Genomic DNA, 105394 nt, shown 5'->3' with positions numbered 1-105394 from the left:
AGAGAGCCTTAGCTGAAGAAACAAGCTAGGGCTTTGTTTTAATTGGCGTCCCCTACAGGATTCGAACCTGTGTCTAAGACTTAGGAGGTCCTTGTTCTATCCAGCTGAACTAAGGGGACTTGGCTGCTAATTATATGAAATCGTAAACGATTTAAAAGCATTGAATGCGCTAAATCTGCACGACTGCACAAACTAACGCTGGAATGTTGTTGTGGCAGAGGGGATCTTTGAAGCATCGTTAAGTCTTGGCGAATGAGGTGGGCGATTTTCCGCTGCGAATTGATGATGGCAGTTTCTTTTGTTATAACCGCCTGCGCTAAACCGTATTGGCAATCACGCCAAGCACGACACGAATAATCAGGAATGTATGACATCTGAGCAGCCCCCGAAGAAACCGTTCGCCCAAAGAAAGCAGAGTGAACAAAGTTCAGCCACGCGAAGGCAAACCACAGCGAAACAAGCAGGGCCCAAGCCGGCGCAAAAGGTTGAAGATGTCTACGAGTATGCTATCTGGTGGCTGAATCAACGCAGTTATTCCGTCGCAAAGCTAAAGGAAAAGCTGCCTCGTAAAACGACGAATAGCGAGTGGATAGATCAAGTTATTCACCGCTTGCTCGAATTAGGTTACCTTTGCGATAAGCGTTACGCTGAAACCTATGTCCAATCTCGCTGCCGTGCTTATGGGCCGACGCAGTTGGCGCAAAAACTCCAGCTACAAGGCGTCGGTCAAGCAGACATAGACAACGCGCTATTGTCCATTGATGCGTCTGAGCAAGATGTGCTAATTACTCGGGTTGTCAAAAAATATGCCGGAAAAAAAAGCGCCCAAGATATCAGCCTACGTTTGCGCCAAGAAGGCGTAAGCCCGGAAAGGATACAGGCGATGATGGCGCAGTCGCTCGGTAACGAACATGAGTTGCAGCTAGCAGCGCGGCTGGTGAGTAAACACAGCAAAAAAATGGGTCGCACCGGGCTGATTCAAAAACTGCGCAGTGAAGGAATTAGCCAAGAGGTTATTGAGCAAACGTTCGGTGAGGAAGATAACGAGCAACAAGCAAATGAAGAGCAACAAAAAGCCTTAGCGCTGCTTAATAAGAAGTATAAAGCACCGCTCAGCGATTTTGCCGATAAGAAGAAGGCAACGGCTTTTCTGGTGCGCAAAGGGTTTAGCTTTGCGGATGCTAACTATGCGCTAGAGCACCACCTAGATGAGTGATGCCGCTAGCCATGAATACGTCAGGTTAAACCTTCGCAGCTAGGTGTGAAACCTTATGATGCCAATGGGTAATATCTTTATCTTTTGCCGATATAACCGGTCCAAAGTAGTTGGTTGAGGTGTTCTTTATGCCGGTGATACCAAAAATGGTACTTTTGAACTGTTTATAAATAACGTTACCTTGAAAGAGCTTATACCAGAACGGCGGCGTGTCTAACGTGAAATAGAGTTCAGCCGTTTTGCCGTTTAACATTTTTAGTGGTGTAGATTTGCCTTTTTCATATTTGAAGGCAAACCCGGGCAAAAAAATCCTATCAATAACCCCTTTAAATTTAGCGGGCATGCTTCCCCACCAAACGGGGGAGAATATAACAATATGATCAGCCCATTTAATATGGGTTTGTAACTCGAGTAAGTCAGGCTCTAAAGGCTGAATGTCGTCATACCCCTGGTGTAAATCAGTATCAAAGCTTAGATCACGAACGTGAACACTGACGACTTGATGTCGATCACTCGTTGATTGCGCATATTGCTGGCTTAATGATTTGGTTAAACTTTGTGCTTTTGGGTTGGCGTTAATAATGAGTATTTTCTTCATTGTCTTCCCTGTCGCTATCGCATCCATTGATTTTAGGTCGGGCGACCTAGTAAGCTTATGTTAGGTCAATAGACCTAAATCTGTCAAGTGTGTTAGGATATAAGGCTGTTTATGTTGTGTATTTTTTAGCTAGGGGAGCAGGTGTGACGAGTCAAGGTTCTGATACAAAAAGCCAAATTATTCAATCTGCATTGTCTTTACTCAAGGCCTCTGGAACAGAAGGGTTGACGATGCGACAGGTGGCAGCAGTGTCTGGAAGGAGCCTTAGCAATGTTCAACATCACTTTAAAAATAAAAAAGCGTTGTTAGTTGGTATGGCTGCCTATTACTTTGAACAGTGCGATAGGCTGGCCGAGCAATATGCGCGTGAATGGCAGTTTCAAAATAGCCGACAGGGTTTGTTCGATTTAGTGCTTTTTTGTTTAGACAATGCAGACCAAGTTAGTGATGCGTGCTTAGTCTTTAGAGAGATGTGGGCTATCTCGCTAAGAAATGCAGAAATTGAAACGCAGTTAATTAATTACTACCAGTCAAAATTTAACAAGCTATGTCTGTACTGGGCTGAGTATGAGGTTGAAAACGCGAAGAAAGCGGCATCGCTATTGTTGCCTTTCATTGAGGGTTACTCAATCCAACATAATGCTTTGCCGCTATCGAAAGAACAGGTTGCTGAAATGCTATCTGATACCTTGTATACGGTACTTAATGGCCATCAAAACACGGCATAATGATCATGTATTATTGCCATTGACTATTTTTGTCACGATATCGCCAATTTGTATGCTGGCCGCGAGTTCTGGGCGCGACACAATCACTTCGGCGGATGATTCGTAAACGCGATCGACAGTAACTTCAAGTTCTGATTTAACCATGCGGTGGCGTGAGATACCATTTTGGTCAATAAACACCGCGCGGTGCCATAATTGCAATTGATCGCCACTTTTTACACCATGAATGCGTCCCACGTTGATTTGTGCCATGTTCCTATGTTGGTTAACGATTTCAGGCAGCGTGGTGCGACAAGAAAGCTGATTTTCTAGATCGAGCAGCATTTGTCGGCTCACTCGAATGACCATCTCGCCATAGCTAGATTGCCAAAAACGTGCTGAGCGCGTATCCAGCTTGCTGGTGCGAGCAAAAGGCCAAATGGCAGCGTCACGATAATCACGCTGAAACAGCACTTCTCCGGTATTGCCATCCATCACCTGCACAAATGCGGCAAATTGACGTAGCGTATCTTCATTTCCTGAAACGGTAGCAGTTAAGTCGGTGAGTTCACCACGAATAACAAATTGGGCGTCATTATCTTCGGCGAGCATGGTGGCTGCAAGAGGGTAAGAAGGGCTGATATTAACGGCGGTAATCGCCGGTGAAATAAAGCTCTGTGATTGCTGATTAAGCTGGCGATGCAATACATCGGTAAAGTCGTCGGCTAACTTAAACACCGCACCTAAAGAGGCTTGCTGCGGTGAATTAAGGTGGAAGCGGCTCAGAAGTACCGATTTTTTATATTGGGTCTTGTGGCAAGTTTTTGCCGTTGGGTAAATATCGACCCGAGCGGTGACATAATATACGCCATTGGAACGTCGGGTTTTTACTACGTCGACAGCGCGAACCTCGTTACTGCTAAACAGGTATTGATTTTGCTGCTTTTCAAGGTGTGGCACAAAATGGTTGAAGGCTGAAAGATCAGCCCCCGCATATTGCATGGCTTGAAATACCGCATCTTTAAGCGCGTTGTTTCTCGCAACAGTATTGTTTCCCTGAATTGCGGCTTGCCCTGTCACCTCGAACCACGTTGCCGAGGCCGGAAGGCTAACAAGCAGGGCGATAATTAGACCAGTAACTCTTTTTTTCATATAACTTCCATATGCGGTACGAAAATTGCTTCTACACCGTAGATGTTGGATCCCGCGAGTTTTGCTGACGGCAACATTTTGACAATAAGGTGCGGTAAATCGATAAGGTTATGCAAGGACTATACCTGATAATCAACGCATTCTACAGCATCCCTATTTCACTGTGCAGGAAGACCGAATGAGCTTTGGAGTTGTACTATGAAAAACTGGCAATACCGACTAGGTATCTTGTTGTTGCCGCTGTTGAGCGCGGCATGCAGTTATGCGCCGATATATAATGGAAAGGAACCCTATTCTGGCAGTGGCTTTATGTTGGCTCAAACACCGCGCCATACACTGGACTTCTTTATTGAAGGGTTGGCTGAACAGTTAATTGAATCAAACCATTATCTCACTGCGCGCACACCGCTAGCGGTCACCTCTTTTGTTGATCTGCAAGACATGGATGAGACCAACTGGTTAGGTAATAGCTTATCGGAAGCTTTCATGTATCAGATGCAGCAGCGTGGCTATACCGTGGTGGACTATAAAGCCACGGGGGCAATACGGGTTACGGATGAAGGGGACTTTACCATCAGTCGTAATTGGGAAGATTTGGCCGGTGAACAGCTGGTTGATTATGTGTTAACTGGAACCATGTTACGCCAAGGTGGCGGCGTGTTGGTCAATGCGCGCGTGATCGGTATGCGTTCACGCGTTGTTATCGCCTCGGCACAAGGCTTCTTGCCTGCAGATAGAATTGGGCGTGATATCGATAACGTCAATAAAGTGCGCTTAGAGAATGGCACCATTATTCGCGACGATGTGTCATTGCATAATCGAGAAAATGTAATTTTAAAACCTTAGGAGTAATTGATGAGCCTGAGAGCAGTTTGGCTGTGGGTCGTAATGTTGTTAACGGGTTGCCAGCCATTGGCCGAGATTCGCAGTGATGATGTGATAAGTGCTGTCGGTTATGCATCTATTAGCGAGCAGCAAGGCACCAACGATGAAGAAAAGCGCATTCGTGCCATGCGGGCATCGAAGTTGGATGCGTACCGAGAACTCACTGAGCAAGTGTATGGCCTAAGGATCAGTGCCTCTGCAGATATGGTCGACCAGCAGCTGGGAACAGAAGTAACAGACAGCCGTGTCGATGGTATTATACGTGGCGCAAAAGTCGAGAGAAGTTACCCAGTAGGGGACAGTTATGTTACCGAGATGACGCTCGATCTGAAGTTGATGGAGCGCTTAAAAGGCAATGTAGATGTTTACCATGTACCGCAAAATGATGTGACCTTATTCTAACGTTACAGCAGGCTAGAACCACGCATAAGCGTTAGACGTGGTGAGCTAATAATTGAAAAGCCAGCGAGTGTTACGCTGGCTTTTTGCTATCTGGTTTCTTTCTAGGTTGGTATCCGTTATTTGTCGGTGTCCGTTATGTATAGGCGCGATCTAACATTTTAATGATCTCTTGCTCGTTAACGTCGATGGCGTCAAAGTCAAATAAGCCTCCCATGGTACAGCGGTTAGTGAATGAGAATGTCGAGTGTGTCGACATATACGATTTGATATCGTGGTAAATGAGCGATAGGGGAGTGTTAAAATGGGTTACGCTTTAATGTTTGTGCCTAGCGAGCGGATATTGGTTGCCGCTCCTTCACTGTTATAGCCCATTTGGCTTTTGCCACGCGCCTGCAAAAACAAGTTGTTCAGCTTATGGTAACTGAGTTGGGCACGTTGCAAAGCGTCGCCATTCACTTCGTTGCCTGCATGGCACTGTTGTAAGAGGTGTTGCAGGGTTTTTACTTTGTCGACTAAAGCGGGATCAGTGTTGAGTTGTTGCCGCTCAGGGTGGCGGCCGATAATGGCATCTTGCTGCTGAATTTGGTGCAATTTAGCTTGCTTCTGTTGGGCTAGCTGTTCAATGTTAGACGATTGCCGCGTGGCAATCGCGCTTTTTTCTGCATCCAATATGCGCGAGAAGTCGATTAGCAATTGATGTTGTTGTTCAAGAAGCGATATCAGTTGCATAGTGATGTTCCGTTATAAGCCACGAAGCTCATCTTCAAACTTGATGAGGTTATCGGCTAACTTTTCTGCATCAATAGCATAGGCACCATTGGCAATCGCTTCTTTTATTGCGGCGACTTTAGCACTGTCGAAACTAGGCTCTGCGGCTAACTGTTGATGCAGTTGCCCGACATTGCGGCCTTGCTCACTGAGAGAAACGGCATCGCCTTGACGTGCAGAGGTGCTGTGCTGCGTATGTGTACCTGACGCAGGGGCTTTGTGCTGTGAGCTACGTTGTGTGGAAAGGGGCTGGCCACCACGTAGATGATCAATGCCAGTCATTGTAATCACCTTAATAAATTTAGAATCTGCTTTCTTATCGGCATATGTGCGATAAGCTTTAATATTAAATTAAAAATTTACGCTGACTTCACCAACACCGGTTATTCTAGCATCAATTATTCGCCGTGACTTCTCATTTTGGACCTTAACTTGCTCCCCCATCAGGCCATCGCCCATCGCTTTGCCGGGGGTAATAATATTGAGCCCCCCTCCCGCCGCAATGATTTTAACACTGTCATTGCGGCACACGAGGCAAATATCGTTGCCTTGAATTAAGTCACCCGCATTTATGCCACGCCTTACCTTTGCGCCGACAACTTGATCCGGATCGCGGTAGGCAATGCCGCGCTGAAAGCGTCGTTCGCGTTGGGTTAGCTGTAAATCATTAAGGGTGATTACTTCGCCACGGGCTAATGGCTTGGTGGCAATGAGAAGTGATTCTTCAATTTGAATGCGTACTGGCACATACACCTGCCAGTTGGTCTCTTCGCAGGACACCAGAACATTCACGTTGTGACTGAGGTTTTGTTTACCCGGAATGGCAGTAGTAAATGGGGTTGGGCAATGACTGATTCTTAATCTTGTGTCTAAATTAGCCGCTGTGACTTTTAGAGTGCCGTATTGAGGTGCAGTGAGCTGAGCCTTAACTTCGTTTTCTGCGGCTTGTCGAACCTGATCAAAGATGGCATCTGTCGTCGTTGCATAACTATGAAATACAGGAAAAATAAGCAATAACACAAATGTGAATAAGACGCGGTAAGTTATTGGCTGTTTTGTCACTTTGTTAACACCTAAGTCAAACATACTGATATTAAATCATTGGATTACAGGGCATACTAAAGGAATTTGACATCGAATTCCTGATTTTGTTTAGTCGTGTATATTCGAAATAACATGGAGTTTCCCTTATGACGGGTATTCTAGATTCGGTTAATCAGCGCACCCAACTAGTGGGGCAAAACCGATTGGAGTTGTTGACGTTTAAACTCAACCGTCGCCAGACCTATGGCATTAACGTCTTCAAAGTGAGAGAGGTGCTACCGTGCCCACGTCTGACTGCGATGCCGGGTTTACACCCTTTGGTTAAAGGTATCGCTCATGTTCGTGGTCAAACTTTGTCCGTCATTGATATGAGCTTAGCGACGGGCGGGCGACCAGTTGAAGATACTGGCAATGCCTTTGTGATTATCTCTGAGTTTAACCGCACGGTGCAGGCATTCTTAGTGTCGTCTGTTGAACGTATCGTCAACATGAACTGGGAAGCTATTTTGCCGCCCCCAAAAGGGACAGGAACCGGCAGTTATCTTACTGCTGTTACAGAAATTGAAGGCAAGCTGGTTGAGATCCTTGATGTTGAAAAAATCCTTGATGAAATCTCACCGTCAAAAGTTGAGGTGTCAGAACAGTTGATTGAAGATGCAAACCAAGCTCAATCAACGCACCCTGTGGTTAAGCGTCTACTGGTAGCGGATGACTCTTCTGTGGCACGCAAACAGGTTCAACGTGCGGTGGCTGCCATTGGCTATGAAGCGATTCTGGTTAAAGATGGCAAAGAAGCCATTACCCTGCTTAAATCGATGGCTGAGCAAGGCAGCATTTATGATCAGCTCGCATTGGTGATTTCTGATATTGAAATGCCAGAAATGGATGGGTATACATTAACCGCTGAAATTCGAGATAATCCGGCATTAAAAGATCTTCATGTTATATTGCACACATCACTCAGTGGTGTGTTTAACCAAGCCATGGTAGAACGCGTTGGTGCAAATGCTTTTATACCGAAATTTAACCCTGACGAGCTAGGGGCAGCAGTCCTCGCAGAGTGCCAAAAGTAGTAGATAGTTAATGACAGCGATAACAATTAGCGAACAGGATTATCGAGAATTTAGTCGATTCCTCGAATCACAATGCGGCATTGTCTTAGGCGACAGTAAGCAATACTTAGTTAGAAGTCGACTCAGCCCGTTAATGACGCGTTTTGCCGCTGAATCACTGTCTGTATTACTTAGAATGGCCATCAAAGGTTATAACCGTGAGTTAAAAATCGCGGTGATTGACGCGATGACGACCAATGAGACGTTGTGGTTTCGTGACAACTACCCGTATACCGTTTTATCTGAACAATTGCTGCCAGCACTGGCAGAAAAGCGGCGGCCCCTGAAAATTTGGTCTGCTGCTAGTTCGTCGGGACAAGAGCCCTATTCGATTGCGATGACCATCTTGGAAACGCAAGCCAAGCGTCCTGGGTTGCTGACGTTTGGCACCCAAATTACCGCCACTGACATCTCGATGTCCATGCTCGAAAATTGCAAGCATGCTGTCTACGATCGTTTATCACTTGGGCGGGGTTTGTCAGATGAGCGCAAACGGCGCTTTTTTGAAGATGTCGGCGATGGCAAAATGCGTGTAATGGATAACGTGCGGCGTATGGTTAACTTCCGCCATTTAAACTTGCTGGAAAGCTATGGCTTGCTGGGGCGCTTCGATGTCATTTTTTGTCGCAATGTTCTGATCTATTTTTCTCCAGAGCTGAAAGCGCAAATACTTAATCAAATGGCGGCGTGTTTGAACCCCGGTGGATACCTAATTCTTGGCGCATCAGAATCACTAACCGGGTTAACGGATAAGTTTGAAATGGTGCGTTGTAACCCAGGTATTATTTATCGTCTGCGCTAATGGCTAGTTTAAAATAAACCTCCCTCCTTTTAGAAAATCATAGTTGGCACTTTCTTTGCATCTTATTCGTATTGACGTTTAGGAGGCAGAGAATGGCCATATCTTTTGACAAAGCATTAGGTGTTCACCAACACACAGTGGGTGTGCGCGCCAAGCGGGCAGAAACACTGGCCAGTAACTTGGCAAATGCAAATACACCCGGCTATAAAGCGAAAGATATCGACTTTAAGCAAGCACTTAGTGCGGCAACCTCTGGAACCAGCATGGGGCTAAACCGCACCCATGAGCGGCATATCGTTGCCACTTCTAAACGTAGCGGCGATCAAAAGTTTCGTGTGCCTAATCAGCCGGATACGGGAGATGGCAACACGGTAGATGCACAAGTTGAGCGAAATCTGTTTATGCAGAATGCCCTTGAGTATCAAGCGTCACTCGACTTTCTTGGTAGCAAATTTCAGACGATGACCAAAGCGATAAAGGGGCAGTAATCAATGAGCCTATTCAACATTTTTAATGTTAGCGGATCGGCAATGAGTGCAGAGGCGGTACGCTTAAATACGACATCGAGCAACTTAGCCAATGCGAATAGTGTTAGTAGTAGTGCCCAAGAGACTTATCGCTCTCGTCAGCCTGTCTTTGCGGCCGAGCTAAAAACCGCATCATCACAACGAGGTGAGTCAGTGCCAGTACAAGTACTAGGCATTGTTGAAAGCCAAAAACCGTTGCGAGCAGAATACAATCCTGATCATCCGTTGGCGAACGAAGAAGGTTACATCTTTAAGCCAAACGTCAATGTGATGGAAGAGATGGCAAATATGATTTCTGCCTCTCGTTCATACCAAACCAATGTACAAATCGCTGATGCCAGCAAGCAGATGCTGCAGCAGACGTTGAATATGGGTAAATAAGTGAGGAATAACCGCCATGGCTAATATCAATGGACCGGGCGCTTCTAGCTTATCCTACATGGACCAGCTGAAAGGGCTACAAGAGCAGCAGTTGCAAGAAAAGCAGCAAGCCCAGGCAACCAATGAGCTAAAGCAGGAAGACTTTTTATCGTTGCTAACCAAGCAGCTGGCACAGCAAGATCCGTTTAAACCGGTTGAGAATGACCAAATGATTGCGCAAATGGCCTCTTTTGCGACAGTTGATGGCATAAACCAGATGAATGAACAGTTTACGAGCTTGAATTCTGCCATGACCTCCAATCAGGCATTGCAAGCATCGACGCTGGTGGGCCGAGATGTACTGGTTCCCAATAGCACTGCGGTAAAGCAGAGCGCCGAGGCGGGTATAGCGGCTGTGGTTAAACTGCCTCAAGCACTGGATAACCTCGTCGTGAACATTGAAAACGAACAAGGACAGCTGATTGACACCTTAAATATTGGCGCCAAACCGGGTGGGGAGCACCGTATTGAGTGGAATGGCCAAGATCAGCAAGGCAATCCGTTGCCGCCTGGTCGCTATGTTGTGAGAGCGTCAGGGATGATGAATGGTGAAAGCCAGGCGTTTGAAGTCTCTACCTATGCAAATGTGAATAGTGTTCTGCTTGGGCAGGGCGATGGAAATGTAATGCTGAATTTGGCGGGTTTTGATGCACCGTTCCGATTAGCGGAAGTACTGGAAGTGGGCAAGGTTTAAAGGAGAATAGTTATGGGATCAAATATCGCACTGAGCGGCCTGGGAGCGGCTCAAAAAAGCTTGAATACGACCAGTAACAACATTGCTAACGCCAACACTTTTGGTTTCAAGCAGTCACGTGCTGAATTTGCCGATGTCTATTCAGGGTCGATTTTTTCGAATGCAAAAACGACCAATGGACAAGGGGTTCAAACCTCTACGGTTGCGCAGCAGTTCCATGAAGGGGCGAGCATCTACACCAATAACCCGTTAGACATGCGTATTTCAGGCACAGGATTTTTTGCGGTGGCGGGTAACAATTTGCAGCCGAACGAGCACAGTCTCACCCGAAATGGTGCTTTTCATTTAAATAGAGATAACTACATGGTGAACTCAGAAGGACAATACCTTCTGGGTTACGATGTTGATCAAGCCACGGATCAAGTGGTTTCGTATGAGCCAAAGGCATTAAACGTACCCGATCGTTATGGTCAACCGCGTCCGTCTACCGATGTAACGATTGGGGTTAACTTACCGGCTAATGAGGCAGGTAAAGATGTGTCACAATTCAATTTTAACGATCCTGAAACCTTCAATAAATCAACGTCGGTATCGGTGTACGACTCACTGGGTCAACCTTATAAGATGACCACCTATTATGTTAAGGATGCGTCAGCCGAAAATAAATGGTCGGTGTACTACACCATGACCGATGCGGAAGGGGAGAAACCGCTGCGCATTGAGAATGGTCAATCATCGACGTTAACAGGCCACACTGGCTCTACGTTGGAGTTTAACTCTGATGGTTCAATTGCCGTGGTAAACGGTGGAAACCCGGTTATTTCTGAAGAGTTAGGGCCAAATGGTGCAAACTTGGCGCTCAATGGTGCTGATGGCGCGCAGAAAATCAGTATGAATTATGATGAGCCGACCCAGTACGCTGCACCATTCGAGATCCGCCGTTTTAATGAAAACGGGGCGACAACGGGCTTCTTGTCAAAAGTGGATATCGATCCGAAAGGCAGCATCGTTGCCACCTATAGTAATGGTGAAAATGTCACGTTAGGACGTGTAGCGATGGGACGCGTGCCTAATGAGCAAGGGTTAGCTCAAGCTGGCGGTACTCAGTGGCAAACCAGTCAAGATTCAGGGGCATTGATCTTCGGTGAGGCGGGTATTGGTGCATTTGGCACAATTAAGAGCGGGACGCTGGAGCAGTCTAACATTGATATGACTCAAGAGCTGGTGGACTTAATAACAGCACAACGTAATTTCCAAGCCAACTCACGTGCATTGGATGTTGGTAACCAGTTGCAACAGAACATCTTACAAATCCGCTAACCCTATCTATGTTGCCGCAGCGTGGTGTTGCGGCAAACTTTTCTGCCGCGCGACGTTATCAGCGGCAATTCTTTACCTTACCCTGCCTTTAACCGTGTGCTAAGTCGCGTTAATGACGGCTTATTTATACTGTTCACCTCTCTTTAAGTTGGCATAAATATTGCTTAATATTTATGGAATGAGATAGGAGAGTACTATGGACCGCGCGCTGTACCTTGCCATGAGTGGTGCTAAACAAGATATGTATGGCCTACAAGCTAAAGCGAATAATCTTGCCAATGTCCGCACGACGGGTTTTCGAGCAGACTTAGAGCAAGCTCGTAGCATGCAAGCTTACGGCGAAGGGATGCCAACGCGTGTTTTTGCCATGACTGAGCGCCCAGGCGCTAATTTTGCTCAAGGCGCCGTGATGACAACCGGTCGAGATCTCGATGTTTCGATTGAAGGTGATGGTTGGCTGGCGGTCATTGATCCTGTTGGACAAGAAGCGTATACCCGAGCCGGTAATCTGAAAATTGATCAGACTGGTATGCTGACCAATGGAAGTGGCCACCTGATTGCTGGCGAAAATGGTGCACCTATTTTCATTCCATTACCAATTAGCAAAATTCAAATTGGTCGTGATGGAACGATTTCTATTTTGCCACAAGGTGCGCCACCAGATGCTATCGAGCAGGTCAATCGCATTAAGCTAGTAAAACCTGAGAATCAAGAACTGTATAAAGACAGCAATGGCTTGTTTCAGTTAAAGCAAGCACAACCTTTTTTGCCAGCCGATGGCTCTGTTAGGTTGCTTACTGGGGCACTAGAAGGCAGCAATGTGAATGCGGTTGGTGAAATGACCAGCATGATTGAATTACAGCGTCATTTTGAAATGCAAGTCAAGATGATGAAAACCCTAGAAGAAATAGACGAAGCACAATCTTCACTCTTGAGATTAGGTTAAGGAATAAAGGAATAGACGATGCATCCAGCACTGTGGGTTAGTAAAACGGGTTTAGACGCTCAGCAGACCAATATCTCAACCATTTCCAATAACTTGGCCAATGCCTCAACGATAGGCTTTAAGAAGAGCCGTGCTATTTTCGAGGATCTGTTTTACCAAAATATTAATCAGCCTGGCGCTCAGTCAACGCAAGATACGGAGTTACCTTCTGGCTTGATGTTAGGCGCAGGGTCAAAAGTTGTCGCGACACAGAAGGTGCATACTCAAGGCAATACGCAGACGACCAATAACGCCTTTGACATGATGATTGAAGGCGATGGCTTTTTCCAAGTTCTGTTGCCTGACGGCAATATTGGTTATACCCGCAATGGTCAGTTTACGGTCAACGGTGAGGGTCAGTTGGTTACCAGTGGCTCTGGCTATGTTGTACAGCCGGAAATTGTAATTCCTGAAGATGCTGTGTCTGTCACAGTGGGGACTGATGGCGAAGTGAGTGCACGAATTCGTGGTCAGCAAGAGAATGTTGGGATTGGTCAGTTGACCACGGTTGGGTTTGTTAATCCAGGTGGTATGGAACCAATTGGTCAAAATTTGTTCTTACCAACAGGCGCTAGTGGTGATCCGATGGAAGGCGTACCCGGTCTGGATGGTTTAGGAGCGATTCGTCAATCGATGCTTGAAACCTCAAATGTGAATGTCACGGAAGAGTTAGTCAACATGATTGAAGCACAGCGGGTATATGAAATGAACTCTAAGGTCATTTCTACCGTTGATCAGATGCTCAGTTATGTTAATCAGCAGCTGTAGCGGGAGTTTTCAATGAATAAATACGCTTGGATTGTACTTGCTCTTGCCTTAACTGGGTGTGTGGCACCGCCAGAAGAGATCAATAACGAGGCGATGACGCCGACGACACCGGTTGATGCGGTTGAAGGCAAAGCAACAACAGACACCGCTGGCTTAGTGGATAAGGTGCGTCGCCGAGAAGATGCTGTGGCGGACGATCCAGCTTGGGCTCCGGTCTATCCACAATCTCAACCTGAGCACTATGCGGCGGTGACGGGGTCTCTATTTAATATCGCCAGTGCAAGGGATCTGTATGATAGTCGTCGACCCAAGGGGTTAGGGGATATCGTTACGGTATTGCTCGAAGAGCGCACACAAGCCAAGAAGAGTGCCAATGCTGATATGGGAAAATCGACCGATTTGTCGATGGATCCCTTGTCATTAGGGGGGCAGGACATCATGCTGGGCAACCGTACTCTTTCTTACAATGTCTCTAATGATAATTCGTTCACAGGGTCGACATCCGCCAATCAAAGCAACAGTATTTCTGGCACCATCTCTGTTGAGGTGGTCGATGTGATGCCAAATGGTAATCTGCTTGTGCGTGGTGAACGCTGGTTAACCCTCAATACCGGCGATGAGTACATTCGTCTGAGTGGCACCATTCGCCCAGATGATATTGGCACTGACAATACCATCGCATCAACACGGATCTCCAATGCACGTATTCAATATTCGGGCACTGGAGAACATCAGGATGCACAGGAACAAGGCTTCCTAGGCCGTTTCTTTAACGTCGCGCTATAGCGTTTTTGGGGTTGTAATAGATGATGCGCAAGCTATATATCGCCATTGGGTTGTTGTTGGTGTTGGGCATTGCGCCAGTACAAGCATCCAGAATCAAAGATCTTGCTAGCGTTGCTGGTGTGCGAGATAACCAACTCGTGGGTTACGGTTTGGTGGTCGGCCTGCCGGGAACAGGGGAGAAAAATGTCCCTTTTACCGATGCCAGTTTTACTGCCATGCTTGATAGTTTTGGCATTTCTGTGCCAGAAGGCACACGGTTAAGAACAGAGAATGTCGCTGCTGTAGCGGTACATGCCACGATGCCAGCCTTTGCAAAGCAGGGGCAAATGCTAGATGTCACGGTGTCGTCTCTTGGCGCTGCAAAAAGTTTGCGTGGTGGTACCTTGATGCAAACCTTTCTGAAAGGTTTGGATGGCAATGTCTATGCTGTCGCGCAGGGTAGCCTAGTGGTGGGTGGATTCAGCGCAGAAGGTGGAGATGGTTCCAGAGTGGTTGGCAACACGCCAACGGTGGGGCGCATTACGAATGGGGCAATCATCGAACAAGAGATTGCTAACCCATTTGGTCGTGGAGACTTTCTCACGTTTAATCTACACGAGTCTGATTTTACCACTGCGCAGCGTATGGCTGATGCGGTGAATGACTTTTTGGGACCAGATATGGCGGCAGCCATTGATTCTACCTCGGTGCGAGTACGTGCACCGCGAGATGTTAGCCAGCGAGTAGCCTTTTTGTCTGCCATCGAGAATTTGCGTTTTGAGCCCGGTGAAGCAGCGGCAAAGATCATTGTTAATTCACGAACGGGTACAATTGTCGTTGGACAGAACGTGAAATTGCTGCCTGCTGCCATTACGCATGGCGGTATGACAGTGACGATTAGTGAAAATCTAAATGTGAGTCAACCTGCGCCATTTTCAGCGGGTGAAACGGTGATCGTGCCTGACTCTGATGTCTCGGTGTCTGAATCTGATGCACGTATGTTTAAGTTTGAGCCGGGGGTGAGTTTAGATGACTTAGTACGTGCGGTGAATCAGGTTGGCGCTGCGCCGTCGGATTTAATGGCTATTTTACAATCACTGAAGCAGGCTGGTGCTATTCAGGGACAGTTAATTATTTTGTAGTTAATTTGCTGATAATAGAGTGAGTGATGAAAGATTACATAGACCCGGGCTTTATCCATGACTTAGCCAGTCTAGACCGGCTACGTAGCGGTATTAATAACGATGATTCATCAGCGCTGCGCTCTGCCGCAGTGCAATTTGAAGCGATTTTTACCAATATGCTGTTTAAGTCGATGCGTGATGCCAACAGTGTGTTTGAATCGGATCTCACCGACAATCGACAACGTCAATTTTTCGAGCAAATGCACGATGAGCAGATGTCATCAGAGCTAAGTGCATCAGGATCGCTCGGTTTGGCTGATCTGATTGTTGAACAGTTAGGTGGTGCTCAGGCGGAAAACATAGCGTCGCATCGCCCGCAAACGGAACTGTATCCAGCAGGGTTAGATGTAGCCATTAAACAGGCGACAGCCTCAGTGCCGATTGACCGTGATACTATCGAACAAACTCAGCAGCGAGCATTAACAGAACTGCAAGCGCGTGCGGCAATGCAACAAGCGCTTGATTTACGTGAGCAAACGTCTTCTGCTGCAACGCCAATAGCAGCCATGGAGAACAAGCCGTTCGACTCGCCAGATAACTTTGTGGCTCGATTACGCCCTTATGCAGAACATGCGGCGAGTGCGCTGGGAACTGATCCCGCGGTGCTGTTAGCACAAGCGGCGTTAGAGACAGGCTGGGGGCAAAAGGTGATCAATAATGCCCGTGGTTCAAGTCATAACTTGTTTAATATTAAAGCCAACTCAACATGGCAAGGCGACAAGATGGCCACCAACACGTTGGAGTTTTATGATGGCTTGCCAGTGCAGGAGAACGCCTCGTTTCGTTCTTATCAGACTTATCAAGATAGCTTTAATGACTATGTTGATTTTTTAAAGAATAATCCGCGTTACCAGCGTGCACTGCAACACCCTGAAAATCCAAATGAGTTTATTCGTGGCCTCCATCAAGCAGGCTACGCTACTGATCCGCAATATGCCGATAAAGTGATCAGTGTGATGCGGCGGGTTAATCAAATTCTAGATTAAACCGCTGCTTGATTAAACGGTTCATTTTGCGCCTCGCTCCGATAGGGACGAGGCGCTTTACGTTATACCGTGTTGCACCTTTTGCTTTTTTCTTCTCTCATTTATCGCGCAAATAGCGCGCCTTTTTGTCACGATATCCCGACGTGTGACGAAATATAAAAAGTTGGTTCGAATTTTGCTTATCTTATACGCTTGCTGTGATCAACGATCACGGGTGAGCGCAGGGTCTATGCAATATTAGTTTGTTCGGAGGTGTAATGGGATTTGATCTGCTAAATATCGGGGCACAAAGCGTGCTTACCGCCCAGCGGCAGCTAAATACCACCGGTCACAATATCTCAAATGTGAATACCGAGGGGTATAGCCGTCAGTCTGTGGAGCAGCGGACCAATGATCCACGCTGGTGGGGCGGCAGTCAGCACGGCACGGGGACACATGTTGCCGCCGTTCGGCGTTCGTTTGATCAGTTTGCCGCCAATGAAGTTAACCTATCTACCACCAATCTTAGCTATGCAGAAGATCGGGAGATGCAACTTAGCCAGTTAGATACCACCTTGGCAAACAGCGCCAAACAGATCCCGCAAGATATGAACGACTGGTACGACGCCATTAAAGCGATGGCTGATACGCCAAATGACCTTGGAGCGCGTACGGTGGTGCTAGAAAAAGCGCACCTGATCGCCAATGGACTCAATAGCAACTATACCCAATTGGTCTCGCAACGAGCAGAAGCGACAGAGATATTGCAATCAACGCTGTCTCGCGTTAACGATATTGGCAAGGAGCTAGTGGATATCCACCAAGCGCTAATTAAGAGCCCTGGCAGCAGTAACGATCTGCTTGATCGGCACAACACGCTGATCAAAGAACTATCGCAATACACCAAGGTGACCGTTACCCCGAAGAATGACAGCTTTAATGTGATGATAGGCACAGGGCACACGCTCGTGTCAGGCACTGAATCGAGCGAGTTGTTAATGATTGCCGGCAGCCCAGATCCGCAGCAGACCCAACTCGCGATGCGTGAAGGAAAGGCGACCAAAGCGATACAGATGTCGGGACTGGATGGAAAACTGGCGGCATTGCTAGAACTACGTGACAAAACGTTGCCGCAAGTAATGGATGAACTCGGACGCTTATCTATCGGTTTTTCCTCGGCGATAAACGAACTGCAAGCCCAAGGCCTCGATTTGAACGGCAATGTGGGTCAGTCGATGTTTAGTGATATTAATGAGCCTCAAATTGCCGCTGCTCGTGTGGTGAAGCCGCTTGATTCTCCGGCGGATATGAAAGTCTTTATTGATGACACTGCTCAATTAAAGGGGGGTGAGTACTCACTTAGATATGACGGCACAGCCTACCAGGTAACTGCGCCAGATGGCGCGGTTCACCAGCTTTCAGCTTCCGGGATGCCGCCTCAAATAGAGATAGATGGGTTACGGGTCGAGATTACAGTGCCACCGATAGCAAATGAACGCATTTTATTGCGCCCAAGTCGCGCGGCGGCGGGGGAGATGTCGGTAACGGTAAGTGATGTTAGCCAAATTGCGGCACAGAGTTTTCTTAGTTCTGCGTCGCGTATCGAGGGCAAAGCAGAATTGCAGGTAACCGCGTTGGGGCAGACACCGGAATTTAAGGTGATGGTTTCCCCTGACGCGACGCAGTTCGCGGTACTGAATCCATCAGGCGGGGTATTATTGCCGCCGCAATCATACCCGCCAGCAGGTCCGGTGAATGTTGATGGTACCGTGTTTGAGCTTAGCGCTGGTGCGGCAGGCAACGATATTTTTGCGGTGAGCCTTACCCCAGCAGAAGGTGATAATGGAAACTTGCTCCGTATGCAAAATACCCAACTGGACAAAGTGATGAATGGCGGGAAGTCGACGTTTATCGATTTGTTTCAGGGCCTAACTACCGATATTGGCGTGCAAAAGGCGTCAGCCAGCCGACTGCGTGATGTGGCGGACATGGAGAAAGAGACGGCAGAAAGCCGTTTAGCTGAGATTTCCGGGGTGAACTTAGATGAAGAAGCGGCCAATTTAATGAAATTTCAGCAAGCTTACATGGCGTCGTCACGTATTATGACGGCCGCCAATAAAACGTTTGAAACCCTTCTTGATTCAACGCGTTAAGGAGTGATTGATGATTAATCGTCTATCCAGTTTTCATGACTACCAAAGCACTGCAAACGCGATGGGTCGCCAGCAGCAAAAGGTCTTTGGTAATCAGCAACAGCTGGCATCCGGGAAACAGTTGATGTCGGCAGGTGATGATCCGGTCGCTTCGATTTATACCCAGAATTTTGAGCAACAAGGTGTGCAGATCAATCAGTATTTGCGCGCTATTACACTGGCTGAGAATCGCCTCAGCCAAGCAGAAACCGCCATTAGCGAAGTTGAACAGCTGGCTGATAGCGCAAAACGTAAAGTGATGATGATGGTGAATGGTTCGCTATCAAGTGCGGACCGCATTGCACATCAGCAGGACTTACAAGGCTTGTATGATGCCTTTCTTGCGACCGCCAATACACAAGATGAGTCGGGCAATTATCTTTTTGCGGGTACTCAATATAACAAGCAGCCATTTTTCCGTGATAACTTGGGTCAAGTCACGTATGTCGGTGACAGTTATCAGCGCATGGCACAGGTGGCAGCAGGGATTGATGTGCCAATAAATGATGCTGGCGATGCGGTTTTTTTAACGGTGAAAAATCCTTATGGAGACTATGCTCCTGAGTATCATTTGAACGAAGGCTCTGAGTTACTGTTGCTCGATAGTCAAAATAGCAATCATACCGATATGAGTGCGTATCGCGTCGATTTTTCGACCTCGGCTGAAGGGGTTGGTTATGCGCTGTATCAAAATGGTGAGTTGGTGAGTACTGGCTCTTATGACCCGCATATTGGCATTGAACATAATACGCTGAACATTCAATTTTCTGGTTCCGTGATGGATGGGGACAGTATTACCCTAGGGCGAACATCAGAGGTCAATATTTTTGATGCGTTCCAACAGGCGATTGTCCTTGCTGAAGCCGAAAATAATGATGCGTCGGCCAATGCGGCATTACACTACACGGCCGATATTATGGCGGAGGCATTCCAGCATGTTAATCGGGTACGCTCAGGGTTGGGTACACGCCTACAAACATTGGATCGCCAACAGAATAATCATCTGGATTTTCAAGTGGTGCTAAATGAATCCCGTGGCAAGTTAGAAGATCTTGATTATGCTAAAGCGGTTATTGAACTTAATGAGAATATGCTGGCGCTGCAGGCATCGCAACAGGCGTTTGCGAAGACGAAAGACCTTTCTCTGTTTAACTATATTTAGCATTCCCAGGTAAGAATGAAGTGGCTAGCGGCAATATCTTTCTGATATTGCCGCTTTTTTATTCTTGATTGGCAGCAGATTGCCGCAAGGGCAACGACCAATACGTCTTTCTCTTAAATATTGGTTATAAAAGCAGTTTTAAAGTTGGCACACTGCTTGCTTTATGTACATAAGATGAGGCAAGTTTTCTTGCTTAACATATATTTTAGATCGCTGGTCCTGCGGCAGGAGTGTCGTCGGAGAGATTGTTCTGTCGATGCTTGATACTGAGCGTACATCTTTCTATCGATGACAGCGGACAATTTGTTTTGCACCAGCATACTTAGTCAAAGGAGAGCAAAATGGGTGTAACCGTAAACACCAACGTGTCTGCGATGACTGCGCAGCGTTATTTAGGTAAAGCGACTGAAGGGTTAAACCAGTCGATGACACGTTTATCGTCAGGAAGCCGCATTAATAGTGCTAAAGATGACGCCGCAGGTTTGCAGATTTCCAACCGCTTGGTTGCTCAAACACGTGGATTGGACGTCGCGATGCGAAATGCCAACGATGGTATCTCGATTGCTCAGACCGCAGAAGGCGCAATGCAAGAATCAACCAATATTCTGCAGCGCATGCGTGATTTGTCTATTCAATCTTCAAATGGTGCGAACTCTGAAGAAGATCGTGTTGCTATTCAGCAAGAGATGAACCAGCTGCAATCGGAACTGAATCGGGTCGCGGAAACCACGGCATTTGGTGGCCGTAAGCTACTAAACGGTACGTTTGGATCGTCAGCCTTTCAAATCGGATCTAATGCGGGTGAAGCCATCATTATGACCATGGGCAGCATTCGTGCTGACGAGGCCGCGATGGGTGGTGACATGTTTGTTGGTCAGGGTATGGCATACGACGGTTGGCGAACGGGGGCAGGTGATCAACTTGTGCTGCGTGTTGGAAGTGAAGATTTACCGGCGATCACTTTTAATGAAGGCATGGATATCGAAGAAGTTGCGACGCGTATCAATGGGCAAACCGATTTGGTGACCGCATCGGTGAATGAGTCTGGCCAACTGCAGATGTTCATTAATCAAGAAGACGTTGCGATTAATGATGGCGGCAGTCAGTTAACCGCGGGTACCGACGGCGTAAACATGCTCGCCATTGATGCTGCGCAATCAGGCTCTGTCACTGTCGCGGACATTAATGTCACCACTGTGGGCGGTGCTCAACAGGCGGTAGGCATTATCGATTCAGCGCTAAAATATATGGATCAGCAGCGCGCTGATTTAGGTGCGAAGCAGAACCGCTTGGGTCATACCATCAATAACCTGTCGAATGTACAGGAAAATGTTGAAGCGTCGAATAGCCGAATCCGCGATACGGATTTTGCCAAAGAGACCACCGAGATGACCAAAAATCAAATATTGCAGCAGGCGTCGACATCGATTCTGGCACAGGCTAAGCAGGTACCACAGGCAGCACTTAACTTACTGCAATAATTCTTCTGCTGTTAGGTCACTGGTAACCCGCAATGACCAACGCAAAGTAACGAGGCGGCAAACTGGCAACAGTTTGCCGTTTTTGTTTTAAAAAAGGCTCAATTTAATTTCCTTGTGGCCGATATCCCTTAATGAAGCAGCAATTTACTGTTGTTAAAAAAAAATTTAAAAAAAAAGCTAAAGGTTTTAACTGGCCTGCCGCTACAGAAGTTGAATCAAGAATAATGTAGGTTTTGCCGGCAGCGCTGGTCGAAGCCATTTAAGGGAACATAAGGAGAATTGCAATGGCAGTTACAGTAAATACTAACGTTTCTGCGATGACCGCACAGCGCTATCTGAACGCAGCGACAGAGAACACGGCAAACTCAATGGAGCGTTTGGCGTCTGGGTCACGTATCAATTCAGCAAAAGATGATGCAGCCGGCCTACAGATCTCTAACCGTTTGATGACTCAAAGTCGTGGTTTAGATGTTGCAGTACGTAACGCAAATGATGGCATTTCAATGGCACAAACCGCAGAAGGTTCGATGCAGGAAACGACCAGCATCCTACAACGTATGCGTGACCTATCGTTGCAATCATCAAACGGATCTAACTCTCAAGCTGACCGTGACTCAATCCAAGAAGAGATGGGTGCGTTAACGAAAGAGCTAAACCGTATTGCAGAGACAACCTCTTTTGGTGGTACTAAACTGCTAAACGGTGAATTCGGTACGCGTTCATTCCAAGTGGGTGCGGATGCCGGTGAAGCGGTACAAATGTCGATGGCTAACGTTCGTGCTGACGCGCTTGGCAGTGAAAAGCTTGCAGGTACTACTGGCGTAGATGCTAGCTGGACAGTAGAAGCAGACAAAACTTTGAATATTAACGGCAAAGACATTGATATTAAAGTTGGCGACGATATCGAAGAGCTTGCGACCCGTATTAACGGTTTGGCCTCGGATGTGAATGCATCGGTGACACATACTGATGATGGTCAGTTAACTTTGCAGATGGTTTCTGAGAATCCAATTACAGTTACCGGCGATTTAGCGAGTGAGTTGGGTCTAGACGGTACAAGCACCACAACAACCGTTCAAGAGATCGATGTGAGCACTGTAGGTGGCGCACAGCAAGCGGTTGCGGTATTAGATAACGCACTAAAAGAGATCGACTCGAACCGTTCAGAGATCGGTGCAGCACAAAACCGTTTAGGCCACACCATTAATAACCTAAACAATGTTAACGAAAACGTGAACGCGTCTAACAGCCGTATCCGTGATGTTGACTTCGCGAAAGAAACCACTGAACTAACGAAGAGCCAAATCTTGCAGCAAGCAAGTACGTCGATTCTTGCTCAAGCGAAACAAGCACCTCAAACAGCGCTTAGCCTACTTGGTTAATCCTATTTGATAGGCCATGATAAAAGCGGCAAGCACTCCTTGTCGCTTTTGTTGTCTCTGGGGGAGATTATATGGACATTAAGAATACCTCATCTTTACCTATTTCCTTTCTATCTACGCCAAAGAGTCACTCAACTCATAATTCTGGCTTAAATATTGCAAGAAACTCAGAGAGTGTGGCAGTGCCATCACAGGCATCTCGCCAATCGACAGTAAATGAATCTCAAGAATTATCATTTCGTCGGGTTGAACAAACAGAGAAGCTTGAACAGCAGCGCACATTGGCTCATGAACAGCTGGTGAGTGTGGTTGAACGGCTAGAAGAGTTTATTGCTACTTTTAATACCAATTTATCATTTCGTATCGACGATGAGTCAGGGCGGAATGTGGTAACGGTTTACGAAAAAAGCAGTGGTAACGTTATTCGGCAGATCCCCAATGAGGAAATGCTCGAGCTCTCCCGACAAATGGCTGAGTATCATGGTGGGTTAGTGTCGACAAAAGTCTAATTTAAGCGGAAGTTTTATGGCAATACAGATGGCGGGCCTAGCAACGGGCATGGATATCACCAGTATGGTGGATAGCATGGTTCAAGCAGAAAAAGCCCCCAAAGAAGAGCGGATTACTCAGCGTATGCAGGATATTCAAACGGATATCAGTGCATATGGCCGCTTAAAGGAGTCGCTTGATGCCATGAAATTTATGATGGCAGACTTTCGCAATAATGATGCATTAGCGGCTCGGCGCACAGATATTTCTGACCCGCAACAGCTTTCAGCTGTCGCCACTCCCGCGGCAGCGGTGGGGCGATACAGTGTCGATGTTCAACAACTAGCCCAATCGCATAAGCTCGCCTCTGAGCCATTGAGTGCCTCTGACTCATTAGGAGAAGGTCAGTTACGCATTGGTTTAGGTACGCTTGGCTTTGAAGTTACGCTTGAATCGGGCCAAGATAAGTTGGTGGATTTGGTGCGTCATATTAACCGTGCCGCAGACAACCCTGGTGTTCTTGCCTCGATAATCAAAGATGACCGTGGCGCCCGCTTGGTGTTAAGCAGTGACCAAACGGGAGAGCAACAGCAAATTTCGGTTGCGGTTACGGCTTCCCCAGTCAGTGACTTGCAGCGTTTATCTTATAACCGCCATCACCTGTCAAATGCAATGAACGAAATGCAACCGGCTCAGGATGCGCGAATTGTATTAGATGGCTTGGCGATCATTTCCAGCGACACTAACCGAGTATCGGGCGCGATAGAAGGGGTTGACCTTGATATTGTCGCGCTCTCTTATGATGAGCCGACAGAGCTGGCCGTGAGCTATGATCGGCAAACCGTAACATTTGCCATTGAGCAGTTTGTTGGTGCGTTCAATCAGTTTTTCGATGTGACTCAAGCACTGTCTAGCTACGATGCTCAAACGCAACGTGGTGGGCCACTAACGGGTGACAGTTTAGTGCGTAGTGTCACCAACCAATTGCGGCAGCTTTTTGCCCAACCGGTTGAGGGGGCTCCGGATAATTTGCAGACACTAAGCCAGCTAGGTATTACCACGACGTTGCAAGGTCGGCTAGAAATTGACTATGACGTGTTTAGTCGCCAACTGAATGAGAACTTTGCTGGATTGGATGATTTCTTTGGTGGTCGAAATGGTTTTGCACGCCAAGTTGAAGATCTTATTCATTCTTATACTGGCATTACCGGTAGTATTCGTTCTCGCGAAGATAGCCTGTCCGAACAAAATACCCGTTTGCTGACGGAGCAGAGTAAATTAGATGAACGCATGGATGGAGTAAAGCAACGCACCTATGATCGTTTCTCGTCAATGGACGCTGCAATGGGACAGATGCAGTCGCAGTTAGCGTATATGCAGGGCATGTTCGGAGGCGGGGGATAATAGATGCTAGACGAACAGTGGCTTGACCAACTGGCAGCATTGGATCAGCAGATCATTGAGAATTTAGACAACGATGATATCGATGTAGCGATGCCATTAAGTGCGCAGTTACAACAACGAGAGTCTCTTTTACAGCAAATAGCGCTGTTGACAAAAGTCGATTCATTGCGCTGGCAGCAGGCATTAGATCGAACGAAAACGCTCATTGCTCGCCTTGCTGACAAAAGGTCGGCAACACAGAGCACACTTAAAAAATTGAATCATGGGCACCGTTCCGTGACGTTATACAATAAATTTCGGTAAGAACAACAGGATCAAAGAAATGGCAATGAGAGGATCACTACAGGCTTATAAAAAGGTGTCAATTGACAGTCAATTGACCTCGGCGACGCCACATCGTGTGATTCAGATGTTAATGGCGGGCGCCATTGAGCGTTTAGTGCAGGGTAAGGCAGCAATGGAGCAAGGGACTCTGTCTGTCAAAGGGGAGCGTTTAGGTAAAGCGCTAGATATTATTATGAGCCTACGCTCGTGTTTATCGATGGAAGAGGGCGGGGAAATCTCCTCCAACCTTGATGCGTTGTATGATTTTATGGTGCGTCAGATAAGTGTCGCTAATCAGGAGAATAATCCAGATCTTATCGATGATGTTGTTGAGATGCTTCGCGAAATTAAGTCGGCATGGGATCAAATCCCAACCGAGTTTCATACCCTGACGGATTTTTCTGAGTAATCCCTCGAATTCTTGAAGTTATCTATCAATCTGAGGTCACAGGTTTATTGTGTCCTCAGTTGCCTTCTTGCTCCTTTTAATTACAATATGCGCAGTATTTGTCATTTTTTCGTGATTTTTTTCAAACGAAACGAAACTTAAAGTAGGCAGTTGTATTCATGCAAGGTGTAGCAAAAGTCCTAGTCATCGATGATGAGCCACAAAGTCGTCGTGACCTTGGGGTTATCTTCGAGTTTATGGGAAAAAAGGTACACGCAATCGCGCTGTCGGAGTTAGATGAAACACTCAATACTCAGCCATGGCAGGCTTGTTTCGTTGGTCATATTCATTCTAATCATAAGTTGCGTCCTGCATTAGAGACTCTTTTCTCTTCTCGTCATATTCCGCTTATTGGGTTTGAGGAGCACTACGGCCTATTCTCAGAGCTTCCCAATTATGTCGGTGAAGTCAAACGTCCATTAAGCTATGTACAGTTATCTGAAGTCTTGCGCCACTGCAACGAGTTTGTGGGAAAGAACACGCGACGAGTCCCAACTTTCGGGGGGCGATCCACCCTATTTCGTAGTTTGGTGGGCAGCAGTGAACAGATTGGATTGGTTCGCCGCTTAATTGAGCAGGTTGCCACAACAGACGCGAATGTGATGATTTTGGGCGAGTCGGGGACAGGAAAAGAGGTCGTGGCGCGTAACGTGCACTATCACTCCTCACGCCGAAATGGCCCGTTTGTTCCGGTTAATTGTGGCGCAATTCCGCCTGAATTGTTGGAAAGTGAGTTGTTTGGGCATGAAAAAGGCGCGTTTACCGGTGCGATATCAAGCCGTAAAGGTCGTTTTGAAATGGCGGAAGGTGGCACGTTATTTTTAGATGAAATTGGCGATATGCCGACCGCAATGCAGGTAAAGCTGTTACGTGTTCTACAAGAGCGCTGTTTTGAGCGCGTTGGTGGCAATAAAACGCTTAAAGCGGATGTTCGTATTATTGCGGCGACCCACCGTAACCTCGAGGAGATGATAAAGGAACAATTGTTTCGAGAAGATCTCTACTATCGCTTAAATGTCTTTCCAATCGAAATGCCAGCTCTGCGTGAGCGCATTGAAGACATTCCGCTGTTAATTCAGGAGCTGTTAGCCCGCTTAGAGGCTGAGGGCAATGGTAGTGCATTCCAATTTAGCCAACGGGCGATTAAGTCCTTACTTGGTCACCATTGGCCGGGAAATGTGCGTGAACTAGCGAATCTAATTGAGCGAATGTCGATTATTTACCCTGAAGGGGTTATCGATGTTAATCAGTTGCCGGAAAAGTATCGTCATCTTGATATGTCGGCGCTAGTGGAGGAAGACTGGGCATCAACAGAGATGCAAGAACGTGAGGCCGTTAATGCGCTATTTTCTGATAACTTTGCAGACGATGATTTAGAGCAGAATAGCGACCTATCCGCCCTCCCCCCGGAAGGGGTTAACTTAAAAGAGATGTTGGCGGACTTAGAAGTTGAAATGATCTTGCAAGCATTAGACGTGCAGGACTGGGTTGTTGCTCGTGCCGCTGATATGTTGGGTATGCGCCGTACTACGTTGGTAGAAAAAATGCGTAAGTATCAGCTTGCACGTGAGTGTGCTTAGGTGATAACAGGCTGTTGTATCTTACCTTAATTGCCCGTATCTTATAAAAGAGTCATTAATTTGACTCTTTTTTTTGCATGTTATAATTTTAAATCATTGTTTTATATCAGCAATGCATGATTTTACCTTATGGTATGGATTATGCATATGTTTGTCAGTTGAGTAGTCTGTCAAAAAAGAGAACATGTCACCATGGAGTTAATGGGACGACAAATTGAACAGTTGTCGGAGCAAGTTGGTCGTTATCAACAGGTAATGAACGCAATGCCTGCGGGGGTTATATTGCTAGATCCGCACGGAAATGTATCGGAAGCAAACCCAGAGGCCGTACGCCTGTTAGGGCTGCCGTTGGTAGGTGAACGTTGGTTTTCTGTAATTCAACGCGCTTTTGATCCCCGAGAAGATGATGGGCATGAAATCTCCTTGCGTGATGGAAAAAAAGTGAAGCTGGCGATTTCGGCTTCAAATAGTGGGCAGTTAATCTTAATTACCGACATGACGGAAACCCGTTTACTCCAAGCACGCGTTAGTGACTTACAACGCTTCTCTTCTTTGGGGCGTATGGTGGCATCTTTAGCTCACCAGATCCGTACTCCTCTTTCCAGCGCATTGTTGTATGCCGAAAATTTAGGGGCTGACAACATTCAGCCAAACGTCCGGCAGCGCTTTCAAACCAAATTGGTCGATCGTTTGCATGACTTAGAAAAGCAGGTGAGTGATATGCTGCTGTTTGCCAAGGGAGGCGACAATAAAGTGGCTGCCCCGTTTTCGCTTGAGCAGTTATTGAATGAAATCGAACGTATGGTCGATGCATTAATCAGCAAGCACGACGTTGATTTTAGTGTGGATTGTGATGATGAAGCCTTAATGGTGTTAGGCAATGTCAACGCGCTAGCTAGCGCGGTGAGTAATATAGTGATTAATGCAATTCAAGCAGCAGGTAATGGCTGCCGGATTGCATTGCGTTGTCAACAGCAGGGCAATACCATTGTTATCGATGTTGAAGATAACGGCCCAGGGATGACCAATGACGTTATCGAAAAAGTGTTAGAGCCTTTTTTCACCACACGCCAGCAAGGGACAGGCTTAGGTCTGGCCGTTGCCAATATGGTTACCAAGGCACACAGCGGTGTGCTGTCGATTCAATCCAAAATCGGTGGAGGAAGTACGTTTTCTATCACCATTCCTCGCTGTACACAGAATAATGGAGAAAAGGAATGCACCAGAGCAGAGTGCTAGTAGTAGAAGATGATGAAGGTTTGCGCGAAGCTCTGGTTGATACATTATCATTGGCTGGATACCAGTGGTTAGAAGCCGACAGTGCAGAGCAAGCGATTGTATTATTAAAGCAACATCAGGTTGATATCGTTGTTTCAGATGTACAAATGGCTGGCATGGATGGTTTGGGGTTATTGCGTAGCATTAAACTTCATTGGCCTAAGCTACCCGTACTGTTAATGACCGCCTACGCCAACATACAAGATGCGGTTGCTGCGATGCGTGATGGTGCTGTCGATTATATGGCAAAGCCTTTTGCGCCAGAGGTGCTATTGAATATGGTCAGCCGTTACGCACCAGCAAAAACCGACCGTCATAAAACCGTGGTCGCTGATCCGAAGAGTTTGCACTTGTTAGCGCTGGCTGAAAAAGTGGCGGCAACAGATGCGACTGTCATGGTATTAGGGCCTAGCGGAAGTGGTAAAGAGGTCTTATCGCAGTACATACACGCGCATTCATCACGTAAAGAGCAACCATTTGTCGCGATCAACTGCGCAGCCATCCCCGATAATATGCTAGAAGCCACTCTGTTTGGCTATGAGAAGGGCGCATTTACCGGTGCGGTACAAGCGTGCCCTGGTAAGTTTGAACAAGCCCAAGGTGGCACCATCTTGTTAGATGAAGTCAGCGAAATGGACTTAAATTTACAAGCTAAGTTATTGCGTGTGTTACAAGAACGCGAAGTGGAACGATTAGGTAGCCGTAAAACCATTAAATTAGATGTTCGCATTCTGGCTACCAGTAACCGAGATTTACGTCAGCATGTTGCAGAGGGACATTTTCGAGAAGATCTCTATTATCGCTTGAATGTTTTCCCACTCACTTGGCTGGCACTGTGCGAGCGCCCAGCCGATATCATTCCACTTGCTCAGCATTTAATTGAACGCCACTGCCGCAAGCAGGGGCTGGCTTTGCCTTCATTGTCAGCGTGTGCGCAACATGCTCTACAACAGTACAGTTGGCCAGGCAACGTGCGTGAACTGGATAATGTTATTCAGCGCGCGTTGATACTCGCAGATCAACAGATTGAGAGTGGGCATATTCTGCTGGAAGGCGCTGATTGGCAAGGGTTGGCAACGTCTACGATTGAAGTGGTGGTTCCCATGTTGGCGCCACAAGCCGCGCCTCCCTCCTCACCGACAGCGAGTACGGAAGGATTGGGAACAGAACTTCGTGAGCAGGAGTTCACGATTATTCTTGATACGTTAAAAGCCTGTAATGGGCGACGAAAAGAGGTGGCTGAGCGTCTCGGGATTAGCCCTAGAACATTACGCTACAAATTAGCCAAAATGCGCGACGCAGGGGTGGATATTCCTATTTAGAATGAGCGTTATGACTGCGATTTGGCTTTTTATTTGGCTGATTGTCACAGCCGTAAAAGTTATATTTGGATTGAAACAAATATCCCTGAAAATTATTGGCGTTAAACTTGCAGGGACAGTAGTATAAGGCGCTAAATGTCAGTGTTCTGACGGAATAAGGAGCAAGGTATGAAAGTAGGTGAACTTCAGGCTGAAATGGCGGCCATGCGCCTAGAGGCGAAGAGTGCTCAGGCACCCGCAACTGGGCAGCAGGTTAGTCAAGACTTTAGTCATTTACTCTCCAATGCTATCAGTAGTGTGAATAACCATCAGCAACAAGCGAGCCAATTGCAGACACGTTTTGATCAGGGAGATCGCAGCGTATCACTATCAGACGTTATGATTGCACGCAACAAATCGAGTGTGGCCTTTGAGGCAACGGTTGAAGTTAGAAATAAGATGGTTGAAGCCTACAAAGAATTAATGAGTATGCCTGTCTAGCTTTATCGAGTTGGTGTAGCGCTTTTTTTATCGGTGTTAGGAAGTAGATAGTGGCCGAAGAGAGTATGAAACAAGAGCTGGCGGTAAGCGGTAACGCAGGGACGTCATTGGCATTAGATGAGATGACAACAGACGATAGTCTTGCAACGCAAGATAGCAGCTCTCCACGTATGGGCTCGCTATTAGGTGAGCTGGATATCGTTCGTCAGGTCGTTCTCGTCCTTGCGGTTGCTATTTGTGTTGCACTGATTGTAATGCTTTTTTTCTGGATTAAAGAGCCAGAAATGCGCCCATTGGGCAGTTATGAAACAGAAGAATTGATCCCCGTTCTTGATTATTTAGATCAGCAAAAAGTCTCTTATGGGCTCGACGGAAATACGGTGCGAGTACCAGCCAATGATTATGCCAAGCTCAAGCTTAATTTAGCCCGGGCAGGACTCAATAGCGCGACTCAGCATGGTGATGAAATTTTGCTTAACGATATGGGTTTTGGTGTCTCTCAGCGCGTAGAGCAAGAAAGATTGAAGCTGAGCCGTGAACGCCAGTTAGCGCGAGCCATTGAGCAGATCCGTCAAGTTAATAAAGCGCAGGTGTTGCTGGCAATGCAACAGCGTAGTGTCTTTGTTCGTCAAAATCAGGAAGCTTCAGCATCCGTTTTCCTCACCTTACGCACAGGCGCGAACCTTGGTCAAGAAGAGGTCGATTCCATTGTTGATATGGTGGCAACGGCAGTGCCTGGCCTTCAACCGAATCGTGTCACTGTTACTGATCAGCGTGGGCGTTTACTTAGTTCAGGTACGCAAGATGCGACGTCCAGTGCCCGTCGCCGTGAGTATGAACTGGTTCGCCAGCAAGAGCAGAACTTACGTGAAAAAATCGACTCAATCTTAATGCCAGTCTTAGGGATCGGTAATTACACCGCACAAGTTGATGTATCGATGGACTTTAGTGCGGTAGAAGAGACCAGAAAACGTTTTGACCCCGACACGCCTGCCACCCGTAGTGAATTTACGCTAGAAGATATTAACAATGGCAGCCGTGTCGCCGGAATTCCAGGCGCGTTAAGTAATCAGCCTCCGGTTGATTCATCGATTCCTCAGGATGTGATTGAATTGCAGCGAGGCGGATTAGGTGGTGCTGGATCTGTTCATCGCGAAGCGACTCGTAACTTTGAATTGGATACCACCATTAGCCATCGCCGTGGACAAACTGGGGTGATTGACCGTCAAACGGTATCTGTCGCCATCGATTATCGCCCATTGGTTAATCCCGAAACAGGTCAGATGGAGATGGTGCCACGCAGTGAAGCCGAAATGGACAATATTCGTCGCCTCTTAATGGGCGGGGTCGGCTTTTCACAAATGCGTGGTGATTTTATTGAGGTGATCTCCGTTCCTTTTGCTACGCCTGAATTTGAGCAGTTGGGCGATATACCAGTTTGGGAGCATCCGAATTTCAACAGTTGGGTGCGTTGGATTGCTGCAGCATTGGTTATGATTGTGGTGGTTATTGTCTTAATCCGCCCGGCGATGCGAAAGTTACTCTACCCAAATCTAGCTGCCGATGGCACGCCATTGGGGGCCGATGGTTTACCCATCCCACAAGATGGGGATATTGGGCTGTTGGGTAGTGATATTGATGCTATCAACAATATAGAGTTCAGTAGCAGTTCGGTCGACTTGCCAAACTTGCACAAGGACGAAGATTTACTGAAAGCCGTTCGTGCATTAGTGGCTAATGAGCCTGAGCTGGCGGTTCAAGTTGTAAAAAGCTGGGTAATTAATGATGGCTGATAAACTAACAGCGGTAGATGAACCGATCCATTTTGATATTAATACCCTGTCGGGCACCGATAGGGCGGCTATCTTATTGCTTAGCTTGAGTGAAGAGGATGCGGCATCAATTATTCGCCACTTGGAGCCGAAAGAGGTGCAAAGAGTGGGCGGCGCAATGGCAAACATGTCAGATCTCAGCCAAAATAAAGTGGCTGCAGTACACCGTAACTTTATTGAAGAGATTCAAAAGTATACAGCCATAGGCATGGGCAGTGAGGACTTCGTTAAGAAAACCTTGATCGCGGCGTTAGGCGAAGATAAAGCGAGCAATTTGGTCGATCAGATCTTAATGGGGAGTGGTTCAAAGGGCTTGGATTCATTAAAGTGGATGGACCCTCGTCAAGTTGCTAGCATTATTCACAACGAGCACCCGCAAATTCAAACCATCGTTTTGTCTTACTTAGAGCCAGAACAATCAGCGGATATCCTTTCACAGTTCCCAGAGCGAACTCGCCTTGATTTGATGATGCGAATCGCTGATCTAGAAGAAGTTCAACCTGCTGCACTGCGTGAGCTTAATGAGATCATGGAGAAACAGTTTGCGGGTCAAGCTGGCGCTCAGGCTGCAAAAATTGGTGGCATGAAAGCAGCCGCAGAGATCATGAACTATCTCGATAATAATGTTGAAGGTCTGTTGATGGAACAGATACGCGACAATGATGAAGATATGGCATCTCAGATCCAAGACTTGATGTTTGTGTTCGATAACCTTGCCGAAGTGGACGATCGCGGTATTCAGACGCTGCTACGGGATGTGCCACAAGAGCTGTTACAGAAAGCATTGAAAGGGGCTGACGATATATTGCGTGACAAAATTATGCGCAATATGTCCAAACGTGCCGCTGAACTATTAATGGATGATTTAGAGGCGATGGGGCCAATACGTGTCGCCGATGTGGAAGCCGCACAAAAAGAGATTTTGTCGATTGCACGCCGTTTGGCTGACACTGGAGAGCTAGTGTTGTCTTCTGGTGGTGCAGACGAGTTCTTGTAAGGTGACTTACTATGACTTATGAGCGCCGTCGTGGTTACCTTCGTGTGGAGCCAGAGCAAACCCCTGAGTTAGCCCGTTGGGATCTGCCTGATTATGGCGAAGAAGAGCTGTTACCACGTGACACAGCATTCAACTATGATCCGTCGTGGCAACCTGCCGAGCCGGCACCGGAAGTAGAACAAGAAGTACTTGCACCGTTAACGGCCGCTGATTTGGAAACTATTCGTCAATCGGCGTACGAAGAGGGTTTCGCTCAAGGCCAAGAGGCTGGCTATCAGGCTGGCATTGAGAAAGGCAAGCCGCAAGGCTTAGAGCAGGGAGTAGCCGAAGGTATAGAACAAGGCCTCGCCCAAGGCTTAGAGCAAGGCCAAACAGAAATCGCCACGCAAGTATCACACTTGCTCTCTCTTGTTGATAAGCTGGCCGCACCAATGGCGGCAGTGGATGAACAGGTTGAACAGGTGCTCGTCGAGATGGTGACGCACCTGACACAAGAACTGATCCGCGTCGAGCTGAAGACCAATCCAGATATCATTCTACGCACTGTCCGTGATGGGATCGCTGCGCTACCGATAAGTGGCCGCCGAACCACCATTCAAGTTCATCCCGATGACTTCCAATTACTGAATGACGCTTATGGCAACGAAGGCTTGGCAGAGCGCGATTGGCAATTGATTGCCGAACCAGGATTACAACGCGGTGATGTCACTGTTATCGCAGAAGACTCACAAGTCGACTATTTGCTGGAACAGCGCATTAAAGAGTTATTGCATCACTTTGTGGGTCGAAATGGTCTCGCTGCGGAGTCGTCATGAACTTGCTGGCACAGAAACTGACTCAGTACCAAACGCGTGGTTTAGTTAGTCGTCCGGTCGCATCGGGAAAACTGGTGAGAGTGGTTGGACTGACGTTAGAGGCCGTTGGCTGTAGCGCGCCTGTCGGTAGCTTGTGCCAAGTGGAAACCTTGAATGGTACAATGGAAGCTGAAGTGGTTGGTTTTGATGGTAATACCCTTTACTTGATGCCGAGTGAGCAGTTAACGGGGGTAATGCCTGGCGCGAAAGTGACCCCGATTCATGGCGAGAATGGTTTATCTGTTGGCCCAGAATTGCTCGGTCGCGTGATAGATGGTGTCGGTAAGCCTTTAGATGGACTAGGGCCGATATTTACTGTCCAGCGCGCCAATTTTCATGCAACCCCATTAAATCCCTTAGCCCGTAAACCGATTAAAGAGCCGTTAGATGTTGGTATAAAAGCGATCAATGGCATGTTGACGGTGGGGAAAGGGCAACGAATCGGTCTATTTGCCGGTTCAGGTGTGGGTAAGTCGGTGACCCTTGGCATGATGACGCGAGGCACGACAGCACAGGTCGTCGTCGTCGGGTTGATTGGTGAACGAGGGCGCGAGGTCAAAGAGTTCATTGATGAAATTTTAGGCGAAGAAGGGCGTGCGAGGGCTGTTGTCGTCGCCGCGCCTGCGGATGCTTCTCCACTAATGCGCTTAAAAGGGTGTCAAACCGCTCTGACTATCGCAGAGTATTTTCGAGATCAAGGGCTTGATGTACTGCTGTTAATGGACTCATTGACGCGATTTGCTCAGGCGCAACGTGAAATTGCCTTATCGGTGGGGGAGCCGCCAGCAACAAAAGGGTATCCACCTTCCGTGTTTGCTAAGTTACCTGCGCTCGTTGAGCGAGCTGGCAATGGTGGCGAGCATCAGGGCTCAATTACCGCTTTCTTTACGGTATTGACGGAAGGCGACGATCTACAAGACCCCATAGCCGATGCTTCTCGAGCGATATTAGATGGACATATTGTTTTGTCACGAGAAATGGCAGATGCTGGCCATTACCCTGCAATTGATGTAGAACGCTCCGTGAGCCGTGTTATGCCTGCCATTGTTACCGATGAACATATGTTAATGGCCAAAGCATCGCGACAAATATTGTCTATATGCCGCAAGAATCAAGACTTGGTTTCAATCGGTGCATATAAACAGGGAACAGACCCTGCTATCGACCAAGCATTTAGTTATAAACCTCGGTTAGATCAGTATCTGCAGCAAGGTATGAAAGACGTTGTGAATTATGACATGTGCGTCAATATGTTACGCAGTGCCTTGCAGTCAGGAGGCTAATCGATGAGTCGTAGCGCATTACAGTTGATTTATGAACGGGCTGAAGCCGATGAAAAATATGCTCAATTGGCGGTGGAGCGTGCGCATGCAGAGCTGACTGCATACCATCAGCAGCTGGCGCAAATTGAGCAGTACCGCTTAGACTATTTTTCGCAGATGTCTGAGCGCGGGCAGGCAGGGCTATCCGCCAGTGCTTATGGCCACCTCTACCGATTTATTACCCAGCTTGATGAGACATTAGCTCAGCAAAAGGCGGCAGGCGCCCACTTTGAGCAGCAAGTCGATGAATGTCAGCAAGCTTATGCCGAAAAGCGCCAATATAAACGCTCGATTGAATGGTTGCTAGATAAACAAGCGACAGAGGCAGTAAAGCGTGAACAAATTCGAGAGCAGAAGCAACTTGATGAATTTGCCACATTGCAAGCGGCACGTCGTCAACGCCGACGTTGATCTAAAAAATGGTGTGATTTTTGCATAGTTAAATAGATAGAGACAGATAATAAGTTTTTGAGATTCATTATGGAGCTAACAGGGCTATTTACCGCCAAGACGGATATGCACAAGCCTCAGGCAACGGCCACAGGCGGAAAGGGGCCAGCAGGCAGTGTTAATGAGGACCAAACACTGTTTGCTTCTGAGTTACAATCGGCAGAAAAAGCATCGACTGAGCCGGAAAAAACAGATTTAACTCAGTCTTTAGACGTTGATGCCAAATCTGTGGTTGTGTCTGATAGGCTGCTGCAAGACGAACAAGAAGTGGCGATAGATACCTCTGTGGCAGAGCTAGCGGGATCTGAGGCGATTTCACAAGACGCATTGGCTCACGATGCAATGACGGAAGGGGAAGAGGTACTAACCCGTCTGCGTAATGCAGACAGTCAGCTACAACGTGGCAAAGCCTTGCCGTCAGAGCAAGCTGATGAGTTTAGCAAAGACGAAGTAAAGTCGAACAGTGAAGCTGAAACGGCATATCCTGCTGATGGGGGGCGTTCGGTGCCGGCTTTTTCTCCATTAATGGCAAAGAGTGTGGGAGGCGAGTCAGCCCATGCGACAAACCATATCGCCAATAACGCTGCGAATAAAATGGCCACGGTAGAGTGGGGTGCTGCTAGCAAGCAGAGCGAGAGCAATACCGCATTGACTTGGCAAAATGGTACTCCTTTAGATACCGGGGTAGAAGAGGCTGCGGAGCTAGGTCGTAATGTTAGTGATGTGGCGTCAATGCGCGCTTCACTGTTGTCAGAGTCTGGTGGCAGTACGGATGTTGCTGGCGCAGCGACAGATAAAGCTCTGTTACAAGCCACCCAACTTAGTGCGCCGTCTTCGCAGCAAGCAGCACAGCCGTTGTTGCTTCAACATGGAAAAGCCGATGTTCAATTACCGTTGAACTTGCAACAAACCGAAGCACAACAGGCGGTGGCCGATAAAGTACAAATCATGCTGTCGAACAACTTAAAACATGTCGACATCCGTTTAGACCCGCCAGAGTTGGGACGCGTGCAAATTAAACTGCAGCTCAATCAGGATCAAGCCAATGTGCAATTTACGGTATCGACATCGCAAGCCCGTGAAGCGATAGAGCAGAGTTTACCTCGGTTGCGAGAGATGCTGCAGCAACAAGGTTTGCAATTGACGCAGGGCGACGTCCAACAGGAGAGTCGTTCACAACAGCAAGGTCAATTTGCAGGTAGGTCGTCGGAGCGTGAAGGTGCACCATCTTCGCCATCGGGAGCGCAAGGAGTCAGTGACCATGATGAACACGGTGTTGCTAATGATGCAGTGGAGCTGTGGGTTAATGAACAGAGCCATGGTGTCGATTATTACGCCTGAGCAAATGGTACGCAAGGAAGAAGCGCCTCTGTGTATCGGTATAAATTTAATGGTGTGTTTAAGGATTCAGGATGGCCGATGACAGTCAAATATTAATTGAGAAACCCAATAGCAGAATGAAGCAGATTGGGTTGCTTATTTTGCTAGGTGTTGCTCTTCTGACGGCTGGCGGGACGGCGGGGTATTTTCTCTTCGCGCCGAAAAACAGTGCCAGCGAGACGAACCCAGCATCGCGTGACGTGGTCGCCCCAGCAGGGCCTGCGATGTATATCTCACTGGCGGAGCCATTTATTTTTAATGTCACAGGCGATGCGCGTGATCGCTTAGTGCAGATAGATGTACAACTGATGGTAAGGGGAAGCCGCAATGAAGCAATGGCGAAACGCCACTTACCCTTGTTGCGTTCAACCTTGCTGGCTTCGTTTAGTGCGGCAAGTGTAGAGCAGCTACGAGGTCCGAATGGGCGCGGTGATTTGCGCGATAATGCGTTACAAGCTTTGCAGGCGACGATGGAACAGGTGTCTGGTGAAGGGGTCATTGAGCGGGTATTGTTTACCAGCTTTGTTATGCAATAAGAGGTTATTTTGAGCGATCTTCTCTCCCAAGATGAAATTGATGCGCTACTTCATGGTGTTGATGATGTAGACGATGATGATGACGGTTTAGGCGCTGATCCTGATGGTGCGGTAGTCTTTGACTTTTCATCGCAGGATCGCATTGTTCGTGGGCGAATGCCAACGCTTGAACTGATCAATGAACGCTTTGCACGTCATATGCGCATCAGCTTGTTTAATATGCTGAGAAAATCAGCAGAGGTGTCAATCAATGGTGTGCAGATGGTGAAGTTTGGTGAGTACCAAAACACCCTGTATGTACCCACTAGCCTAAATATGGTGCGTTTTCGTCCATTGAAAGGGACGGCATTAATCACCATGGAAGCTCGATTAGTCTTTATTCTGGTTGAAAACTTCTTTGGCGGAGATGGTCGTTTTCACGCCAAGATTGAGGGGCGTGAGTTTACACCCACAGAGCGGCGCATAATCCAGATGTTGCTGAAGTTAGTCTTTGAGGATTACCGTGAGGCGTGGTCACCAGTTATGGGTGTTGAGTTCGAATATTTGGACTCTGAGGTAAACCCGACGATGGCGAATATTGTCAGCCCAACAGAGGTGATCGTGGTGAGTTCGTTCCATATTGAGCTGGATGGTGGTGGTGGCGATTTTCATGTCGTGATGCCCTACTCGATGGTGGAACCGATCCGTGAGTTGCTGGACGCCGGTATTCAGAGTGACAAGATGGAGACCGATGTGCGCTGGAGTAAGGCATTGCGTGACGAAATCATGGATGTCCCTGTGGACTTGCGCGCAAAATTGATGGATGTCGATTTGACTTTGCGTGACCTGATGGAGTTGCAGCCTGGCGATGTTATCCCAGTAGAGATGCCTGATGCTGCGACCTTGTATGTCGAAGATCTTCCGACATTTAGAGCTAAAATGGGTCAATCAAATGACAATATCGCATTGAAAATAACTGAAAAACTAAAACGTCCTGATATGGTTAATACCGATCTAGCGTTCTTTGATCAGGAGACGCTTGGAGAGGCGTTGATTGGTTTTGATAGTTCAAATAATAAGTAGTAAGCAGGTAAGAAATGTCGCAAACTGACGATCAAAAAATGGCAGATGAATGGGCAGCAGCACTGGCTGTTCAGGAAGAGCAAAGTGTTAAAACCGCGCCATTAGATGAATTAAAAGAAGAGCGTTCTGCGATCAGTGAAGATGAACGCAGTAAACTGGATACCATATTGGATATTCCGGTCACTATCTCTATGGAGGTGGGGCGCACTCAAATTAGCATTCGTAACTTATTGCAGCTCAATCAAGGTTCGGTGGTTGAACTGGACCGTATTGCGGGTGAGTCACTGGATGTTATGGTCAATGGAACCTTGATTGCCCATGGCGAAGTGGTTGTTGTCAACGACAAGTTTGGTATCCGCTTAACGGATGTTATTAGTCAGACTGAACGCATTAAAAAGCTACGTTAAGGCCAGCATAAACATGAATACATTACTTGCCATGGCTTTCGCGCTGTTGGTTCTGGCTCGCCCTGCGTACGCGGCCGGTCCTGACCTGAATATTATGACGAGCATTACCTCGTTATTGTTGGTGGTTGGACTGATTTTGTTGCTGGCATGGTTGGTAAAACGCATGCGCTTGCCGCAATTTTCTGGGCAACAACAGTCTATGCGTGTGGTAAAGCAGATGCCTTTGGGACAAAAAGAACGTTTGGTTGTCGTGGAGGTGGCAGGAGAGCAGCTATTGCTAGGTGTTACTTCACAGAGTGTTAATTTGGTCAAAGTGCTGGAGACCCCTTTCCCCGAGGAAGCGTCGCCAGAGTTTGCCCGTCAGTTTTCTAAGTTGCTCAAAAAGAATGACAATTAAAAACCATATTTCCCCCTTTGTCTTTGCATTGTTGGTGCTTTTTTTCTCTTCTTTCTCTTTTGCTCAGGAAGAGGCAAGTCAAGCTTTGCCGGCGGCGGCTGCGTTAGGTAGCAATATCAGCCTGAGTGAGATGGATGCACAATCTCAAGCGGGCCAGCAGAGGATGACTCAGATTGGGCCGGGGATCCCCGCTCTGACCATGACGGTAAACCAGGATGGCAGTGAGGATTATTCGGTTAATTTACAAATCCTTGCTCTGATGACAATCCTTGGCTTTTTACCTGCGATCGTCATACTGATGACCTCGTTTACCCGCATTGTGGTGGTTATGTCGATACTCCGGCAAGCGATGGGTCTACAACAAACACCTTCGAATCAAGTTATTATTGGAATTGCTCTGTTTCTTACTCTGTTTGTGATGTCTCCTGTTATCACTCAAATGAATGAACAAGCGATACAACCTTATATGAATGAGCAATTGACGGCACGAGACGCGTTTGATGTTGCACAGCAGCCGTTGCGTACATTTATGCTAAATCAGACTCGTATTAAGGACTTAGAAACCTTTGTTGATATCTCTGGTGCTGTCGTTGACTCTCCTGAACAGGTGTCGATGACGATCCTAATTCCGGCCTTTATCACCTCAGAGTTAAAAACGGCGTTCCAGATAGGTTTTATGCTATTTTTGCCATTTTTGGTGATTGATTTGGTCGTGGCATCAATTCTAATGGCAATGGGTATGATGATGTTGTCGCCAATGATTGTTTCGTTACCGTTTAAGTTGATGTTGTTTATCTTGGTAGATGGTTGGAATCTCATTCTTTCAACCCTAGCTGGCAGCTTTGGGGTTTAGGAGGAACAATGACACCAGAAGCGTTTGTTGAGCTATTTCAAGAGGCATTACAAATGGTCTTGATGATGGTCTCCGCTATTGTTGTACCCGGGCTGCTGATTGGTTTGGTCGTCGCGGTATTTCAGGCTGCGACATCGATTAACGAACAGACGTTGAGCTTTTTGCCTCGCTTGATCGTGACGTTATCAGCGCTGATGTTGTTTGGCCACTGGATGACACAGATGCTGATGGAGTACTTCTTCAGTTTGATCGACAGAATTCCGCAATTGTTGTATTGAATCTGAACTATGCATTATCCGGCTCCCATTGTTTTAGATTACCTCGCTAACTTGTTGTGGCCGTTTACTCGCATCTCATCAATGATGATGGCGATGACGTTTTTTGGCGCCCAGTTTGTTTCTCCTCGAATTCGTCTTTATCTCTCCTTTGCGGTAACGCTTGCCATGGCGGGAAGTCTACCGGCTATGCCAAGTCATATTGAGTTGTTTTCACTACAAGGGTTTATTGTCACCCTACAACAAGTGGTTATCGGCGTGGCGATGGGAATGGTCACGCAGTTTATTACCCAAACATTTGTCTTGTTAGGGCAAATTTTAGGTATGCAATCCAGTCTTGGTTTTGCATCTATGGTTGACCCGTCCAATGGGCAGAACACGCCAGTTCTTGGTCAGTTGTTTATGTTCTTGGCCTTAATGCTCTTTTTGGCAACAGATGGCCATTTAGAGATGATTCATGTCGTGTCGATGAGCTTTACCACTCTGCCGGTAGGCGAAGGCATGCCTGATGTGGAGAGTTATCGGCAATTAGCCTCGTGGTTTGGTCATATGTTTAAAGCTGGCTTTTCGATGGCCATTGCTGGCGTTATCGCCTTACTGACCGTCAACCTCTCTTTTGGTGTCATGACGCGAGCGGCGCCTCAGCTGAATATTTTCGCGTTAGGTTTTTCTTTTGCGTTGCTACTCGGTTTACTGATTAGCTGGCACTTGATTTTGGGTCTGACGCCGAAATATGAGCAGCAGTGGCAGTTGGGTCTCGATCAGGTGTGTGAAATAGTGAAGTTAAGGTGTTAAGGGGGCTGCATGGCTGAATCAGATGATCAAGAACGCACAGAAGACCCCACGACGCGACGGCTCCAACAAGCGAAAGAAAAAGGGCAAGTCGCGCGTTCAAAAGAACTGGCCACGGTAACGCTACTGGTTGCGGGAGCGGCTGTGATGATGGCTGGCGGCGATAAACTGGGACAGGCACTAATGCGCTTTATGGGTAGAATGTTCACCCTGTCTCGAGATGAGCTGTTTGATTTTGATCGCTTGCTGACAGTGCTTATGCAGTCTATTTGGCATATTTTTGTCCCGCTGTTTGTGATTTTGTGCGCGTTATTTGTTGCCGCGCTAATCGGTGCCGCCGCGATAGGTGGGGTTAACTGGTCGCCAGAGGCTGCCATGCCGAAATGGTCAAAACTTAATCCACTTAGTGGGCTAAAGCGCATGGTGGGAACGCAAAGCCTGATGGAACTGGTGAAATCGATACTGAAGGTATTGTTGGTGGCTGGGGTGGCGGCGTGGTTGATGCGTAGCAGTTTACAGGACTTGTTCGAGATCAATCAGGAGGTGTTCCCGAGCAATATTTTCCATGCACTCGCAGTGTTATTGCGCTTCGTTTTATTGATTAGTTGTTCACTGCTGGTGGTGGTGGTGATTGATGTCCCATATCAAATTTGGCAGCATACCGAACAGCTTAAAATGACCAAGCAAGAAGTCAAAGACGAATACAAAGAGACGGAAGGTAAACCTGAAGTGAAAGGGCGGATCCGAATGTTGCAGCGAGAAGCCGCTCAACGCCGCATGATGGCAGAAGTGCCTCAAGCCGATGTTATTATTACTAACCCAGAACACTTTTCCGTCGCACTGCGTTATAACCCTGATTTAGACAGTGCGCCAATCGTGATAGCAAAAGGCGTTGATCACCTAGCATTGAAGATCCGTGAGATTGCCAATGAGAATGCGATTGATATTGTCCCGGCGCCCCCATTAGCCCGTGCGCTCTACCATACCACTGAACTAGAACAGCAAATTCCCGATGGTCTGTTCACTGCAGTAGCGCAAGTATTAGCCTATGTCTTCCAACTAAAGCAACATCGAAAAGGCAAAGGTCAACGGCCAACGTTGGCGCAGCGCAATTTCGAACCGCCTGAAGATATGCGTTATGACTCGTAATTTGCCCGATAGAAACGGCTTTAATTCGGCCGCTTAGTGTCTTAGGCATTACGTGATGTTGGTTTTATTGATAGCAACGCAACTATTAACAAATTTATTAAGAATAGCGTCAACTTTTTGTCAAAAAATAGGTATTATTCTTGCTTGTTGCAGTCAATATGCTGTGGTTACGTATTTACTGCTGGGCTAATTACCCAGAAGAAGTAATAAAAAGAATAGGGTCATTTCTTCATATCTATGAAAGCTTCGCTGCCGCTACTTAATAAACTGCCTCTAGGTCGCCTCCAGTCGATTCCGTCAATTGGTGCGCCAATTGTGGTTCTGGCCACATTGGCAATGGTGATTTTACCCATGCCACCGCTGTTGCTGGATATGGCCTTTTCTTTCAATATTGCACTGTCATTGGTGGTGCTACTTGTTACTATTTATACCCGACGCCCTCTCGATTTTGCGGCCTTCCCAACGGTACTCTTGATTGCCACTTTATTACGCTTGGCATTGAACGTAGCCTCAACACGGGTGGTGTTACTGCATGGCCACGCTGGTTCTGGCGCGGCAGGTCAAGTTATTGATGCGTTTGGTAGCGTGGTGATTGGCGGAAATTATGCTGTCGGTTTAGTGGTGTTTTTGATCCTCATGATCATCAACTTCATGGTCGTGACGAAAGGTGCAGGGCGAATTTCGGAAGTTAGCGCCCGCTTTACTTTGGATGCTTTGCCCGGTAAGCAGATGGCCATTGATGCGGATTTAAATGCAGGGCTTATCGATCAAGATCAAGCGCGCTTGCGCCGCAGTGAAGTCACCAAGGAAGCGGATTTTTACGGCTCGATGGATGGTGCGTCTAAGTTTGTAAAGGGCGATGCGATCGCCGGTATTCTTATCCTGCTGATCAATATTGTCGGCGGGCTGATCATTGGCATGAGTCAGCACGGAATGAGCTTTGGCAATGCAATAGAAGTTTTTACCCTGTTGACGATTGGTGATGGCTTGGTGGCACAGATCCCGTCGCTACTGCTCTCCATTGGTGCCGCGATGATGGTAACACGGCAGAATACCGATGAAGATATGGGGCAGCAGTTGCTTGCTCAGATGTTCGACAACCCGCGTGCGCTGGCGATAACCGGCGGCATTCTGTTTGTCATGGGCATTGTCCCAGGCATGCCCAATATTCCCTTCCTATTACTGGCTGCTGCCAGCGGTGGTGGTGCCTACTGGCAAACGCAACGTAAACGCGTGCAGGCGCTAGCAGTGAAAGAAGAAGCGGCTAAACCTGCCGAAGCCCCAGTGCAACGCGATCTCTCGTGGGAGGATGTACAGCCTGTCGATATTATTGGTTTAGAGGTGGGTTATCGTCTTATTCCGATGGTGGATAAGGAGCAAGGGGGAGAGCTGCTAGAGCGTGTGAAAGGGGTGAGAAAAAAGTTGTCGCAAGACTTTGGTTTTTTGATCCCCGCGGTTCATATTCGTGACAATTTGGAACTTCCACCAAATAGCTATCGCATTACTTTAATGGGCGTGGCGTTTGGTGAATCGGATATTCGCCCTGATATGGAGTTGGCCATTAATCCCGGACAAGTGTTTGGGCCGATTGATGGTGAGCACACGCGAGACCCTGCTTTTGATTTGGAAGCCACTTGGATTGTTGAAAGTCAACGCGAACATGCACAAGCGTTGGGGTATACCGTGGTCGATTCTGCAACGGTATTGGCGACACATTTGAGTCAAGTGCTGACCAATCATGCATCACTCTTGATTGGCCATGAAGAGGTACAGAATTTACTTGAAATGTTAAGTAAATCAGCACCAAAACTGGTTGAGTCCTTTATTCCTGACCAGCTACCCCTTGGTGTAGTGGTTAAAGTACTACAGAACCTGCTGAACGAAGCGATTCCGGTGCGAGATATTCGCTCTATAGTACAAACACTATCTGAATATGCTAGCAAGAGTCAGGATCCCGATATTCTTACTGCGGCAGTGCGTATTACCTTAAAACGCATGATCGTGCAGGAAATCAATGGGGTTGAGGCTGAAATCCCCGTGATCACCTTGGTTCCTGAACTGGAACAGATGTTGCATAAGACAATGCAGGCTTCTGGTGGCGAGTCGACAGGTATCGAACCAGGATTAGCAGAACGCTTGCAAGTGTCGTTGACAGAAGCATCGCAGCAACAAGAACTAAAAGGTGAGCCATCCATTCTTCTGACATCAGGTGTATTGAGAAGCACATTGGCACAGTTCGTTAGAAATACGATACCGAGCTTAAATGTTCTCTCTTACCAAGAAGTCCCTGATGAGAAACAAATTCGAATAGTAAATGCGGTTGGAAATTAGTGCCGTGAGATGAACATTATGAGCAAGGTTATTTGTACCGCGCACATCCCTGTTGGGTGTATCAGGAAGTAAAGCAATTGAAAATTAAGCGTTTTTTTGCAAAAGACATGCGCTCTGCTCTCAGTCAGGTAAAAGATGAACTCGGCGCAGACGCAGTCATCATGTCGAACAAGAAGGTGACTGGAGGGATTGAAATCGTTGCTGCGATTGATAACGAACCGCAGCCTGAAACTCCAGCCCCTGCTTTGCGCGCACCGAGTGAGTTGGATAAGAATTATGATGCCGCACGACGAAAGCTGGCCGATGATCGCGTCGAGCTTTCAGCGAAGAAAGCAGCCCCGGCAGGTCGTTTTGCTAACGTTTATGCACAACATCGTGATAACGGGGGAGAGCATAATGATGAGGCTGATTCGTTAAGCGCTTTGCTGGCACGTCAGGGGAAACGTCAGAATCCCGACGTAAATCGTGCAGGTTGGCGAGAAAATGTTCAGCCTCGTCAGGATTATGGCGATCGCTTTGCACGTAAAGCAAAAGAATCGCGTTACTCATCTCGCGTTCAAGAACCAACACCCAAACCAACGCGCTTAGACCCAAGTCGTTACGATGCGCGTCAATCCGCCTCATCACCCGCAGAACTCGATAAAGTGCGTGATGAGATGTCTGCGATTCGTAAATTGTTGGAGCATCAGGTTTCAGGCTTAATGTGGCAAGAAGTTGAACGTCGCGAACCGATACGGGCGATGATGATCAAACGCTTAGTTAAAATGGGCCTATCCGATGAATTAGCCGATCAATTGGCGTGTTACATCCCAGAAGACGTCTCACCGGCTGAAGCGTGGCCAATCTTATTGGGCTTGTTGAGTGAGCAGCTGACCACTTTAGATGATTGTATTTTAGAAAATGGTGGCGTGGCCGCTTTGTTAGGCCCGACGGGCGTGGGAAAAACCACCACGATTGCAAAACTCGCGGCAAGAGCCGCCATGGAGCATGGCCCTGATGAAGTCGCATTGGTGACCACAGATACCTATCGAATTGGCGCGCACGAGCAACTTGCGACCTATGGCCGAATTATGGGTTGTCCTGTCAGAGTCGCTAAAGATGCTGATGAACTGGCCGAAGTATTATATCAGTTGCGCCATCGCCGTTTGGTCTTGCTTGACACCGCAGGCATGGGGCAACGCGATATTCGCTTGTCAGAGCAGCTGGATGCGTTGATGCAAACGAGTGGCGCTAAAATAAAGAGTTACTTGGTGATGCCTGCAACATCACAGCGTCGCGTATTGCAGGAAACCATTGAACATTTTCGCCGCATTCCACTAGCTGGTTGTATTGTGACCAAAATTGATGAGAGCTTAAGTTTGGGCGAATTAATAAATGTCACCATCCATAACGCTTTGCCCATTGCCTATATCGCCGATGGTCAGCGAGTACCTGAGGACATAAAAATAGCCAGTGGTGAATTTTTGGTGTCAAAAGCCAATGAGTTATTAGAAAAAGAATTAAACCATCAGCAGCATTTCTGGAGTAGCAATACCCCAGAAGGGGAAGCAGCGGATTACTATGACTAATTTGACAATGCATGATCAAGCCAGCGGGCTACGCAGAATGACTCAGTTGACGTCCACCAAAGTGATCACCGTAACGGGCGGTAAAGGTGGCGTTGGTAAAACGAATGTAACCCTAGGAACTGCAATGGCGATGGCTAGGCAGGGCAAGCGCGTAATGGTGCTAGATGCCGACTTAGGCTTAGCCAACGTGGATGTCATGTTGGGGCTAAGGGCAGGGCGAAACCTTTCCCATGTACTTTCAGGGCAATGTGATTTGCAGGACATTATTGTCGAAGGTCCTTTCGGGGTCCAAATTGTCCCTGCAGCTTCAGGCACACAATCGATGGTTGAATTGACAACGGCGCAACATGCCGGGTTAATTCGTGCATTTGGATCACTAGAACAGCACATTGATGTGCTTATTGTCGACACCGCTGCTGGTATCTCGGACATGGTATTGAGCTTTGCTCGTGCAGCGCAAGACGTGATGGTGGTGGTTTGTGATGAGCCTACATCTATCACCGATGCTTACGCATTGATTAAGCTATTATCGCGTCAGTATGATGTACCGCGATTTAAGATTGTCGCCAATATGGTGCGTAGTTATCGAGAAGGCAGAGAGTTGTTTGCAAAATTAACCCGCGTCACGGATCGTTTTCTTAATGCCAATTTGGAGTTAGTCGCGTGTATTCCTCTTGATGATAAGGTTCGTCAGGCGGTTAAACGGCAAAAAATCGTCGTTGATGCTTATCCTCGCTCACCAGCAGCGTTGGCATTGACATCATTAGCCAATAAAGCCATAGATTGGCCTGTGCCGGAGAGTCCAAGAGGACATTTGGAATTTTTTGTGGAACGCTTACTGTTGCGCGAGAGAAATGATAACGGGGATACCGTAGGTGAATAGGGCGTTAACCTACGAAAAAACCGGGCGTAGTCCACAAGCATTTATTGAACAATATTCACCGCTGGTGAAGCGTATTGCCCACCATCTGGTTAGTCGTTTACCGCCTAATGTACAGCTAGAAGATATGATTCAGGCTGGCATGATTGGTTTAATCGAAGCGCAACAAAACTATGACTCCTCGAAAGGAGCCAGTTTTGAAACCTTTGCTGGTATTCGTATTCGTGGCGCAATGTTAGATGAGATCCGTCGTGGTGATTGGGTGCCGCGCTCTGTACATAAAAATAGTCGACGAATTGCCCAAGTAATTGCATCTCTTGAGGTAGAACTCGGGAGAAACCCGACTGATCAGGAGATTGCTTCAGCACTCGATATGACGATAAACCAGTACCATCATGCTTTAAATGATGTGAACTGTGGTCGTTTAGTCGGTATTGATGATCTAGGAATAACAGAAGACTGTATTGCAAATGAAGAAATCCGAGAGGAAAACCTTCCATTTCAGGATGTTGTCGAGGATAATTTCAGATTGTCTCTTGTAGATGCAATTAAATCTCTGCCTGAACGGGAAGCGTTGACTTTATCGCTTTATTACGATGAAGAATTAAACCTAAAAGAGATTGGTGCTGTGTTGGGAGTGAGTGAATCGCGGGTTTGTCAAATACATAGTCAAGCCATGCAACGCTTACGCTCAAAACTTACAGACTGGAACACATAGCTTTTTTTAACCTTTAGTAACACTGGGACCTCAGTGGAGGCAACTTTGAATAAAAACATGAAAATCCTCATTGTTGATGACTTTTCAACAATGCGCCGAATTGTAAAGAACCTGCTACGCGATCTTGGCTTCAATAATACGCAAGAGGCGGATGATGGATTGACAGCCCTTCCGATGTTGAAAAAAGGCGATTTTGACTTTGTAGTGACGGATTGGAATATGCCTGGCATGCAAGGTATCGACCTATTGCGACATATGCGTGCTGATGATCAGTTAAAGCACTTGCCTGTTTTGATGATCACCGCAGAAGCAAAACGCGAGCAGATCATTGAAGCGGCTCAAGCTGGCGTGAATGGCTACATTGTAAAACCTTTTACTGCAGCAACATTAAAAGAGAAGCTGGATAAAATTTTCGAACGAATTCAGTAATATAATAGCTCAGTAGATTAGGGATAATAATAAGAATGGTATCACTTGACCAGGCTAGATCATTAGTGAGCTTATTAGAGCAAGGGCATCAGGCAGAGGCTGATGCCTTTGTGCTGCAACTAGTGAGTGAAACACGCGAGCCAATTTATGAGGAAGTGGGGAAGCTGACTCGTCAACTTCATGACTCTCTCGTTAACTTTCAGTTTGATCCAAGAATTAACGACCTTGCCACCTCTGAAATCCCTGATGCCAGAGATAGACTGACATTTGTTATTGAAAAAACCGAAGTCGCAGCAAATAAGACCATGGATGCAGTGGAAGAGACCTTTCCAATTGCTGATAGGTTAGTTGATCGTTTAGGTCAGGTGCGTCCAGAGTGGGACCGTCTGATGCAGGGGCGCATAGAACTTCACGAGTTCAAATCGTTGTGTCGCACTATCGAAACACTACTGCAACAAGTAGAAATTGATGGCGGAACGTTACGTTCGCAATTGACCGACATCTTAATGGCGCAAGACTTTCAAGACTTGACCGGGCAGATCATTCGACGCGTGATTGAACTGGTGAAGGAGGTTGAAGAGAAGCTCATTGAGATCTTAACGGCATTTGGCATTGATACCAGTGAACCGAAGCCGCAATTAGAAGCGCGGCAACCTGATATCACGCCAGAAGGACCGGTTATTGATGCCAGCGTACGTGAAGATGTCATGGCTTCACAAGATGATGTCGATGACCTGTTATCTAGTTTGGGATTTTAGAGGATAAATAATGAGTTTTGATTTAGACGAAGATATCCTACAAGACTTTCTCATCGAAGCCGGCGAAATTCTTGAGCTGCTGTCTGAGCAGTTGGTGGATCTAGAGCGAACACCTGACGATGTTGACCTGTTAAATGCTATCTTTCGCGGTTTCCATACGGTTAAAGGTGGGGCGGGATTCCTAGCACTGAGTGAACTGGTCGATGTGTGCCACGGCGCTGAAAATATCTTTGATCTGTTGCGGACGAATAAGCGTGAATTGACGCCAGATTTAATGGATGTCATTTTGTTGGCATTGGACACTGTCAACGAGATGTTTACCCATGTGCAAGCTCGTGAGCCATTGCAGCCTGCTGAGCAATCTCTATTGGATGACTTACATCGTTTGAGTACGCCTTCGAGCCTTGATGCGCGTTGTGACGAAATGGAGGTAGCGCAAGCCCCCCAACCTGCTATAACGCCTGAGCCGACGATGGCTATCGAAGCTGACTCAGTTGACGATATTACCGACGATGAATTTGAACGTTTACTTGATGAATTACATGGTGCCGGAGGCAGCCCGAGCAGTGCGAATGTGACCACATCTGCCCCGATTATCGATAATATTCAATCAGAAAATGGGGATATTACCGATGATGAGTTTGAGCGCCTGCTAGATGAACTGCATGGTTCAGGGAAGGCGCCGGGTGCGGGTAGCGTTGATTTATCACTCACTTCCCCAGCATTGCCATCGGAAACACCCACGACAGCGTCTACGGCTGCATCAGTGCCATCGGGTGATGATGTGATGACCGATGATGAATTTGAACGTTTGCTCGATGAACTACATGGTGCTGGAAAGGCGCCTGGTCCATCGGAAGATGAGTTAGCGTTCGCGACTCGCCCAGCAGTGTCTCCTGACGTAGTGATGGATACAGTGGCTCCCGTGGCGCCAATTGCGAAACCGGTAGCAAAAGCTGAGACTAAACCTGAGCGTAATGCTGTTAATAAACCGGTGCAAAAAGAGTCGACCGTCCGCGTTGATACCTCAACACTTGATACCATTATGAATATGGTTGGTGAGCTGGTATTGGTACGTAACCGTTTGGTCAGTCTTGGTTTAAATACGAATGATGAGGAAATGTCAAAAGCGACGGCGACATTAGACGTCGTTACCGCTGACTTACAAGGCGCGGTGATGAAAACGCGTATGCAGCCGATCAAAAAGGTGTTTGGACGTTTTCCTCGAGTGGTTCGTGATTTGGCACGTAGCTTGAGTAAAGACATTGTGTTGGAAATGAAAGGTGAAGATACCGATTTAGACAAGAATCTAGTCGAAGCGTTAGCCGATCCACTTGTCCACCTTGTCCGCAACTCTGTCGATCATGGCATTGAGTTACCCCAAGTTAGAGAGAGAAACGGTAAGCCACGTGTTGGAACTGTTTTGTTATCAGCCTCTCAGGAAGGTGACCATATCTTGCTGACCATTTCAGATGATGGCGGCGGTATGGATGCTGAAAAACTTAAAGCCATTGCTGTTGAACGTGGTGTAATGGATGCTGAAGCGGCGTCTCGCTTATCTGATAGCGATGCATTTGACCTTATTTTTGCCCCCGGTTTTTCGACCAAAACGAACATTTCTGATATATCAGGACGTGGTGTTGGTATGGACGTGGTTAAGACCACGATTAATCAACTCAACGGGTCGATCAGTATCGATTCTGAGTTGGGTAAAGGTACGCGCATTGATATTAAAGTGCCATTAACACTGGCGATTTTGCCGACGTTGATGATAGGGGTATCTGAACAGCCCTTTGCATTGCCTCTGGCCAGTGTTAGTGAAATCTTCAATTTGGATCTGGATAAGACCAATGTGGTTGATGGACAGAAAACCATCATTGTTCGCGAAAAAGCCATTCCGTTGTTCTATTTGCAGGATTGGTTGATTGCACCCAACCGGCCGAAAAATGATCGCAGTAAAGGTCATGTGGTGATTGTCCATATCGGTCATCAACGTATTGGCTTTGTTGTTGATACTTTAATTGGCCAGGAAGAGGTGGTGATTAAACCTCTGGATGCGCTATTACAAGGCACACCGGGCATGGCAGGGGCAACGATTACCAGTGATGGGCATATTGCGTTGATCTTGGATGTACCCAATTTACTTAAGCGCTATGCAGGTAAGGCATAGCGTCATAAAAGAGTAGTTACATGGCAGTAAAAGTATTGGTGGTGGATGATTCGAGCTTTTTTCGCCGCCGAGTTAGCGAAATTATTAATGCTGATCCGAGATTGGATGTCATTGATATTGCAGTTAACGGTAAAGAAGCGGTCGAAAAAGCGCAGCAGCTAAAGCCTGACGTAATTACGATGGACATTGAGATGCCAGTCATGGATGGCATCTCGGCGGTTCGTGAAATTATGCAAGTGATGCCAACGCCGATACTGATGTTCTCATCGCTCACTCATGAGGGAGCGAAAGCGACACTGGATGCGTTGGAAGCTGGTGCGTTGGATTTCTTACCGAAGAAGTTTGAGGATATTGCACGTAATCGAGATGATGCGGTATTGCAGTTACAACAACGTGTTGCTGAGTTGTCTCGTAAGCGATTCTTCATGCGTCAGCGCCGTCCCGTGCCGCGAGCGACTGCGCTCCCTTCACGTAGTACCGAGCGCCAGACGGGGCGTGCTCAACCCAAGCTGCCCGCAACACCACTGCGTTTTAGAGCTAGCGGAAAGAAATATCGATTAATGGCGATTGGTGCATCGACGGGTGGGCCCGTCGCGTTACAAAACATTCTAACTCAGCTTCCAGCCAATTTCCCATTACCCATTGTTTTGGTTCAGCATATGCCCTCAACCTTCACCATGGCCTTTGCTGCGCGGTTAAATAGCTTGTGTAAAATCACTGTCAAAGAGGCAGAAAATGGTGATGTGCTAAGGCCTGGATGTGCGTACCTTGCTCCTGGAGGTAAGCAGATGATGGTGGATGGCCGGGGTGCAACCGCCAGGCTCCGTGTATTGGATGGTGGGGATAGGATGAATTACAAACCTTGTGTTGATGTTACCTTCGGTTCTGCAGCAAAAGTCTATGGTGAGCATGTTCTGTCAATGATACTGACGGGCATGGGCGCTGATGGACGCGACGGTGCGCGGATGTTGAAAGAGTGCGGTGCAACGATTTGGTCTCAAGACGAAGAGAGTTGCGTTGTTTATGGCATGCCGCAGGCCGTCGCCAAGGCGGGTTTATCATCAGAAAGCTTACCGTTAGAACGAATTAGTGAGCGGATTCTTCTCGAGCTGGATATAACCTAAGGAGCTACGGTGATAGTGTGGAGTATTGCCAACCAGAAAGGTGGCGTTGGAAAAACAACAACAACAATATCGCTAGCTGGTTTGTTGCGCCAGCGTGGCCAGCGTGTACTGTTGGTTGATACTGATCCGCATGCATCATTAACCACTTACCTCAATATTGACTCTGAGTCGGTGCCATCGAGTTTGTTTGACCTGTTCCAGTTACCCAAGCTTAATCGGTTAACTGTGCAGCCTGTCGTAATGAAAACAGCGTTTGAAGGGATCGATTTAATACCTGCTCATATGTCGTTAGCGACGTTAGACCGTGTCATGGGTAGCCGTGGTGGTATGGGGTTAATCCTGAAAAAAGCGTTGCGCGTTTTAGCAGAGGATTATGATTATGTCTTGATTGATTGCCCTCCGATTCTGGGGGTGATGATGGTCAATGCTCTAGCCTCGAGTGATCGTATTTTGATTCCTGTGCAAACAGAATTCCTGGCCATGAAAGGTTTAGAGCGAATGATGCGAACGCTGCAGATCATGGAGAAATCCCGCCAAGCGCCGTTTAACGTGACGATTATTCCGACCATGTATGATAAGCGCACCAAAGCATCCTTACATACACTACAGAATTTAAAAGCCCGCTACGCTGACGATGTCTGGGCGTCAGCGATTCCGATAGATACCAAATTTCGTGATGCGAGTTTGAAGCACATGCCACCATCTTATTACGCCAAAGGCAGCAGAGGTGTGTATGCCTATAAAACGTTGCTCAACTATTTAAGGCGATTAAATCAGCATGACCACTAAGCACCGTCTTTCTAGTGAACAAGCATTAGAAGATTATTTTTCTGACTTACTTGACGATGCTGTCGACAGTGAGTCTGTGGTCGCGATTGAACCCGTGGAAGTGTCTGGGCAGTTCACGTTACCTTCCAGTGCCTATGTCACGCATAATTGGGCGACTCCGTCGACGGCAGAGCTGCCGACGCTTGAGGTGCCTTTGACCGCTGAGCAAACTGAAACAGTACCGTTTACGGATGCTGATCTGTCATTGAGTGAAGAGCAAGAAGAATATGCGTTGCACTATCAGCCACTACCGCAGCCATCTTCGCCTAAGGCGAATGAATGCTTTGCTGAACCTGAATTTGATACAGGTGATGTCGAACGTTTGTTGAGTCAATTGAGTCAGACGGCAATAGATGAGAACGTCGGTCGTATGCCTGCACAAAATGGTGACTTTGTTGATGATCGAGCGACGGAAGAAGAGCTCGAAGCGCAGTTTACAGCGTTAGCAGAACAAGAAACTCAAGGACAAACCACGCTTACTGAAGCTAACCAAACAGCGATGGGGGAAGCGATGATTAAGCCGCCCCCTGAAACTCAGACGAATGCGGTTTTATCGCAATGGAAGAATATTTCTTATACCAACGAAGTTCAATTATTGTACTTCGAGGTATGTGGCGTCATGTTTGCCGTACCGTTGGCGGAGCTCGGTGGTATTCATCGTATGGCTTCGCTGAACACCTTACCAGCAAAACCTGCGTGGTATTTGGGATTATATCTGTCTCGAGATCAACAATTTGACATCGTAGATACCGCGTGTTGGGCGATGCCTGATATGCTAAATGGTCTTGATTATAAAGAAAAATATGGCTATATCGTGATGCTGGGCTCTAGCCGTTGGGGATTGGCGTGCGAGCAGTTGCATGGCACCCAAACAGTGTTACCGAATATGATTCGCTGGCGCGAGCACGCTGGTAAGCGTCCGTGGCTGGCGGGTATGGTTAAAGATAAAATGTGCGCTTTAATACACGTTGAGGCGTTAATTGCGATGCTAGACGCAGGCTTAGATGTTAAAGCCCTAGCGTAATAGGATGAATGAGGAATTAGCATGTCACAGGTTACAACTGTCGCAGACGTTAAAAATGAAGCTGAAAATGACCAAGTTCTGCAGTGGGTTACCTTTAGGCTCGATGAAGAAACGTATGGCATTAATGTCATGCAGGTGCGTGAGGTGCTACGTTATACTGAAATAGCGCCAGTGCCAGGTGCGCCTTCATATGTGCTAGGAATTATCAATCTGCGCGGTAATGTTGTTACTGTTATTGATACCCGCGCCCGCTTTGGTGTGAATGAAGGTGAAATCACCGATCATACCCGAATTGTTGTTATCGAAGCAGAAAAGCAAGTGATCGGTATTTTGGTCGACAGTGTAGCGGAAGTGGTTTACCTGAAGACATCAGAAATTGATTCAACTCCAAGTGTGGGGACAGAAGAGAGTGCCAAGTACATTCAAGGTGTCTCTAATCGTGATGGGGAATTGCTAATCTTGGTCGATTTGAATAAGCTACTCTCAGATGAAGAATGGGATGAAATGGCTTATTTGTAATGATAAATCTGTTGCTCCAGTGGCTACCACTTGGACTTTTGTTGGTATTGACCATCGTAGTGTTATTGGCGCTACACCGTGAAAAACAAACGCGCTTGGCGATGATGCAGCGTGTTTCTGAGTTGGAAAGTGCGCTGACAGCAGCACATCGCCAACAAGACAGCTTGTCTAAGCAGTTCCATGAACTTCGTGCTGGCTCTATCGGCATGAGCGATATGCTGGCCAAAGTTGGACAGCAACTCGAGTTTCTAGAGGATAGGCAAGGTGAGTTAAGCATGCATGATCCAAACAGCAAGCTCTATTCTAGAGCTAGTCGCATGGTTGAATTGGGCGCAGACCTTCATGAACTAATGGAAGAGTGTGAATTGCCAAAAGCGGAAGCTGAGTTATTGATGAATTTACAAAGCCAAATGACCCGGCGCCGTTAATCGGAGCAAGAGTATGAAACCCCATTGTTTTACAATGGGGTTTTTTTATACCTGCGGTATGACAGTATCGCAATCTCCCTCTCAGTGCGTCTCTTTCCCTAACGCATTAGCCATACTATTTCAAAGTTGTGATCACACATGGCTAACAATTAATTCCAATGCTGTGATACCATGAAGATGACAACATAATGATAACATAGGAACTTTAGTGTCATGTTGACGGCGCGCCGTGTTGCTTGTGTAAGGGATCAGAGAGTGCTATTTGCTGACCTCTCTTTTGAGATTGAGCCAGGTGAATTGGTGCAGGTTGAAGGCCCAAACGGTTCAGGTAAAACCTCGTTACTGCGTATTTTGACTGGCTTATTGCAACAAGATGAGGGAGAAGTCTTGTGGCAAGGGACATCGATAACGGAGTGCCGAGACACCTTTCACCGCGATTTGTTGTTTATTGGCCACCAAACAGGCATTAAGCGTGAGCTAACGGTGGTCGAGAATTTGCGCTTTTATGCAGCGTTGCATCATCCGTTAGTGGATACGCCCTTACTGCTCAATGCCATCAATAAAGTTGGTCTAGGTGGTTACGAAGATGTTGCTGCCAATAACTTGTCAGCAGGCCAGCAGCGTCGTATTGCATTAGCCCGTTTGTGGATGAGTCAGCATAAGATTTGGATACTCGATGAGCCATTAACGGCGATAGACAAACGTGGAATCGCGATTTTAGAGGCGTTATTTTTATCGCATATCAAGCAGGGAGGCATCGTCATTCTTACCAGTCACCAAGACATGTTTGTTGACCAGTCCTGCCTACGCAGAATCACATTGGGAGGTCAGCATTGAGAGAAGTACTGCTGATTATTCGCCGCGAGTTGAAGGTCGCCTTTCGACGCAAGACTGATGTGCTAAATCCGCTATGGTTTTTTATTCTCGTTATTACCCTATTTCCGCTCGCGATTGGCCCTGAGCCAAATTTACTAGCAAGAATTGCCCCCGGTATTATTTGGGTTGCCGCTTTACTCTCTTGTCTGTTATCCCTAGAGCGGTTATTCAAGGATGACTTTCTTGACGGCACGCTCGAACAGATGTTGCTGCAAACCACAGCGTTACCCCTGCTTGTGCTCGCAAAAGTAACGGCACATTGGATATTAACTGGCCTTCCTCTCATTATTATCAGCCCTCTGTTGGCATTATTACTATCATTAGATGTTGCAAGTTGGTTAGCGGTAGCGACAACGTTGGCGCTAGGGACGCCAACATTAAGTTTACTCGGTGCTGTTGGGGTGGCTTTAACGGTGGGGTTGCAAAAAGGGGGGGTGTTATTAAGTCTACTCATTCTTCCTTTGTATATTCCCGTACTTATTTTTGCGACTGCTGCGATTGACGCAGCAGGGTTGGGATTATCTTATCAGGGGCAGTTAGCGATGTTGGCCGCGATCTTGGTCGCAGCATTCACCTTGACGCCATTTGCTATTGCAGCAGCACTGCGCATCAGTATGCAGTAAGGATTTGAGTATGTGGAAATGGTTACACCCTTATGCGAAATCAGAAACATGTTATGTGTTAGCGGGTCGGCTTCAGCCTTGGTTCTCTGTGCTGGCATGCCTTTCTCTTATTGTAGGATCGGTATGGGGGCTAATGTTTGCGCCATCCGATTACCAGCAGGGTGACAGTTTCCGGTTAATTTATTTTCACGTCCCTGCCGCGATTTGGTCAATGGCGGCGTATATGTCGATGGCCATTGCCGCCTTTATTGGTTTAGTGTGGCAAATAAAGCTTAGTGAGTATGCTGTTGCAGCCATTGCGCCGATTGGGGCGGTATTTACGGCGATTGCTTTGTTTACCGGAGCTGTGTGGGGCAAGCCCATGTGGGGAACATGGTGGGTGTGGGATGCGCGGCTCACTTCCGAACTGATTTTATTGTTTTTATATATTGGTGTGATGGCGTTGTATAACGCGTTTCATGACACGAAAACCGCAGCGAAAGCAGCGGCAATATTGGCTGTTGTTGGAGTGATTAATTTGCCAATTATTCACTACTCTGTTGAATGGTGGAATACCCTGCATCAGGGCGCCACCATTACCAAGTTTGCCAAGCCTTCTATTGATAGCCGTATGCTCTGGCCACTGTTACTTAACTTATTGGGCTTTGCCTTGTTTTTTGTCAGTGTGTTTTTGATCCGTTTCCGTAGTCAAATATTGCTACGCGAGTCAAAGCGTCCTTGGGTGCAAACGTTAGTCGGGGGAGATGATCATGCAATTTAACTCGTTTTCTGAATTTTTCGCCATGGGAGGATACGCCGCTTACGTCTGGTTTGGCGTAGGTGGTGCAGTGCTTGCTTTAGCAACAACGGCGTGGGTGAGTCGCCAGCAACATAAAAAAGCGCTCGACGACATTCGCGCTCAAAAAGAGCGAGAAACGCGTATTAAGGCAGCGAAGCAGATGGAGAATACCTTATGAATTCAAGAAGAAAGAAGCGAATGGTCATGATATTGGCGATTGTTTCTGGTTTAGGGATCTCGGCGGGGTTAGTGTTATACGCATTAAGTCAAAACATGGATTTGTTCTATACGCCAACCGAGCTCGTTAACGGTAAGCCAGATGGCACGATGCCAGAAGTGGGGCAACGGCTTCGCATTGGCGGCATGGTGGTGGCGGGAACCGTTAAACGCGACCCTCAATCTTTAGAAGTGCGTTTTGATGTGGCGGATATAGGGCCAGCCGTGACAGTCATCTATGATGGTATTTTGCCTGACCTGTTTCGAGAAGGGCAGGGTATTGTCGCGCAAGGGATTTTGAGCTCCCCTACGGAGTTGGTGGCGACAGAAGTATTAGCTAAGCATGATGAAGAATATATGCCGCCTGAGGTCGCTGAGGCGATGGAAAAAACACACCAACCGTTGCAATACAGTGAGGTTCAAAAACAAGGAAAAGCGCTATGATCGCTGAATTTGGCCATTTTGCGTTGATTCTATCGCTAGGCGCAGCACTGCTGCTAAGTACTCTGCCTCTGGTTGGTGCGCAGTTTAGTAACGTGAGGTTGATGAGAACCGCACGTCCGTTAAGTGCTGTGCTGTTTGCTTTGCTATTGCTTGCTTTTGTGATTCTGTGTCATCGCTTTTATGTGAATGACTTTACGCTTTCATATGTTGCCAACAACTCAAATAGCAAGTTGCCTTGGTATTATCGAATCACTGCGGTTTGGGGCGCTCACGAAGGGTCGTTACTGCTCTGGGTATTAATACAGGCGTTATGGACATTTGCCGTGGCGTTATTTAGTCGTGCAATGCCATTGCCTTCTGTCTCTCGCGTGCTTGCTGTGATGGGGATGATCAATATCGGCTTTTTGCTGTTCATCATAATGACATCTAACCCCTTTGAGAGAACCCTGCCTTATTTCCCTGCTGATGGACGAGACCTAAACCCGCTCTTGCAAGATCCTGGGCTGATTATCCATCCGCCTATGTTGTATATGGGCTATGTCGGTTTTTCGGTGGCGTTTGCGTTTGCGTTAGCTTCATTGATGACAGGAAGGTTAGATACTGCGTGGGCACGTTGGTCGCGTCCCTGGACGTTGGCGGCATGGTCATTTCTGACGTTGGGGATCGCATTAGGATCATGGTGGGCCTATTACGAGTTAGGTTGGGGCGGTTGGTGGTTCTGGGATCCTGTCGAAAACGCCTCATTTATGCCTTGGCTAGCGGGAACGGCACTGATGCACTCTTTAGCGGTTACAGAAAAGCGCGGAACGTTTAAAGCCTGGACTGTGTTGCTGGCACTAATGGCGTTTTCACTTAGCCTTTTAGGGACCTTTCTTGTGCGATCTGGCGTGTTGGTGTCGGTGCATGCCTTTGCGTCTGACCCTGAGCGAGGCATGTTTATTCTGGCATTTTTGCTGGTGGTCATTGGTGGCTCACTGCTGCTGTATGCGCTGCAAGGGCATAAAATTCGCTCCCAAGGTCAGTATGCGTTGGTATCGCGAGAAAACGGTTTGTTGGTTAACAATATATTGCTAATGGCAGCATTAACCGTGGTGTTTGTCGGCACCTTACTCCCGTTGGTACACAAACAGATCGGACTTGGCTCAGTATCAATCGGGGCGCCGTTCTTTAATAGTTTATTTACGTGGCTGATGTTGCCGTTTGCCTTTTTCCTTGGTATTGGTCCACTGCTGCGCTGGAAGCGAGATCAGCTTAAAACCTTGTTTAAACCGATGCTCGTTACGGCAATTGTTGCCGATGTTATTAGTATTGCGGTGGTGAGCTATTTCTTTGAGCATATTACTGGCCTTGCGCTCGTGGGTATTTGGATGGCGGCATGGATCGTTATTTTACTCGCCTATGAGGTTTGGCTTCGGGCTACCCATCGTCACACATTTGCGGTCGGTATACGTAAATTATCCCGTAGTCATTGGGCGATGACCTTTGGTCACCTTGGTCTAGCGGTTACTGTGGTTGGCATTACGCTGGTTAGTAACTATGACTTAGAGCGGGACGTGCGTTTAGCCCCGGGAGACACCATGCAGATGGTGCAGTATGAGGTCCAATTTACCCAATTGAATGACAATGATGGTCCTAACTATGATGGCTATGTGGGGGTGTTTGATGTCTACCGAGATGGTCATAAAGTGGCAACATTAGAAGCGGAGAAGCGTTTTTATACCGTGCAACGCTCAATGATGACGGAAGCGGCAATTGATAGCGGTGTGACTCGAGATATCTACATTGCCTTAGGTGAGCGTTTAGATGATGGCGCGTGGGCGGTACGGGTTTATCTGAAGCCGTTTGTTAATTGGATATGGGCGGGCGCATTGTTAATGGCACTGGGTGGCGCCATTGCGATCAGTGATAAGCGTTACCGTTATCGAGTAAAACAGACCGTTGAACGCCCATTGGAGACGAAGGTCGCGAAGGAGTCATCATGAAGACCCGTTTACTGTTTATTCCACTCATTGGCTTTTTGTTGTTGGCAGGTATTTTTGCTGCCCAATTATTGATTAATGTTGATGACCCCAACAATCCAACGCGACTGGAGTCGGTGTTGATAGGCCAGCCTGTACCGAGTTTTCGGTTAGAAGATTTGGGGCAACCGGGGCGAGAGTACCAACAAGATATTTTTATCGGTACACCCTTGCTACTCAATGTCTGGGCAACGTGGTGTCCAACCTGCTATGCCGAGCATCAGTACTTGAACCAGCTGGCGGTTAATGGTGTAAAAATTATCGGGCTCAACTATAAAGACGATAGAAAAAAGGCAACCCAGTGGTTGGAAGATCTCGGCAACCCTTATCTGATTAGCTTGTATGATGGCGATGGTATGCTGGGGTTAGACCTTGGCGTGTATGGCGCACCAGAGACGTTTTTAATTGATGCTAGCGGTACGGTACGTTATCGGCACGTCGGGGATGTGAATGAGCGCAATTGGCAAAGTACCCTTGGGCCGCTTTATCAATCGTTGTTAGAGGAGGCTTTATGACAAAGTGGTGGTACCTGCCTTTTTGTGCCTTGATCGCTAACATGGGCGTTAGTCTAGCAGCCATCGATGCTTATGAGTTTGATTCGATAGAGCAAGAGCGAAGCTTCCACTCTCTTAATAAAACCTTGCGCTGCCCCAAATGTCAGAACAATAGCATCGGTGACTCGAATGCCGAATTAGCCAAAGATTTACGCCAAAAGGTGTATGAAATGCTGCATGAAGGGCAAAGTGAAGATGAAATTGTTGACTATATGGTCGCTCGATACGGCAATTTCGTGACTTACCAACCGCCGTTAACGGCTGGCACAGTGATCTTGTGGGGGGCGCCAATAAGCGTTGTATTGCTTGGTATTGGACTCCTTTTGTATCGGCGACCATCTGAGAAAAACAGCGCTCAACTATCGCAACAAGAGCAGCAGAGACTGCAACAGTTGCTTGATGAAGACGACAAGGATAGGAGTTAGCAATGGTGTTTTGGTTAGCCTGCTTGGCGTTGGTGTTGGTGGTGACTCTTTGTGTTTTGATACCGATTTATGCATCATCAAGTCGTTCTGGTGCTCATTACGATAGGGATACATTAAACCGCGACCTTTATCATCAGCGAGTCAATGAGTTGGCGTTGGAGTCAGACTCTGGACTTGTCGAGGACAATAAACTGTTAACGAAGGAGTTACAGCGCACACTGCTAGATGATGTTCCTGCGGATAAGCGCAACCGATCGTTATCTACGCGTGGCTTGATGGGGGTAGTGTTCGGTGTGCTCGTGTTTGCATTGGTCGTGAGTTATAGCCTGTACACGCAAGTTGGTGCAAGGGCGCAAGTGTTAGGTTGGCAAGAAACAGCGCGGCGCTTACCTGAACTCTCGCAACGTTTAATGCAGGAAGAAAGCACGCCATTGGATACTCAGGAATTGGCAGACCTAACGTTAGCCCTACGCACTCGATTGCATCAGATGCCTGATGATCCGATGGGATGGCTATTGCTGGGTCGTTTAGGTATGGCGAGCCGTGATGTGGATATGGCAATCGGTGCAATGCGCCAGGCATGGGGATTGGCCCCTGATATGTTTGAAACACGTTTTGGTTATGCGCAATCATTGTTGCTAAGTGGTGATGCCGTGAATGCGCAACGTGGGCGTCAATTTTTAGCCCAGTTGATACAAGAAGATCCAGATAATTTGCAGGTGTTATCGTTGTTGGCGTTTGATGCATTTGAAGCGCAGGATTATCGCAGTGCTATTGCCATGTGGTCGAGAATGCAGAGTTTATTACCAAGTGATGATCCTCGAGCACAAATGCTGGCGCGTAGTATCGCTCAAGCACAGCAAAGTATTGTCGGCGATCCTGTACTGCTCTCAGTGGTAGTGACAATCCCGGATCGTACAACTTTGCCGGCGCAAGGGGTGCTATTTGTCTCGGTTCATAGGGTGGATGGGTCGCCCATGCCAGTAGCAGCGAAGCGAGTTCCTCTCAGTGCATTCCCGTTAACGGTGCACCTGCGTAACAGTGACAGTATGTTGGAGAGCAACCAGTTACAAGACATGACAGAGATGATCGTTCGCGCTCGTATTGATGCTGATGGTAACCTTGGTACTAAGGAATCAGGGTGGCGTGGTGAGCGTGTCAATGTCGCATTGGGTGAAAATGTTAGGGTAGACATTATGCAACAGGGGGCATTTTAGGCTGGATTTAATGTGATCAGGGCGTTAATATTCCCCTATTGTTAAACAAGGATGGCTTTGGTTAAGTGGTGAATGGATGAGAAAGGGATTGTTTTCGATTGGACTCGCACTGACGCTGGTTGGATGTGCATCGAATCCCGAGACAGTAGAGAACAGTAGTACCGTTTATGACCCTTTTGAGGGGGTAAACCGTACGATGTGGGCGTTTAATTATGATTACTTAGACCCTTATCTGGTTCGGCCTGTCTCGCTCGCTTATGTTAACCATGTTCCATCGCCAATGCGTTTAGGTATTCATAATTTTTTGGCGAACCTAGAAGAGCCAGTTAATATGATCAATAGCATGCTGGTATTGGATGGCGAAGCAGCAGTCACGCACTTTAATCGTTTCTGGATAAATACGGTTTTTGGTGTGGCCGGTATTATTGATATCGCATCGGCTGCAGAGATTACAACGCCAGGGGATCGCGAATTTGGCGATACGATGGGCTATTGGGGCGTAGACCATGGCCCGTACATCATGTATCCAGCTTATGGGCCGTCAACAATACGAGAGACGACCGGTGATATTGTCGATGGCTTTTTACCCATGGCTGCGTATATGAATTTTTGGCAAGGGTTGGCTAAATGGGTTTTCCAAGGAATGGAGTCACGTGCCGCCTTGGTGCAGCAAGAGTCAATCTTACATAATTCACAAGACCCTTACCTGTTTACGCGTGAATCGTATATTCAACACAAAAACTTTATCGCAAGTGGTGGTGTTCTCGACGATGCGTTTTATGAAGAAGATGTCTATCTTGATGAGTTTATTGATGAAATAGATGGCGAATTTTAGAAGCACTAAGCTTTTAACGCCAATGTTAGGTAACAAAAGTCAGGTAATAAAAAAGCAACCCGAGGGTTGCTTTTTTGATCGATAAATACGGTGTTATTGCTTAGAACACACTATTGCTTAAAAAACATAGTTGTATTGCGCGCCCATTAGCAACGCGTTAGCTCGAGTGGTTGCAGTAACGCTAGAGCCGATTGGCGAACTCTCACTAACTTGGACATCTTTACCAATCAGATAAGTGACACCCAAGTCGAAGCTTGATTTGTCACTAAAGTGATAGCTTACCCCGCCAGACAGCCAGTTACGGTTTGAGTCCGGCACTGAGATAGAGGTTAACTCGTCTTGAGCGCTGGTGTCATGTAGATAGCCTGCACGCAATGTCCAGCTCTCGTTGAGGTAATAGGTTCCACCAATCGCATAGTGCCAGCCATCTTGCCACTCATATTTGTTTATGAGTTCCCCAGACGTGGTCTCCAACTTATCGAAGGCACTCCAGCCAATCCACTGTACAGAGTAGTGAACGGCCACCTTGTCGGCTACTTTGTGGAAGCCTGAGAACTCCGCCATATCAGGCAGTGGCATTTCCAGTGAATTGTACTCAGTTACGCCAGTAGCGCCAAACTTTTGAACTTTACCTTCGGCTTTCAGTGTTGGGCTGTAACGGTAAGAGAGCCCAAAACGGTTATCAGCATTGTGCTCATAAACGGCACCAAGGTTAAAGCCAAATGCGGTGCCGTCGGCATCAACATCGAGTAGTTGTTGCTCACCAATTGACCCCACACCAGGAACGAATACTTCACCACTACGCTGTAGTTTTCCTGAACCATATATCAGATCTACCCCCCCACCAAGACTCCATTGCTCATCGAGGCGATAGGCAAGGCTAAGACCTAAATTGAAGCTTTTCACATCGGTTAAGCCGCCAAATTCAGAGGCAGCGTAGTCATCGGAGAATTCGGTTTTGGTGCCGAAATTGGAGTAGAGTGATACCCCAGCAGTAAATTGATCGTTAATCGGTGCAATAAAATAGAGGTTAGGTGCCACCGAGACACCACCAATATCTTGATCACCTAGTGTTGACTGCTGCTTAATTGGGCTTGTGTAAGTTGCATCTTTAACACTAACATCTGTATCAAGAACAACAAAACCGAGTGACAGTGCTTTGGAGTCAAACAGGCTCATCGCCGCGGCATTTCGTGCCATTGCAGAGGCATTGTCAGCGATGACCGCATCGCCAGCAAAGCCACGACCTAGCCCTGTCGCAGATTGAGCATTTAATTGAAACCCAGCAGCCATAACGGGCTGAGTCATGATGGTACCCACTGACAGTGCAAGCAGTGAGAGATTAAACAGACGCTTCTTGTTCATTTTATTTCCTTATAATAATGTTTTTAGTCACTTTTCAGTCACGAACAGATTGTAGGAATGTGAGTGTTGAGAGCAAATCTGACCAGTAACTAATTTGTCAAAAAAGTTTCAGAACCATGACATAGAAGGGCTTTTTGTTGTGTAGTTGTGAAGGCTCCCTCGTCGCACCTAGCTGCGATGAGGGCGGTCGCAGCTAGGCGCGTGTTAATTGTTACTGTTCGATGGAACTAAAGGGGCTATATCTGTTGCAATAAGTTGTTTTTAATTTTAGTTACAATGGGTGAGATGGACAGTTTTTTATCACCAATGACGATCAGGCTATTGTTTTCTAGCGGCACGAGCATGCCTTTATGCTGTTCATCTTCAAACCGGCTGACATTTTGGCTTGGTTGGGGAACCAAAAAAACAGTGACTTCTCCGTATTCGGTTTGCATGATCATATGCATTGCTGCGGTATCACCAAAACCACAATGGTTAACATAGCTGATATGATCATCAATGGCACTAAATTGACTATCAAAAGGGGCGAGCTTTGCATTGACTTGTGTTAGCGTCACATTTTCATCAATGTTGGATATAAACGACTGCTCTTCTAACATATGTGTCAGAGCAACTTGCTCTAGCGATGTTGCTTGAACCGGGGAGATGGCACTTCCCCAATTAAATTGTCCAAGCATTAAACCGAAGGCAAAGGCAACAGAAGCGGCCAAAGCGAAATGTTGGCGTTGCTTTGGTGATTTCTTTTCTGCATGCCCAGACTGATGAAACAAAATGCGATCAACCAGACCGTCGGGCACCTGAATATCATGTAATGCTTTATTTAATTGCTTATCCAATGCTTGAAGCTCTTCAGCCAAGACCTTGTTATTCGGTGCTTGCATGGCAACGGCCAGCTCGTCGTCAATATTGCCTGGGTCCGCCAGCAATCGGCGTCGGAATTCAAGCTCGTCCATTGTGGTATCCCCCTGATGATTTTTGCTTTTCAAGTATTTCTTTCAACTGATTTCTTGCCCTAAATAGGCGCGTCATAACGGTGTTACGGTTTAACCCAAGGATACTAGCGATTTCGTCACCACTAAATCCGGCCATGACCTGCAAAACGAGAGGCTCTCGGTATTCGGGAGAGAGATCCATTATCATGCGTTGCAGCTGCGTGTGTTCAGCGTGGTCTTCGCTGTTTGCAGAGTTATCAGCCACCACATGATCATCAATATCTACCAAATCAAGTTGTTTGCGTTCAAATCGTCGAGCATTTTCACGGCGTAATATCGTGATCAACCATGACTTTGCAGCCGCATCATCTTGTAGGCTATCGAGAGAGCGCCACGCTCGCAAGCAGGTTTCCTGCACAAGGTCTTCAGCAATATGTTGATCTTTGCAGAGCCAGTAAGCGTATCGGTATAGGTCTCGGTGCCATGCCCTAACGAGGGCCTCATAGCGTTTTTGCTTATTCATACTTTCTTTGACCGGACTTTTGATGGATTTATTTCCAAATTGAGTTATTCCCATGAGCTGGCCTATTGTTGGTCACGTAGCGCATTACTTTTGAGTGTTGGAGAGCAATTAATCAAAGTAAAATTGATCTGGTTCAAAATATGTATTGTTAGCCGAGATATAGTAATCACTGTCATCTAACTGTAAGTGTCCACTTCGGCGATTGCTTTTGTAATCATCGTGGTATTCACTCATGGTTTGTTGAGCAAGATGACAACTTCCTTTTGAAGGCTGACTTTACTTTCTCCTATCAGGGCAACCTGATTTGCAATTGGCTTTACGTTGATTGATTCTACGTAGATTGCTTTCCACGTAATTTTAGACCACGCTATCTGGCGTGGTTTTTTTTATTGCGATCTTTCACAGCCTCACCCCTTTTTTTGGCAATTGTTTGATTTATGTTTCTTTTTGGTTAATTATTTTAGAGGTCTGACCTCTAAAGTGCCAGTAAGGAGACGAAATGAATCATGGCCCACAACAACTTACCTATCGAGGCGAAAGAGTCGCGATTGTCGCTGGACTGCGTACCCCGTTTGCTCGCCAAGCCACAGCGTATGATGGTATACCTGCCGTTGATTTGGGCAAAATGGTGGTCAACGAACTGTTGATTCGTCATGCGGTTTTGCCTGAGTGGATCGAACAAGTGGTGTTTGGACAAGTGATTCAGATGCCAGCGGCACCAAATATTGCTCGCGAAATTGTTTTAGGTACCTCGATGAATGTCAGGACTGATGCCTATAGCGTTACCCGTGCTTGCGCCACGAGCTTTCAGACCGTCGCAAATGTTGCGGAAAGTATTTTGCTAGGCAACATTAGCTGTGGCATTGCAGGTGGCGCTGATTCAACATCGGTGCTGCCTATTGGCGTCTCGCAACAGATGGCGACGACATTGCTAAAGTTATCCAAAGCGAAAACCATTGCCAAAAAAATACAACTTCTGAGTGCACTCCGACCTAAAGACATTATACCTGTCCCCCCCGCCATCGCTGAATATTCAACCGGACTGAGCATGGGACAAACGGCTGAGCAGATGGCCAAAAGCCACCATATTAGCCGCAGTGATCAAGATGCACTGGCACACCGCTCTCATGTATTAGCTGCGCACGCATGGGAAAGTGACCTTTTGAATCAAGAGGTCATGACCGCATTTGTGGAGCCATATAAATCTGCGATAACGCAAGATAATAACGTGCGTGCTAATTCTGATCTGGCGAGTTACACCAAGCTCAAACCTGCCTTTGATCGTCACCATGGCTCGGTGACAGCCGCCAATGCGACGCCTCTAACGGATGGCGCAGCAGCCATTTTATTAATGCGAGAAGACAAAGCGAAAGCATTGGGATATCGCCCACTGGGTTATTTACGCAGTTATGCATTTACCGCGATTGATGTGAAGCAAGATATGTTAATGGGCCCATCATATGCGACGCCGTTGGCGCTTGATAGGGCAGGATTAACTTTACGGGATTTAACCTTGGTTGATATGCATGAAGCGTTTGCAGCCCAGACGTTAGCGAATATAAGCATGTTTGGTTCGGCTCAATTTGCTCGTGAGAAATTGGGGCGCAGTAGTGCAATCGGTGAGATAGATATGGATCGCTTTAACGTGTTGGGTGGGTCTATTGCTTATGGGCACCCCTTCGCGGCGACGGGAGCAAGAATGATCATACAAACGTTAAACGAGTTGAAGCGTCGCGGGGGTGGGTTAGCATTGAATACGGCCTGTGCAGCCGGCGGTATAGGTGCGGCAATGGTGTTGGAGGTGGAATGATGAGTGTGTCTGTATTTGAATTAACGATAGATGAACAGGCTATCGCTTGGATCAAGATGGATGTGCCGGGCGAGAAAATGAATACGTTACAAGATACATTCGCGCCACAGATTGCCACGCTACTAGACCGTTTAAGTCGTGAAAAGGTTAAAGGGGCCGTGTTGTATTCAGGCAAAGAAGATAACTTTGTTGCTGGTGCCGATATTCGGATGTTGGATAAGTGTACCAGTGAGGAAGAGGCTCAAACGATAGTCAAGACAGGGCAAACCGTATTTGATCGGATTGCCAGTTTGCCTTTTCATGTTGTTGCAGCGATCCATGGCCCTTGCTTAGGGGGAGGGTTGGAGTTGGCGATGGCGTGTCATAGCCGCATCTGTAGCGATGATGCGAAAACGCGCTTAGGGTTGCCAGAGGTTCAGCTTGGCCTATTGCCTGGCTCGGGAGGGACACAGCGATTACCCAGCCTCGTTGGTATGGTTAACGCGCTAGATATGATTTTATCGGGTAAGTCACTTCGGGCCGCCCAAGCGTATAAAACTGGGTTAGTTGATGACTGTGTGCCTAAATCGATATTGTTAGCTGTCGCAGCAGAAATGGCGTTGCAAGCAAAACCGACACGTAAAGGTTCTGCGTTGGACTGGGCTGCCAGTAAAAACCCAGTAGGGAGAAGCTTGCTTTTTGCACAAGCGAAAAGCAAGTTGTTAGCAAAAACGCGCGGCAACTATCCTGCTCCGGACGCCATTCTTAAAGTAATGAAAATAGGCTTGCAACAAGGTTATAAAGCGGGGCTTGCCGCAGAGGCGAGGCACTTTGGTCGCTTAGTTATGAGTGAAGAGTCAAAAGCACTGCGATCTATATTTTTTGCGACAACAGAGTTAAAGAAGCATGGTGCATCTGATACCCCGGCAGAACCGCCGAAACAAGTGGCGGTGCTTGGTGGTGGCTTAATGGGAGGGGGAATTAGTTATGTGACGGCGGTTAAAGCAGGCATTCCTGTGCGCATTAAAGATGTTTCAGAGCAGGGTATTTGCCATGCTCTCGCTTATAACCATCGATTGTTGAGCAAGCAATGTCGTCGCCGACAAATCAGTAAGGCGGAGAGACAGAAAAAGCAGTCGCTGTTAAGTGGTAGTACGCATTATTGTGGCTTTGCCAATAGTGAGGTGGTGATTGAAGCGGTTTTTGAGGATCTGTCTCTTAAGCAGCAGATGGTGGCAGACATTGAAGCATACTGTAAAGAGGAAACAATTTTTGCTTCTAATACCTCCTCGCTACCCATCGCGAGGATTGCAGCCTATGCAGCGCGGCCGGAAAATGTGATCGGTTTACACTACTTTAGTCCGGTTGAAAAAATGCCGTTAGTTGAGATCATTCCGCATGCGACTACCTCGATAGAAACGGTACACGCAATACAAGCATTAGCACGCCAGCAAGGAAAAACGGCAATCGTGGTCAAGGATAGGGCGGGTTTTTATGTGAATCGTATTTTAACGCCTTATATGAATGAGGCCGGGTATGCGTTATTAGAGGGAGGAGGTATCGCCGCGATCGATAACGCACTGTTAGACTATGGCTTCCCTTTAGGTCCATTCTCTTTGCTCGATGAGGTGGGTATAGATGTTGGTGCGAAAATTAGCCCTATATTGGCGAATGAATTTGGGGAGCGTTTTCATGCGCCAGCCCTGTTTGAACAACTGTTAGGTGCAGATCGTAAAGGGCGTAAATCCGGACAAGGCTTCTACCGGTATAAAGGGCGGAAGAAGCAACTTGATAAAGTGGTTTATTCTCTACTGTCCATCAAAGAGCAACAAAAAATCGATGCACCAGCGGTGGCGTTTCGTTGTGTATTGATGATGTTGAATGAGGCGGCAAGATGTTTGGATGAGGGCGTGATCGCATCTGCGCGCGATGGGGATATTGGTGCAATTTTTGGAATTGGTTTCCCTCCTTTTCTTGGCGGGCCTTTCCGGTATATGGATCGTTTGGGGATAGTTCAGGTGGTTGAGCAGTTAGAGACGCACGAGCGCCAGTACGGCAAACGCTTCACACCGTGTACCTTGCTGTTAGAGATGGCACAAGGGGGGCGGTCGTTTTATTAGCCGAGCACGGGCTGTCTGTCGTTAGCGTTGGCGACTAATAAGATTGCTCGTCAGCGCTAAACAGCTCACTAATCAGGCTGAGCTCGGCATCAGATAACACGTTTTGCTGTGTATAAAGCGATGATTCTGAGCTGTCTTCAAATTTATTGAGTGCTTGTAATAACGTTTTTCGTTGTGATTTGGTCATCACCGTTAATTGCGCTTTTAGACGATCAAACTCTTGTTCATTCATCGTGACTCTCCCTCAAGACTGATAACAGAATGGTACCCTTGAAAAAGCAAATGTATGTCACGGCAGTGTTAAGCTTCAGAGAGGTAAAATGCCGAGCATGAATGTATAGCTTAGCATTGGTGTGCTTGCTGGTATGTGACTGGGTGCATACTATTCTCTATTGGCATCTATTGATAGCAATGGCTAGATTGTGATTGACTTGCCTGCTCAACGGTAAATCCGTGCTGCTTAAGTAGTGATGGTAAGCCTTGTGGCCCTACCATGTGCAACATACCGACCACGACCAGATAATGACCCGGTGCAATATGTCCCTTCAACTGCTCACTCCAATGCCGATTTCGTTGATAGATAAGCGCGTTGTCGGTGTCATTATCGATACGGCTGTCATCAAGCAGTCTCTCAAAAGCGGCCAGGTCGCCTGCTTGCCATGCATCGCTCATGCAACGTACCATTTCTTGCATTGGTTGCCACTCCTCGAGTGTGTGGAGCAATAATGGTAAGCCATTCTCTGGCAGTTGGCTGAGGAGTGCCATTTGCTGCTCGATACCTTCCAATTCGATTATTGGAACCGCTTGCGCGTGAGCGCTTTGCAACACTTGTATATCGATACCCCACTCGGGACGTAGCCCAGCTTGTTGAGCTTGGTGAAGTTGTAATTGCAGTGCTGTTAACCAAGGTGGTGCGTTCATCAGGTGGCGAAAGGGCAGTTTGAGCTGGTTGGCGATGCTGCGCAGCGTTGCCTGTTGTTGTGTGGTTAAATTATCGCGAGTGGTTGTAGCTATCGCTGTTGCTGATAGGGGAGACGCAGGTTGCAGTATGTTAGCTTCAACAATCACGCCGTCAGCCTCTTTAACATAGTGTGACAGCATATCTTCGAATGATGACATGCCACTATCCCCCATATGGACAGAGCCAATTAACGTGTAATGGGATTGACCCTGACTAGCCGTCCATACCAAAGGGGCAGCACTGATTGAGACAGAGAACAGTGAGAATAGTAGTGCAGTCGTAAATTGGGCTAGCCCTCTACGTTTAAACATCAGTAATTTCTCTGTTGCAGATGAAGTTCAGCCTATTGTGCCAAGCCGATATCATGACGTCACGGTCATTTTTATTTTCTGTTCAGTTTATTGGGCAATTTTTCATTGTTGCGCTGCTTTTTTGCTCTGTTGAACCACGTTATCGAGGCTTGAGTGTTGTGTTCCTAGAGTGACCCATCTAATCTTGCAGAGTTAATGAAATAGAGATGAAGATTTAATGAATCTAGAGCAGCTTCATAGCCTCAGTTTAGAGTTGGCGAAGACAAAACCAGCTGGCGTATATCCGATTAGTGTGGATAACCAGAAATATTGGGTAAAGGTTTGTGGTGAAGATAAAAAAACGCTGACGAGGATGCTGTCGGCGTATTTATCCCAATTCAACATGATGCGATTCCTGCGTACGAATGCAACGAAGAGTGCTCAACAGCGTTTTGAAGAAGAAGTCAGCATAATGTCGCGTTTAGCAGAGCAAGGGGTGCCCGTGCCTGCGCTGGTGGCTAAGACAGCCCAATACTACGTTACTCTGGATTCAGGCAGAACACTAAACAGTGTTGAGCCTGAGCAATTGCCGTTAGATCTGAGTGATAAAGTGTTTGAGTTGTTTGCCAGTTTGCATCAGATTGAAATCGTGCATGGCCGCCCCGCTATGCGCGATATTTTATTGCAAAGCGATGGTAGTGTCGCGCTGATTGACTTTGAAGAGTCAATGCCTGCACCATCACCGCAGATGATGGCAAGAGATATGTTTTTATTGCTGATGGATTTTTGCCGCCTACCGCAAGTTACGGAGGAAGATAAATTGCGTGGCTTGGCGCTATGGCACCAACGAGTAGGGGATAGTGCGTGGCAAGAGCTAAAACGTATTGCTCGACTGTTGAATCGGTTTCGTTTTGTTGCCAAGGCCATTTTGCTGTTTAAAGATAACCGCACCTCAAAGCAAATTCTTAATGCACTCGCTTTGATTGAGCGGATTTAACCTTGCAGAGTAACTCAGTAGCCAGTGATAATTTGGCTACTGAGTTTTTGCCTTAAGCCTTTGGTTGGAATAGGCGCAATCGGTTCGCATTTGAGACGACCGTAATAGATGATAATGCCATTGCTGCGCCCGCTAGCATTGGATTGAGTAACGTCCCCGTGAATGGGTAGAGAATTCCCGCTGCGACCGGAATGCCAATTATATTGTAAATAAAGGCACCAAATAGATTTTGGTACATATTACGTAAGGTCGCATTAGAAAGCTGCAGCGCATCCACAGCAGAGCCTAACGAGTGGCGTACCAGCGTGAAATGCGCCGTTTCTTTGGCGACATCACTACCACTCCCCATCGCCATGCCAACATGAGCAGCGGCTAATGCTGGCGCATCGTTAATCCCATCGCCGATCATGAGTACACTGCGGCCTTGCTCCGTTAGTTGCTGAATAGCCGCTGCTTTTCCATCAGGCAGTACATTGGCAATCACCTCCGTAATACCAGCTTGCTGAGCAATGGCTTTGGCGGTGATGTGATGATCGCCCGTCAGCATAATGACTTGTTTACCCATTCGTTGAAAAGCGCTGACGGCAGCTTGGCTATCTTCGCGCAAGGGGTCGCTAATGCCGAGCAGGGCAATAGCTTGATCATTGCAGGCGACAAACACCGCTGTGGCACCGCTTGCCGCCAGTTTTGCAGCAGATTCAGCAGGATATGCAATTCCTTGCTCTTCCATTAAGCGTTGATTACCGATAAACCATTGCTGGTTATTAACATAAGCTGCAACGCCTTTACCGAGATGAGCGATAAACTGATCAACGTTGTGAACGGAATGCCCAGCTTGGCTAAGGGCGATAGCTAGCGGATGCTCGGAATAACACTCAATGCTGGCGACGATATCAAGTACATCCTGTTGTGACAGGCTATGCTCTTGTTTTAGTAAAGCAACAGAGGTGATTTGTGGGGCGCCTTGGGTTAGTGTGCCAGTTTTATCTAAGACAACGGTATCGACACTATTGGCAAGCTGAAGGGCATTGGCATCCCGGATGAGCACGCCAAATTCGGCAGCTCGACCAACACCGATGGTGACTGACATTGGTGTTGCGAGACCGAGTGCGCAAGGACAAGCGATAATCAATACACTGGTGGCAGCAACAAGCATGTAGCTAACCTTAGGTTCTGGGCCGAGTAACCACCATAGTAGGGCAGTGCACAAGGCAATGATCACAACGATGGGAACAAAAACGGCTGCAATGCGATCGGCGAGCCTTGCAATGGCTGGCTTCGAGCTTTGTGCTTGGCGAACCATGTCAATAATGCGTGCGAGAAGGGTATCGTTTCCGGTTGCTGTGACGGTGTAATCTAATGTGCCTTGTTGGTTCAGTGTGCCGGCATGAACGGTATCCCCCGTTTGTTTGTTAACGGCAATTGGCTCCCCTGTTAGGAGCGACTCATCAATAAAGCTGTGACCGTGTGTTACTACGCCATCGAGCGCCACTTTTGCGCCGGGCTTTAAACGCAGTTGCATGCCGGGGGTGATTTGGTCGATATCGATGCTCTTCTCCGCACCGTCGACGATAGTGATTGCTTGAAGTGGTTGAAGATCTAAGAGCTTTTCCAGTGCTTTTGATGAGCGCCGACGAGCTTTGGTCTCAATTGCGTGCCCTAATGAAATTAGACCAATGATCATCGCTGAAGCTTCAAAGTAGACATGTCGCGCGCTTTCAGGAAAGAGTGAAGGCTGGACAACAACCAACATGGAGTAGAGCCATGCACACCCAGTGCCTAATGCGACGAGCGTATCCATGGTGGCACGCTTATGGGATAACGCGGTGATGGCATTGCGGAAGAAATCACGCCCTGCTGTCGCTAACATGAATAGCGTTAGTATGCCGACCAATCCCCAGCCGATTTGTAGCTCGCTTGATGTAATCATCATTGAGCCACCAAACATGCCATACCCCATCATGGGTAAGCTTAAGGTGAGTGCAATCGCAGTATCACGCAGATGACGGCGGTAACGTTGTTGGGACTGTTGCTCTAAAGTTTCACGGCGTTGCTGTTCGCTCACCATCAAAGACGCTGGGTAGCCTGCATGGTTAAGCGCAGTGATAATAGGCTCAGGATCGTTGGCGTATACCGTTGCGCTACTTTCAGCAAGATTGACGCTGACTTCGGTGGTGTCTGGTTGTGCACGAATGGTTTTTTCGACGGACGCAACGCAACTGGCGCAGGTCATGCCATGAATAATAATCTGCCAGCGTTGTCCTTTGGCGGTGTTCTGTTGTTGCTCTGTTGCGGCGGGCGCTTCAGCGTTATTTGGCGGGGTTAAATCGGGAGTATTGTGTTCATGATGTATCGATTTGCTTGCTGTTGGCGGTGTGTCGAGTACAACAGCATAACCGAGTTCTTCAATCAGTTGAGTTAGCTCCGCCGCAGTAATGCTGCCTGTCACTCGCATAAACGTCTTTTCAACATGGTAATCGTCAACATTGGGCGCGTTCTCAAGTGCGGCTTTAACTTTGTTGACGCAGCGACCACAGCTTAATCCAGACAGTGCCAATGTGATGCTATCTGGTACGTCAAAGCCCTGCGCTTGAATAAGTGCAATTAAGGAGGTTCGGCTGATCTCTCCTGTTACTTGTAGATCCGTCTTGGTGACGGTGTAGTGACTGATATTGTCTTGTTGGCTTAGTGCTTGTTCTAGTTTTTGAATGCAACGGTGGCAGCGTAGCCCCGACAATGGTAGCTCATAAATCATTGTGTTTATCCGTTCTTTTACGATAACATCAGTGTAAAGGTTCCAGTTACTGTAAGGTCAAGGGTAGAATGAATATTAGTGAGATTGCGCGTTTAACCGGACTAACAAGCAAAACTATTCGCTTTTACGAACAGAAATTGCTTATTTCAGCACCGCAACGAGCAGAGAATGGTTATCGATCCTATAACGATGGGCATGTTGCAGAACTGCAGCTGATTAAGCGGGCGAAATTAATTGGTTTTAGCCTAGATGAATGCCGTGCATTGCTGGATTTATCCCGTAACCCCGATCGACATAGTGCGGTGGTGAAACAGCATGCACTGGATAAACTGGCCGAGATTGATACAAAAATTGCCGAATTGCAGGCGATGAAAAAGACGTTAAGCGCACTGACACAAGCATGCCCGGGTGATATGTCTTCACAGTGCCCAATATTAACAGCGTTAAGCGGGGAGCGCGCCGCCGTTCCGTGTTCAGAACATCATGATGGCTAATATCGATAGGAAAGGGACGCATTGAGTTAACACTGCGCCCCTGTGGCATGAAAGCGGAGAATCTAGTTTGTTTTATTGATCAGCGGAAGTGGCATCGTTTTCATGTTTAGGGTTTGTGGGGACAACCCACATTACACCGACTTCCATTTTCACCACTTTAACCTCAGTCCCTGCAGGAATCGGTGAGTTGCTTTTCAATACCCATGCGACGCCAGAATATTGATAAGTTGTTTTACTGTCCTTATCTACATCTGACTCTAGTATCAGTTGGTGCCTTGAGAAATCGAGGTCTAAGTTTTTATCATCGGTTTTATTTTGGAACTTCTGTAATGGTTTATATAACAAGACCATCAGAACAGTAAGCGTTACCGCTAATAATATTGGTAGGTTTGAGCGCTGAACCAGTTCGAATTGATAAGCTAAACCAGTCACAATCAACGATACACCACCGATTAACAAAATAATCGTGGATATCCCCAAAACTGCCACTTCAATAACTATCAGAGCGATACCACCAGCAATAAGCCACTCTGCTAAATAATTATCAAACCCCATCAGTGATCCCTTTATTGATATGAAAGCCTAGTTATTTACTTTTTCATGGCACTTAAAATTGATGTTGCTTGGGCCACGATAGAGCCAGCTTCTGTTGAACTATCAGGTAGTAGCACAACGGTCGACTCCTTGGCGATTTCACGCTTGGCTTCGATTGCTTTTGATGCCAGCTCAAGCTCAACCGCTTTTTGCCCCTCAGCCGTTGCTGCTGCATCACCGACCAGTTTTAGCGCCTCAGCTTGTGCGGTTGCGACGGCAACGAGGGCAGTAGCCTCACCTTCAGCAGCGAGAACTTGTTCTTGCTTTTCTGCTTCAGCGGCCAAGACACGAGAACGTTTTTCACCTTCAGCAACATTGATCGCTGCTGCTTTTTCTCCTTCAGACTCAAGGATTTTGGCGCGACGTTCACGTTCAGCTCGCATTTGACTTTCCATCGCGCTCATCACTGACTCTGGAGGCGTGATATTTGATAGCTCATAACGCATAACGGCGACACCCCAAGAAGAGGAAGCTTCGTTAATCGCAGATACAATTGAAGCATTCAAGGCATCACGACCTTCAAATGTTTGGTCAAGTTCTATTTTACCAATCTCTGAACGCATGGTTGTTTGCGCGAGCTGAGTTACCGCAAAAGCGTAATCATCTACACCATAAGTGGCTTTATAAGGGTCTAGCACGCGGAAATACAAGACGCCATCAACGATAAGCTGAATATTATCCTTCGTAATCGCTGCTTGACTTGGAACATCATATGCTTGCTCTTTTAAGCTACGTTTAGCTGAAACGCGATCGATAACTGGCACGAGGTAGTTCAGGCCTGCTTCTTTATTGGACTGGTATTTGCCAAATCGTTCTACAACCCATACTTCATTTTGAGGGACAAAACGTATTGAGCGAGAAATGACAATAATAACTAATACAACCAGTGATATTTGTACGATAAAGCCAATATCCATAATGATAATTCCTTGTTTGGTATCCTAGAGTAAAGGTGAGTTACGCGCTTAAACTTTACCAAATTCTGTCATTAGTTAAAGTTAATGACGAGAATAAATTTTCATGCCAGCTAAATTATAATCTTTTGCCTAGCTAAAAATGGAGGAACAATAATTGTAGCTTTCTCTTTTAACAAAGTAGAGCGGCAAAAATAGGGTAAAAATAACGCGAGATATCATCACCAAATGACAATAAACTCGATAGTTAGAAGTGATGAAGAGAGTTAAGCTGTGATATGGACGACGATTTAAATCGTGATGAATGAAAATAATCAGTGATTATTTCAAGTAAGCGATTAAAAACTAACGTTTGTCCACGTATTCACTGTTTAATTCTACCTATTGGCACCGCCATTTTAATATCACCACTGCTCAATAACTATCTGTATTATATAACAATATCATAAATGATTTGCTTGCTTAATGTTTGTTATCAGCATGACAGGGAGATCTCCCTCCCAAGTCATGCTGAAAATAGCGCAATAACTGAACTAATTAATTAGTAGAGCAATGTGTAGAGCTGTCGACGATAGCGGTTAGCAATCGGATTGCCTTGCCCTAAGGCAGTAACGATATCCATAAAGGTTTTCTTTACCTGTCCATCTTGGCAATTGAGATCGCTGCGAAGGAGTGCGAGTAGTAGCTCGAGTGCTTCTTCATCCCGATTAACCTGATGATACTGGATGGCCAGTTCAAAACGCAGCTGTTCGTTGTTTTCATCATTGGCAAGCTTTTCTTCGAGCTGTTGGATCTCTGGGCTATTACCAGCTTGCTTTAATAATTCAAGCTTCGACAGTAGCGCTTTATATTGGCTCTGTTGATCTTGCATTGGAATGGTGGCCAACAGTTGTTCTGCTTCGTCGATTTGATGGGTTTCTAGCAATGCGTTGATCAAGGCCAGTGTTGCCAAGCTATCTTGAGGAAGTTTTGGGGCAAGCTCTCTTAGAACTGGGATGGCTTGCGAGAAATCTCCCTCTTCAGCCTGCTTTAATGCTGTTTGTAGGGCGATTTCATCTTCGCTTGGCAGGTGGCGAGACAACATTTCACGTAGGCTTGCTTCAGTTTGAGGGCCGGCTAGGCCATCAGCGGCTTGACCTTGCTTGAATACTGCGATCGTTGGCAGGCTACGAACGCCAAACTGTTGCGCGACCATCATCTGCTCTTCGCAGTTTAATGTCGCTAATAGCACCATGCCCTGATAGGGGGCAGTGAGTTGTTCTAGCCATTGTGTTGCTTCTAAAGACTCAGGCACTGACTGTGCGTAAAAACTAATAATAACAGTCGTTTGCATTGACTGCTCAATAACTTGGGCTAAGTTTTGTTCGTTGATTGCAATCGTTTGAGGGCTGTTCATGTTTTAAGTTCCTTTGTTCTTCTAATGATAAATGTGGGGGTATGTTGGTGAGATATCAAGGGAAAACGGTAAGTTGTAGAAGGAAGATAAAACAAAAGGCTGTGGTGGAAGGGAGAAACCATCGTCTACAGCCACTTTTGTTATTTAGGGAAAGAGCATGTTCAAAAAGTAAGAAGTACAGCGAGCGCTATACCGATACAAATGAAATTAATTTGACGTAGAGACATGTTTCACCGTTATTTTACTTATTCTTAGTATTTTAATGTTGTAGTAACCTCAGAGACTCGCCGTTTGAGCTACACGTTGTTGAGTGATCTATCTGAACAAGCGGGCATCTCTGAGGTTAATTACACTAACAAACAAACATGTCATTAATATTACAAAAGGTTCCTTTTTAGGCGTTAAAGGATTAAATCGCATTGAAGCTCTTGTTTATGCTAATCATTTCGTAAGAGAACGCGATCCAAGTAGCGAGTCGGCAGACCTCTTTTAAGCAATGCGCTGATCTTCGTTGGCGTGGTTACTCGATAACGTGCTCGTGGTCGAGGGCTTTGCAATGCATGAAGTAATGGTTTAACAATCGCTGTCGCAGGAAGCGTAAACTTTCCGTCCCCGTTGGGGCGCTTTAATCTATCAAGTTGCGTCGTATACGCTTGCCGGAAAATGCTGTTGTTGACATCTACATTCTGTTCAATGGCTTTGAGTGCATTTTGTCTAAACGCCGACTCGATGGGGCCGGGTTCTATTAGGCTAATGTGGATGTCGGTGTCTGCAAGCTCAAGGCGTAGGGTATCGGTCCAGCCTTCAATGGCGAACTTACTCGCGTTATAAGCTCCCCTAAACTTAAGCGCAACAATCCCTAGCACAGAGCTGTTTTGAATGATCCTACCGCGGCCGTGCTCCCGCATCATTGGCAATAGTGAGGTCGTTAGTTGGTGCCAACCAAAGAAGTTGCTTTCAAACTGTGTGCGTAAGACATCTGTGGAGATATCTTCCAGTGCACCGGGTTGCCCGTAGGCACCATTGTTAAACAACGCAAACAGTTTGCCATTGGTCAATGCCGTCACTGCGGCGACCGCTTGCTCGATACTGTGACGATCGGCGAGATCGAGTTGAATACACTCTAGCCCCTCTTGTTGTAGTCGCGTAACATCCTCTGGGTGTCGGCATGAGGCGATCACGCGATAGCCATGTTGTTGTAGGGCATGGGCACAGGTGTAACCAATGCCAGAGGAGCAACCAGTGATGAGAATAGAATCAGACATAGACATCCTTGTTATTGTGTAAGCAGAGTTTGTTCAAATAATGGTTGCAATGCATCGTATAGCAAATCGCGGATCAGGGGTTGTGCAGAGGGATTGGGGTGGATGCCATCTTGCATCATGTAAGCGGGATTTTCGATGATCGCTTCGAGAAAAAAGGGTAGCAGTGGAATGTTAAACTCTACACTTAAGTCGGGGTAAATGGCTTCAAAAAGTTGGCTATAGCGTTGCCCATAATTGGGCGGTACCCGAATTTGCATGAGTAAAACTTGCGCCCCTGCTTGCTGGCTCGCTTGGATCATGGTTTGTAAATGCTGGCGTGTTTTAGCGGGAGGAAAGCCGCGTAAACCATCATTGGCGCCCAATGCGATTAATACATAGTGTGGTTGATGGTTGTCGAGCAGCGCGGGTAGCCTATCTGCGCCGTTGCCAGCCGTATCTCCAGAAATACTGGCATTGATAATAGTGATATTGTGCTCACTCACACGGCTTTGAAGCAGGTAAGGCCAGCTCTCTTCTGGCTGCATTTGATAACCAGCACTGAGGCTATCTCCCAATATCAATAGATTGGAGTTGGCGAAGCTGCTATTGCTGGTTAGGCTAAGTATAAAAGCTAAAAGGATTTTTCTCATGACATCATCCATAATTCGAGCGGCATCTGTATTCAAGCATGTCTCAACATCTACTTCGCATCTTACCATTTTGCAAGATGTTTCCCTAGAAATAGCGGCAGGCCAAAGTGTGGCGTTTGTTGGTGTCTCTGGTGCGGGTAAATCGACACTAATGACACTATTGGCAGGACTTGATGTCCCCAGTGAAGGGCGTGTCGAATTGCTTGGTCATCCCATTTCAAGCTGGGATGGCGAACAGAGGGCAGCACTACGCGCCTCATCCATTGGTTTTGTTTTCCAGAGCTTTTTATTAATCCCCTCACTGACAGCATTAGAGAATGTTGTCCTGCCCCAGTTGTTGAAAGGCGAATCTGTGGATGAGGCTCGAGCACACGCGTTATTGCAAGATGTTGGACTGGAAGGACGCGAGCAACATCTGCCGAGTCAGTTATCTGGCGGGGAACAGCAGCGAGTCGCGCTCGCTCGAGCCTTTATCACTCGACCTAAAGTCCTGTTTGCTGATGAACCGACTGGTAATTTGGATCAGCAAACAGCCGCTCATATTGTTGATCACCTATTTGCGCTGAACCGAGAATATGGCACGACGTTAGTGTTGGTCACGCATGATAGTACGTTAGCGGCGCGCTGTGATCGTGTTATCACCTTAGAAGCGGGTCGAGTGCAAGAAGCGCAGGAGTCACTATGAAGCATTTATTGTGGCGTTGGCGATGGCGTGAAATCCGCCATGGCCAATTGTGGGCGGTGGTGGCTGCGTTAACCTTGATTGTGGCGACAGTGGCCGCATTGGCGATGCTTGCTACTCGAATAGAAGTGGTAATGACTCAACAGGGGCGGGCGGTGCTCGCTGCAGATCGGGTCGTGGTAAGTCGACAGCCTATTGCAGATGACCTGTTACTGGCGGCAAGTGAACAGGCTGAGCAGGTTAGCCAACAGATCCGCTTTAGCACCATGGCCTTTAGTGATAACGCCATGCAGTTAGTCAGTGTCAAAGCGGTTGAAAGTGCCTTTCCTATGCGGGGTGACTTACAACTCGCCACCGAGTCAGAGGTATACGATGCGGTACAAGAAAACGCGTTGTGGTTAGAACCGCGTCTATTTGATTTGTTGGCGGTCAACGTTGGCGAACAGGTTAATATTGGTGATGCACTATTTACCGTCAGCGGGCGTATTGAGCGCGACCCTGAATTGTCATTTAACCCCTTTAATCAAATGCCTACGGTGTTGGTTCATCTCAATGACGTCCCTAGGATTGGTGCGCTATTACCAGGAAGTCGCGCATCATATCGCGTTTATTTCACAGGTAGTGATTCGCAACTACAAGCGTTAGAGACCCGCTTTCCTGCCCAGCCCGGTCGGCGCTGGCTAAGTGAAGAGACGGAAGGGCGCACAGCAGAGTTATTAGTACGGGCAAAGCAGTATCTGTCACTGAGTTTGGTATTGGTGGTGTTGATGTCGGCGGCCACATTAACATTAACTTGCCAGCATTTTGCTCAAAGTCGGCGCAGCATTATCGCCATGCTTAAAAGTTTAGGGGCGAGCCAACGCTGGTTACGGCGCTGGTTAGTGGGACAAATTGTTAGTTTGCTCTGTGTGAGTGTGGTGGTAGGTAGTGTGCTGGGTGTGGGGTTAGAGTGGGCGTTGCGTCTTCCCCTGTTATCTCTGTTTCCTGATGAATTGCCCAGTGTTGGTATTGTGCCTTTTGTCGTCGCGGCAACAGTGGCGATTTTAATTGCGATTCCAGCGATGGGTATCCCGTTACTGAGGTTATTGCGCTCTCCTGCCATTGCGGTATTGCAAGATGCACCTTTACCGACATCACGGCGTGATTGGGTATTGGTTTTACTGCCTATTATTGCCGGTTTTAGCTGGTTTGGTAGTAACTTATTGGTATGGGGCGTGTTGTTTGGTTTTGTGGTCATGATGTTAGTGATGGCATTGCTGGGTTGGGGGGGAATATGGCTAATGCGAAAAACGGCTTCGCGGCCAGCTTTGGTATTGGCGCTAAGCCGAATTAAGCGTTCTCCATGGCAAACTAGCATGCAGATGGTGGCCCTCTCTAGTGCATTGATGTTGTTAGCGGTTATTTGGTTGTTGCGCTCGGCGTTATTGAGTGACTGGCAGCATACCCTGCCAGCTGACGCACCCAACGTGTTTGCATTAAATGTTGAAGCATCGCAGCGGGTTGATTATTTACAGCGGGTTGATGATGCAGGTTTTTCTCGCTCAGACGCCTATCCAGTGATTCGAGGACGGTTAACCGCGGTTGGGAAGACGCCTATTGCAGAATGGGTCGTCGAGCATTCAGACGGAGATGAAGTGCGACGACGAGAATTAAACCTGACGTGGTTTGATGGGATCCCGCAACACAATAGCCTGTGGGCGGGAGAGTGGACAGGGGATCACGGTGTCAGTATTGAACACGGGATAGCAGAGCGATTAGGACTGGCTTTGGGAGATTTACTGACATTTACTGTGGGTAGTGCAGAACTGCAGGCGGAGATCACCAGTATCCGCGAAGTAGAGTGGCGTAACATGCATCCGAATTTCTATTTTATCTTTCCGCCCGAAGTGATGACAACGTTTCCTCAGACTTGGTTGGTGAGCTTTAAGGTGATTGAGGATATCGAACGGGGATTAGTGGAACTGGTGCGTGATTTCCCGACGGTTACCGTATTGGATCTTAGAACGATGGTTGCTCGGGTTCAACAGATGCTAGCGCAGGTCTCCATATCACTCACCATGCTTGCGGCATTGGGCGTGTTAAGTGGGGTATTGCTTATTGTGACGTTACTTCGGTTGAGCTTAATTCAGCGCGAGCGCGAGGTGCAGATTTACCGTACATTGGGGGCGGGAAAAGCGCAGATAAAGGCCACCCTTATTTTTGAGTATGGTGTGCTGTGTTTACTGGCGGCATTGTTAGCGATGCTGGGTGCAGAGTTGGCTTTGGCAGTGGTCTCCCAACGGTTGACGCTACCCCAGCAGTGGCATCCGCAGTTGCTGCTATTGCCGCTGTTAGGCGGAGGGCTTGTTTTGTTATCTATTGGTAGTATTACGCGCCGCCTATTAACGCCTCTAAAGTAACCGCATACCCTCAGTGGCGTATCGCCTCAGAGTAACAGCAATAAGGTTGAGGATAGGAGGGAGGCTGCGGTTAATTTTGATAGTCAAAAAGCGTATCTTTCAAAGCCTGCTCTATCGAGGAGTAAGAGAAATGGTAGCCAGCATCGAGTAGCTTTGCCGGGTGAACTTTTTGACTATCTAAGATTAGGCACGCCGCCTCACCCAAGCCGAGCTTTAGCACCCACTCTGGGGTCATAAGAAGATGAGGACGATGTAGAACTTTTGCTAACGTCGCGCTAAATTCCCGGTTAGTGACGGCCTGAGGGGCGGTGAAGTTGAACGCACCCTGAGTGTGCGATTGCTTTATTAGAAATAGAATCCCCTTCACCATGTCTTGAATATGTATCCAAGGAAAATATTGCCGCCCATTACCTACAGGCCCACCGAGCCCTAATCGGTAAAGTGGTAACATCTTGGTTAATGCGCCTCCATGACGGGAGAGAACGACGCCAGTGCGTAACAGGCATACTCGGGTCTTATCACTTTGTGCTGACAGTGCAATTTTCTCCCAACGGTCACAGACTTTATGGGTAAACGATTGATCGGCAACATGAAGATTTTCGTCGATGTCCTGTTGCTGCTGGTCACCGTAGTAGCCAACAGCTGAGCCACTGATAAAGGTGTGAGGAGGAAATTCACTGGCCTGGATTTTATCTACAAGCTGTTGGGTTAACTGCCAACGACTCTGTTGAATTGTTTGCTTTTGTTGCTGGCTCCACCGTTTGTTAGCGATGGGTTCACCAGCAAGGTTGATGATAACATCGAACTGATCGAAATTATCGATCTCATCTAAGTGGGGTAGCACCTTCATGTGATGGCCTAATTGCTGATAGGCTCGGGTGGGATTGCGGGATAATATTGTTATATCATCGTGGGTTAGGTGTGGTAGCAGTGCGCTGCCAATTAAGCCTGTTCCCCCTGTTACCAGTATTCTCATGATTCCATTACCCTGTGTGTTACTTCGCGAGAGCTAAACAATGTTATCGCTTAGATTGTCGTTACTTACAATGCCATACATTGCCATGTTTTGGCGAGCAGTACGGCAGTCCTAATTCTGCGCATTCCAGTGCTGACGCTTATCTATTTGTTCCTATCTCTTAGCATACACCCTATTGACGTTGTTCGAGTAATGCGCTTGTTGCGCAAATGTTGCGTCTTCGCGTGAGTGGTCACGGTTGGCATAGGAGAAGTGTGCCATACTCAAATGCTGGTAGGCTGCAGGGGGATGCATGCGCGCATTGCACGCTTTATGGTTGACGATGTTAGGGAGCTTACGAGATCTGCTACCGATCATCTTTGTCATCGCCTTTTTTCAACTCTTCATTTTGCAGCAACCCTTGCCAGATATAGGACAGATTCTGATCGGGTTGCTTCTTGTTGTCGTGGGCTTAAGCTTTTTTATTTTAGGCTTAGAGATGGGGCTATTTCCGATTGGCGAAAGCATGGCGCATGCCTTTGCTCGAAAAGGCAGTGTGTTTTGGTTGCTAACCTTTGCATTTTGTTTGGGGTTTGGCACAACAATCGCCGAGCCTGCGCTAACCGCCGTAGCACATGAGGCTGCGCAAGTTGCCGCCGAGTCGGGTGTTATCGCATCAGGTGTGCCCGCGCAACAACAGTATTCGATTGGGTTGCGAGTTACGGTCGCCTTTTCTGTTGGGCTGGCCATAGTGTTGGGGGTGCTGAGGATCATTAAAGGCTGGTCAATTCAAAAGATGATTATTGGCGGCTATATGTTGGTGGTGATAATGACCGCTTTTGCGCCTGATAGCATTATTGGTATTGCTTATGACTCTGGTGGGGTGACTACCTCTACGATCACCGTACCGTTAGTCACCGCGCTAGGGGTGGGGCTTGCCTCGTCAATTAAAGGTCGAAACCCGATGACGGATGGGTTCGGCTTGATCGCCTTTGCCTCATTGCTACCGATGATTTTTGTGATGGTTTTCGGCATGGTGCTAGCCGCATGATAGAACTTCTACTTTTCTTTTTCTCTACATTCATTTCAACCATTAAAGATGTGCTGCCTATTGGGATCATTATTGTTGGCTTTCAGTTGGGTGTGCTTCGTCGAGGAGTGCCAAATTGGGGCAAGATGGTGCTGGGGTTTGGCTATGTAATTTTGGGATTAAGCCTTTTTCTCATGGGGTTACAAATGGCGTTGTTTCCTTTGGGCGAGAATATGGCCCTGCAGTTAACGGCGCCCAGTTTTATTGCAACGAGTGCAGACAGTGCATTTAGCTGGCAGCGCTATATTTGGGTTTATGTGTTTGCCGCTGCGATTGGGTTTAGTACCACCATCGCTGAGCCCTCGTTGATTGCGGTCGCCATAAAAGCGAGCCAGGTATCAGGTGGGGCGATTAAGGTGAATGGGTTAAGGGTTTCTGTCGCTATCGGTGTGGCGGTGGGGATCGCGTTAGGCTGTTTTCGAATTGTGGTTGGTGATCCTATCCATTACTACATTATTGGCGGGTATATTGTTGTAGTGATTCAAACGTTTATCGCACCGAAGTTTATTATTCCATTAGCCTTTGATTCTGGTGGAGTGACCACTTCAACGGTTACTGTTCCTTTGGTCGCCGCCCTCGGCTTAGGACTGGCTTCTACCGTTCCCGGCCGCCATCCGATGATCGATGGGTTTGGGCTAATTGCTTTTGCTAGTTTATTTCCCATGATTTCAGTGATGGGGTATGCACAGTTGACAGCGTGGCTAGATCGCCGTCAGAGAAGAGGAGATGATGATGCGCTTTAAATTGATAATCGCGTTTGTGGATGATGCAAAAACGGATGCGGTGCTCGATGCTGCTCGACACGCGGGAGCGACAGGGGCGACGGTGATAAATAATGCACGAGGGGAGGGACTCAATAAACGAAAAACGTTTTTTGGTTTAACCCTAGAAGTACAACGAGATGTTTTGTTGTTTGTGGTTGAAGAGCACCTCGCCCGCCATATTCTTGAGCGAATAAAAGTGGTAGGCGAGTTTGATGAAGCGTCAGGGCAAGGGATAGCGGTTCAGATTGATATTGAAGATGCGGTTGGTGTCGCTCACCAAGTTGAACGGCTAGCTAAGTTTGTTGAGGATGAATTATGAGTAATCGAGTAAAAGTGTCAGTCAGGGATGTGATGATGCCGACATATGCTTGCGTTGATGGCCTAACCACTGTGGAAGAGGCGATAAGAATTGCCAGAAAGGCTTCGGTCAAAGCACTGATTGTTAATAAACGCGATGATGAAGATGAGTATGGCATTGTATTAATGAACGATATTGCCAAAAAGGTACTATCAAAAAATCGTGCGCCAAATCGTACCAATGTTTACGAGATTATGACCAAGCCCGCATTGAGTGTCTCCCCGGACATGAATGTTAAATATTGCGCTAGGATGTTTGAACATTTTGGGATTAGCCGTGCCCCAGTGATTGAAAAAGGCAAAGTGGTCGGCATGGTGAGTTACAACAATATTGTGCTTAATGGCATGTTGCGTGAGGAAGATGGCTATAGCTATGTTGACTGATTTGTCACTGGTTTGGGTATAGTTGATTGGTTACAATGGCGCGGTAATAGTAAGAGGATATACCCAGTGAAACTGTTTTTTGCTTCTGATATTCATGGCAACGTGCTAGCAGCCCAAAAGGTGGTAGATGCGTTTTCTCGCTCTGGTGCTGACTATTTGGTTTTGCTTGGCGATGTACTAAATTTTGGCCCCAGAAACCCGATTGTTGAAGGGCTCGACCCCCAAGGTGTAGTGGCTCTCCTCAACCCATTGGCCGATAAAATGATTGCCGTGCGTGGAAACTGTGATAGTGAAGTCGATCAAGCGCTACTCAATTTTCCGTTGTTGATGGATTACCATTGGATATTGTTACCCAATGGCCGTCGTATGTTTCTCACTCATGGGCATGTTTATCATCCAGACAATATGCCAGCACTCGCAGCCGGTGAGATTTTCTCTTATGGTCACACGCATTTGCCCGTTGCGGAATGGGTGGGGGAGCAAATTCACTTTAACCCAGGCTCGGTGACTTATCCGCGTGGAGGCCATCCCGCAAGCTACGGCCTATTGGAGAATGATACGTTGAAGGTAGTAGATTTCAATAATAATACCCTAGCAGAGGTTGCCTTGTAGTTTTGATGTGAATTAGGGCAGCGAGTCATGTCGGCCCAAGCATTGGCATTTTAAACTATGCTGATGTCACTGCTTCTCGCCATGGGGCACTATTATCAATAAGTGTATCTTTTCGATTTACTAAATACGACTTTTTTTAATACAAATAAATTGGCAATATTTATCTATCATGACTTTCTGTAATGTTAATAGATGTCTTATTTATAATAAATGCTTTTTATCTAGTTATATCAAAGGAGTAAGCTTCTATTGATATTCTTATTCATAGTTGTAATCAATGACCACCTTCTCTAGCACTCTTTATTACATCAATATACTAACGTTAATGGAATGAAGTCTAAATTCAATAACGTTGATGTATATCCGGTATGTTTCATTCTACGAGGAGGTTGTATGCCTGATGATAATATGAGTTTGATGCTCAGAAGAAAGCGGCTTTTCAGTGGCATATGTGTAGTGATGTTCCTGACTCTTTTCAGTATTAAATTATTTGCGGAAGATTCATTAACCTATATCGAGGAGTTTGGTAAGCGCCTATTTTTCGAGGAAAGCTTGTCATTCAATGGCGATATGTCTTGTGCGACGTGTCACACCAGTGATACAGGGGGAACCAATGGTAATTCGCTTCAAAATGCTGAGCAAGTGGCTGTTACAGGTTCAAATGGTGGTAACGGAAAATTAAAACCGCCAACGAATAAATATGTTCAGTTTATGGGGGAGGATCGCCGATTAAAGGGAGTGGCTAACTTCGACCCTCTCTGCGCAACATTTCGAGGCCCTCAACCTTGTGGCGGTGCATTTTGGAATGGGCGGGCTAAAGGTGACATGATTGAAATGGAAGATAATATTGCGTTGTTTGATGGTCTAGCGCCACATTATGAATTTTTATATAGGAAGTACGTCGGACCATTATCGGACCAAGCCCATGCCAGCCCATTTATAAACTCAGTTGAACAGGCTTTACCAAATAAAAAAGCGGTTTGTCGAGCGGTGAAAGACCAGCCGTGGGGAAATCATTTGTATAAATTTACCTTCGGTGTGAGGTTGCGTTGCGGTAGTCAATATATTGATCAGACCTTTGCATACTTTGCATTAGCTCTCGCGGCGTGGCAAGCATCGGACGCGAATAATCCTTTTGATTCAAAACGCGACATTGCCTTACGTGATGAAGCTGCGTTTGAGGAAGACGTGAATTTTCCTTTGGCTGGCCTAACAGATGAAGAAAATTTGGGGCATGACATTTTCTATAATGTAGAAGGTGCAACGCCTGGAAACTGCGTTTTTTGTCACCGTAGTGGCAATGTATTTGGAACAACTGCCGACGAGCGTTATACGGATGATCAGTATCACAATATTGGCGTGCCCAATAACCCAGAAATTCCAGGCAATTTAGGCGCGGATCCTGGCGTATCTGCTACAACATTCGACCCACGCCATTTGGGGCAACATAAAACCCCGACCTTGCGTAATGTCGATAAGCGCCCCGAACAGTCCTTTGTTAAAGCGTATACGCATAATGGCTGGTTCAAGTCATTGGATGATTTAGTGCACTTCTACAATAGTGCAGTTGCTCCAAATAGCTTGGATCAGTGTGGTACGAACCCAGTATTTGATACCGCATGTAGCTTTGGTATTACGCGTTGCGATAACACGCAAGATTGGACTATTGAGGAAGCAAAAGCAGCCAATTGCTGGCCAGAAGCGGAGTTTACGGACACAGTGACTCCGCCGTTTGTGCTGGGCAACTTGAGATTAACGAAAGATGAAGAGAAGGCGCTGGTTGCATACTTAAAAACCTTGTCGGATACCTCGGAAGCGTCTGACCCAGAACCTTATGTTAAAAAAGGTTTTCAATCAGGGCGGGTACAAGGTATACACCTCATAAAACAGTAATGGGTTGTTACTGATAAAAATGCGCCTTGTTTGCCCAAGGCGTAATTTTGTCATCTATAGCAAAAGCTTAATTCCGACGATAAGTGAGAGTAGCTCGAATGCTTTTTTAATCACTTGGTTATTATGTATTTGTGAGAGGTGGGCACCTAAATACCCCCCGAATAGCGAGGCGAGCAGCAAAACAGGTAGCCAAGGCCAGTAGAATTCGCCTCCTGCGAATTGAATCGTGAACGCACCAATCGCATTCCAGAATAATCCCACACTCACCATGGTTAGTGCGACAGCTTGCTTGTAGTCAAAACCAAACCACCAGATTAAAAATAGGGTGACAAAAAGGCCACTGCCAGCGGTCAGTGAGCCGTTAATGATTCCAATGATGGCCAATCCTGCGCCGCCGAGTAGCATTCCCCGCCAATGACGATTTTTTGCGCTCACGTATTGTCCCAGCGCCTTCTTGTTATGGGAGAAAAATGCGAGACCAATGATGAGTATGCCCAGTGCTTTTTCTGCGTATTCACCTGGCACGGCCAATATAATATTAGCGCCGATAATAACGCCACAGCTACCCGAGGCGACGACAAAAATGGTGAACCATTTGTTTAGCGTGCCTGCTCGAATGTGCTTGGTGGCGGCTCCAAAGCCCAGTGCCACGGTGGCAACTTTGTGGGTGGCGAGGGCAATACTGAAAGGGAGACCAAGAAATAGAAGTAAAGGGAGCTGCAATAATCCCGCGCCACCACCAGACAGTGCTGCAAGTGTGTTGGCGACTAACGAACCAAAGAAGAGAAAAAAGGTATGTAAGACTTCCATGTGACATCAATGTTTGAGTTATATTGATGTCACACTATACGTGGTCTTAGCGAAGAATAAAAACGCTTCAGGGGGCTAAAGATGGGGTTATATTGATCTTAATTGAGTCATTATAATTCCCTGCTGGACGACGACTAACATCGCCCAGCTTAAAACGCATTGAGTAACGGTGCCCGACTGCGTTTTCTGGTTGTCGCTCCAGTAACTCGAAAGTAGTGCTATTAAGATTAATACGTTGATTGTCAAGGAAGAAGTCATAGTTGACGTCCCATTCTGGATTACCTCCGGCATGACGCATTTTTCCGCGGTTATCTGAAGAGATCTCTAGCTTATAATCGGTTGAGCTTTGCACGAGTAACTTGGGTTGTAAGATTAACTCTTTATTTGAAGTCATGGTGCCAAAATCAACCGTATAGCGATTGGCACCGCCAATCCCCCATAAGCTAATGCGAGCGGATTGCTCTACATTCGCCGTTAAATGTTCGCGCCGCTCATCGAGTTGCTGACCAATGTTCTTTGCTTGAGTTAGGTAGATATCAAAGTGCTGTGAAAAGCGACCACTGCGGACATACTGGCCTTTGGGGAACTTAAGGCTAAATTGCATTTCTTTGTTCTGACCAGGTTCGAGCCGTGGCACGGATAAAGCGAGACCATTCTCAAAACGTCTTGAAGGTGTTCCTAGGTTGTTGATTTCAAATCTAAGCTGCTGATTTACCGCATTTGTTAGGGCATTGCTTTGTGGTTTGATAATTAGGGTTGATTGGCATTGCTCTGTGCCGGTATTGGTAACTTTGACCACGTATGTTTGGCTCAATGGAAACGGGTTATTGCCAAACATATCGTAACTCTGATGTTTATTGGCAGGTTGTTGATAAAATTGCGTTATTTTTTGTTGGCATTGGGCGTATGCATTGGCACTTAGCATGGCGATGGTTGCGTATAGCAGGGGCTTAAACATGATCAGTTAACCTTAATTGTACCCAAGTTAATCGTATACCCTTCATCTTCTGGGACATCGAGGGTGAAGGATAGGTTGTCTGCGGTATTAATTTTAACCTGATATTGACCAGGACGAAGTCCCGTTATTGCAAATCTCCCCTTAGTATTGGTAAGAAACTCTATCGGTTTGCTCTCTGGCTTACCGACTGGGGTTAGCGACGCAGAGACAAGTGCAACGGGTGTGCGATCGGACAGAATCAGAGACCCCAATACCGTGATATTGGCGTCATCGCCAATCGTAAAGTGATAAGAAGCGCGGTGGTATGGTGTGATCTCATAACCGTCGTTCAATAGCGTATAACCTGCCGGTAGATTGCTTACGTCTGTTTCAATCGTTTGCTGTGCATACGAGGTAATTTCTGGAACGACAAGTGTTGAGAAGGTGTCTGATCTTACTTGATATATGTCGCCATCAATTGGATTTACGCCGATTTTTGCCCCTTTGAGGGTATCGTGAAAGGCAATCGTTGCGAAAGCATCATTAATTGGTCGAGCTGGAGCAATAGCGTGACGATTGAAGGCTAATGCGGTCTGGAAGTTTATTTGATTGCGGTAGGTATACTCACCGTCAACAAGCTGACCATCAATATGGTTGGCAGCAAGCAAGTAGCGGTTGCCAGTATAGTCAATATTGACGTTGTTAAGCATATCTTGATCGTCATTATTCTCTGTTCGTGCATTGATGGAGTAGCCACCAGTACTTCCAGGATTCGTGGTATCGGAATATGAAGCTTGAATACGGTTTAGATTTGTATCATATGAGAAGCCAACATCTGCCGTATCGGATAGCGGAAAACTCAGTGCAAAAAAGAAGTCGGTGCCGTCGTCACTGCTATCGTAGGTGGTACGAAATAACCAAGTGCCTCGCGTATCTAAAATAGGCCCAGAGAGTGCGCCCGCAATTGTGTAATCGCTATCACCCGCAAAGGTAAGGTTAGTTGAGTTAGATAGGGTCGCGGAATAGTCCGCATTGAAACGATAGAGATAAAACAGAGAAAGAAAGTGTTCAACAGAATCTTCATTACGAATAGGTAATGTTTCTAACGCATCATTAATCGACGTAAACTCGAGAGAGTTCCATTCATATTGTGCGGTGAGTGAATGGATATCATCATCGAGAAAAGAGTCATAGGTAAGTTGTGACGCATAGCCGTTACCCAGTACTGGATGGTCACTCCAAGCGCCTTGTAACTCAACTAAGCCAATGGGAAAAGCGTAAGTTATACCTGCCCCCAGCTGATAGGTCTTATCTCGAAATTGCCCGTTAGCGCCTAAAGTGAGAGATTCTGTTATCCCTGCCTCTATTCCTGACGAGAGGACGACATCGCCAGTATCGTAGTCGAGGCTGCCATCACTGTCTGTCCTACTGATACTTCCCGTAGAAAAATGGTATTCAAACTCACCAGCGGCAAGCAGACTTAGTGACGAAGCAATGCTGAGATCGATAATATCTTCTTGGCCAGAGGGGTCGATGATTTTCAGCTTAATATTGTTCACCCCTTGAGTTAAGGGAAGATCTCGAATGTCGTATGAACCAGGGGGGAGTGAGAGTCGGCGTATTAATATGTCATCGACAAAGACTTCGACTCGTGACGCACGCACGATAGTAAAGCGTTGATTGGTCAAAGGTCTAACATTGCGGGTCGGTATTTGACCAAAATTACGATTAACATTTAAACCAACTAAGCTTGGAGAACCTTGAAAACCAAGCACTTGTGGGGTGAAGTCACCAAGGGTAACGCGAGTGCCCTGAGTCGCAAAATCATAGGTTAGTTGTGATTGGATGCGGTTAATTTGATTACTGTTTGCTTCATCGTAACTGTATTCGAAATCATTGGTTAGATTGAACTTATTAAATCGTAGCGCGCTCTCCAAGGTGTTAACACTGGAGAAGATTGCACTGTCATCAACGTCGGCATCTTGGTTAAACGAGGCAAACAGATTGAAGTAGCCACTAAATGGCTCGGTTGACGCTTCATAACGGTAGGGTTGCTCAGTTGCTGATAAGTAAATACCGCTATCTAAGATGATGTCTTGGCTAATTTTTACGTTGGTTTGAAAAGTCGCTGCATCAAGTGTCATGTCTACACCAAACGATGCCATTGATGCGCTATCAATGTATCCATCGGTAACCGAACTGGCGATTTTTGCTGTTGCTTGCTCACCAATACGCTGATTTAAAAAACCTTCAATGGTGTGAAATTCGATGAGAAGCTGCTGGGTGTTGGTGACCTGAACATTAATGTTTCCAGACGGAAAGCTCTGGTATGTCAATAAGCTGGCAAAAGAAAGTGTATTCGGAACAACTAGATCAGTGCCTTCCAGTGCTGCCGTTAATGGATAGAACGCTGCCAGTATAGGGATGATTTTTTTCATTATTTTAATAACCTAACTTGAACGATATCACTTAATGGAATGGTGGTGCTATTTAACGTGACGTCTCTTTTTTGTTTTGGAGGGAAAAAGACGTCAAGGCCATCAGCTTTAATGGCGTCAGATGCTAAAATGAGACGCTCACCACTGCTTGATATTAACTCAAGGTCGTAATTACTGAGTTGGCTATAGCGATTGCCTTGATTGGTAACACTAAACTGCCATTGATTATTACTTGCGGTGACAGGCAGAGTCGCGTCGGATATGGTGGCATTGTGCGTGTTCTTATAGGTGTGCAAGATAGCATTGTAGTTAACTTGCATTGTGATCGAAGAGTCGACACTCTGGCTGTCGAGGAGTTCATTGGAGAAGACAATGGCGTAGCTTTGAGATTGTTGATGTTCTGTTGGATGAGCAATAACCAGCACTTGACGACTGCCGCCGGGCTCTAATGTAAATGCGGCAGGAACAGTGTCGATGTGATCACTACTCTCTTCAGCAAGCGCATAGCTCTGGTCGTCAAATTGGAGTTGTTTAACTAATGTACTAATGGTTACAGGTTGGCTGTCGTTATTGGAGACACGGATTTGATACTGTTGTTTTTTGTCGAGGTTTAGTTCACTGACTAAGGGGGAGATCTCTAGCCCCCAAGCCAATGTAGGTATCATAACGCCAATTAATATGAGTATCCTTACCATAAGGCAATCCTATTCAATTGATATTGAAGTGATATTGCTTATATTATGGTCAAAATTCTTATTTAGGATCAGTCTTTTTGATGTTTTTGGTGGAAAATAGTTGATATTAATAAATTCACCCAGCTTATCAGCATTATATGTCTTAGTGCTGCGGGTGTTGTCAGTTTTAATGCTCCAACGCGTTTGACTGAGTAAAACAAATCTTGTGCCACTGTTAGTGATATCAATGACATAGTTTCCATCTTTATTGGTGGTCACGTTATCTACTTCAATATTGCCTTTTGCATCTGTTGGAATTACGCTGAGCATCGCACCATATCGTAGCTTGAACGACAGATCTAACTCAGAGTCCTCCTTACTGTTTGGCTTGTCACCGATGATTTTATCTTGCTCATCAACAATGTTATTTATCTCTTCGAAACTGATACGATAAGTGACGGACAGTGCTTTCGTTGGGTCACCAATGTACTTGACTAGCACCGCATGGCTTTCCCCTGGTTGAACCGTAAGTGTATCTGGAATAATTAGAAATTCTTCAGTTGCAATACGCGGCTCTCCTTCACCGTTATCAAGAAGGAAATAATAGGGGGTGACACTGACATCAATTTCTTTATCGCGTGTATTTCCAACCGTATATATTTGTTGCGCTGCTGCTCCTGCAGGCGATATTTCAGCAATAATTGGGGCAACATTGAATGCTATAGCCGATTGCGAGAAGAATATAGTTGCTAAGATCCATCGCCACATAAACCGTACCTCCTATCTTATTAAATCGCTAACGAAGAGGGGCTAGGCCCCTCTAGAACATAAGTGTAGATTTAGTTTAGTCGTATGCATTCCAATCAGGGTTGATATCAACAGTTAGGTAGTCATGGTAGTAACCATAGTACTTAGCATCAGTTTCTGACGCATCGATGGTTAGCGTCCAATCTTTCCCTGTGGTTGCAAGTGCGTGAGAAGCAGGAACATCTAATTTCTCAGCGTATGTTGTTGCCCCATTTGTATTTAGTACCAGTGCTCCACCACCAAGTCCACTCATTCTTGCTTTATAATCAATAACATCTGAGTAGTTGTAATGGTTCATTAGGCCGCTGTAAGCACTGGTGATCGTGACATCAACACCATCTGCAGCATTACATACTAGTGTGCCTGTAATTTCTTTTTGATAATCGCTAGTTAGGTCACCTAAGCTGATGTACGAGTTATCATCATCAAGAACACATTCACAAACGGGCGGAACATAACCAAAAAGGTGGAACGTTTTAGCTTCAGGATCAGGAAGGTCGTAACCATAACCGCCAGCCATAGCCGAAGCTGCAAAAGGTATTGCCAATAACATTACGTACTTTTTCATGGTAAAACTCCATCTTACTTTTGAGTATAGCTGTAAAGCTATTTGGTGCGACGAATTGCTTACTTACAAGCAATATCTGAAAATACGGTTAAGTTCGTTAGAGCGTTAATTTAGGAACAAAAGATACAATTAATGTATCTGAATATTTTCCTGCGAAAATAGGCGTGCTGTTTGTTTCAAATGACAAGCTGCCACGCGTTAAAAATTTTTTATTTATGTCATAGCTTAACGATTTAGAGTTTGTGAGCTGTTTGCTTGGGTATATTTTCTTTTTATTATCTATATTTACGTTGATGTCATATGTGATTATCTCTCTTCCTCTTTTTAATCCGCCATTCTTAGAATAAATGGATATTTCAAATGGTGAGTTGCAGTTTACATCAAAGCCAACTTTTTGATTCTGATTTTCAAAGATGTTACCGAGCTCTTGCTTGTGATAAGTTATATCGCAATGACTCTCTATTTTTCCTGTCAAGTCAAGGGATACAAAATTATTAGCCTGTGCTTGGGCATATGAAATAGCAAAAAGGCTTACAATACAAAATAGAGTTTTGCAGTGTTGCTTAATTGCTCTTGTTAGTTCATCACCATTCATCGTTAACATCTTCGTTATGTTGGTCACGAATTAAAACTACACCTAGATTCGAAATAAAAAGGATGACTAAGGTATGAATAGCTTACGTAAGTGCTAAATAAGTGCCTTGCTTATAGGCATTGCCTTGTAATCGGAGGCAAGCCAAATTATAAGTTAATGACTATTAGCCGATGAAAAATAGTATTGTATGTAGGAGCTACTTATGGACTGGTCTGTCTGCGTATTAGGTGAAAGCTGCCTAATTGATGGATTAATAATGAAGCAGTTACAAAAGTTAGACTTTATCGATGTGGTGAGCTCTCCCATATATCGAACTGATATTGTACGTAAGTTGAAAGAGTACGATTTGCTTCTTGTTAATTATGAAGATATAGAACTTCCAGTAATCAGGGAGTTATTGATCACTGTTTCAGAGCAGGGAAAAATCATTTTATTCAATGTAAATAGAAAGGTTAGTTCGAAAGAGCTGCTTTCTTGGCCTCATGTCATGGGGATTGTTTATGATGATGATACGCCAATGATGCTATTAAGGGCGATAGAAGAGGTCGTGTTGCATGGGCGTTTATGGTTGTCACGTCAACTACTCGAACAAGCGCTATTGGAGGGGCGCCGTATTGGAAAAAAGCGGATATGTTCAGTTACCGAGATTCGAGAGCTGAGAAAAGCTAAGCAGCGAATTTTCCTTTGTTGAAGAGGCTTGCTGCGTAGTAACCGGAGAGGCATTTAGTAATCAACTGATTATCAAAGACAAAAAATATTGATACTGTCAGCATCATATCAAGTATCACTTAAGATACATTTCCAGTGTGGCAAATGTGGCGTTATAGGCAAATATGTAAGGGGTAGAAATGAATCAGGTTTGTATAAACCTTGTTTTGTAAGTGGTGATGTAATGATAATGGGTTCTCGAACGGTTTTGATTTTGGGTAACATGAATATCCAGACGCGTTTAATGCAACAGGAGTTGAAGAAGTGCAATATTTCTCATGTTCAACATATGGCGCTAAATGCGATAGAAAACCCCACCAGATTAAATGAGTATTCTGTTGTTTTGGCAGACTACACCTGTTTGGAAGAACAGTCTGTTGTTGATGTTCTTCATGCTGAAACATTGGATTTTGACCTTGTTTTATTTAACACCCCAGAAAGCTTGGTGCTGGAAAAGCTGATTATTTGCAAGCAGTTAAAAGGGGTTCTGATGACGTCATCGCCGCTTGAACATCTTGAACGTTGTGTGCGTAGTGTCTTGGATGGCGATATGTGGTTACCCCGAAATTTTATGACACAGTTGATCTGTTATTACCGCGATCAAGTTATGCCGGATACGCCAGTGTTAGACGATTTGACCAAGCGTGAAAAGCAAATTCTCGATCGTTTAGTTTGTGGTCAATCGAATCAAGAGATAGCAGAGGAATTATTTGTTGCCGAGAGTACTGTAAAGACGCATATCTATAAATTATATAAAAAGATGAATGTTCACTGTCGACGCGAGGCGATTCGTTGTGTGAGGCAGGCTCAACGGGATGCCAATATTTAGGTAATACAAGTCATAAAAAAGCCCCATCGTATGGTTTGCGATGGGGCTTTTGTTTCTTCATTAGCACAAGGTTTCGATAAGCAAAGCGTCGAGGATACTCGTTATCGATAAGACCGCGCTTACGCGTTCTCTTCTGCTTGTTTAGCCTGAATAGCTGTTAGAGCAACAGTATAAACAATGTCGTCTACCAATGCGCCACGAGACAGGTCATTAACTGGCTTACGCATACCTTGTAGCATAGGACCAATAGAGACTAGTTCCGCTGAACGTTGTACCGCTTTGTAAGTCGTGTTACCTGTGTTTAGGTCAGGGAATACGAAGACAGTCGCTTTACCCGCTACTGGTGAATTAGGCGCTTTAGAAGCAGCAACGTTTTCCATGATCGCCGCATCGTACTGAAGAGGACCATCAATGATAAGATCAGGACGTTTCTCTTGTGCGATACGGGTTGCTTCACGTACTTTATCAACATCAGCACCTTTACCAGATGTACCGGTAGAGTATGAGATCATTGCAACGCGAGGGTCGATACCAAACGCTTTCGCAGAATCCGCTGATTGGATTGCAATCTCTGCAAGCTGTTCAGCATTTGGATCTGGGTTGATGGCACAGTCACCGTAAACCAGTACTTGATCAGGCAGTAGCATGAAGAATACTGACGATACGATAGAGGCATCTGGTGCTGTCTTAATGATCTGGAACGGAGGAACAATCGTGTTCGCGGTGGTGTGAACGGCACCAGAAACAAGGCCGTCAACTTCATTGTTTTCAAGCATCATAGTGCCTAGGAAAACAGAATCTTGCAGCTTTTCACGTGCAACGACATCGGTCATGCCTTTCGCGCCACGTAGTTCAACTAGACGAGCGACGTAGTTTTCACGTACTTCTTCAGAGTTGATGATGGTAACGCCAGCACCGAGAGTAACACCTTGCTGTTCAGCAACACGCTTGATCTCTTCAGGGTTACCAAGAAGTACACAGTCAGCAATACCGCGTTCAGCACAGATTGCCGCCGCTTTAACCGTACGAGGTTCATCACCTTCTGGAAGAACGATACGTTTCGCGGCACGACGAGCAAGCTCAGTCAGTTGGTAACGGAATGCAGGTGGGCTTAGACGACGCTCACGTGCAGAGCCTTCAGTGAGTGACTCGATCCAATCGCCGTTAACATGGCTCGCCATGTATTCGTTAACGAACTCAACACGCTCTTTATCATCGGCAGGAACTTCTAGTGTGAAGCTTTGTAGATTTAAAGAGGTCTGCCAAGTGTTACCTTTTACGGTCATAACAGGTAGGCCAGTTTCAAAAGCGCGTTGGCACAGCTCTTGAACGCCCTCAGGGATCTCATAACCGCCAGTTAGTAGCAGTGCGCCAATCTCTACGCCGTTCATTGCAGCAAGACAAGCTGAAACGATAACATCAGGACGGTCAGCAGACGTCACAAGTAGTGAACCTGGACGGAAGTGTTCAACCATATGAGGGATTGAACGCGCACAGAAAGTAATGCTCTTGATGCGACGAGTTTTAATTTCGCCTTCGTTAATGATCTCTGCGTTTAAGTGCTGAGCCATGTCGATAGCGCGGGTCGCAATTAAGTCAGGTGTCCATGGCGCAACGCCAAGTACGCGGATTGGACTGGTGCTATACACTTCCATCACTTCGACGTCGGTCTTAACCGCTTGTTTTGCTTCGTCGAACATTTCAGAAAGATCTGGACGAGTACGGCCTTCTGCATCAACAGGTGCGTTTAGCTTATTGACGATAACACCGCCAATTTGCTTGCTCTTAATGCCGCCAAAGTTTGAACATGCCACCTCAATGCGCTCTTTAAGCTGAGATGAGTTGTCCGTTCCGTGCGCCATAACCAAAACGATTTCAGCATCCAGAGTTTTTGCGATTTCAAAGTTGATTTGGTTTGCAAACGGGTGCTTGCTGGTTGATACCAAACCTTCAATGAGCGCTACTTCAGCGTCACTTGTGGACTCTTTGAAGCGAGCGACGATATCTTCGAGTAGAACATCGCTCTGATCATTACGGATCAACTCTTCTGCGCTTCCCATCGAGAAAGGTTCAGCGATTTGCATGTCGCTGTTCTTACGGATAATGGTTGTTGTCAAATCAGGCGCTTCACCACCGTGGCGTGGTTGAGCGATTGGTTTGAAGAAAGAAACGCGAACACCTTTGCGTTCCATTGCACGCAGTACGCCAAGGCTGACACTGGTAAGACCAACGCCAGAACCAACTGGAATTAGCATAATAGTACGGGGCACAGGAGACTCCTCTTTACTACCGTATTAAGTGACATGACATCACTAAAGATTAGTTAAAAAAACGGCCAGCTAATAGCCAGCCGTTTTAATTGTTTCGATTAGATGTCAGCTAGGCGCGCTGTATCTTCTGCGATAACCAGTTCTTCGTTAGTAGAGATAACGAATGCTGGGATACGGCTGTTGTCAGATGTGATCTTGCCTTCGCCGCCGAAACGTGCTTTCAGGTTCGCGTCACCATCAACTTCAAAGCCTAGTACGCCAAGACGGTTTAGAACCATCTCACGGATAGGGCCAGAGTTCTCACCGATACCGCCAGTGAAGACGATAGCGTCTAGACGGCCGTCAAGTGTTGCAGTGTAAGAAGCGATGTATTTCGCTAGGCGGTGACAGAATACGTCCATCGCACGCGTTGCTTCTTCTTTCTCACCGTAGTTGTCTTCAACGAAACGACAGTCTGATGTCACTTCAGTTAGACCAGCAAGACCAGACTCTTTGGTTAGCATGGTGTTGATGTCTTCAACAGAGTAACCTAGTGCGTCGTGTAGGTGGAAGATGATCGCAGGATCGATATCACCACAACGCGTACCCATCACTAGACCTTCAAGAGGAGTAAGACCCATAGAGGTATCTACAGACTTACCGCCTTTGATAGCACATACAGATGCGCCGTTACCTAGGTGGCAGTTGATGATGTTTAGGTCTTTCTCTTCTTTACCTAGAACTTCTGCTGTTGCGCGAGAGATGAATAGGTGAGAAGTACCGTGCATACCGTAACGACGAATACCGTGCTCTTTATACAAGTTGTATGGTAGAGCGTATAGGTAAGCCTCTTCAGGCATGCTTTGGTGGAAAGCAGTATCGAATACAGCAACATTTTTCAGTGCAGGGAAAGCAGCTTGTGCCGCTTTGATGCCTTCGATTGCGGCTGGGTTATGAAGAGGTGCAAGCGTTGCACAATCTTCGATACCTTTAAGCACATCATCAGTGATCAATGCTGAAGCAGTGAACTTTTCGCCGCCGTGAACAACACGGTGACCGATAGCAGCAACGTCAGCTGCTAGCTCAGGCTTAGATGCTAGAATGGTGTCCACAATGAACTTTAGTGCAGCTTCGTGTGCCGCGCCGTCGCCTAGTTGTGCTTCGTGCTTACCATCTAGTTTCCACTTGATACGAGCTTCTGGCAGGTGTAAACATTCTGCCAGACCTGTTAGATGCTCATCACCCGATACAGCGTCAACAACTGCGAATTTCAAAGAAGAACTACCGCAATTAAGTACTAAAACCAGCTTAGACATGTGAGATTACCTATAAGTCTTTCTGAGAGTTGATATTCAACATAAAAAAATACCGATAGAGTTGACGTAGTTGATAACGTGTCGCATCTATGGTCTAAAATTCGGTCTATCCGTATGAGTTAGACATGGAGAACCCATGTACGACTCTTCCTTGAGGTCTTGCCTAAAGTTGCGGTAATCTGAATTACAGGCAACAATGAGTATAGGCGTGCTAAGGATAGCGATTGTTGAGTAATATAACAAAAGATTTTGAATAAAACTTAATTTGAATCAACTTTGTTCTCAAATTTTTTGAATTGTTGTACTAATAGTTGAGAGTGGTGGATATGAGTGAGTCATCGATCTTTGGAGTATTCCGAAAAGGGCAGGATTACATGGCGGTGTGGCCAATGAGAAAAGAACTCGCACCACTATTTCCAGAAAATCGCTATATTAAAGCAACCCAGTTTGCGATCAAGGTGATGCCTGCGGTCGCGGTTATTGGTGTCTTAACTCAAATGGCATTTAACAACTATGGGGCGTTGCCACAAGCGATGGTATTTGCACTGTTTGCGCTGAGTATGCCGTTACAGGGGTTGCTATGGTTAGGTAAACGTAGCGATACCCGTCTACCGCCTGGGTTAGCGGGGTGGTATCGTGAATTACATGAAAAAATTGTTAGCGAAGGTTATGCGCTGCAACCGATAAAGGCGCAACCGCGTTATAGAGAGTTAGCGCAGGTCTTGAATCGCGCGTTTAAGCAATTAGATAATAGTGCGTTGCAACGTTGGTTTTAACCGAGCGAACGAAAAGCCCATATTGGGCTTTTTCGATCTCTGTGATTGTCTAGTTGTAAGGTTGCCGCTTTGGACGCTGAGGTTGGATAGCCGATTAGTTTATCGCTGAGGGTTTGAACAGTGAGTGCTGTAAACTTTTCACCAAGGTATCGATGTTGGCTTTGAGCAGTTGATCGGGATTTATCACCCATTGCTGGAAAATACCGTTAAGAAAGCCGGTGTAGATGATTGCGGCGTCGTTAGGATTCAGGTGCTCATGCAGTCGGTCAAGTTGCTTCATTTTTCCAAATGCAATGACAAGGTTATTATGCTCTTCCGCGCGCTGTGCTTGGGTATAGGACAGGTATTCGCTGTCAGCCAGTGCTTGATGTGATAGTTTAACTAAGGATTGCAAACGGCAGTTATTAAACAGCTCTTGGATCAGTAAGCGCGCAATTTCTGTCAACATATCGGGTAGCTTTTCACCATTGGCAGTCTGGGTTTGTTCAAAAAGCCCGCTGAAGGGGGCAAAGATCTGCTGCCAAATAGCATCTAATAGGTCAGCCTTGTCTTTAAAGTGCCAATAAATTGCACCTCGAGTAACGCCGGCGTGTGAGGCTATTTGAGCCAGCGTGGCTTTGACTAATCCTTTTTCAGCCATGACGATTAACGCCGAATCGAGAAGCTTGAGGCGGGTCATTTCAGCCTCTTCTTTACTTTTTCTAGCCATGTCGCTTATTACCTATCAAAATTGCCACCAAAGTTGTCAATTTTGGTGGCGGTTGCCTTAGTTTGTAGCGTGCCTATCTTTAGTTAGTAGTACATAAAGCGCCGGAATGATAATTATGGCGATGACGGTGGAGGCGATAAGGCCATAAATGATTGCCATACAGAGTGGATACCACTGGGGGGAGCTGAACGCTAAAGGAAGCAAGCTTAATACTGTGGTTAAGCTGGTACTCAATATTGGCCGCAATCGATCTGCCGCCCCCAATGCAGCTGCTTGTAACACGCTTTCGCCTGCTAGCTGGTGTTGATTCATGGTGTCGACTAATACAATGCCGTTGTTAACCGCAATCCCCGCTAACGATACAATACCTATCAATCCAGAGAACGACATCGCAGTACCAGAGAGAAAGTAACCAAAAAATGTACCAATTAAAGCCAAAGGTACAATCAAGATAATGATAGCAGGCTGGACAAATGAGCCAAACATTAGGGTTAGCAAGACATAGATTGAGAACATCGCTAACAGAAAAGCGGTTCCCATTTGACTATAGCTATCATCGGCCTTGGAGACATCACCGCCAAACTGGTAAAAGTAGTCTTGGGGCCAGTGTGACGACATAGCTTCAATTTTAGGCATCATTGCTGTAATGATCTGGTTGGCGGTCTGTCCTTCATTACGCGCAGTAACAGACACGGTTCGTCGTCCTTCTCGGTGTACAAACACCCGGGGAACTTCAGTAATTTGGTAGTCAACGAGTTCGGTTAGCGGAATGGAATCACCGCGCTGATTAATGATCTGCAATAGGTTCATCTCGGCAAGGTGACGCGGCCCGCCAAGTTCGCCGTTACGACTCGGCCATGCAACACTCAACCTTATCTTCGGATCATCGTCAATACCATTTACCTTGAAATGACCGATTTCATCCTCTTCCATCGCAATGCGGATTTGTTGTGCCAATTCGGCTTCGCTAATCCCGTGAAAGCTGAGCATTTCTGGTTTGATACTAAAGCGTATTTCGTGCAATGCAGGGCCAAGGTTATCACTAACATCGCTGCTGCCAGCAATCATAGCTAACTCCCTTTTTACGTCGGCAGCGATGTCAATAAGGGTATTGTAGTCATCCCCGGTTAAATCAATCTGAATTGGCGCCGACGTATCAGGGTTACCACCGATGTGTACTAACTTGATCGATAAGCCAGGCTCATCATTAAGAGCCTGGTTGAGGCCTTCACGAATCAAGGGGAGATAATCGTATGAGAGCATTTCTCGTTGCTCTTTGGGTAGCAAAGTAAGACTAAACCCAACTTGGTTCCATGCCTCTGATGGCAGCAGAGCATCATTAAGATTTGCGGTTGTCATTGGGCTTTTCGCACCAACATATGCAATCATTTTTTCTACCCAATACTGCTGACGTAAAAACTCTCCCGCCTTGTCGGCAACACGCTGCGACTGATCTAAGGTGGCGTCGGGAGCCAGTTCAATCGCAATCCCTATTTTACGGTCATCGGCTTCTGGATACATCTCTGAGGGGAGAATGGCTGAGAGCATGATGGCGGCTAAGAAGAGTGCAAACCCTCCCAATACCCAACCCAGCGCATAGCGGCGACGTTTTACCACATAGGTTTCTAACCAAAGGCTCAGTCTTGATTTGAACCGTGTGGACAGGATATCGATTAGCAGAGGCTGTTGATTTTTATGCGCATTATTTAAAATATAACGGGAAAGGGGTAAACAGATGAGGAACGCGACAAGCAGGCTCATCAGCAGTGTAACAGTGATGGTAATAGGCAAAATGCGGATAAATTTACCATCAATGCCGCCAATCATCATCATCGGCAGCATCGCTAGAATGGTGGTCAACTGCCCGGCACTGGCAGGCAAAATAAACTGTTTAACTGTCGTTAATGCTGCGTCGCTGAAGGGCATTTTATGAACGTAGAGGTTCTCGTGCATCCCCTCCATAACAAGAATGAAGACATCGACCATTAGCCCTAACGCCAATACCATGCCAATCATGATCATTGAGTTAAAGGAGTAGCCCATTGCAGCCATGACCGCCAATACGCCCAAAATGGTGACAGGTAGGGCGCACCCTGCAACTATCGCCTCTCGCCAGCTTAATAACAGCATTAAGACAACAAAGACGATAATTACGGCTTGTTTCATTGAGCTGGAAATATCGTTAAAGGCTAGCTCTATCAGTTCTCCATCATCACTGACGTGGGTAAGCGTCAGAGCTTGAGGCCAGTTTGATTGTGTGTATTGTTCGGCGAGAGCCAACGTCTGCTCAATCACCGCAAAGGTATCGGCACCGGGGCGTTTTAATACGTCAAGCGTGACACCACGTTCGAACTCGTTGCCATTGATACTAAAAAAGGTACGGCTTTTTTCTCGATCGAGACGCATATCGACATCGGCAATTTCACCGAGCCTTATGGTGCGCATATCATCAATGCGTAGAACAGGGAGTTGTTTGACCTGAGTTATGTTGTCAAAGCGCCCCGCCATGTAAAGGTTAAAGGTATTCTCATCGGCTTCAAATTCACCCCATGCCATATCAAGATTGGCGGATTGAATGCGTTCTCGCACCAGGATCGGCGAAAGGCCAAGGCTCCTTAATCGGGACGGGTTCAGGCGGACATGCAGGCTCTTTTCTCGCAATCCACTGATGGTCACTTTTTTTACCAGTGGTAACCCTTCCATTGCCGACTCTAGCTGTTTTGCGGTGTCGGATAACAGCATATCATCCACATCCCCGCTAAGTGCAAAGCTGATAACAGGCATGTTAGAGACCGACATCTCTTCGATATCTGATTTTTCGATGCCTTGCCCAGCTGGGAAGTTTGCGGCGGCTTTATCCACTGCGGTGCGAAGTAAAGGCATTGCCTCACTG

General features: G+C 46.7%; 106 protein-coding genes and 1 tRNA gene (1 of these 107 running past the window's edge). 78 read left to right on the top strand and 29 right to left on the bottom strand.

Annotated elements, in window-relative coordinates; all coding sequences use genetic code 11:
• Nucleotides 1-43: 43 nt before the first annotated feature.
• Nucleotides 44-119: transfer RNA gene (locus ACKLNH_RS02975), tRNA-Arg, on the bottom strand.
• Nucleotides 120-367: 248 nt separating this feature from the next.
• On the opposite strand from ACKLNH_RS02975, the gene ACKLNH_RS02970 reads away from it, so the two are divergent.
• The gene (locus ACKLNH_RS02970; protein ID WP_413110740.1) at nt 368-1216 is read left to right on the top strand and encodes a RecX family transcriptional regulator; all 849 of its coding nucleotides are present in this window, start codon (nt 368-370) and stop codon (nt 1214-1216) included.
• Between the two features lie 25 nt (nt 1217-1241).
• Here the strand turns inward: ACKLNH_RS02970 and ACKLNH_RS02965 are convergent, their stop codons facing one another.
• Complete coding sequence (locus tag ACKLNH_RS02965; RefSeq protein WP_413110739.1) at nt 1242-1814, bottom strand: NAD(P)H-dependent oxidoreductase; 573 nt, start codon at nt 1812-1814, stop codon at nt 1242-1244.
• Between the two features lie 143 nt (nt 1815-1957).
• Here ACKLNH_RS02965 and ACKLNH_RS02960 point away from each other — a divergent pair, with 143 nt between their 5' ends.
• Nucleotides 1958-2542 (top strand): TetR/AcrR family transcriptional regulator, encoded by a 585-nt coding sequence (locus tag ACKLNH_RS02960; protein ID WP_413110738.1) that lies wholly within the window; start codon nt 1958-1960, stop codon nt 2540-2542.
• A gap of 3 nt (nt 2543-2545) precedes the next feature.
• On the opposite strand, the gene ACKLNH_RS02955 is transcribed toward ACKLNH_RS02960, so the two are convergent.
• The gene (locus ACKLNH_RS02955) at nt 2546-3673 is read right to left on the bottom strand and encodes a flagella assembly protein FlgT (RefSeq protein ID WP_413110737.1); all 1128 of its coding nucleotides are present in this window, start codon (nt 3671-3673) and stop codon (nt 2546-2548) included.
• Between the two features lie 198 nt (nt 3674-3871).
• On the opposite strand from ACKLNH_RS02955, the gene ACKLNH_RS02950 reads away from it, so the two are divergent.
• Nucleotides 3872-4519 carry a FlgO family outer membrane protein gene (locus tag ACKLNH_RS02950; protein WP_413110736.1) on the top strand — a complete coding sequence of 216 codons (648 nt, stop codon included), beginning with the start codon at nt 3872-3874 and terminating at the stop codon, nt 4517-4519.
• A gap of 9 nt (nt 4520-4528) precedes the next feature.
• Complete coding sequence (locus ACKLNH_RS02945; protein ID WP_413110735.1) at nt 4529-4960, top strand: LPP20 family lipoprotein; 432 nt, start codon at nt 4529-4531, stop codon at nt 4958-4960.
• 306 nt (nt 4961-5266) lie between these two features.
• Here ACKLNH_RS02945 and ACKLNH_RS02940 read toward each other — a convergent pair whose 3' ends face one another.
• The 3 genes from ACKLNH_RS02940 to flgA form a co-directional block, all read right to left on the bottom strand.
• Nucleotides 5267-5689: a flagella synthesis protein FlgN gene (locus ACKLNH_RS02940; RefSeq protein ID WP_413110734.1), complete on the bottom strand. Its 423-nt coding sequence runs from the start codon at nt 5687-5689 to the stop codon at nt 5267-5269.
• A 12-nt stretch (nt 5690-5701) separates the two neighbouring features.
• Nucleotides 5702-6010 (bottom strand): flagellar biosynthesis anti-sigma factor FlgM, encoded by a 309-nt coding sequence (gene flgM / locus ACKLNH_RS02935; protein WP_413110733.1) that lies wholly within the window; start codon nt 6008-6010, stop codon nt 5702-5704.
• Between the two features lie 69 nt (nt 6011-6079).
• Nucleotides 6080-6790, bottom strand: coding sequence for a flagellar basal body P-ring formation chaperone FlgA (gene flgA, locus ACKLNH_RS02930; protein ID WP_413110732.1), 711 nt, complete (start codon nt 6788-6790; stop codon nt 6080-6082).
• 128 nt (nt 6791-6918) lie between these two features.
• Between flgA and ACKLNH_RS02925 the strand changes: the two genes are divergently transcribed.
• From ACKLNH_RS02925 to ACKLNH_RS02635, 59 genes are all read left to right on the top strand, one after another.
• On the top strand, nt 6919-7845 hold the full coding sequence (locus ACKLNH_RS02925) for a chemotaxis protein CheV (RefSeq protein ID WP_413110731.1): 927 nt from the start codon (nt 6919-6921) through the stop codon (nt 7843-7845).
• Between the two features lie 10 nt (nt 7846-7855).
• Nucleotides 7856-8686: a CheR family methyltransferase gene (locus ACKLNH_RS02920; RefSeq protein ID WP_413110730.1), complete on the top strand. Its 831-nt coding sequence runs from the start codon at nt 7856-7858 to the stop codon at nt 8684-8686.
• Between the two features lie 92 nt (nt 8687-8778).
• Nucleotides 8779-9174: a flagellar basal body rod protein FlgB gene (gene flgB / locus ACKLNH_RS02915; protein ID WP_413110729.1), complete on the top strand. Its 396-nt coding sequence runs from the start codon at nt 8779-8781 to the stop codon at nt 9172-9174.
• Between the two features lie 3 nt (nt 9175-9177).
• Nucleotides 9178-9594: a flagellar basal body rod protein FlgC gene (gene flgC, locus ACKLNH_RS02910; RefSeq protein WP_413110728.1), complete on the top strand. Its 417-nt coding sequence runs from the start codon at nt 9178-9180 to the stop codon at nt 9592-9594.
• A 16-nt stretch (nt 9595-9610) separates the two neighbouring features.
• Nucleotides 9611-10327: a flagellar hook assembly protein FlgD gene (locus ACKLNH_RS02905; RefSeq protein ID WP_413110727.1), complete on the top strand. Its 717-nt coding sequence runs from the start codon at nt 9611-9613 to the stop codon at nt 10325-10327.
• A gap of 12 nt (nt 10328-10339) precedes the next feature.
• Nucleotides 10340-11647, top strand: a complete 1308-nt coding sequence (gene flgE, locus ACKLNH_RS02900) for a flagellar hook protein FlgE (RefSeq protein ID WP_413110726.1) — start codon at nt 10340-10342, stop codon at nt 11645-11647.
• A 196-nt stretch (nt 11648-11843) separates the two neighbouring features.
• Nucleotides 11844-12593: a flagellar basal-body rod protein FlgF gene (gene flgF / locus ACKLNH_RS02895; protein WP_413110725.1), complete on the top strand. Its 750-nt coding sequence runs from the start codon at nt 11844-11846 to the stop codon at nt 12591-12593.
• Between the two features lie 18 nt (nt 12594-12611).
• Nucleotides 12612-13400, top strand: a complete 789-nt coding sequence (gene flgG / locus ACKLNH_RS02890) for a flagellar basal-body rod protein FlgG (RefSeq protein WP_413110724.1) — start codon at nt 12612-12614, stop codon at nt 13398-13400.
• A gap of 12 nt (nt 13401-13412) precedes the next feature.
• The gene (locus ACKLNH_RS02885; RefSeq protein ID WP_413110723.1) at nt 13413-14186 is read left to right on the top strand and encodes a flagellar basal body L-ring protein FlgH; all 774 of its coding nucleotides are present in this window, start codon (nt 13413-13415) and stop codon (nt 14184-14186) included.
• Nucleotides 14187-14209: 23 nt separating this feature from the next.
• Complete coding sequence (locus ACKLNH_RS02880; RefSeq protein WP_413110764.1) at nt 14210-15307, top strand: flagellar basal body P-ring protein FlgI; 1098 nt, start codon at nt 14210-14212, stop codon at nt 15305-15307.
• A 26-nt stretch (nt 15308-15333) separates the two neighbouring features.
• Complete coding sequence (gene flgJ, locus ACKLNH_RS02875; RefSeq protein ID WP_413110722.1) at nt 15334-16335, top strand: flagellar assembly peptidoglycan hydrolase FlgJ; 1002 nt, start codon at nt 15334-15336, stop codon at nt 16333-16335.
• Between the two features lie 257 nt (nt 16336-16592).
• Complete coding sequence (gene flgK / locus ACKLNH_RS02870; protein ID WP_413110721.1) at nt 16593-18467, top strand: flagellar hook-associated protein FlgK; 1875 nt, start codon at nt 16593-16595, stop codon at nt 18465-18467.
• 10 nt (nt 18468-18477) lie between these two features.
• The gene (flgL, locus tag ACKLNH_RS02865; RefSeq protein WP_413110720.1) at nt 18478-19668 is read left to right on the top strand and encodes a flagellar hook-associated protein FlgL; all 1191 of its coding nucleotides are present in this window, start codon (nt 18478-18480) and stop codon (nt 19666-19668) included.
• 341 nt (nt 19669-20009) lie between these two features.
• Nucleotides 20010-21149 (top strand): flagellin, encoded by a 1140-nt coding sequence (locus tag ACKLNH_RS02860; protein WP_413110719.1) that lies wholly within the window; start codon nt 20010-20012, stop codon nt 21147-21149.
• A gap of 284 nt (nt 21150-21433) precedes the next feature.
• The gene (locus tag ACKLNH_RS02855; protein ID WP_413110718.1) at nt 21434-22531 is read left to right on the top strand and encodes a flagellin; all 1098 of its coding nucleotides are present in this window, start codon (nt 21434-21436) and stop codon (nt 22529-22531) included.
• 71 nt (nt 22532-22602) lie between these two features.
• Nucleotides 22603-23040, top strand: coding sequence for a flagellar protein FlaG (locus ACKLNH_RS02850; RefSeq protein ID WP_413110717.1), 438 nt, complete (start codon nt 22603-22605; stop codon nt 23038-23040).
• A gap of 16 nt (nt 23041-23056) precedes the next feature.
• On the top strand, nt 23057-24424 hold the full coding sequence (gene fliD, locus ACKLNH_RS02845) for a flagellar filament capping protein FliD (RefSeq protein WP_413110716.1): 1368 nt from the start codon (nt 23057-23059) through the stop codon (nt 24422-24424).
• A 3-nt stretch (nt 24425-24427) separates the two neighbouring features.
• On the top strand, nt 24428-24727 hold the full coding sequence (locus ACKLNH_RS02840; RefSeq protein ID WP_413110715.1) for a flagellar rod protein FlaI: 300 nt from the start codon (nt 24428-24430) through the stop codon (nt 24725-24727).
• Between the two features lie 25 nt (nt 24728-24752).
• Entirely contained in the window at nt 24753-25157 is a 405-nt protein-coding gene (fliS, locus tag ACKLNH_RS02835) for a flagellar export chaperone FliS (RefSeq protein ID WP_413110714.1), read from the top strand.
• Nucleotides 25158-25315: 158 nt separating this feature from the next.
• Entirely contained in the window at nt 25316-26776 is a 1461-nt protein-coding gene (locus ACKLNH_RS02830) for a sigma-54 dependent transcriptional regulator (RefSeq protein ID WP_413110713.1), read from the top strand.
• A 192-nt stretch (nt 26777-26968) separates the two neighbouring features.
• Entirely contained in the window at nt 26969-28015 is a 1047-nt protein-coding gene (locus ACKLNH_RS02825) for a sensor histidine kinase (protein ID WP_413110712.1), read from the top strand.
• The gene (locus tag ACKLNH_RS02820) at nt 27994-29376 is read left to right on the top strand and encodes a sigma-54-dependent transcriptional regulator (protein WP_413110711.1); all 1383 of its coding nucleotides are present in this window, start codon (nt 27994-27996) and stop codon (nt 29374-29376) included. Before ACKLNH_RS02825 ends, ACKLNH_RS02820 begins: the two co-directional genes overlap by 22 nt.
• Before the next feature lie 168 nt (nt 29377-29544).
• On the top strand, nt 29545-29856 hold the full coding sequence (fliE, locus tag ACKLNH_RS02815) for a flagellar hook-basal body complex protein FliE (protein WP_413110710.1): 312 nt from the start codon (nt 29545-29547) through the stop codon (nt 29854-29856).
• A 50-nt stretch (nt 29857-29906) separates the two neighbouring features.
• The gene (fliF, locus tag ACKLNH_RS02810) at nt 29907-31649 is read left to right on the top strand and encodes a flagellar basal-body MS-ring/collar protein FliF (RefSeq protein WP_413110709.1); all 1743 of its coding nucleotides are present in this window, start codon (nt 29907-29909) and stop codon (nt 31647-31649) included.
• Complete coding sequence (gene fliG, locus ACKLNH_RS02805) at nt 31642-32685, top strand: flagellar motor switch protein FliG (protein ID WP_413110763.1); 1044 nt, start codon at nt 31642-31644, stop codon at nt 32683-32685. The genes fliF and fliG overlap by 8 nt, the downstream gene beginning before the upstream one ends.
• An 11-nt stretch (nt 32686-32696) precedes the next feature.
• Nucleotides 32697-33500, top strand: a complete 804-nt coding sequence (gene fliH / locus ACKLNH_RS02800) for a flagellar assembly protein FliH (protein ID WP_413110708.1) — start codon at nt 32697-32699, stop codon at nt 33498-33500.
• On the top strand, nt 33497-34822 hold the full coding sequence (gene fliI / locus ACKLNH_RS02795; protein ID WP_413110707.1) for a flagellar protein export ATPase FliI: 1326 nt from the start codon (nt 33497-33499) through the stop codon (nt 34820-34822). Before fliH ends, fliI begins: the two co-directional genes overlap by 4 nt.
• A 3-nt stretch (nt 34823-34825) precedes the next feature.
• Entirely contained in the window at nt 34826-35272 is a 447-nt protein-coding gene (gene fliJ / locus ACKLNH_RS02790; RefSeq protein WP_413110706.1) for a flagellar export protein FliJ, read from the top strand.
• A 69-nt stretch (nt 35273-35341) separates the two neighbouring features.
• Nucleotides 35342-36652 carry a flagellar hook-length control protein FliK gene (locus tag ACKLNH_RS02785; protein WP_413110705.1) on the top strand — a complete coding sequence of 437 codons (1311 nt, stop codon included), beginning with the start codon at nt 35342-35344 and terminating at the stop codon, nt 36650-36652.
• 71 nt (nt 36653-36723) lie between these two features.
• Entirely contained in the window at nt 36724-37227 is a 504-nt protein-coding gene (locus ACKLNH_RS02780) for a flagellar basal body-associated FliL family protein (RefSeq protein ID WP_413110704.1), read from the top strand.
• 9 nt (nt 37228-37236) lie between these two features.
• Complete coding sequence (fliM, locus tag ACKLNH_RS02775; RefSeq protein ID WP_413110703.1) at nt 37237-38289, top strand: flagellar motor switch protein FliM; 1053 nt, start codon at nt 37237-37239, stop codon at nt 38287-38289.
• Nucleotides 38290-38303: 14 nt separating this feature from the next.
• The gene (gene fliN, locus ACKLNH_RS02770) at nt 38304-38696 is read left to right on the top strand and encodes a flagellar motor switch protein FliN (protein WP_413110702.1); all 393 of its coding nucleotides are present in this window, start codon (nt 38304-38306) and stop codon (nt 38694-38696) included.
• Between the two features lie 13 nt (nt 38697-38709).
• Nucleotides 38710-39093 (top strand): flagellar biosynthetic protein FliO, encoded by a 384-nt coding sequence (gene fliO / locus ACKLNH_RS02765; protein ID WP_413110701.1) that lies wholly within the window; start codon nt 38710-38712, stop codon nt 39091-39093.
• Nucleotides 39083-39946: a flagellar type III secretion system pore protein FliP gene (gene fliP, locus ACKLNH_RS02760; RefSeq protein ID WP_413110700.1), complete on the top strand. Its 864-nt coding sequence runs from the start codon at nt 39083-39085 to the stop codon at nt 39944-39946. The genes fliO and fliP overlap by 11 nt, the downstream gene beginning before the upstream one ends.
• A gap of 8 nt (nt 39947-39954) precedes the next feature.
• Nucleotides 39955-40224 (top strand): flagellar biosynthesis protein FliQ, encoded by a 270-nt coding sequence (gene fliQ, locus ACKLNH_RS02755; RefSeq protein ID WP_413110699.1) that lies wholly within the window; start codon nt 39955-39957, stop codon nt 40222-40224.
• A gap of 9 nt (nt 40225-40233) precedes the next feature.
• Entirely contained in the window at nt 40234-41016 is a 783-nt protein-coding gene (fliR, locus tag ACKLNH_RS02750) for a flagellar biosynthetic protein FliR (protein ID WP_413110698.1), read from the top strand.
• Between the two features lie 9 nt (nt 41017-41025).
• Nucleotides 41026-42162, top strand: coding sequence for a flagellar biosynthesis protein FlhB (gene flhB, locus ACKLNH_RS02745; protein ID WP_413110697.1), 1137 nt, complete (start codon nt 41026-41028; stop codon nt 42160-42162).
• Between the two features lie 237 nt (nt 42163-42399).
• Complete coding sequence (gene flhA / locus ACKLNH_RS02740) at nt 42400-44493, top strand: flagellar biosynthesis protein FlhA (RefSeq protein WP_413110696.1); 2094 nt, start codon at nt 42400-42402, stop codon at nt 44491-44493.
• 77 nt (nt 44494-44570) lie between these two features.
• Nucleotides 44571-46061, top strand: a complete 1491-nt coding sequence (gene flhF, locus ACKLNH_RS02735; protein ID WP_413110695.1) for a flagellar biosynthesis GTPase FlhF — start codon at nt 44571-44573, stop codon at nt 46059-46061.
• The gene (locus tag ACKLNH_RS02730; RefSeq protein ID WP_413110694.1) at nt 46054-46944 is read left to right on the top strand and encodes a MinD/ParA family protein; all 891 of its coding nucleotides are present in this window, start codon (nt 46054-46056) and stop codon (nt 46942-46944) included. Before flhF ends, ACKLNH_RS02730 begins: the two co-directional genes overlap by 8 nt.
• Nucleotides 46937-47659, top strand: a complete 723-nt coding sequence (locus ACKLNH_RS02725; RefSeq protein ID WP_413110693.1) for an RNA polymerase sigma factor FliA — start codon at nt 46937-46939, stop codon at nt 47657-47659. The genes ACKLNH_RS02730 and ACKLNH_RS02725 overlap by 8 nt, the downstream gene beginning before the upstream one ends.
• Nucleotides 47660-47716: 57 nt before the next feature.
• A complete protein-coding gene (gene cheY / locus ACKLNH_RS02720; protein WP_462476583.1) occupies nt 47717-48088 on the top strand; it encodes a chemotaxis response regulator CheY in 372 nt (123 codons plus the stop codon).
• Nucleotides 48089-48123: 35 nt separating this feature from the next.
• Nucleotides 48124-48846, top strand: a complete 723-nt coding sequence (locus ACKLNH_RS02715; protein ID WP_413110691.1) for a protein phosphatase CheZ — start codon at nt 48124-48126, stop codon at nt 48844-48846.
• Nucleotides 48847-48856: 10 nt separating this feature from the next.
• The gene (locus ACKLNH_RS02710; RefSeq protein WP_413110690.1) at nt 48857-51016 is read left to right on the top strand and encodes a chemotaxis protein CheW; all 2160 of its coding nucleotides are present in this window, start codon (nt 48857-48859) and stop codon (nt 51014-51016) included.
• Nucleotides 51017-51036: 20 nt separating this feature from the next.
• The gene (locus tag ACKLNH_RS02705; protein WP_413110689.1) at nt 51037-52140 is read left to right on the top strand and encodes a protein-glutamate methylesterase/protein-glutamine glutaminase; all 1104 of its coding nucleotides are present in this window, start codon (nt 51037-51039) and stop codon (nt 52138-52140) included.
• Between the two features lie 9 nt (nt 52141-52149).
• Nucleotides 52150-52929, top strand: a complete 780-nt coding sequence (locus ACKLNH_RS02700; RefSeq protein WP_413110688.1) for a ParA family protein — start codon at nt 52150-52152, stop codon at nt 52927-52929.
• A complete protein-coding gene (locus tag ACKLNH_RS02695) occupies nt 52919-53992 on the top strand; it encodes a chemotaxis protein CheW (RefSeq protein WP_413110687.1) in 1074 nt (357 codons plus the stop codon). The genes ACKLNH_RS02700 and ACKLNH_RS02695 overlap by 11 nt, the downstream gene beginning before the upstream one ends.
• 21 nt (nt 53993-54013) lie before the next feature.
• Nucleotides 54014-54511 carry a chemotaxis protein CheW gene (locus ACKLNH_RS02690; RefSeq protein WP_413110686.1) on the top strand — a complete coding sequence of 166 codons (498 nt, stop codon included), beginning with the start codon at nt 54014-54016 and terminating at the stop codon, nt 54509-54511.
• Nucleotides 54511-54939: a DUF2802 domain-containing protein gene (locus tag ACKLNH_RS02685; RefSeq protein ID WP_413110685.1), complete on the top strand. Its 429-nt coding sequence runs from the start codon at nt 54511-54513 to the stop codon at nt 54937-54939. The genes ACKLNH_RS02690 and ACKLNH_RS02685 overlap by 1 nt, the downstream gene beginning before the upstream one ends.
• 213 nt (nt 54940-55152) lie before the next feature.
• Entirely contained in the window at nt 55153-55776 is a 624-nt protein-coding gene (gene ccmA / locus ACKLNH_RS02680) for a cytochrome c biogenesis heme-transporting ATPase CcmA (RefSeq protein ID WP_413110684.1), read from the top strand.
• Nucleotides 55773-56438, top strand: coding sequence for a heme exporter protein CcmB (ccmB, locus tag ACKLNH_RS02675; protein WP_413110683.1), 666 nt, complete (start codon nt 55773-55775; stop codon nt 56436-56438). Before ccmA ends, ccmB begins: the two co-directional genes overlap by 4 nt.
• Nucleotides 56439-56448: 10 nt before the next feature.
• Nucleotides 56449-57198 (top strand): heme ABC transporter permease, encoded by a 750-nt coding sequence (locus ACKLNH_RS02670; protein ID WP_413110682.1) that lies wholly within the window; start codon nt 56449-56451, stop codon nt 57196-57198.
• On the top strand, nt 57188-57394 hold the full coding sequence (gene ccmD / locus ACKLNH_RS02665; RefSeq protein ID WP_413110681.1) for a heme exporter protein CcmD: 207 nt from the start codon (nt 57188-57190) through the stop codon (nt 57392-57394). Before ACKLNH_RS02670 ends, ccmD begins: the two co-directional genes overlap by 11 nt.
• The gene (gene ccmE, locus ACKLNH_RS02660) at nt 57391-57876 is read left to right on the top strand and encodes a cytochrome c maturation protein CcmE (protein WP_413110680.1); all 486 of its coding nucleotides are present in this window, start codon (nt 57391-57393) and stop codon (nt 57874-57876) included. Before ccmD ends, ccmE begins: the two co-directional genes overlap by 4 nt.
• Nucleotides 57873-59858 (top strand): heme lyase CcmF/NrfE family subunit, encoded by a 1986-nt coding sequence (locus ACKLNH_RS02655; protein ID WP_413110679.1) that lies wholly within the window; start codon nt 57873-57875, stop codon nt 59856-59858. Before ccmE ends, ACKLNH_RS02655 begins: the two co-directional genes overlap by 4 nt.
• Entirely contained in the window at nt 59855-60409 is a 555-nt protein-coding gene (locus tag ACKLNH_RS02650; protein WP_413110678.1) for a DsbE family thiol:disulfide interchange protein, read from the top strand. Before ACKLNH_RS02655 ends, ACKLNH_RS02650 begins: the two co-directional genes overlap by 4 nt.
• Nucleotides 60406-60873 carry a cytochrome c-type biogenesis protein gene (locus ACKLNH_RS02645; RefSeq protein ID WP_413110677.1) on the top strand — a complete coding sequence of 156 codons (468 nt, stop codon included), beginning with the start codon at nt 60406-60408 and terminating at the stop codon, nt 60871-60873. Before ACKLNH_RS02650 ends, ACKLNH_RS02645 begins: the two co-directional genes overlap by 4 nt.
• A 2-nt stretch (nt 60874-60875) precedes the next feature.
• Nucleotides 60876-62090, top strand: coding sequence for a c-type cytochrome biogenesis protein CcmI (gene ccmI, locus ACKLNH_RS02640; RefSeq protein WP_413110676.1), 1215 nt, complete (start codon nt 60876-60878; stop codon nt 62088-62090).
• A gap of 76 nt (nt 62091-62166) precedes the next feature.
• Nucleotides 62167-62925: an MlaA family lipoprotein gene (locus tag ACKLNH_RS02635; RefSeq protein ID WP_413110675.1), complete on the top strand. Its 759-nt coding sequence runs from the start codon at nt 62167-62169 to the stop codon at nt 62923-62925.
• A 117-nt stretch (nt 62926-63042) separates the two neighbouring features.
• Here ACKLNH_RS02635 and ACKLNH_RS02630 read toward each other — a convergent pair whose 3' ends face one another.
• From ACKLNH_RS02630 to ACKLNH_RS02620, 3 genes are all read right to left on the bottom strand, one after another.
• Complete coding sequence (locus tag ACKLNH_RS02630; protein ID WP_413110674.1) at nt 63043-64290, bottom strand: outer membrane protein transport protein; 1248 nt, start codon at nt 64288-64290, stop codon at nt 63043-63045.
• Nucleotides 64291-64526: 236 nt separating this feature from the next.
• The gene (locus ACKLNH_RS02625; protein ID WP_413110673.1) at nt 64527-65243 is read right to left on the bottom strand and encodes a DUF3379 family protein; all 717 of its coding nucleotides are present in this window, start codon (nt 65241-65243) and stop codon (nt 64527-64529) included.
• Complete coding sequence (locus ACKLNH_RS02620; RefSeq protein ID WP_413110672.1) at nt 65230-65799, bottom strand: sigma-70 family RNA polymerase sigma factor; 570 nt, start codon at nt 65797-65799, stop codon at nt 65230-65232. Before ACKLNH_RS02620 ends, ACKLNH_RS02625 begins: the two co-directional genes overlap by 14 nt.
• A gap of 445 nt (nt 65800-66244) precedes the next feature.
• Here ACKLNH_RS02620 and fadI point away from each other — a divergent pair, with 445 nt between their 5' ends.
• Nucleotides 66245-67555 (top strand): acetyl-CoA C-acyltransferase FadI, encoded by a 1311-nt coding sequence (gene fadI / locus ACKLNH_RS02615; RefSeq protein WP_413110671.1) that lies wholly within the window; start codon nt 66245-66247, stop codon nt 67553-67555.
• Nucleotides 67555-69654, top strand: a complete 2100-nt coding sequence (gene fadJ / locus ACKLNH_RS02610) for a fatty acid oxidation complex subunit alpha FadJ (RefSeq protein WP_413110762.1) — start codon at nt 67555-67557, stop codon at nt 69652-69654. The genes fadI and fadJ overlap by 1 nt, the downstream gene beginning before the upstream one ends.
• A 34-nt stretch (nt 69655-69688) precedes the next feature.
• Here fadJ and ACKLNH_RS02605 read toward each other — a convergent pair whose 3' ends face one another.
• Both ACKLNH_RS02605 and ACKLNH_RS02600 read right to left on the bottom strand, forming a co-directional pair.
• Nucleotides 69689-69886, bottom strand: coding sequence for a hypothetical protein (locus ACKLNH_RS02605; protein ID WP_413110670.1), 198 nt, complete (start codon nt 69884-69886; stop codon nt 69689-69691).
• 167 nt (nt 69887-70053) lie between these two features.
• Complete coding sequence (locus tag ACKLNH_RS02600) at nt 70054-70926, bottom strand: TraB/GumN family protein (RefSeq protein WP_413110669.1); 873 nt, start codon at nt 70924-70926, stop codon at nt 70054-70056.
• Between the two features lie 217 nt (nt 70927-71143).
• Between ACKLNH_RS02600 and ACKLNH_RS02595 the strand changes: the two genes are divergently transcribed.
• The gene (locus tag ACKLNH_RS02595; RefSeq protein ID WP_413110668.1) at nt 71144-71902 is read left to right on the top strand and encodes an RIO1 family regulatory kinase/ATPase domain-containing protein; all 759 of its coding nucleotides are present in this window, start codon (nt 71144-71146) and stop codon (nt 71900-71902) included.
• Nucleotides 71903-71954: 52 nt separating this feature from the next.
• Here ACKLNH_RS02595 and ACKLNH_RS02590 read toward each other — a convergent pair whose 3' ends face one another.
• The gene (locus ACKLNH_RS02590) at nt 71955-74657 is read right to left on the bottom strand and encodes a copper-translocating P-type ATPase (RefSeq protein WP_413110667.1); all 2703 of its coding nucleotides are present in this window, start codon (nt 74655-74657) and stop codon (nt 71955-71957) included.
• A gap of 68 nt (nt 74658-74725) precedes the next feature.
• Here ACKLNH_RS02590 and cueR point away from each other — a divergent pair, with 68 nt between their 5' ends.
• Entirely contained in the window at nt 74726-75151 is a 426-nt protein-coding gene (cueR, locus tag ACKLNH_RS02585; protein ID WP_413110666.1) for a Cu(I)-responsive transcriptional regulator, read from the top strand.
• A gap of 72 nt (nt 75152-75223) precedes the next feature.
• On the opposite strand, the gene ACKLNH_RS02580 is transcribed toward cueR, so the two are convergent.
• From ACKLNH_RS02580 to ACKLNH_RS02560, 5 genes are all read right to left on the bottom strand, one after another.
• Nucleotides 75224-75706 carry an NfeD family protein gene (locus tag ACKLNH_RS02580; protein ID WP_413110665.1) on the bottom strand — a complete coding sequence of 161 codons (483 nt, stop codon included), beginning with the start codon at nt 75704-75706 and terminating at the stop codon, nt 75224-75226.
• A gap of 35 nt (nt 75707-75741) precedes the next feature.
• Nucleotides 75742-76662 carry an SPFH domain-containing protein gene (locus ACKLNH_RS02575; RefSeq protein WP_413110664.1) on the bottom strand — a complete coding sequence of 307 codons (921 nt, stop codon included), beginning with the start codon at nt 76660-76662 and terminating at the stop codon, nt 75742-75744.
• Between the two features lie 538 nt (nt 76663-77200).
• Nucleotides 77201-78055, bottom strand: coding sequence for a co-chaperone YbbN (locus ACKLNH_RS02570; protein WP_413110663.1), 855 nt, complete (start codon nt 78053-78055; stop codon nt 77201-77203).
• Nucleotides 78056-78492: 437 nt separating this feature from the next.
• Nucleotides 78493-79320, bottom strand: coding sequence for an SDR family oxidoreductase (locus ACKLNH_RS02565; protein WP_413110662.1), 828 nt, complete (start codon nt 79318-79320; stop codon nt 78493-78495).
• 11 nt (nt 79321-79331) lie between these two features.
• Complete coding sequence (locus tag ACKLNH_RS02560) at nt 79332-79949, bottom strand: arylesterase (RefSeq protein ID WP_413110661.1); 618 nt, start codon at nt 79947-79949, stop codon at nt 79332-79334.
• Here ACKLNH_RS02560 and ACKLNH_RS02555 point away from each other — a divergent pair.
• Both ACKLNH_RS02555 and ACKLNH_RS02550 read left to right on the top strand, forming a co-directional pair.
• Nucleotides 79948-80634, top strand: a complete 687-nt coding sequence (locus ACKLNH_RS02555) for an ABC transporter ATP-binding protein (protein WP_413110660.1) — start codon at nt 79948-79950, stop codon at nt 80632-80634. The two genes, ACKLNH_RS02560 and ACKLNH_RS02555, sit on opposite strands and share 2 nt — an antisense overlap.
• The gene (locus tag ACKLNH_RS02550; protein ID WP_413110659.1) at nt 80631-83030 is read left to right on the top strand and encodes an ABC transporter permease; all 2400 of its coding nucleotides are present in this window, start codon (nt 80631-80633) and stop codon (nt 83028-83030) included. Before ACKLNH_RS02555 ends, ACKLNH_RS02550 begins: the two co-directional genes overlap by 4 nt.
• A 70-nt stretch (nt 83031-83100) precedes the next feature.
• Here ACKLNH_RS02550 and ACKLNH_RS02545 read toward each other — a convergent pair whose 3' ends face one another.
• The gene (locus tag ACKLNH_RS02545) at nt 83101-84006 is read right to left on the bottom strand and encodes a TIGR01777 family oxidoreductase (RefSeq protein WP_413110658.1); all 906 of its coding nucleotides are present in this window, start codon (nt 84004-84006) and stop codon (nt 83101-83103) included.
• Nucleotides 84007-84298: 292 nt separating this feature from the next.
• On the opposite strand from ACKLNH_RS02545, the gene ACKLNH_RS02540 reads away from it, so the two are divergent.
• The 6 genes from ACKLNH_RS02540 to ACKLNH_RS02515 all read left to right on the top strand — a co-directional run bounded on the left by ACKLNH_RS02540 (nt 84299) and on the right by ACKLNH_RS02515 (nt 89085).
• Complete coding sequence (locus tag ACKLNH_RS02540) at nt 84299-85036, top strand: DUF1538 family protein (RefSeq protein WP_413110657.1); 738 nt, start codon at nt 84299-84301, stop codon at nt 85034-85036.
• The gene (locus tag ACKLNH_RS02535) at nt 85033-85818 is read left to right on the top strand and encodes a DUF1538 domain-containing protein (RefSeq protein WP_413110656.1); all 786 of its coding nucleotides are present in this window, start codon (nt 85033-85035) and stop codon (nt 85816-85818) included. Before ACKLNH_RS02540 ends, ACKLNH_RS02535 begins: the two co-directional genes overlap by 4 nt.
• Entirely contained in the window at nt 85808-86158 is a 351-nt protein-coding gene (locus ACKLNH_RS02530; protein WP_413110761.1) for a P-II family nitrogen regulator, read from the top strand. The genes ACKLNH_RS02535 and ACKLNH_RS02530 overlap by 11 nt, the downstream gene beginning before the upstream one ends.
• Complete coding sequence (locus ACKLNH_RS02525; protein WP_413110655.1) at nt 86155-86580, top strand: CBS domain-containing protein; 426 nt, start codon at nt 86155-86157, stop codon at nt 86578-86580. The genes ACKLNH_RS02530 and ACKLNH_RS02525 overlap by 4 nt, the downstream gene beginning before the upstream one ends.
• A 66-nt stretch (nt 86581-86646) precedes the next feature.
• On the top strand, nt 86647-87192 hold the full coding sequence (yfcE, locus tag ACKLNH_RS02520; protein WP_413110654.1) for a phosphodiesterase: 546 nt from the start codon (nt 86647-86649) through the stop codon (nt 87190-87192).
• Nucleotides 87193-87585: 393 nt separating this feature from the next.
• Nucleotides 87586-89085: a cytochrome-c peroxidase gene (locus ACKLNH_RS02515; RefSeq protein ID WP_413110653.1), complete on the top strand. Its 1500-nt coding sequence runs from the start codon at nt 87586-87588 to the stop codon at nt 89083-89085.
• Nucleotides 89086-89139: 54 nt separating this feature from the next.
• On the opposite strand, the gene ACKLNH_RS02510 is transcribed toward ACKLNH_RS02515, so the two are convergent.
• The 7 genes from ACKLNH_RS02510 to ACKLNH_RS02480 all read right to left on the bottom strand — a co-directional run bounded on the left by ACKLNH_RS02510 (nt 89140) and on the right by ACKLNH_RS02480 (nt 95914).
• Nucleotides 89140-89895: a sulfite exporter TauE/SafE family protein gene (locus ACKLNH_RS02510; protein ID WP_413110652.1), complete on the bottom strand. Its 756-nt coding sequence runs from the start codon at nt 89893-89895 to the stop codon at nt 89140-89142.
• A gap of 67 nt (nt 89896-89962) precedes the next feature.
• On the bottom strand, nt 89963-90853 hold the full coding sequence (locus tag ACKLNH_RS02505) for a hypothetical protein (RefSeq protein WP_413110651.1): 891 nt from the start codon (nt 90851-90853) through the stop codon (nt 89963-89965).
• Between the two features lie 2 nt (nt 90854-90855).
• Nucleotides 90856-93270: a fimbria/pilus outer membrane usher protein gene (locus ACKLNH_RS02500; protein ID WP_413110650.1), complete on the bottom strand. Its 2415-nt coding sequence runs from the start codon at nt 93268-93270 to the stop codon at nt 90856-90858.
• Complete coding sequence (locus ACKLNH_RS02495) at nt 93270-93965, bottom strand: fimbrial biogenesis chaperone (protein WP_413110649.1); 696 nt, start codon at nt 93963-93965, stop codon at nt 93270-93272. The genes ACKLNH_RS02500 and ACKLNH_RS02495 overlap by 1 nt, the downstream gene beginning before the upstream one ends.
• Nucleotides 93966-93974: 9 nt before the next feature.
• Nucleotides 93975-94712: a hypothetical protein gene (locus ACKLNH_RS02490; RefSeq protein WP_413110648.1), complete on the bottom strand. Its 738-nt coding sequence runs from the start codon at nt 94710-94712 to the stop codon at nt 93975-93977.
• Nucleotides 94713-94788: 76 nt separating this feature from the next.
• The gene (locus ACKLNH_RS02485) at nt 94789-95319 is read right to left on the bottom strand and encodes a hypothetical protein (RefSeq protein ID WP_413110647.1); all 531 of its coding nucleotides are present in this window, start codon (nt 95317-95319) and stop codon (nt 94789-94791) included.
• Nucleotides 95320-95416: 97 nt separating this feature from the next.
• The gene (locus tag ACKLNH_RS02480) at nt 95417-95914 is read right to left on the bottom strand and encodes a hypothetical protein (RefSeq protein WP_413110646.1); all 498 of its coding nucleotides are present in this window, start codon (nt 95912-95914) and stop codon (nt 95417-95419) included.
• A 202-nt stretch (nt 95915-96116) separates the two neighbouring features.
• Here ACKLNH_RS02480 and ACKLNH_RS02475 point away from each other — a divergent pair, with 202 nt between their 5' ends.
• Both ACKLNH_RS02475 and ACKLNH_RS02470 read left to right on the top strand, forming a co-directional pair.
• Nucleotides 96117-96605, top strand: a complete 489-nt coding sequence (locus tag ACKLNH_RS02475) for a hypothetical protein (RefSeq protein ID WP_413110645.1) — start codon at nt 96117-96119, stop codon at nt 96603-96605.
• A 201-nt stretch (nt 96606-96806) separates the two neighbouring features.
• Nucleotides 96807-97451, top strand: a complete 645-nt coding sequence (locus ACKLNH_RS02470; protein WP_413110644.1) for a helix-turn-helix transcriptional regulator — start codon at nt 96807-96809, stop codon at nt 97449-97451.
• Between the two features lie 119 nt (nt 97452-97570).
• Here ACKLNH_RS02470 and pta read toward each other — a convergent pair whose 3' ends face one another.
• The gene (pta, locus tag ACKLNH_RS02465) at nt 97571-99721 is read right to left on the bottom strand and encodes a phosphate acetyltransferase (RefSeq protein ID WP_413110643.1); all 2151 of its coding nucleotides are present in this window, start codon (nt 99719-99721) and stop codon (nt 97571-97573) included.
• Between the two features lie 98 nt (nt 99722-99819).
• Nucleotides 99820-101016 carry an acetate kinase gene (locus ACKLNH_RS02460; protein WP_413110642.1) on the bottom strand — a complete coding sequence of 399 codons (1197 nt, stop codon included), beginning with the start codon at nt 101014-101016 and terminating at the stop codon, nt 99820-99822.
• A gap of 326 nt (nt 101017-101342) precedes the next feature.
• On the opposite strand from ACKLNH_RS02460, the gene yfbV reads away from it, so the two are divergent.
• The gene (gene yfbV / locus ACKLNH_RS02455) at nt 101343-101792 is read left to right on the top strand and encodes a terminus macrodomain insulation protein YfbV (protein ID WP_413110641.1); all 450 of its coding nucleotides are present in this window, start codon (nt 101343-101345) and stop codon (nt 101790-101792) included.
• A gap of 94 nt (nt 101793-101886) precedes the next feature.
• Here yfbV and ACKLNH_RS02450 read toward each other — a convergent pair whose 3' ends face one another.
• Nucleotides 101887-102501 (bottom strand): TetR family transcriptional regulator, encoded by a 615-nt coding sequence (locus ACKLNH_RS02450; RefSeq protein ID WP_413110640.1) that lies wholly within the window; start codon nt 102499-102501, stop codon nt 101887-101889.
• A 57-nt stretch (nt 102502-102558) separates the two neighbouring features.
• Nucleotides 102559-105394, bottom strand: the 3' portion of a protein-coding gene (locus ACKLNH_RS02445; protein ID WP_413110639.1) for an efflux RND transporter permease subunit. The gene runs 305 nt beyond the window's last position; only the last 2836 of its 3141 coding nucleotides appear in the window; its start codon lies off the right edge, out of view — the gene reads right to left on this strand; its stop codon occupies nt 102559-102561.

The organism is Thaumasiovibrio clandestinus (genome assembly GCF_047250365.1).
Classification (GTDB): Bacteria; Pseudomonadota; Gammaproteobacteria; order Enterobacterales; family Vibrionaceae; genus Thaumasiovibrio.
Note: the sequence above shows the minus strand (reverse complement) of the source record. Positions and strands in the feature narration are given on the sequence as shown.

Coding starts and splice junctions, on each gene's coding strand:
- ACKLNH_RS02970 (WP_413110740.1), top strand. CDS start 368: ATGACATCTGAGCAGCCCCCGAAGAAACCGTTCGCCCAAAGAAAGCAG.
- ACKLNH_RS02965 (WP_413110739.1), bottom strand. CDS start 1,814: ATGAAGAAAATACTCATTATTAACGCCAACCCAAAAGCACAAAGTTTA.
- ACKLNH_RS02955 (WP_413110737.1), bottom strand. CDS start 3,673: ATGAAAAAAAGAGTTACTGGTCTAATTATCGCCCTGCTTGTTAGCCTT.
- ACKLNH_RS02950 (WP_413110736.1), top strand. CDS start 3,872: ATGAAAAACTGGCAATACCGACTAGGTATCTTGTTGTTGCCGCTGTTG.
- ACKLNH_RS02945 (WP_413110735.1), top strand. CDS start 4,529: ATGAGCCTGAGAGCAGTTTGGCTGTGGGTCGTAATGTTGTTAACGGGT.
- ACKLNH_RS02940 (WP_413110734.1), bottom strand. CDS start 5,689: ATGCAACTGATATCGCTTCTTGAACAACAACATCAATTGCTAATCGAC.
- flgM (WP_413110733.1), bottom strand. CDS start 6,010: ATGACTGGCATTGATCATCTACGTGGTGGCCAGCCCCTTTCCACACAA.
- ACKLNH_RS02925 (WP_413110731.1), top strand. CDS start 6,919: ATGACGGGTATTCTAGATTCGGTTAATCAGCGCACCCAACTAGTGGGG.
- ACKLNH_RS02920 (WP_413110730.1), top strand. CDS start 7,856: ATGACAGCGATAACAATTAGCGAACAGGATTATCGAGAATTTAGTCGA.
- flgB (WP_413110729.1), top strand. CDS start 8,779: ATGGCCATATCTTTTGACAAAGCATTAGGTGTTCACCAACACACAGTG.
- flgC (WP_413110728.1), top strand. CDS start 9,178: ATGAGCCTATTCAACATTTTTAATGTTAGCGGATCGGCAATGAGTGCA.
- ACKLNH_RS02905 (WP_413110727.1), top strand. CDS start 9,611: ATGGCTAATATCAATGGACCGGGCGCTTCTAGCTTATCCTACATGGAC.
- flgE (WP_413110726.1), top strand. CDS start 10,340: ATGGGATCAAATATCGCACTGAGCGGCCTGGGAGCGGCTCAAAAAAGC.
- flgF (WP_413110725.1), top strand. CDS start 11,844: ATGGACCGCGCGCTGTACCTTGCCATGAGTGGTGCTAAACAAGATATG.
- flgG (WP_413110724.1), top strand. CDS start 12,612: ATGCATCCAGCACTGTGGGTTAGTAAAACGGGTTTAGACGCTCAGCAG.
- ACKLNH_RS02885 (WP_413110723.1), top strand. CDS start 13,413: ATGAATAAATACGCTTGGATTGTACTTGCTCTTGCCTTAACTGGGTGT.
- ACKLNH_RS02880 (WP_413110764.1), top strand. CDS start 14,210: ATGCGCAAGCTATATATCGCCATTGGGTTGTTGTTGGTGTTGGGCATT.
- flgJ (WP_413110722.1), top strand. CDS start 15,334: ATGAAAGATTACATAGACCCGGGCTTTATCCATGACTTAGCCAGTCTA.
- flgK (WP_413110721.1), top strand. CDS start 16,593: ATGGGATTTGATCTGCTAAATATCGGGGCACAAAGCGTGCTTACCGCC.
- flgL (WP_413110720.1), top strand. CDS start 18,478: ATGATTAATCGTCTATCCAGTTTTCATGACTACCAAAGCACTGCAAAC.
- ACKLNH_RS02860 (WP_413110719.1), top strand. CDS start 20,010: ATGGGTGTAACCGTAAACACCAACGTGTCTGCGATGACTGCGCAGCGT.
- ACKLNH_RS02855 (WP_413110718.1), top strand. CDS start 21,434: ATGGCAGTTACAGTAAATACTAACGTTTCTGCGATGACCGCACAGCGC.
- ACKLNH_RS02850 (WP_413110717.1), top strand. CDS start 22,603: ATGGACATTAAGAATACCTCATCTTTACCTATTTCCTTTCTATCTACG.
- fliD (WP_413110716.1), top strand. CDS start 23,057: ATGGCAATACAGATGGCGGGCCTAGCAACGGGCATGGATATCACCAGT.
- ACKLNH_RS02840 (WP_413110715.1), top strand. CDS start 24,428: ATGCTAGACGAACAGTGGCTTGACCAACTGGCAGCATTGGATCAGCAG.
- fliS (WP_413110714.1), top strand. CDS start 24,753: ATGAGAGGATCACTACAGGCTTATAAAAAGGTGTCAATTGACAGTCAA.
- ACKLNH_RS02830 (WP_413110713.1), top strand. CDS start 25,316: ATGCAAGGTGTAGCAAAAGTCCTAGTCATCGATGATGAGCCACAAAGT.
- ACKLNH_RS02825 (WP_413110712.1), top strand. CDS start 26,969: ATGGAGTTAATGGGACGACAAATTGAACAGTTGTCGGAGCAAGTTGGT.
- ACKLNH_RS02820 (WP_413110711.1), top strand. CDS start 27,994: ATGCACCAGAGCAGAGTGCTAGTAGTAGAAGATGATGAAGGTTTGCGC.
- fliE (WP_413110710.1), top strand. CDS start 29,545: ATGAAAGTAGGTGAACTTCAGGCTGAAATGGCGGCCATGCGCCTAGAG.
- fliG (WP_413110763.1), top strand. CDS start 31,642: ATGGCTGATAAACTAACAGCGGTAGATGAACCGATCCATTTTGATATT.
- fliH (WP_413110708.1), top strand. CDS start 32,697: ATGACTTATGAGCGCCGTCGTGGTTACCTTCGTGTGGAGCCAGAGCAA.
- fliI (WP_413110707.1), top strand. CDS start 33,497: ATGAACTTGCTGGCACAGAAACTGACTCAGTACCAAACGCGTGGTTTA.
- fliJ (WP_413110706.1), top strand. CDS start 34,826: ATGAGTCGTAGCGCATTACAGTTGATTTATGAACGGGCTGAAGCCGAT.
- ACKLNH_RS02785 (WP_413110705.1), top strand. CDS start 35,342: ATGGAGCTAACAGGGCTATTTACCGCCAAGACGGATATGCACAAGCCT.
- ACKLNH_RS02780 (WP_413110704.1), top strand. CDS start 36,724: ATGGCCGATGACAGTCAAATATTAATTGAGAAACCCAATAGCAGAATG.
- fliN (WP_413110702.1), top strand. CDS start 38,304: ATGTCGCAAACTGACGATCAAAAAATGGCAGATGAATGGGCAGCAGCA.
- fliO (WP_413110701.1), top strand. CDS start 38,710: ATGAATACATTACTTGCCATGGCTTTCGCGCTGTTGGTTCTGGCTCGC.
- fliP (WP_413110700.1), top strand. CDS start 39,083: ATGACAATTAAAAACCATATTTCCCCCTTTGTCTTTGCATTGTTGGTG.
- fliQ (WP_413110699.1), top strand. CDS start 39,955: ATGACACCAGAAGCGTTTGTTGAGCTATTTCAAGAGGCATTACAAATG.
- fliR (WP_413110698.1), top strand. CDS start 40,234: ATGCATTATCCGGCTCCCATTGTTTTAGATTACCTCGCTAACTTGTTG.
- flhB (WP_413110697.1), top strand. CDS start 41,026: ATGGCTGAATCAGATGATCAAGAACGCACAGAAGACCCCACGACGCGA.
- flhA (WP_413110696.1), top strand. CDS start 42,400: ATGAAAGCTTCGCTGCCGCTACTTAATAAACTGCCTCTAGGTCGCCTC.
- ACKLNH_RS02730 (WP_413110694.1), top strand. CDS start 46,054: ATGACTAATTTGACAATGCATGATCAAGCCAGCGGGCTACGCAGAATG.
- cheY (WP_462476583.1), top strand. CDS start 47,717: ATGAAAATCCTCATTGTTGATGACTTTTCAACAATGCGCCGAATTGTA.
- ACKLNH_RS02715 (WP_413110691.1), top strand. CDS start 48,124: ATGGTATCACTTGACCAGGCTAGATCATTAGTGAGCTTATTAGAGCAA.
- ACKLNH_RS02710 (WP_413110690.1), top strand. CDS start 48,857: ATGAGTTTTGATTTAGACGAAGATATCCTACAAGACTTTCTCATCGAA.
- ACKLNH_RS02705 (WP_413110689.1), top strand. CDS start 51,037: ATGGCAGTAAAAGTATTGGTGGTGGATGATTCGAGCTTTTTTCGCCGC.
- ACKLNH_RS02695 (WP_413110687.1), top strand. CDS start 52,919: ATGACCACTAAGCACCGTCTTTCTAGTGAACAAGCATTAGAAGATTAT.
- ACKLNH_RS02690 (WP_413110686.1), top strand. CDS start 54,014: ATGTCACAGGTTACAACTGTCGCAGACGTTAAAAATGAAGCTGAAAAT.
- ACKLNH_RS02685 (WP_413110685.1), top strand. CDS start 54,511: ATGATAAATCTGTTGCTCCAGTGGCTACCACTTGGACTTTTGTTGGTA.
- ccmA (WP_413110684.1), top strand. CDS start 55,153: ATGTTGACGGCGCGCCGTGTTGCTTGTGTAAGGGATCAGAGAGTGCTA.
- ACKLNH_RS02670 (WP_413110682.1), top strand. CDS start 56,449: ATGTGGAAATGGTTACACCCTTATGCGAAATCAGAAACATGTTATGTG.
- ccmD (WP_413110681.1), top strand. CDS start 57,188: ATGCAATTTAACTCGTTTTCTGAATTTTTCGCCATGGGAGGATACGCC.
- ccmE (WP_413110680.1), top strand. CDS start 57,391: ATGAATTCAAGAAGAAAGAAGCGAATGGTCATGATATTGGCGATTGTT.
- ACKLNH_RS02655 (WP_413110679.1), top strand. CDS start 57,873: ATGATCGCTGAATTTGGCCATTTTGCGTTGATTCTATCGCTAGGCGCA.
- ACKLNH_RS02650 (WP_413110678.1), top strand. CDS start 59,855: ATGAAGACCCGTTTACTGTTTATTCCACTCATTGGCTTTTTGTTGTTG.
- ACKLNH_RS02645 (WP_413110677.1), top strand. CDS start 60,406: ATGACAAAGTGGTGGTACCTGCCTTTTTGTGCCTTGATCGCTAACATG.
- ccmI (WP_413110676.1), top strand. CDS start 60,876: ATGGTGTTTTGGTTAGCCTGCTTGGCGTTGGTGTTGGTGGTGACTCTT.
- ACKLNH_RS02635 (WP_413110675.1), top strand. CDS start 62,167: ATGAGAAAGGGATTGTTTTCGATTGGACTCGCACTGACGCTGGTTGGA.
- ACKLNH_RS02630 (WP_413110674.1), bottom strand. CDS start 64,290: ATGAACAAGAAGCGTCTGTTTAATCTCTCACTGCTTGCACTGTCAGTG.
- ACKLNH_RS02625 (WP_413110673.1), bottom strand. CDS start 65,243: ATGGACGAGCTTGAATTCCGACGCCGATTGCTGGCGGACCCAGGCAAT.
- ACKLNH_RS02620 (WP_413110672.1), bottom strand. CDS start 65,799: ATGGGAATAACTCAATTTGGAAATAAATCCATCAAAAGTCCGGTCAAA.
- fadI (WP_413110671.1), top strand. CDS start 66,245: ATGAATCATGGCCCACAACAACTTACCTATCGAGGCGAAAGAGTCGCG.
- fadJ (WP_413110762.1), top strand. CDS start 67,555: ATGAGTGTGTCTGTATTTGAATTAACGATAGATGAACAGGCTATCGCT.
- ACKLNH_RS02605 (WP_413110670.1), bottom strand. CDS start 69,886: ATGAATGAACAAGAGTTTGATCGTCTAAAAGCGCAATTAACGGTGATG.
- ACKLNH_RS02600 (WP_413110669.1), bottom strand. CDS start 70,926: ATGTTTAAACGTAGAGGGCTAGCCCAATTTACGACTGCACTACTATTC.
- ACKLNH_RS02595 (WP_413110668.1), top strand. CDS start 71,144: ATGAATCTAGAGCAGCTTCATAGCCTCAGTTTAGAGTTGGCGAAGACA.
- ACKLNH_RS02590 (WP_413110667.1), bottom strand. CDS start 74,657: ATGATTTATGAGCTACCATTGTCGGGGCTACGCTGCCACCGTTGCATT.
- cueR (WP_413110666.1), top strand. CDS start 74,726: ATGAATATTAGTGAGATTGCGCGTTTAACCGGACTAACAAGCAAAACT.
- ACKLNH_RS02580 (WP_413110665.1), bottom strand. CDS start 75,706: ATGGGGTTTGATAATTATTTAGCAGAGTGGCTTATTGCTGGTGGTATC.
- ACKLNH_RS02575 (WP_413110664.1), bottom strand. CDS start 76,662: ATGGATATTGGCTTTATCGTACAAATATCACTGGTTGTATTAGTTATT.
- ACKLNH_RS02570 (WP_413110663.1), bottom strand. CDS start 78,055: ATGAACAGCCCTCAAACGATTGCAATCAACGAACAAAACTTAGCCCAA.
- ACKLNH_RS02565 (WP_413110662.1), bottom strand. CDS start 79,320: ATGTCTGATTCTATTCTCATCACTGGTTGCTCCTCTGGCATTGGTTAC.
- ACKLNH_RS02555 (WP_413110660.1), top strand. CDS start 79,948: ATGACATCATCCATAATTCGAGCGGCATCTGTATTCAAGCATGTCTCA.
- ACKLNH_RS02560 (WP_413110661.1), bottom strand. CDS start 79,949: ATGAGAAAAATCCTTTTAGCTTTTATACTTAGCCTAACCAGCAATAGC.
- ACKLNH_RS02550 (WP_413110659.1), top strand. CDS start 80,631: ATGAAGCATTTATTGTGGCGTTGGCGATGGCGTGAAATCCGCCATGGC.
- ACKLNH_RS02545 (WP_413110658.1), bottom strand. CDS start 84,006: ATGAGAATACTGGTAACAGGGGGAACAGGCTTAATTGGCAGCGCACTG.
- ACKLNH_RS02540 (WP_413110657.1), top strand. CDS start 84,299: ATGCGCGCATTGCACGCTTTATGGTTGACGATGTTAGGGAGCTTACGA.
- ACKLNH_RS02535 (WP_413110656.1), top strand. CDS start 85,033: ATGATAGAACTTCTACTTTTCTTTTTCTCTACATTCATTTCAACCATT.
- ACKLNH_RS02530 (WP_413110761.1), top strand. CDS start 85,808: ATGCGCTTTAAATTGATAATCGCGTTTGTGGATGATGCAAAAACGGAT.
- ACKLNH_RS02525 (WP_413110655.1), top strand. CDS start 86,155: ATGAGTAATCGAGTAAAAGTGTCAGTCAGGGATGTGATGATGCCGACA.
- ACKLNH_RS02515 (WP_413110653.1), top strand. CDS start 87,586: ATGCCTGATGATAATATGAGTTTGATGCTCAGAAGAAAGCGGCTTTTC.
- ACKLNH_RS02510 (WP_413110652.1), bottom strand. CDS start 89,895: ATGGAAGTCTTACATACCTTTTTTCTCTTCTTTGGTTCGTTAGTCGCC.
- ACKLNH_RS02505 (WP_413110651.1), bottom strand. CDS start 90,853: ATGTTTAAGCCCCTGCTATACGCAACCATCGCCATGCTAAGTGCCAAT.
- ACKLNH_RS02500 (WP_413110650.1), bottom strand. CDS start 93,270: ATGAAAAAAATCATCCCTATACTGGCAGCGTTCTATCCATTAACGGCA.
- ACKLNH_RS02495 (WP_413110649.1), bottom strand. CDS start 93,965: ATGGTAAGGATACTCATATTAATTGGCGTTATGATACCTACATTGGCT.
- ACKLNH_RS02490 (WP_413110648.1), bottom strand. CDS start 94,712: ATGTGGCGATGGATCTTAGCAACTATATTCTTCTCGCAATCGGCTATA.
- ACKLNH_RS02485 (WP_413110647.1), bottom strand. CDS start 95,319: ATGAAAAAGTACGTAATGTTATTGGCAATACCTTTTGCAGCTTCGGCT.
- ACKLNH_RS02480 (WP_413110646.1), bottom strand. CDS start 95,914: ATGAATGGTGATGAACTAACAAGAGCAATTAAGCAACACTGCAAAACT.
- ACKLNH_RS02475 (WP_413110645.1), top strand. CDS start 96,117: ATGGACTGGTCTGTCTGCGTATTAGGTGAAAGCTGCCTAATTGATGGA.
- ACKLNH_RS02470 (WP_413110644.1), top strand. CDS start 96,807: ATGATAATGGGTTCTCGAACGGTTTTGATTTTGGGTAACATGAATATC.
- ACKLNH_RS02460 (WP_413110642.1), bottom strand. CDS start 101,016: ATGTCTAAGCTGGTTTTAGTACTTAATTGCGGTAGTTCTTCTTTGAAA.
- yfbV (WP_413110641.1), top strand. CDS start 101,343: ATGAGTGAGTCATCGATCTTTGGAGTATTCCGAAAAGGGCAGGATTAC.
- ACKLNH_RS02450 (WP_413110640.1), bottom strand. CDS start 102,501: ATGGCTAGAAAAAGTAAAGAAGAGGCTGAAATGACCCGCCTCAAGCTT.